The 112,525-nt window shown below is 69.8% G+C and carries 111 protein-coding genes (2 of these 111 cut by a window edge); 77 read left to right on the plus strand and 34 right to left on the minus strand.

Going from position 1 to position 112,525, the window contains the following annotated elements; genetic code table 11:
- The 8 genes from ACH34W_RS01225 to ACH34W_RS01260 form a co-directional block, all read left to right on the plus strand.
- Positions 1-476, plus strand: partial view of a TetR/AcrR family transcriptional regulator gene (locus ACH34W_RS01225; protein ID WP_395958758.1) — the 3' portion only. Its footprint begins 178 nt before the window's first position; 476 of the gene's 654 nt are visible here — the last part of the coding sequence; its start codon lies beyond the left edge, outside the window; the stop codon is at positions 474-476.
- 391 nt (positions 477-867) lie between these two features.
- The gene (locus tag ACH34W_RS01230; RefSeq protein WP_395958759.1) at positions 868-1,698 is read left to right on the plus strand and encodes an ABC transporter permease; all 831 of its coding nucleotides are present in this window, start codon (positions 868-870) and stop codon (positions 1,696-1,698) included.
- Complete coding sequence (locus ACH34W_RS01235) at positions 1,671-2,438, plus strand: ABC transporter ATP-binding protein (protein WP_395958760.1); 768 nt, start codon at positions 1,671-1,673, stop codon at positions 2,436-2,438. Before ACH34W_RS01230 ends, ACH34W_RS01235 begins: the two co-directional genes overlap by 28 nt.
- Positions 2,435-3,415: an ABC transporter substrate-binding protein gene (locus ACH34W_RS01240; protein WP_395958761.1), complete on the plus strand. Its 981-nt coding sequence runs from the start codon at positions 2,435-2,437 to the stop codon at positions 3,413-3,415. The genes ACH34W_RS01235 and ACH34W_RS01240 overlap by 4 nt, the downstream gene beginning before the upstream one ends.
- Positions 3,416-3,428: 13 nt before the next feature.
- Complete coding sequence (locus ACH34W_RS01245; protein ID WP_395958762.1) at positions 3,429-4,583, plus strand: LLM class flavin-dependent oxidoreductase; 1,155 nt, start codon at positions 3,429-3,431, stop codon at positions 4,581-4,583.
- Positions 4,584-4,785: 202 nt separating this feature from the next.
- Positions 4,786-5,238: a cysteine dioxygenase gene (locus ACH34W_RS01250; protein ID WP_395958763.1), complete on the plus strand. Its 453-nt coding sequence runs from the start codon at positions 4,786-4,788 to the stop codon at positions 5,236-5,238.
- Positions 5,235-5,648 (plus strand): rhodanese-like domain-containing protein, encoded by a 414-nt coding sequence (locus ACH34W_RS01255; protein ID WP_395958764.1) that lies wholly within the window; start codon positions 5,235-5,237, stop codon positions 5,646-5,648. The genes ACH34W_RS01250 and ACH34W_RS01255 overlap by 4 nt, the downstream gene beginning before the upstream one ends.
- Positions 5,649-5,753: 105 nt before the next feature.
- A complete protein-coding gene (locus tag ACH34W_RS01260) occupies positions 5,754-6,290 on the plus strand; it encodes an NAD(P)H-dependent oxidoreductase (RefSeq protein ID WP_395958765.1) in 537 nt (178 codons plus the stop codon).
- A gap of 138 nt (positions 6,291-6,428) precedes the next feature.
- On the opposite strand, the gene ACH34W_RS01265 is transcribed toward ACH34W_RS01260, so the two are convergent.
- Together ACH34W_RS01265 and ACH34W_RS01270 are read right to left on the minus strand one after the other, a co-directional pair.
- On the minus strand, positions 6,429-6,935 hold the full coding sequence (locus ACH34W_RS01265; RefSeq protein ID WP_395958766.1) for a flavin reductase family protein: 507 nt from the start codon (positions 6,933-6,935) through the stop codon (positions 6,429-6,431).
- Between the two features lie 88 nt (positions 6,936-7,023).
- A complete protein-coding gene (locus ACH34W_RS01270) occupies positions 7,024-8,250 on the minus strand; it encodes a vanadium-dependent haloperoxidase (RefSeq protein WP_395958767.1) in 1,227 nt (408 codons plus the stop codon).
- Positions 8,251-8,752: 502 nt separating this feature from the next.
- Here ACH34W_RS01270 and ACH34W_RS01275 point away from each other — a divergent pair.
- The 3 genes from ACH34W_RS01275 to ACH34W_RS01285 all read left to right on the plus strand — a co-directional run bounded on the left by ACH34W_RS01275 (position 8,753) and on the right by ACH34W_RS01285 (position 11,100).
- Positions 8,753-9,121 carry a site-specific integrase gene (locus tag ACH34W_RS01275; RefSeq protein WP_395958768.1) on the plus strand — a complete coding sequence of 123 codons (369 nt, stop codon included), beginning with the start codon at positions 8,753-8,755 and terminating at the stop codon, positions 9,119-9,121.
- A 1,083-nt stretch (positions 9,122-10,204) separates the two neighbouring features.
- On the plus strand, positions 10,205-10,627 hold the full coding sequence (locus ACH34W_RS01280) for a thioredoxin family protein (protein WP_395958769.1): 423 nt from the start codon (positions 10,205-10,207) through the stop codon (positions 10,625-10,627).
- The gene (locus tag ACH34W_RS01285) at positions 10,624-11,100 is read left to right on the plus strand and encodes a hypothetical protein (RefSeq protein ID WP_395958770.1); all 477 of its coding nucleotides are present in this window, start codon (positions 10,624-10,626) and stop codon (positions 11,098-11,100) included. Before ACH34W_RS01280 ends, ACH34W_RS01285 begins: the two co-directional genes overlap by 4 nt.
- A 592-nt stretch (positions 11,101-11,692) precedes the next feature.
- On the opposite strand, the gene ACH34W_RS01290 is transcribed toward ACH34W_RS01285, so the two are convergent.
- Positions 11,693-12,865 (minus strand): hypothetical protein, encoded by a 1,173-nt coding sequence (locus ACH34W_RS01290; RefSeq protein WP_395958771.1) that lies wholly within the window; start codon positions 12,863-12,865, stop codon positions 11,693-11,695.
- Positions 12,866-13,021: 156 nt separating this feature from the next.
- On the opposite strand from ACH34W_RS01290, the gene ACH34W_RS01295 reads away from it, so the two are divergent.
- Positions 13,022-13,147 (plus strand): hypothetical protein, encoded by a 126-nt coding sequence (locus ACH34W_RS01295; protein ID WP_395958772.1) that lies wholly within the window; start codon positions 13,022-13,024, stop codon positions 13,145-13,147.
- 49 nt (positions 13,148-13,196) lie between these two features.
- Here the strand turns inward: ACH34W_RS01295 and ACH34W_RS01300 are convergent, their stop codons facing one another.
- Positions 13,197-14,096, minus strand: a complete 900-nt coding sequence (locus tag ACH34W_RS01300; protein WP_395958773.1) for an NAD(P)-dependent oxidoreductase — start codon at positions 14,094-14,096, stop codon at positions 13,197-13,199.
- An 83-nt stretch (positions 14,097-14,179) separates the two neighbouring features.
- Here ACH34W_RS01300 and ACH34W_RS01305 point away from each other — a divergent pair, with 83 nt between their 5' ends.
- The gene (locus ACH34W_RS01305) at positions 14,180-14,569 is read left to right on the plus strand and encodes a MerR family transcriptional regulator (protein ID WP_395958774.1); all 390 of its coding nucleotides are present in this window, start codon (positions 14,180-14,182) and stop codon (positions 14,567-14,569) included.
- 202 nt (positions 14,570-14,771) lie between these two features.
- Positions 14,772-15,680 (plus strand): TIGR03086 family metal-binding protein, encoded by a 909-nt coding sequence (locus ACH34W_RS01310; RefSeq protein ID WP_395958775.1) that lies wholly within the window; start codon positions 14,772-14,774, stop codon positions 15,678-15,680.
- Between the two features lie 497 nt (positions 15,681-16,177).
- Here ACH34W_RS01310 and ACH34W_RS01315 read toward each other — a convergent pair whose 3' ends face one another.
- Positions 16,178-16,879 carry a hypothetical protein gene (locus tag ACH34W_RS01315; protein ID WP_395958776.1) on the minus strand — a complete coding sequence of 234 codons (702 nt, stop codon included), beginning with the start codon at positions 16,877-16,879 and terminating at the stop codon, positions 16,178-16,180.
- Between the two features lie 813 nt (positions 16,880-17,692).
- Between ACH34W_RS01315 and ACH34W_RS01320 the strand changes: the two genes are divergently transcribed.
- From ACH34W_RS01320 to ACH34W_RS01330, 3 genes are all read left to right on the plus strand, one after another.
- Positions 17,693-18,475: a L,D-transpeptidase gene (locus ACH34W_RS01320; RefSeq protein WP_395958777.1), complete on the plus strand. Its 783-nt coding sequence runs from the start codon at positions 17,693-17,695 to the stop codon at positions 18,473-18,475.
- An 82-nt stretch (positions 18,476-18,557) separates the two neighbouring features.
- Positions 18,558-19,283: a choice-of-anchor P family protein gene (locus ACH34W_RS01325; RefSeq protein WP_395958778.1), complete on the plus strand. Its 726-nt coding sequence runs from the start codon at positions 18,558-18,560 to the stop codon at positions 19,281-19,283.
- 463 nt (positions 19,284-19,746) lie between these two features.
- Positions 19,747-19,929 (plus strand): hypothetical protein, encoded by a 183-nt coding sequence (locus ACH34W_RS01330; RefSeq protein ID WP_395958779.1) that lies wholly within the window; start codon positions 19,747-19,749, stop codon positions 19,927-19,929.
- A gap of 362 nt (positions 19,930-20,291) precedes the next feature.
- Here the strand turns inward: ACH34W_RS01330 and ACH34W_RS01335 are convergent, their stop codons facing one another.
- Both ACH34W_RS01335 and ACH34W_RS01340 read right to left on the minus strand, forming a co-directional pair.
- A complete protein-coding gene (locus ACH34W_RS01335; protein ID WP_395958780.1) occupies positions 20,292-21,254 on the minus strand; it encodes a MerR family transcriptional regulator in 963 nt (320 codons plus the stop codon).
- Between the two features lie 92 nt (positions 21,255-21,346).
- Positions 21,347-21,778 carry a VOC family protein gene (locus ACH34W_RS01340; RefSeq protein WP_395958781.1) on the minus strand — a complete coding sequence of 144 codons (432 nt, stop codon included), beginning with the start codon at positions 21,776-21,778 and terminating at the stop codon, positions 21,347-21,349.
- Positions 21,779-21,881: 103 nt separating this feature from the next.
- Here ACH34W_RS01340 and ACH34W_RS01345 point away from each other — a divergent pair, with 103 nt between their 5' ends.
- Positions 21,882-22,748, plus strand: a complete 867-nt coding sequence (locus ACH34W_RS01345; RefSeq protein WP_395958782.1) for a helix-turn-helix transcriptional regulator — start codon at positions 21,882-21,884, stop codon at positions 22,746-22,748.
- A 110-nt stretch (positions 22,749-22,858) separates the two neighbouring features.
- Here ACH34W_RS01345 and ACH34W_RS01350 read toward each other — a convergent pair whose 3' ends face one another.
- Positions 22,859-23,503 carry a TetR/AcrR family transcriptional regulator gene (locus ACH34W_RS01350; protein ID WP_395958783.1) on the minus strand — a complete coding sequence of 215 codons (645 nt, stop codon included), beginning with the start codon at positions 23,501-23,503 and terminating at the stop codon, positions 22,859-22,861.
- A gap of 175 nt (positions 23,504-23,678) precedes the next feature.
- On the opposite strand from ACH34W_RS01350, the gene ACH34W_RS01355 reads away from it, so the two are divergent.
- Together ACH34W_RS01355 and ACH34W_RS01360 are read left to right on the plus strand one after the other, a co-directional pair.
- Entirely contained in the window at positions 23,679-24,158 is a 480-nt protein-coding gene (locus tag ACH34W_RS01355) for a carboxymuconolactone decarboxylase family protein (RefSeq protein ID WP_395958784.1), read from the plus strand.
- An 80-nt stretch (positions 24,159-24,238) separates the two neighbouring features.
- Positions 24,239-24,715, plus strand: a complete 477-nt coding sequence (locus ACH34W_RS01360) for a carboxymuconolactone decarboxylase family protein (RefSeq protein WP_395958785.1) — start codon at positions 24,239-24,241, stop codon at positions 24,713-24,715.
- 446 nt (positions 24,716-25,161) lie between these two features.
- On the opposite strand, the gene ACH34W_RS01365 is transcribed toward ACH34W_RS01360, so the two are convergent.
- The 4 genes from ACH34W_RS01365 to ACH34W_RS01380 form a co-directional block, all read right to left on the minus strand.
- Positions 25,162-25,464, minus strand: a complete 303-nt coding sequence (locus ACH34W_RS01365) for a GNAT family N-acetyltransferase (protein WP_395958786.1) — start codon at positions 25,462-25,464, stop codon at positions 25,162-25,164.
- A 110-nt stretch (positions 25,465-25,574) separates the two neighbouring features.
- Positions 25,575-26,516: a DUF5996 family protein gene (locus ACH34W_RS01370; protein WP_395958787.1), complete on the minus strand. Its 942-nt coding sequence runs from the start codon at positions 26,514-26,516 to the stop codon at positions 25,575-25,577.
- A gap of 169 nt (positions 26,517-26,685) precedes the next feature.
- Entirely contained in the window at positions 26,686-27,525 is an 840-nt protein-coding gene (locus ACH34W_RS01375; RefSeq protein ID WP_395958788.1) for a helix-turn-helix transcriptional regulator, read from the minus strand.
- 156 nt (positions 27,526-27,681) lie between these two features.
- Positions 27,682-28,431: an SDR family oxidoreductase gene (locus ACH34W_RS01380; protein ID WP_395958789.1), complete on the minus strand. Its 750-nt coding sequence runs from the start codon at positions 28,429-28,431 to the stop codon at positions 27,682-27,684.
- Between the two features lie 323 nt (positions 28,432-28,754).
- Between ACH34W_RS01380 and ACH34W_RS01385 the strand changes: the two genes are divergently transcribed.
- The 12 genes from ACH34W_RS01385 (at position 28,755) to ACH34W_RS01440 (ending at position 40,489) form a co-directional block, all read left to right on the plus strand.
- Positions 28,755-30,104: an NtaA/DmoA family FMN-dependent monooxygenase gene (locus tag ACH34W_RS01385; RefSeq protein WP_395958790.1), complete on the plus strand. Its 1,350-nt coding sequence runs from the start codon at positions 28,755-28,757 to the stop codon at positions 30,102-30,104.
- Entirely contained in the window at positions 30,101-31,297 is a 1,197-nt protein-coding gene (locus ACH34W_RS01390; RefSeq protein WP_395958791.1) for an LLM class flavin-dependent oxidoreductase, read from the plus strand. The genes ACH34W_RS01385 and ACH34W_RS01390 overlap by 4 nt, the downstream gene beginning before the upstream one ends.
- Positions 31,294-31,842 (plus strand): GNAT family N-acetyltransferase, encoded by a 549-nt coding sequence (locus ACH34W_RS01395; RefSeq protein ID WP_395958792.1) that lies wholly within the window; start codon positions 31,294-31,296, stop codon positions 31,840-31,842. The genes ACH34W_RS01390 and ACH34W_RS01395 overlap by 4 nt, the downstream gene beginning before the upstream one ends.
- On the plus strand, positions 31,839-32,969 hold the full coding sequence (locus tag ACH34W_RS01400) for an MsnO8 family LLM class oxidoreductase (RefSeq protein WP_395958793.1): 1,131 nt from the start codon (positions 31,839-31,841) through the stop codon (positions 32,967-32,969). The genes ACH34W_RS01395 and ACH34W_RS01400 overlap by 4 nt, the downstream gene beginning before the upstream one ends.
- 71 nt (positions 32,970-33,040) lie before the next feature.
- Positions 33,041-33,115 carry a putative leader peptide gene (locus ACH34W_RS01405; protein ID WP_395959281.1) on the plus strand — a complete coding sequence of 25 codons (75 nt, stop codon included), beginning with the start codon at positions 33,041-33,043 and terminating at the stop codon, positions 33,113-33,115.
- Positions 33,116-33,176: 61 nt separating this feature from the next.
- Positions 33,177-33,302, plus strand: coding sequence for a hypothetical protein (locus tag ACH34W_RS01410; RefSeq protein WP_395958794.1), 126 nt, complete (start codon positions 33,177-33,179; stop codon positions 33,300-33,302).
- A gap of 101 nt (positions 33,303-33,403) precedes the next feature.
- Positions 33,404-35,008: an ABC transporter substrate-binding protein gene (locus ACH34W_RS01415; RefSeq protein WP_395958795.1), complete on the plus strand. Its 1,605-nt coding sequence runs from the start codon at positions 33,404-33,406 to the stop codon at positions 35,006-35,008.
- A gap of 13 nt (positions 35,009-35,021) precedes the next feature.
- The gene (locus ACH34W_RS01420) at positions 35,022-35,990 is read left to right on the plus strand and encodes an ABC transporter permease (RefSeq protein WP_395958796.1); all 969 of its coding nucleotides are present in this window, start codon (positions 35,022-35,024) and stop codon (positions 35,988-35,990) included.
- Positions 35,987-36,931: an ABC transporter permease gene (locus tag ACH34W_RS01425; protein WP_395958797.1), complete on the plus strand. Its 945-nt coding sequence runs from the start codon at positions 35,987-35,989 to the stop codon at positions 36,929-36,931. The genes ACH34W_RS01420 and ACH34W_RS01425 overlap by 4 nt, the downstream gene beginning before the upstream one ends.
- A complete protein-coding gene (locus tag ACH34W_RS01430; RefSeq protein ID WP_395958798.1) occupies positions 36,928-38,628 on the plus strand; it encodes a dipeptide ABC transporter ATP-binding protein in 1,701 nt (566 codons plus the stop codon). Before ACH34W_RS01425 ends, ACH34W_RS01430 begins: the two co-directional genes overlap by 4 nt.
- Entirely contained in the window at positions 38,625-39,443 is an 819-nt protein-coding gene (locus tag ACH34W_RS01435; RefSeq protein WP_395958799.1) for a DUF1684 domain-containing protein, read from the plus strand. The genes ACH34W_RS01430 and ACH34W_RS01435 overlap by 4 nt, the downstream gene beginning before the upstream one ends.
- A gap of 2 nt (positions 39,444-39,445) precedes the next feature.
- On the plus strand, positions 39,446-40,489 hold the full coding sequence (locus ACH34W_RS01440) for an LLM class flavin-dependent oxidoreductase (protein WP_395958800.1): 1,044 nt from the start codon (positions 39,446-39,448) through the stop codon (positions 40,487-40,489).
- A 21-nt stretch (positions 40,490-40,510) separates the two neighbouring features.
- On the opposite strand, the gene ACH34W_RS01445 is transcribed toward ACH34W_RS01440, so the two are convergent.
- From ACH34W_RS01445 to ACH34W_RS01455, 3 genes are read right to left on the minus strand one after another with little or no spacing between them, the layout of a single operon-like run.
- A complete protein-coding gene (locus ACH34W_RS01445; protein ID WP_395958801.1) occupies positions 40,511-41,287 on the minus strand; it encodes an amino acid ABC transporter ATP-binding protein in 777 nt (258 codons plus the stop codon).
- A complete protein-coding gene (locus tag ACH34W_RS01450) occupies positions 41,284-42,066 on the minus strand; it encodes an amino acid ABC transporter permease (RefSeq protein WP_395958802.1) in 783 nt (260 codons plus the stop codon). Before ACH34W_RS01450 ends, ACH34W_RS01445 begins: the two co-directional genes overlap by 4 nt.
- A 48-nt stretch (positions 42,067-42,114) precedes the next feature.
- Positions 42,115-42,999, minus strand: a complete 885-nt coding sequence (locus ACH34W_RS01455) for an ABC transporter substrate-binding protein (protein ID WP_395958803.1) — start codon at positions 42,997-42,999, stop codon at positions 42,115-42,117.
- A 274-nt stretch (positions 43,000-43,273) separates the two neighbouring features.
- Here ACH34W_RS01455 and ACH34W_RS01460 point away from each other — a divergent pair, with 274 nt between their 5' ends.
- The 9 genes from ACH34W_RS01460 to ACH34W_RS01500 all read left to right on the plus strand — a co-directional run bounded on the left by ACH34W_RS01460 (position 43,274) and on the right by ACH34W_RS01500 (position 53,863).
- Complete coding sequence (locus ACH34W_RS01460; RefSeq protein ID WP_395958804.1) at positions 43,274-44,977, plus strand: ABC transporter substrate-binding protein; 1,704 nt, start codon at positions 43,274-43,276, stop codon at positions 44,975-44,977.
- A gap of 10 nt (positions 44,978-44,987) precedes the next feature.
- Positions 44,988-45,947, plus strand: coding sequence for an ABC transporter permease (locus ACH34W_RS01465; RefSeq protein ID WP_395958805.1), 960 nt, complete (start codon positions 44,988-44,990; stop codon positions 45,945-45,947).
- Complete coding sequence (locus tag ACH34W_RS01470; protein WP_395958806.1) at positions 45,944-46,933, plus strand: ABC transporter permease; 990 nt, start codon at positions 45,944-45,946, stop codon at positions 46,931-46,933. The genes ACH34W_RS01465 and ACH34W_RS01470 overlap by 4 nt, the downstream gene beginning before the upstream one ends.
- Positions 46,930-48,531 (plus strand): ABC transporter ATP-binding protein, encoded by a 1,602-nt coding sequence (locus tag ACH34W_RS01475; protein ID WP_395958807.1) that lies wholly within the window; start codon positions 46,930-46,932, stop codon positions 48,529-48,531. The genes ACH34W_RS01470 and ACH34W_RS01475 overlap by 4 nt, the downstream gene beginning before the upstream one ends.
- Before the next feature lie 88 nt (positions 48,532-48,619).
- Positions 48,620-49,891, plus strand: a complete 1,272-nt coding sequence (locus tag ACH34W_RS01480) for an amidohydrolase (RefSeq protein WP_395958808.1) — start codon at positions 48,620-48,622, stop codon at positions 49,889-49,891.
- Entirely contained in the window at positions 49,888-51,126 is a 1,239-nt protein-coding gene (locus ACH34W_RS01485) for a threonine synthase (RefSeq protein WP_395958809.1), read from the plus strand. The genes ACH34W_RS01480 and ACH34W_RS01485 overlap by 4 nt, the downstream gene beginning before the upstream one ends.
- 88 nt (positions 51,127-51,214) lie before the next feature.
- Positions 51,215-52,027, plus strand: a complete 813-nt coding sequence (locus tag ACH34W_RS01490) for an ABC transporter ATP-binding protein (protein WP_395958810.1) — start codon at positions 51,215-51,217, stop codon at positions 52,025-52,027.
- A gap of 34 nt (positions 52,028-52,061) precedes the next feature.
- A complete protein-coding gene (locus ACH34W_RS01495) occupies positions 52,062-52,874 on the plus strand; it encodes an ABC transporter permease (RefSeq protein ID WP_395958811.1) in 813 nt (270 codons plus the stop codon).
- Positions 52,871-53,863 carry an ABC transporter substrate-binding protein gene (locus tag ACH34W_RS01500; RefSeq protein ID WP_395958812.1) on the plus strand — a complete coding sequence of 331 codons (993 nt, stop codon included), beginning with the start codon at positions 52,871-52,873 and terminating at the stop codon, positions 53,861-53,863. The genes ACH34W_RS01495 and ACH34W_RS01500 overlap by 4 nt, the downstream gene beginning before the upstream one ends.
- A 35-nt stretch (positions 53,864-53,898) precedes the next feature.
- On the opposite strand, the gene ACH34W_RS01505 is transcribed toward ACH34W_RS01500, so the two are convergent.
- A complete protein-coding gene (locus ACH34W_RS01505; protein ID WP_395958813.1) occupies positions 53,899-54,411 on the minus strand; it encodes an ABC transporter ATP-binding protein in 513 nt (170 codons plus the stop codon).
- A 161-nt stretch (positions 54,412-54,572) separates the two neighbouring features.
- On the opposite strand from ACH34W_RS01505, the gene ACH34W_RS01510 reads away from it, so the two are divergent.
- Positions 54,573-55,100: a hypothetical protein gene (locus ACH34W_RS01510; RefSeq protein WP_395958814.1), complete on the plus strand. Its 528-nt coding sequence runs from the start codon at positions 54,573-54,575 to the stop codon at positions 55,098-55,100.
- Positions 55,101-55,250: 150 nt separating this feature from the next.
- Here the strand turns inward: ACH34W_RS01510 and ACH34W_RS01515 are convergent, their stop codons facing one another.
- Both ACH34W_RS01515 and ACH34W_RS01520 read right to left on the minus strand, forming a co-directional pair.
- Positions 55,251-56,438 carry an MFS transporter gene (locus tag ACH34W_RS01515; RefSeq protein ID WP_395958815.1) on the minus strand — a complete coding sequence of 396 codons (1,188 nt, stop codon included), beginning with the start codon at positions 56,436-56,438 and terminating at the stop codon, positions 55,251-55,253.
- Entirely contained in the window at positions 56,435-57,001 is a 567-nt protein-coding gene (locus ACH34W_RS01520; protein WP_395958816.1) for a Chromate resistance protein ChrB, read from the minus strand. Before ACH34W_RS01520 ends, ACH34W_RS01515 begins: the two co-directional genes overlap by 4 nt.
- A 447-nt stretch (positions 57,002-57,448) precedes the next feature.
- On the opposite strand from ACH34W_RS01520, the gene ACH34W_RS01525 reads away from it, so the two are divergent.
- The 7 genes from ACH34W_RS01525 to ACH34W_RS01555 all read left to right on the plus strand — a co-directional run bounded on the left by ACH34W_RS01525 (position 57,449) and on the right by ACH34W_RS01555 (position 62,676).
- Positions 57,449-57,970: a winged helix-turn-helix domain-containing protein gene (locus tag ACH34W_RS01525; RefSeq protein WP_395958817.1), complete on the plus strand. Its 522-nt coding sequence runs from the start codon at positions 57,449-57,451 to the stop codon at positions 57,968-57,970.
- A complete protein-coding gene (locus ACH34W_RS01530; protein ID WP_395958818.1) occupies positions 57,960-59,345 on the plus strand; it encodes a sensor histidine kinase in 1,386 nt (461 codons plus the stop codon). Before ACH34W_RS01525 ends, ACH34W_RS01530 begins: the two co-directional genes overlap by 11 nt.
- A gap of 80 nt (positions 59,346-59,425) precedes the next feature.
- The gene (locus ACH34W_RS01535; protein ID WP_395958819.1) at positions 59,426-59,755 is read left to right on the plus strand and encodes a hypothetical protein; all 330 of its coding nucleotides are present in this window, start codon (positions 59,426-59,428) and stop codon (positions 59,753-59,755) included.
- Between the two features lie 5 nt (positions 59,756-59,760).
- Positions 59,761-61,146 (plus strand): hypothetical protein, encoded by a 1,386-nt coding sequence (locus ACH34W_RS01540; RefSeq protein WP_395958820.1) that lies wholly within the window; start codon positions 59,761-59,763, stop codon positions 61,144-61,146.
- A 243-nt stretch (positions 61,147-61,389) separates the two neighbouring features.
- Complete coding sequence (locus tag ACH34W_RS01545; RefSeq protein WP_395958821.1) at positions 61,390-61,653, plus strand: hypothetical protein; 264 nt, start codon at positions 61,390-61,392, stop codon at positions 61,651-61,653.
- A gap of 61 nt (positions 61,654-61,714) precedes the next feature.
- Positions 61,715-62,242 carry a pentapeptide repeat-containing protein gene (locus tag ACH34W_RS01550; RefSeq protein WP_395959282.1) on the plus strand — a complete coding sequence of 176 codons (528 nt, stop codon included), beginning with the start codon at positions 61,715-61,717 and terminating at the stop codon, positions 62,240-62,242.
- 266 nt (positions 62,243-62,508) lie between these two features.
- Entirely contained in the window at positions 62,509-62,676 is a 168-nt protein-coding gene (locus tag ACH34W_RS01555) for a hypothetical protein (protein ID WP_395958822.1), read from the plus strand.
- Between the two features lie 5 nt (positions 62,677-62,681).
- On the opposite strand, the gene ACH34W_RS01560 is transcribed toward ACH34W_RS01555, so the two are convergent.
- Positions 62,682-63,092 (minus strand): hypothetical protein, encoded by a 411-nt coding sequence (locus ACH34W_RS01560; protein WP_395958823.1) that lies wholly within the window; start codon positions 63,090-63,092, stop codon positions 62,682-62,684.
- A 443-nt stretch (positions 63,093-63,535) separates the two neighbouring features.
- On the opposite strand from ACH34W_RS01560, the gene ACH34W_RS01565 reads away from it, so the two are divergent.
- Positions 63,536-64,006 carry a hypothetical protein gene (locus tag ACH34W_RS01565; RefSeq protein ID WP_395958824.1) on the plus strand — a complete coding sequence of 157 codons (471 nt, stop codon included), beginning with the start codon at positions 63,536-63,538 and terminating at the stop codon, positions 64,004-64,006.
- Between the two features lie 336 nt (positions 64,007-64,342).
- On the opposite strand, the gene ACH34W_RS01570 is transcribed toward ACH34W_RS01565, so the two are convergent.
- Positions 64,343-64,801, minus strand: a complete 459-nt coding sequence (locus ACH34W_RS01570; RefSeq protein WP_395958825.1) for a glycosyltransferase — start codon at positions 64,799-64,801, stop codon at positions 64,343-64,345.
- 198 nt (positions 64,802-64,999) lie between these two features.
- Complete coding sequence (locus tag ACH34W_RS01575; protein WP_395958826.1) at positions 65,000-66,631, minus strand: acyl-CoA dehydrogenase family protein; 1,632 nt, start codon at positions 66,629-66,631, stop codon at positions 65,000-65,002.
- A 132-nt stretch (positions 66,632-66,763) separates the two neighbouring features.
- Here ACH34W_RS01575 and ACH34W_RS01580 point away from each other — a divergent pair, with 132 nt between their 5' ends.
- Positions 66,764-67,462: a DUF1707 domain-containing protein gene (locus ACH34W_RS01580; RefSeq protein ID WP_395958827.1), complete on the plus strand. Its 699-nt coding sequence runs from the start codon at positions 66,764-66,766 to the stop codon at positions 67,460-67,462.
- 4 nt (positions 67,463-67,466) lie between these two features.
- Here the strand turns inward: ACH34W_RS01580 and ACH34W_RS01585 are convergent, their stop codons facing one another.
- Entirely contained in the window at positions 67,467-67,730 is a 264-nt protein-coding gene (locus ACH34W_RS01585; RefSeq protein ID WP_395958828.1) for a hypothetical protein, read from the minus strand.
- A gap of 4 nt (positions 67,731-67,734) precedes the next feature.
- Positions 67,735-69,261, minus strand: coding sequence for a flavin-containing monooxygenase (locus ACH34W_RS01590; RefSeq protein ID WP_395958829.1), 1,527 nt, complete (start codon positions 69,259-69,261; stop codon positions 67,735-67,737).
- Between the two features lie 135 nt (positions 69,262-69,396).
- On the opposite strand from ACH34W_RS01590, the gene ACH34W_RS01595 reads away from it, so the two are divergent.
- The 3 genes from ACH34W_RS01595 (at position 69,397) to ACH34W_RS01605 (ending at position 71,491) form a co-directional block, all read left to right on the plus strand.
- Entirely contained in the window at positions 69,397-70,113 is a 717-nt protein-coding gene (locus ACH34W_RS01595) for a TetR/AcrR family transcriptional regulator (RefSeq protein WP_395958830.1), read from the plus strand.
- A 119-nt stretch (positions 70,114-70,232) separates the two neighbouring features.
- Positions 70,233-70,748, plus strand: a complete 516-nt coding sequence (locus tag ACH34W_RS01600) for a SigE family RNA polymerase sigma factor (RefSeq protein ID WP_395958831.1) — start codon at positions 70,233-70,235, stop codon at positions 70,746-70,748.
- Entirely contained in the window at positions 70,745-71,491 is a 747-nt protein-coding gene (locus ACH34W_RS01605; RefSeq protein ID WP_395958832.1) for a hypothetical protein, read from the plus strand. Before ACH34W_RS01600 ends, ACH34W_RS01605 begins: the two co-directional genes overlap by 4 nt.
- Before the next feature lie 142 nt (positions 71,492-71,633).
- Here ACH34W_RS01605 and ACH34W_RS01610 read toward each other — a convergent pair whose 3' ends face one another.
- The 4 genes from ACH34W_RS01610 to ACH34W_RS01625 all read right to left on the minus strand — a co-directional run bounded on the left by ACH34W_RS01610 (position 71,634) and on the right by ACH34W_RS01625 (position 74,985).
- Positions 71,634-72,368, minus strand: a complete 735-nt coding sequence (locus ACH34W_RS01610; protein ID WP_395958833.1) for a sirohydrochlorin chelatase — start codon at positions 72,366-72,368, stop codon at positions 71,634-71,636.
- 62 nt (positions 72,369-72,430) lie between these two features.
- Positions 72,431-73,141 (minus strand): phosphoadenylyl-sulfate reductase, encoded by a 711-nt coding sequence (locus ACH34W_RS01615; RefSeq protein WP_395958834.1) that lies wholly within the window; start codon positions 73,139-73,141, stop codon positions 72,431-72,433.
- Positions 73,138-73,302, minus strand: coding sequence for an Insertion element protein (locus ACH34W_RS01620; RefSeq protein WP_395958835.1), 165 nt, complete (start codon positions 73,300-73,302; stop codon positions 73,138-73,140). The genes ACH34W_RS01615 and ACH34W_RS01620 overlap by 4 nt, the downstream gene beginning before the upstream one ends.
- A 12-nt stretch (positions 73,303-73,314) precedes the next feature.
- The gene (locus tag ACH34W_RS01625) at positions 73,315-74,985 is read right to left on the minus strand and encodes a nitrite/sulfite reductase (RefSeq protein WP_395958836.1); all 1,671 of its coding nucleotides are present in this window, start codon (positions 74,983-74,985) and stop codon (positions 73,315-73,317) included.
- A 793-nt stretch (positions 74,986-75,778) separates the two neighbouring features.
- On the opposite strand from ACH34W_RS01625, the gene ACH34W_RS01630 reads away from it, so the two are divergent.
- The 4 genes from ACH34W_RS01630 to ACH34W_RS01645 all read left to right on the plus strand — a co-directional run bounded on the left by ACH34W_RS01630 (position 75,779) and on the right by ACH34W_RS01645 (position 79,499).
- Positions 75,779-76,843 (plus strand): YihY/virulence factor BrkB family protein, encoded by a 1,065-nt coding sequence (locus tag ACH34W_RS01630; RefSeq protein ID WP_395958837.1) that lies wholly within the window; start codon positions 75,779-75,781, stop codon positions 76,841-76,843.
- Between the two features lie 68 nt (positions 76,844-76,911).
- Positions 76,912-77,871 (plus strand): phosphotriesterase, encoded by a 960-nt coding sequence (locus tag ACH34W_RS01635; protein WP_395958838.1) that lies wholly within the window; start codon positions 76,912-76,914, stop codon positions 77,869-77,871.
- Positions 77,872-78,114: 243 nt separating this feature from the next.
- Positions 78,115-78,834 (plus strand): phosphoribosyltransferase, encoded by a 720-nt coding sequence (locus tag ACH34W_RS01640; RefSeq protein WP_395958839.1) that lies wholly within the window; start codon positions 78,115-78,117, stop codon positions 78,832-78,834.
- Positions 78,834-79,499 (plus strand): dienelactone hydrolase family protein, encoded by a 666-nt coding sequence (locus ACH34W_RS01645; RefSeq protein ID WP_395958840.1) that lies wholly within the window; start codon positions 78,834-78,836, stop codon positions 79,497-79,499. Before ACH34W_RS01640 ends, ACH34W_RS01645 begins: the two co-directional genes overlap by 1 nt.
- A gap of 241 nt (positions 79,500-79,740) precedes the next feature.
- Here ACH34W_RS01645 and ACH34W_RS01650 read toward each other — a convergent pair whose 3' ends face one another.
- From ACH34W_RS01650 to ACH34W_RS01665, 4 genes are all read right to left on the minus strand, one after another.
- Positions 79,741-80,037: a WhiB family transcriptional regulator gene (locus ACH34W_RS01650; RefSeq protein WP_151564999.1), complete on the minus strand. Its 297-nt coding sequence runs from the start codon at positions 80,035-80,037 to the stop codon at positions 79,741-79,743.
- Positions 80,038-80,206: 169 nt separating this feature from the next.
- Positions 80,207-81,106, minus strand: a complete 900-nt coding sequence (locus ACH34W_RS01655) for a sucrase ferredoxin (protein WP_395958841.1) — start codon at positions 81,104-81,106, stop codon at positions 80,207-80,209.
- A 116-nt stretch (positions 81,107-81,222) separates the two neighbouring features.
- Complete coding sequence (locus ACH34W_RS01660; RefSeq protein WP_395958842.1) at positions 81,223-82,824, minus strand: glycerol-3-phosphate dehydrogenase/oxidase; 1,602 nt, start codon at positions 82,822-82,824, stop codon at positions 81,223-81,225.
- On the minus strand, positions 82,821-83,417 hold the full coding sequence (locus ACH34W_RS01665; protein WP_395958843.1) for a TetR/AcrR family transcriptional regulator: 597 nt from the start codon (positions 83,415-83,417) through the stop codon (positions 82,821-82,823). Before ACH34W_RS01665 ends, ACH34W_RS01660 begins: the two co-directional genes overlap by 4 nt.
- A 23-nt stretch (positions 83,418-83,440) precedes the next feature.
- Between ACH34W_RS01665 and ACH34W_RS01670 the strand changes: the two genes are divergently transcribed.
- The 8 genes from ACH34W_RS01670 (at position 83,441) to ACH34W_RS01705 (ending at position 93,291) form a co-directional block, all read left to right on the plus strand.
- Positions 83,441-85,111: an FAD-binding oxidoreductase gene (locus ACH34W_RS01670; protein ID WP_395959283.1), complete on the plus strand. Its 1,671-nt coding sequence runs from the start codon at positions 83,441-83,443 to the stop codon at positions 85,109-85,111.
- Positions 85,108-86,016, plus strand: a complete 909-nt coding sequence (locus ACH34W_RS01675; protein WP_395958844.1) for a diacylglycerol/lipid kinase family protein — start codon at positions 85,108-85,110, stop codon at positions 86,014-86,016. The genes ACH34W_RS01670 and ACH34W_RS01675 overlap by 4 nt, the downstream gene beginning before the upstream one ends.
- Positions 86,017-86,238: 222 nt before the next feature.
- Entirely contained in the window at positions 86,239-86,637 is a 399-nt protein-coding gene (locus ACH34W_RS01680) for a YccF domain-containing protein (RefSeq protein ID WP_395958845.1), read from the plus strand.
- 208 nt (positions 86,638-86,845) lie between these two features.
- Entirely contained in the window at positions 86,846-87,433 is a 588-nt protein-coding gene (locus ACH34W_RS01685) for a DUF485 domain-containing protein (protein ID WP_395958846.1), read from the plus strand.
- A complete protein-coding gene (locus ACH34W_RS01690; RefSeq protein ID WP_395958847.1) occupies positions 87,430-89,154 on the plus strand; it encodes a cation acetate symporter in 1,725 nt (574 codons plus the stop codon). Before ACH34W_RS01685 ends, ACH34W_RS01690 begins: the two co-directional genes overlap by 4 nt.
- Before the next feature lie 99 nt (positions 89,155-89,253).
- Positions 89,254-90,786, plus strand: a complete 1,533-nt coding sequence (locus ACH34W_RS01695) for a metallophosphoesterase family protein (protein ID WP_395958849.1) — start codon at positions 89,254-89,256, stop codon at positions 90,784-90,786.
- Positions 90,787-90,953: 167 nt separating this feature from the next.
- A complete protein-coding gene (locus ACH34W_RS01700; RefSeq protein ID WP_395958850.1) occupies positions 90,954-91,481 on the plus strand; it encodes a DUF4234 domain-containing protein in 528 nt (175 codons plus the stop codon).
- Between the two features lie 112 nt (positions 91,482-91,593).
- Positions 91,594-93,291: a bifunctional 3'-5' exonuclease/DNA polymerase gene (locus ACH34W_RS01705; protein WP_395958851.1), complete on the plus strand. Its 1,698-nt coding sequence runs from the start codon at positions 91,594-91,596 to the stop codon at positions 93,289-93,291.
- Positions 93,292-93,387: 96 nt separating this feature from the next.
- On the opposite strand, the gene ACH34W_RS01710 is transcribed toward ACH34W_RS01705, so the two are convergent.
- A complete protein-coding gene (locus tag ACH34W_RS01710; RefSeq protein WP_395958852.1) occupies positions 93,388-94,248 on the minus strand; it encodes an ABC transporter ATP-binding protein in 861 nt (286 codons plus the stop codon).
- Between the two features lie 902 nt (positions 94,249-95,150).
- Here ACH34W_RS01710 and ACH34W_RS01715 point away from each other — a divergent pair.
- The 9 genes from ACH34W_RS01715 to ACH34W_RS01755 all read left to right on the plus strand — a co-directional run bounded on the left by ACH34W_RS01715 (position 95,151) and on the right by ACH34W_RS01755 (position 104,980).
- Positions 95,151-98,621 (plus strand): nitrate- and nitrite sensing domain-containing protein, encoded by a 3,471-nt coding sequence (locus ACH34W_RS01715; RefSeq protein WP_395959284.1) that lies wholly within the window; start codon positions 95,151-95,153, stop codon positions 98,619-98,621.
- Entirely contained in the window at positions 98,618-99,064 is a 447-nt protein-coding gene (locus tag ACH34W_RS01720) for a roadblock/LC7 domain-containing protein (protein WP_395958853.1), read from the plus strand. The genes ACH34W_RS01715 and ACH34W_RS01720 overlap by 4 nt, the downstream gene beginning before the upstream one ends.
- A 31-nt stretch (positions 99,065-99,095) precedes the next feature.
- Complete coding sequence (locus ACH34W_RS01725; RefSeq protein WP_395958854.1) at positions 99,096-99,524, plus strand: DUF742 domain-containing protein; 429 nt, start codon at positions 99,096-99,098, stop codon at positions 99,522-99,524.
- Between the two features lie 163 nt (positions 99,525-99,687).
- The gene (locus ACH34W_RS01730; RefSeq protein ID WP_395959285.1) at positions 99,688-100,251 is read left to right on the plus strand and encodes a GTP-binding protein; all 564 of its coding nucleotides are present in this window, start codon (positions 99,688-99,690) and stop codon (positions 100,249-100,251) included.
- Positions 100,248-101,294 carry an LLM class flavin-dependent oxidoreductase gene (locus ACH34W_RS01735; protein WP_395958855.1) on the plus strand — a complete coding sequence of 349 codons (1,047 nt, stop codon included), beginning with the start codon at positions 100,248-100,250 and terminating at the stop codon, positions 101,292-101,294. Before ACH34W_RS01730 ends, ACH34W_RS01735 begins: the two co-directional genes overlap by 4 nt.
- A gap of 231 nt (positions 101,295-101,525) precedes the next feature.
- Positions 101,526-102,497 carry an ABC transporter substrate-binding protein gene (locus tag ACH34W_RS01740; RefSeq protein WP_395958856.1) on the plus strand — a complete coding sequence of 324 codons (972 nt, stop codon included), beginning with the start codon at positions 101,526-101,528 and terminating at the stop codon, positions 102,495-102,497.
- Positions 102,498-102,501: 4 nt separating this feature from the next.
- A complete protein-coding gene (locus tag ACH34W_RS01745; protein ID WP_395958857.1) occupies positions 102,502-103,275 on the plus strand; it encodes an ABC transporter permease in 774 nt (257 codons plus the stop codon).
- A 2-nt stretch (positions 103,276-103,277) separates the two neighbouring features.
- On the plus strand, positions 103,278-104,096 hold the full coding sequence (locus ACH34W_RS01750; protein ID WP_395958858.1) for an ABC transporter permease: 819 nt from the start codon (positions 103,278-103,280) through the stop codon (positions 104,094-104,096).
- Between the two features lie 92 nt (positions 104,097-104,188).
- Positions 104,189-104,980, plus strand: a complete 792-nt coding sequence (locus ACH34W_RS01755) for an SGNH/GDSL hydrolase family protein (protein ID WP_395959286.1) — start codon at positions 104,189-104,191, stop codon at positions 104,978-104,980.
- Positions 104,981-105,078: 98 nt separating this feature from the next.
- Here the strand turns inward: ACH34W_RS01755 and ACH34W_RS01760 are convergent, their stop codons facing one another.
- Complete coding sequence (locus ACH34W_RS01760) at positions 105,079-105,465, minus strand: STAS domain-containing protein (RefSeq protein WP_395958859.1); 387 nt, start codon at positions 105,463-105,465, stop codon at positions 105,079-105,081.
- A gap of 181 nt (positions 105,466-105,646) precedes the next feature.
- Here ACH34W_RS01760 and ACH34W_RS01765 point away from each other — a divergent pair, with 181 nt between their 5' ends.
- Complete coding sequence (locus ACH34W_RS01765) at positions 105,647-109,411, plus strand: AAA family ATPase (RefSeq protein WP_395958860.1); 3,765 nt, start codon at positions 105,647-105,649, stop codon at positions 109,409-109,411.
- Between the two features lie 31 nt (positions 109,412-109,442).
- On the opposite strand, the gene ACH34W_RS01770 is transcribed toward ACH34W_RS01765, so the two are convergent.
- Positions 109,443-111,407: an ABC transporter ATP-binding protein gene (locus ACH34W_RS01770; protein ID WP_395958861.1), complete on the minus strand. Its 1,965-nt coding sequence runs from the start codon at positions 111,405-111,407 to the stop codon at positions 109,443-109,445.
- Positions 111,408-111,634: 227 nt separating this feature from the next.
- Here ACH34W_RS01770 and ACH34W_RS01775 point away from each other — a divergent pair, with 227 nt between their 5' ends.
- Positions 111,635-112,525, plus strand: the 5' portion of a protein-coding gene (locus ACH34W_RS01775; protein WP_395958863.1) for an LCP family protein. It continues 261 nt past the right edge of the window; only the first 891 of its 1,152 coding nucleotides appear in the window; its start codon is at positions 111,635-111,637; the stop codon falls past the right edge of the window.

Below are 112,525 nucleotides of genomic sequence, written 5' to 3' on the forward strand. Positions count from 1 at the left end.
AGGAGGCGCTCTGGCGCGCCGCCGCCGACCACCTCTTCGGGCTTCTGCACGCCGAGCTGGACGGCGTCGGACTCGATCCCCAGACGATCGCGGCGCTAACAGCTGCCGAACTGGCCGAGCGGTTCGCCGACGCCATCCGGCGATTCGTCCGCTTCGCCGCCCGGCACCCCGAGCTCAACCGGATCATGATCCATGAGGGCTACACGCCGACGGACCGCCTCCAGTGGCTCACCGGCCAGCACATCCGGCCCCTCCACGAGGTGGTCACCGCCGCCTGGTCCCGCCTGCGCAGCGCGGGCATCGCCGCCCCTTTGCCGGCCGAGGTCATCCACCACGTGCTGGTCGGGGCGGCCTCCCTGCCCTACGCGGTAGGCGCCGAGGTCGAACTCCTCGGCCTCCGTGCAGTGGTCGAGCCCCAATGGGTCGAGGCGCACGCCGACGGCCTCGTCGCCACACTTCTACCTGGAACACCATGACCGGAGATGTCCAGCGCAGGACCGACGTCGTAGCCGTGGCTCATCTGGCCACCTTGCCGGACTCGATATCCCACTATTCCTGTTGACTTAGTAGGAATTGTCCTTCAGAGTGGTTGCTGTGCGTCCCTTCGTCACCCTTATCGCGCGCCTGCACGTCGATCTGCGGCTGCAGGCCAGCGCCCTCTGTCCGCGCTGACGTCTCCCACCATCGCGCGGGACCGACCTCGCTGGTTCCAGGTTCCTCCGCGTCACCGACTCGCGTCACCGACCGCGTCAACGACTCGCCGTGACCCATCCGCCGCCATGACCGTCCGATCGGTCACCTCCGCGGCGACATCCCGCCGACCAGGTCCTCACGTTCGACCGGCTTCTTACGAAGGGCTCGCCCTCCATGTCCACCTCTTCCGTCGATCTCGCGCGCCCGGCCTCCCGGGCGCGCCCGCGACTACCCTCTCTCCCGCGGCCCCGCGGGATCGGGCTGCGCACGATCAGCCCGCTGGTCCTTCTGATCCTGTGGCAGGCGGCCAGCAGCGCGGGCGTCCTGCCCGAGCGGCTTCTGCCCTCGCCGGCGACGGTCGCCGACGCCGCCGTGACCCTGACAGCCGATGGCACACTCGTCGAGGCGGTCACCGTCTCCCTGCGGCGGGCGGTCCTGGGGTTCCTCGCCGGAGCGGGGGCGGGCCTGACGCTGGCCCTGCTCGCCGGCCTGAGCCGCGCGGGCGAGGGCGTCGTCGATCCGCCGCTGCAGATGTTGCGCGCCCTGCCGCTGTTCGGGCTGATCCCCCTGCTCATCCTCTGGTTCGGTATCGGGGAGACACCCAAAGTGATCCTCGTGGCCTTCGGTGTGCTCTTTCCGATCTATCTCAACACCTACGCCGGCATCCGCGGTGTGGACGCCAAGCTCGCGGAGGTCGGGAAGGTGCTGCGGCTCGGCCGGGCGGCGCTGATCCGCCACATCGTCCTGCCCGGAGCCCTGCCGCAGACGCTGGTGGGACTGCGCCAGAGCCTGGGGGTCGCCTGGCTGGCGCTCATCGTCGCCGAGCAGATCAACGCCAGCAAGGGCCTCGGATTCATGATCAACGATGCCCGTGAGTTCCTGCGCATCGACATCGTCGTGCTCGGCCTGCTCATGTACGCGGCGCTCGGGCTGGCCACTGACGCGCTGGTGCGGCTTCTGGAGAGGAGGGCGTTGTCATGGCGACGCGGACTGCTGGGAACCTGACCGACGCCGAGACCGAAGCCGGGACTGCGGGCGCGGGGACGGTGGCCCGGACCCGGGGATTGACCAAGCGGTTCGGCCCGCGCACCGTGCTCGGCGGCGTGGATCTGGACATCGAACGCGGCGAATTCGTCGCCCTGCTGGGCCGCAGCGGCTCGGGCAAGTCCACGCTGCTGCGAGTACTCGCCGGGTTGGACCGGGACATCACGGGTGACCTGGACGTCGACGGCACGGTGGCGGTCGCCTTCCAGGAGCCCCGTCTGGTCCCTTGGAAGCGCGTTCTGGACAACGTGACGCTCGGCCTGCGGGTACCCGATCCCGTCCGCGCCGCCGAGGAGGCGCTGGCAGAGGTGGCCTTGACCGACCACAGCGACGTGTGGCCGCTGACCCTGTCGGGGGGCGAGGCCCAGCGCGTCTCGCTCGCCCGAGCCCTGGTACGCAACCCCGACCTGCTGCTGCTCGACGAGCCCTTCAGCGCACTCGACGCACTGACGCGGATCAACGTGCATCGCCTCGTCCTTGACCTGTGGGCCCGGCACCGTCCCGGCGTGCTGCTGGTCACGCACGACGTGGATGAGGCGCTGCTGCTCGCCGATCGTGTCGTGATCCTGGACGAGGGCCGGATCGCCCACGAGTCCACGATCGGCTTGCGGCGGCCCCGCGGGCGTGACCATCCCGACCTCGTCGAGCTCCGTTCCACCCTGCTCGGCCAGCTCGGCGTCAGCCTCGAAGGAACATCATGACCAGACGACACGGCGCCATGCTCCTGCTCCTCGGACTGCTCACGGCGGTCACCACGGCGTGCGCATCGGACGACGAGGCATCCCGGCCCGGTGAGGTGACGTTGCGGGTGGGTGACCAGAAGGGCGCCAGCGTCCAGTCGCTGCTGACCGCCGCCGGCCAGCTGGACGGCCTCACCTACAAGATCAAGTGGTCGCTGTTCACCTCCGGTCCGCCGATCCTGGAGGGCATCAACGCCGGTGCCGTCGACTTCGGCTCCGTTGGCAACACCCCACCGGTGTTCGCGGCGGCGTCCAAGGCCCAGATCGTCATCGTGGGCGCCGTCTCGCAGCGCCTGACCGGGCAGGCGGTCGTGGTGCCCAAGGGTTCGCCACTGCGCTCACCGGCCGAGCTCAAGGGCAAGAAGGTCGCCGTCGCCAAGGGCAGCTCGGCCAACTATCACCTGCTGTCGGTGCTCAAGAAGAACGGCCTGGGCTTCGACGACATCCAGCCGCAGTACCTCCAGCCCTCCGACGCGCTCGCAGCGCTCACCGGCGGACGCGTGGACGCCTGGGCCACCTGGGAGCCCTACACCGCGCAGGCCGAGATCCAGAACGGCGCCCGCATCCTGGCCGACGGCCGTGGCTACACCAACGGCTACGGTTTCCAGGTCACCTCCAAGGACACCTTGAAGGACAACGGCCGGGCGGCCGCGCTCAAGGACTTCCTGGCCCGCTACCAGCGCGCTGTTCAGTGGTCCAACAGCCACCCTGCCGACTGGGCCGCACTCTGGGCGAAGGAGACCCGGCTGCCCGAGCCCGTGGCCCGGCGTGCCGTGGACCGCCGCCTCGCCGAGATCGTCCCGATCGACGACTCCGTGGTCACCTCCGAGCAGCAGATCGCGGACTCCTTCTCCGGGGTCGGCCTGATCCCCGGAAAGGTCGAGATCACCGACTTCTTCGACCGGCGCTTCAACGACCTGGCCGTCGCGGCACAGTGAGGAGAGCACCACGATGACACTGCGATTCCACTGGTTCCTGCCCACCACCGGCGACGGCCGGACCCTGATCGGCGGGGGTCACAGCATCCCCAAGGGCGTGGGCCTGCCGGACGAACGCGCGGGCAGCGCCGACCGCTTCCGCGAACCCCACATCGACTACCTCGCACAGATCGCGCGCACCGCTGAGCAACTCGGCTTCGAGGCCGTGCTCACCCCGACGGGCACCTGGTGCGAGGACGCCTGGCTGGTGACCGCGGCGCTGATCCGTGAGACCCGGCGGCTGAAGTTCCTGGTCGCGTTCCGTCCCGGGCTGGTCTCGCCGACCCTGGCCGCCCAGATGGCCGGGACCTACCAGCGGATCTCCGGCGGCCGGCTCGCGCTCAACGTGGTCACCGGCGGTGAGACCACCGAGCAGCGTCGCTTCGGCGACCACCTCGACCACGATGAGCGGTACGCGCGCACCGACGAGTTCCTGTCCATCGTGCGCGGCGCCTGGGGCACCGAGCCCTTCGACTTCACCGGCAAGCACTTCCAGGTCGAGGGTGCCACCGTCCGGCAGCCGCCCGAGCCCGTCCCCCCGGTCTACTTCGGCGGCTCCTCCGATGCCGCCGGCCCCGTCGCGGCCCGCCACGCCGATGTCTACCTCACCTGGGGTGAGCCACCCGGTCAGGTCGCCGCCAAGATCGCCCACATCCGCCGGCTCGCCGACGAGCACGGCCGGGCCCTGCGTTTCGGCATCCGGTTGCACACCATCAGCCGGGACACCTCCGCGGAGGCGTGGCGCGAGGCGGACCGGCTGCTGAACAGCCTCGACCCGGCCGCCATCGCCAAAGCCCAGCAGGCCTTGGCCGCCAGCGACTCGGTGGGCCAGCAGCGCATGCGCGCGCTGCACGACGGCTATCGCCGCGGCGGCACGGGCACCCGCACACTGGAGATCCATCCCAACCTGTGGGCCGGGGTCGGCCTGGTCCGCGGCGGCGCCGGCACCGCCCTCGTCGGCAGCCACGCCGAGGTCGCCGACCGGATCGAGGAATACGCGGAGCTGGGCATCGAGGAGTTCATCTTCTCCGGCTATCCGCATCTCGAGGAGGCGTACTGGTTCGGCGAAGGTGTCCTCCCCGAACTGCGCGCGCGGGGCTCGGCGCCCCTCCTCGACCCCGCCACATGAACCCCGCGCACGTGCAGCTTTCGGATATCTCTACTATTCAGATTGACTCGATAGGGATTAGGGTCCATGCTGATCTCCATGAACCTGGGTCTATCTCTGTGGTCGCGCCTGCACGTCGACTTCGGGCGGCAGGCGAGCGGCCTGTGTCGCTGAGCCTTGCGTCCGGCCGAGGTGAAGCGACAAGGAGAGGAACCCGAATCAGATGACCGTGAGCACGACCACGCCTGTGGTGTCCCGGCTGGCCGAAACGGCCGGTGCGCTGGCCGCCGCCCCCGACCAATGGCTGCGGCGGGTACGGCTGAGCCCCGAGGGCCGCTGGTACGAACGCCTGCACCGCGACGATGACCACGAGATCTGGCTGATCAGCTGGCTGCCCGGCCAGACGACGGGGCTGCACGACCACGGCGGCTCGCGCGGCGCGTTCGCGGTCGCGCTCGGTGAGTTGGAGGAGTACGACCTGACCGCCACACGACGGCTCACCACCGGGCAGACCCGCGCGTTCGGCCCCGACTACGTCCACGAGGTGCGCAACACCTCGCACGCGCCCGCGGTGAGCGTCCACGTGTACTCACCGGCCTTGACCGTCATGAACCGGTACGACCTCACCGAGTCCGGGCTGGTCCGGCTCGCCGTGGAACGGGCCGAGCAGTGGTGACGGATCGTCCTGCCGGGGCGCAGTCCATCGAGGAGATCCTGGCCGAGGCGCGCAGCCGGCTGGACCGGCTGCAGCCCGAACGGGCCTACGCCGAAGCGCGGGAGGGCGCGGTGCTGGTCGACATCCGTCCAGCGGCGCAGCGAGCGGCCGAGGGGGAGACGCCCGGGGCGCTCATTGTGGAACGCAACGTACTGGAATGGCGCCTGGACCCCGCCTGCGAGGCCCGCCTGCCTCAGGCCACCGGCTATGACCTGCGGATCATCCTGCTCTGTTCGGAGGGTTACACCTCCAGTCTTGCCGCAGCCTCCCTGCACGATCTCGGGCTGACCCGGGCGACCGACGTCGCCGGCGGTTTCCAGGCATGGCGGGCAGCCGGGCTGCCGACCGCTGTGAATTCTTCCCAGCTGTGAGTTTTTCTGGAGACGGCCACGGCAGGAGCCCCATCGTCGGTGGGGCTCCTGCCGGTGGTTCGGGCGACTGTCCGACGCCCATCCAGACGACGTGGAGGAGGACGGTTGATCGGTACGAGCATCGTCGCGCTGGTGGGGAATCCACGAGCGCAGTCACGTACGCACCGGGTGGCGCTCCAGGCTGCACAGGCCATCGCCGCCCGGATCGGGCAGCCGGTGGCCGCCGAGACCGTCGATCTGTCCGCTGTGGCGCCCTATCTCCTGGTGGCTACTCCGTCCGCCGCGGTTGAGTTGACGTTGGAACTGGTCAGCGGCGCAGACGTGCTGGTCGTGGCCAGCCCGACCTACAAGGGGACCTATACGGGCCTGCTGAAGGCGTTTCTTGATCGCCTGCCTGCCGGAGCCCTGGCCTCAACGGTCGCATTGCCATTGATGGTGATGGGGGATGCCAAGCATGCACTTGCCGTGGAGGTGCATCTGCGCCCGCTTCTTGTGGAGCTGGGAGCGCACGTCCCCACTCCTGGTGCGGTCCTGCTCGAATCGCAGCTCCCTGAGGCGGAAGAGCTCCTCGACGCGTGGGCCGACCGGGTCGCGCCCCAGGTGGCCGGAGCGCTCACCAGCGCGATCGACATCGCCCGCTGAGGCCGAGTCCGCCGCAGCGCGCCAGCCGCCGGAGGGGTCGCGAGAGATTCCTTCGGGACATCGGCTCAAGTCAGACGACGCGAACGGGTCGGCTGTGATCGACGGACGGTCGGGGGCGCACCGGCCTTGGCCGAGGCCTCAGTCATGGGGCAGGAAACGGCCGAACCGGCCGCGTTGATAGAGCAGTGGGCGGCCGTCGGTCAGCAGGTCGGCGCCGGTCACCAGGCCGACGACGAGGATGTGGTCACCGATGTCGAGGGTGGTGTGCGGAGTGCAGGACAGGTGGGCGCAGACGCCGTCGAGGATTGGTGTGCCGTGGGCGTCGGGATGCCAAGCGGTGGGCGGGGCGAACCGGTCGATGCCCCGCCGGGCGAAGCGGGTGGCCAGGCCGGCCTGGCCGCCTGCCAGGATGTTGACGGCGAAGCGGTCGGCGGCGCGCAGTGCGGACCATGTGGTGGAGGAACGGTCCACGTAGAAGGACACCAGTGGCGGCTCCAGGCTGACGGAGGAGAAGGAGGTCGCGGTCAGCCCGACCGGTGTGCCGCCGGACGATGCGGTGATGACGACGACTCCGGCGGCGTGCAGGGCGAGGGCCTGGCGGAACCGTGCGGGGTCCAGCGCCTGGTTCGGCAGGATCTCGGTCACGACGGTCTCCCTCAGAATGTCGGCCGGTGGGGATGGGGACGAGTCCCGGCGGTGCGCTGGTCAGAGCCAAGATCCGGGTCCGTGGCCATTACCGGAACAGCCGACCGGCGTGGCGGAGGGTGTGCTGCGCGACGCGACGGCCGAGGTCGACGCCGGCGGTGTCGGCGGACCGGGTGTGGATTCCCGACCACACCCTCGCGTCGACGTTCTCCTGTGTCAGCGTCCGCCACGCGGTGTAGGTGCGGGTGACATCAGGTGCGGTGGGGCTGGTGAGGGCGAACGGCGCGGTCCGGGGGCCGACGAGGGCCGTGAGGACCTGCTCGGCCGCGCCCGAGTAGGTGTTGTGGCCGCTCGGGTAGTCCGGATGCGCCGGGGTGGTGTGCAGCGGCGTCCAGTTCGGTTCGGGGGACGTCGCGGGGTCGCCGTCGATTTCAGCCGACCGGATCGCGGTGATGGGGCGCCAGCGCAGGTAGGCGTACTTGGTGTCCGAGGTGGCGATCTGGGTGTCCACCAGTGCGACGTGGAACAGCGCCACGAGCGTCGCTTGCGCCGCCGGCCGCTGGTGTGACCGCGCCAGTGCGACACGGAGCGGCTGAGTGTAGAGGGTCATGGAGGAACCGAGCCAGAAGGTGGCCGTCTCGGTCTGCTCAGGTGTCCGTGAGGTGCTGTCGGCGGAGCCGTAGGTACGCACCTCGGCCAGGTCGGCCCGGTAGCGGTCCGAGCCGAGGGCGTACGGCGGGCCGAGCCGGAACTGGTCCGGCCGGGCCAGCAGGAAAGGCCGAGCCTTGCGGTTCCCCGCTTGGAGGGCAGGGCTGTAAGCGGGCGGTGTGGGCTGCCAGATGCCGGGCTTGGGCTCGGGAGTCGGGTACGGGGCGTTGACCGAAGCGGGGTCGAGCCCGTCGTTCTCGCGGGATGCCAGCACCCTGCGGGCCTGGGCTTGGCCTGCGGCGACACCCTTGTCTTCGGACGGGCCGTCAGGAATCTGTTCCAACGTGCGGCGCAGTGCGGCGTCCAGTTCTTTGGTGCGGGCGGGCACGAGGGCAGCCAAGGACGTATGGACCGCGCTCGCCAGCGCCGCGTCCTGATAGTCGCGCCGGTTCGCGGCGGGTGTGGAGCGCAGGGCGCGGGCGGCCGCCAGCCAGCTGATCGCCCAGGTACGGCTGTTGGTGGACTGTGTGGGCGCTCCCGCCGTGGCGATCGTGTCGGCCGTGGTGTCGTACCACTGCAGGACGACGTCGCCACGCTCCTCGGCGGCTGCCGAGGGTGCGAGCGTCACCAACATCGCGGCGCAGACCAGCACGCTACGCGTGGCCATGGCGTTTCCAGGGCGGAGGGGCTCGTGAGCGGCCGGGTATCGAGATCTGAACGAGGGCACACTTGCTCCTTCACAGGGGGGTGAGGCTGAAATGTCGGCGGTGTCACGAGACATATGGAGGCGAAGGGACGCGTGGTCGCCTGGCTGGGCGAGGTGGGGGAGCGGACGAGGCGTGTGCGGCCGCTACCAACAGCGGGCACTGCACACGCGCAGCAGATCTATGTGGCGGCGCGCCACGAGATCACATCCCAAGGACACGCGGTCATGCTCGCATGGCATGGGACTAAAGTCTAGTTTTCCTACTGAAATAGTAGAGTACGTCGCGGCGGCCATCGCGTGATCCTTCGAATCGACGAAGATCAGAAGGAGAAGAGAACGCGATGGCCGTACCTGTCACACACGGCCAATGAGGGCCGGTGACGCCCAGGTCGCTGACTCGCGCCGCGCGATCGACTCAGTAACGTCATGTGTCACATCCGCTCGGCCGGAAGGTCTCGTGCCCGTGACTCAGCTACCCGGTCGGCCCGGCATGGTCGGCGTCCCGGAGGCAGTCGACCGGTTCCTGGACTCCATCCAGACCTCCACGACCCGCGCCAGCTACGCCGAGACCCTCACCCGGCTCGTTGAGGTCGCCGGCCCGCTCAGCCCCGCCAACCTCGTCGTCGCCCTGGACTGCGACCACTACGCCACAACGATGAGCCGCTGGGATGGCGCGGCGGCCGCCACCTGGAACCGGCACCTGTCCGCGCTCACCTCCTTCACCGCGTGGGCCCAGCGACAAGGCCTCCTGGACACCAACCCCGCCCGCCGGCTGGAGCGCCGCAAGCCCGCCCGCCGCGCCGACCGTTCCATCCCCCCGTACCCGCCTTGACTCGCTGTTCGGAGACGACCGGCACGCGCTGCGTGAGCACGTCCTGTGGCGCATTGCGTACGAGAGCGCCGCCCGCATCCAGGAACTCCTGTGCCTGGACATCGAGTTCCGGCGCGCCCGAATCATCTCCAAGGGCGGCGCCATCGAACACGTCCACTGGGCTACCGGCACCGCCCGACTTCTGCCACGCCTCCTGCAGGGCCGCACCAGCGGACCACGGTTCCTCGCCGATCGCTGCGCGCCTGCACAAGGACGGCGCGCTCCGGCGGCCGCCGACATCTGTCCCGTCACCGGACGCGGCCGTCTGTCCTATCCACGGTCCGAATACCTGTTCAAGACCGCCACGGCCGCCCTCGACCCGCACGGCGTCGGCTGGACCCTCCACCAACTGCGGCACTCCGCCCTCCAGCACCTGACCGCCGCCGGCCGGACCGCACCCGAACTCCAAGCCAAATCCCGCCACCAGCACCTGGCCAGCCTCGGCGTCTACGTCCGCCTCGGCGAAGAAGCCTCCGCCCGCATCACCGCCGAAACCGACCCCGCCGCGCGACGCCGCCCCGCTGAGCTGGCCGATCAACCGTCACTTGCGGCTGGTGGCACGTCCGTTAACGGCACCCCGAATAGTGCAACCTTCGAACATCGACGTTCCGCCAGTTGAACGGGCAGTCGAACGCGGCTTTGTCCGCCTCCTCCAACGCCTTGAGGATGTCTTCCTCGCTGCACTTGGCGTGGACGTCGCTGACCATGCAGCCGTCGGCGCTGCAGTGCAGTTTGGCCACGGATGTGAGCAGCGGCGAGGGCGAGCAACTGATTCGCCGAACTCGGTCCGCTACTGGCCACAGGTCGTTTCAGTGGTCGGCGTAAAAAGGGGTCAGCGCGAGTGTCAGAAGGTGCTATTCTCTGGGCCGCTACAGGATCTTGGAGCCCTTCATGCACATTAAGTGGTCACTCGTTGTCGCTGGCGCGTTCTTTGCGACTACGGCCTGTGGTGGCGCGGTCGCGACGAAGACGCAGACGCCCGCAAAGCCGGCAGCGAATGCGCCCTCCTCGACTCCTGCGGCCCCTTCACCCACGAAGACAAAGGTGTCGGCGCATCCGAGGACCAAGCTTCCGGACGGGTACGATCCCAAGCGCAATGCGGCTGCCGACATCGCCGCGGCCACGGCGAAGGCCAAGGCTGACAGGCTGCCGGTGCTGCTGGATTTCGGGGCGGACTGGTGCCCCGATTGCAATGACCTCCAGCATCTGCTCCGGACCAGGACTGTTCGCCCCCTGATCGGCGCCTACCACGTCGTCACCATCGATGTCGGCAGGTTCAACCGCCGTCTCGACCTTGCCCAAAAGTATGGGTTGGCCCTTAAGGACACCGGCATTCCTGCGGTCGTGATTCTCTCGCCAGACGGGGAGATTCGCTTCGCGGGAAGTAACGGTCTGCATCGCAATGCTGACAGCACAGATGAAATGACTGCCGATAGCGTTGCCGCCTTCCTGCGGCGTTATCAATGACACGGGCGCTGTCCGCCGCTCTCCTTCTCCTCTTTCTCCTCACTGGATGCAGTCAAGGCAACACGCGGCAGACGACCGTCCAGTTCACCGAGGCCGGTGTCAAAGTCACCATTGACGTTTCGAAGGAGCTGGTAAAGGTGACTTTTCACCCGACCCGGCCAAGGTTCCACATCTACAGCCTCGACCTGCCCTTGGACGGAATCGACGGGTTGGGTGTACCGACCCGGTTGGCCACGCGCGCGGGTTTGACCGCGACCGGCAAACCAAGCTCGGACAGGCAAACGATCTTCCTGGCGACCCAGGGGGGCGCCCGCCTTCCGGTCTATCCCGACGGGCCAGTCACCATCTCCCTACCCGTCCGGCGCGTGGGGGAGTTGGGTGAAGTCATCGTTTCCTACGGCGCCTGCAGCAGGACGACCTGCCTCGCCCCCGTCACTGACCGCGTGACCAAGATCCCCCTTCACGCCGGCTGAAGACAGCCGTTCACCGTGTCAAGCCTGTCGCCACGCCGACCTCACACAACTGGCATCCCGTTCGGCCGATCGTGATCATCAGAACCATGCGGCCCTCGGCTTGGCGGCGTTGGGCGGCGGTGATGCGCTTGGCTTGGCGCTCGGCGCGCAACTCGTTCTCGTGCTCGGCGTCCGTGCCAGGACCGCGAACATGAACCGGCCTTCCTTGGTCTCTAGGCCGAAGTTCCCGGTCAAGTGACGGCCATGATGCCGCGGTCGCGCAGCTGGTTGACCGTGGTCAGCACGTGCCCGGCCGAGCGGCCCCACCGGTGGAACTTGAGCGTGTCGCTGGCCTGTGGGCGCCGCACCAGCGCCTCCCACCCGGCCGCGCCACCCCGCCCTTGCCCGGCTCCTTCTCCATCACCAGCTCGTCGTAGCCGCTGGCTTCGAGGGTGTCGAGCTGCAACTGGGGTTTCTGATCACGCGTCGAGGTCCGCGCGGACGCCCACACCGTCATCAATGGGGTCGTCGTTCGGACACGTATACCTTCTGGACACCGAAGCGACCTCCAGCGATACCGTCCAGAAAGTCGGCGTGATGGCGCCCGATGGGGCTACCAGTCTCGGACGGACTCCACACCGGAGGTGAGACTGGTGCGGGCGTCTTCGAGGCCGGGGCCGTGGAGCGCTTCGGCTTCGTCGATGATGTGGTCGAGGGCTGCGAAGAGTTCCTCGCGTTCGACGGTCTCGATGAAGCCCGTGCGGTGGTCAAGCTGGTTGAACGTCTCTCCATAGGCACGCCCGATCTCCTCCAGGAGCGTTGATCGGCCGTCAGCGGGTTCTTCGGCGATGGTCTGCAGGATCGCCTTGCGAGTTGTCTTGTACTGGGCGACAGCCTTCTTGTAGGTGGTGGTGCTGATCTGTTCGCGGCCGTCCCAGTCGCGCAGCGGGTTGCTACGGTTCTCCTCGACCCATTCGGGCTTGCGGGCTCGGAGGATGGACACATGGACGCCTGCAGGGATCTCGGGTCGCCAGGTGCTGCGCATCGCCGAGGCATAGTCGGCGGGGATGCCGTGGAGGTCGACAGACTCCAGCTCTGGCACGCTCTGCGGTCGAAGTCGGTCGTCTTTGGTCATTCCGAACAGGTCGACGACGCTGATCCCCCGGAGGGAGGCCAGCCGGTTCAGCTCGCCCGCGGCGCGGAGCAGGCCCAGGCGTCCGTGGAGCCGGAGCCAGGTCACCTCGGGGAACCGCTGGACGAGTTGAGCGCAGTCGAGGGAGTCGATGTCCCTGATCGTCAGCTGCGCGACCTCCGGCCGTGGGGCTGCCGGCCGGCTCAGGAACTCGTTGACCGTCTCGCCGGTGTACTCCGCCTTCCACGTTGCGGCCGGGTCCTCGCGGACGCCACGGTCCCACCGTTGTTGTCGAGCGAGTTGGTCGCCAAGTTTCCATGCCGAAGCCCAGCTGTCCGCCGGTCGGTCGTGGAGCAGTCGCATCGCTCCGACGACTTTGTGGCTGCGGGGCAGGACCCATGCGTGGTTGCAGAAGGACAGCGCCCCGTTCCATGAGTGGTGGGTGAGCTTGAGCGGCGTGACGTCACCGAGGTCGGCCACGGAGGACGGCTCAGGCCCGGACCAGTCCAACTCCAGCACGGCCGCCGTCTGTGAATCGGCGTTGATGCGGATGATCTGTGCGGCCGTCCACTCTCCAAGATCTCGCGAATGAGCGGCGACCACATCACCGACTGCCAGTGGCCTCGGAGGTACGAGCTGCTTCCGGATCGACATGTCGTGATCTTAAAAGCTGACCGCACCGCAGGAGCCACCGCTCATCACGAAGCGAAGAGGACACCGGATTTCGAGGTGCGTGGTGGGAGCGTCCACCACCACGTCTTCACCACCTACATCACGTTGTTCAGCTGATTCATCACCCGGGAGTGGGAGGTGGTCCACATCACCCACACCGTCCTCAGATTCGGCAACTGGACGCTCAACATCAATCCACCCGGCCAGGCCTCCATCACGCGGCTCGACCTCGAATCGCGCGTGCTGTTCGCGCCGAAAACCTGAGCGCCGTATCCAGCAGGATCAACCGGGGTCGAGGTTGTCGAGTCGGCCGTCATGGCTTCAGAGCCGGGGGTTCGCGGAACAGTTCGATCATTGCGGCGTAGCCGTCGCTGCCGTGTCCCTGGGCGACGGCGCGGTCGGCCAGAGTCTTGAAGAAGTTCGGCAGCTCGGCGTTGATTCCGAGGGTTTCGCTTTCGTGGAGGAGGAGGTTCATCGCGGCCAGGTGGGTGTCGATCGTCGCGTCGGGGGCCGGGTAGGAGCCTTCATCGATCTGCTGGGCGTACCCGGACAACAAACCGGTCATGGTCGCGATGTACTGCTGGGCGAAGGAGTCGAACGTCGAGGCGTCCACGCCCGCCGTACCGAGGAGGGCTGCACCGTACAGGAAGCCGTTCAGAATGCTCCATACCAGGCTCACCCCGGCGCCGGCGTACAGCGAGGACAGGCCGGGGTCGGCGCTGAGGTACATCGCTGCGTCACCGAGGCTGCGCAGGGCCGTTTGGTGCAGCTCGAAGGCCGAGCGCGGGCCGCTGTAGAGGATGAGCGACTCGGCCGTGCCGATCTGCTGGGGGACGACCATGATCGTGCCGGCGAGGCAGACGGCTCCGTGTCCCGTCGCCCACTGGGCGGTCTCACGCGCCTGCTGCGAGGTGCCCGAGGTCAGGTTCACCAGGACCCTGCCGTCAAGGACGTCGGCGATTGATTCGCCGAGCTTGTGAACGGCGTCGTGGTCGGTGAGGCAGATGATCACCAGCGGGCCGGCGGCCACGGCGTCCTGGACCGAGTCGGCGAGTTCGGCGCCCTGGGCGACGAGCTGGTCGGCCTTGGCCGCGGTGCGGTTCCACACGGTCGTCGGGTGTCCCGCGCGCAGGAACGCCTGGGCCAGTGCCTGCCCCATCAGGCCCAGGCCGATGACCGTCACCGGCGTGAGGTTGTCTTGGCGGTTCGGCATAGTTCGGCTCCCATTGAGTGCGTTGGAACAGATGTGAGGATCATGGACGTTCACATCGGTATGAAGGTCAAGAGGAGACTGACGTGTTGATCGGGGAGCTGAGCCGGCGCACCGGAGTCCGTACGCATCAGCTGCGCTACTACGAGGCGCAGGGCCTGCTCAAGCCGAACCGGAGTACGGGCGGCTACCGCGAGTACGCCGACGACGCCGTCCTGAGCGTGAACCAGATCAGAAGACTGCTCGGAGCCGGACTGTCAACCGACGACATCGCCTACATGCTTCCGTGCATGACCGGGCCGGACCCTGAACTGGAGCCGTGCCCCGAACTTCTCGACGGTCTGCGTGCACGCCTAAGTGGACTGGACGAGCAGATCGACACTCTCGCCCGTTCCCGCCAAGCCCTCGCCGAGTACATCGAAACCACCGAGCGGCGCGCGTCCAAGGAGTACCAATCCTGCGACTCCACCACCTAGTCGAACCATCGACCCGATGGACGCGAGGCACTGGGCCCACACATCGACCAGGTGGAGCCGTTACTCCGGCAGATCCTCGAGGACGATATGGCCGTCCTGAAAGCCGATCCACGCCCCGCCGCTAACTGCTGGACGAGCTCGACCCCGCCGAGGTGGTGGAGCAACGTGAGGCGGTGACGCTGGCGTTCGTGGCGGCCCTGCAATGGATGCCCTTGCCATCGCCGGGCGGTACTACGACGCATGGATCCACCGCGCCGGCGACATGACCGACGTCCCGCTGGCCGCCGGCGCCGGCTTCACCGACGCCGACGGCTACCGGGCGATGGCCCGCCAGGCGGGCGCCGCGGTCCGGCGCTTCGGTGTCCGGCACCAGTTCGCCACCGACGACCTCGTCTGCTCGATCATCGATTGGGAGATGGACCCGCTGCCCGGCACCCTCACCGCCGCCGAACTACTGCACATCCACGACGGCCGGATCGTCAAAGGCGAACTGATCTACGACGCCGAAGACCTGCGCCGGGCCATGGCCGGCGGCACCGACCTTCTCCGGCTGCTGCAACGCAGCCACGACGCCACAGCCGCGCTGATCGAGCAGATCACCAGCGGTTGGGCCGCCCCCAGCGCCTGCACCGGCTGGACCGTGCGACAGGCCGCCAACCATCTGACCGGAGGCCTGCTGCTGATCACCCAGGTCGCCGAAGGCCAGACTCTCGACCCCGCCGAGGCCGACGCCCAGCGCCAGGCCGACACCGACCACCTGGGCACCGACCCGGCCGCGGCGTTCCGCGCGGTGACCGAACGCTCCCTGGCGGCCTTCGGTAAGCCCGAAGTCATGCAACGGCAGTTTCCCTTCCTGACCGGACCGGCGACCGGGACGACGCTCGCTTCCATCAGCCCGCTCGAATCGCTGATCCACGGATGGGACATCGCCCACGGGCCCGGGATCGAATACCGGGCCGATCCCGAGATCGTCGAGACCGTCCGGGCCTACGCACAACACGGTGTCGGCGACGAGCAGCGCCGCGCCGGCCTGTTCGCCGAGCCGCTGCCCATCCCAGCGACCGCCGACCCGTTCGTCGCGCTGCTGACCCACCTGGGGCGTCCCGCCTGACCGGCCGACCAGCACGTGGACGGCGGCACCGTTCACCGGACTCACGGCCGGACCGCACCCCGGCCGTGAGCCCGACACCTTCGTGCGACGCGCCGCCTTGCTCAATGACCTCATGGAATCGGTGAGGATCAGCGAAGCATCGATCACCGACGTCCCGGCAACGCCACCATCAATGACGGACGGCCGCGAAGAGCGTCTGAGCGGCCCGGTGGTCGACGGCGCGGGCACAGTCGGTGGTGCCGAACGGCCACCCAACCGCACCATGAGGTGTCAAGTCTCGCCGGATCCTGCGGCGCATGACCTGCTGCGGCAAGTCAAGATCCAGGCGCTACGGACGTCAGCCCAGCTGCGCGGCAACCCGCCGTTCCGGCGGTATTTCCTGGGCCAACCAGATCTCCTAGCCGGGACCCGCGATGGCGACCGGAGCCGTCGCTCACGCGGTCCTGCAGTCCGCGGTGGGCTATTGGTGGAGAGGTGCTATTCCATGGGAACGGTGTTCAGCGTGACCAGACGCGGAGTGGACCGAGTGGCCGGGCTCCGGCCTGTTGAGCGGCAATGAGGTCGGTGCCGTGTTCGTAGCTGACGATGGGGAGGTGCGGGTCGAGCGTGGCTACGGCCTGGATAGCGTTGATCCAGAGGTGTGATGAGGGAAGGGCGGGGCCCCATAGGTTGGAGAGGCCGATGACGTTGGCGGCGGTGTAGGCGATGGCGCCGGCGATGAGTCGGCCGTCTTGGTGTGCCTGCAGGATGACGCAACGAGCGTCGTGGAGGAGTGTCGGCAGGAAGACGGGGTGGTCTTCGGGGTTGTGCTGGGCCCATGACCGCTCCCAGACGTGCAGTTCGTCGGCGTTGGTCACGCTGCTCCAGCGCAGGTCCGGGTCGGGAGGTCCTTTCTGTATTGGAACGTGGTTGATCCACTCGCCCTCCAGGAGCAGTCGCATGCCTGCGGGGGCCAGGTCGAACTGGGCGAAGCTGTCCTTGACGGCGGCGTGGCGCCGACCTGCGGCCACGGCCGTGACCTCGGACGGGTCCGCCTCGAGGATCAAGGTGATCACGTGAGGATAGAACGTCAGGTCGTGATCGAGACTGACCCATAGACGGCTATCGACGTTTCCTGGGAAGCCGTGCGACCGGCAGACCGCGTCGCACCAAAGAGCGTTGTTGAGCACGGCCGCGCCGAGCAGCTTGTCAGACTCCACATGATCATCCAATCGGTGATGTCCACCCGCGACTGGCGCCCACGCCAACTGGAGCATCGCTTCCGGGAACAGATAGGCCTGGCACCAATGGTGACGGCGCGTGGGTTCCGGAGGCGCCGGCGTGAGCGGTCATCGTCAACAGTTGGTCCCGTCGCCCAGGTCGCTCGCCCGGTACCGTCTGTGCCGCCGATGCCCATAGTCAAACCCTCCCTCAATAACATAACTTGGCGAAATCGCGCGATTATTGGGATATGGCTGTTTTGACCGGAATTCTGAACGCGGCCCTGTCGGGGGTTTCTCATGGCCTATGCGGCTCTTGTGTGAATGGGTGCGTTAGTGCAGTGTGCACGTTTTTGTGGCTGTTGATGCCAATCGATGGTCATGGTGGCTTTGGTTGAGTATCGGCTGCGTCATCGTACGGTGAGGATTTTGTCGCTGACCGCCAAGACACCGTTCTCCTTGTGGACCGCCCGTGAGCGGTCTTGGCGCCAGCCCCGGTAGGGCTCTGCGATACCGGCGGTCTGCGTCTTCAGCTCTTTCTCTGCTGGCCTCTTGGTGGTGTGGGCGATTGCCCGCCCCGACAGGCAGACCAAGGACCACTGTCATGGCACGAATTCCTGCTGGTTTCTTATTGCTCGCTGGCCAGGGCTAGCTTTTCTGGACCATTCATGGCCGCGGTTGCAAGTGTTCACGGCCGAGGGGCTGGAGATCCAGGCGTCTCTAAAAGAGTTCTTGGAAAGTGTGCAACCTCTGTCGCACCTCGTGCGTATGTGTTGGGCACAGAAAGGCTCGGCGGGAGAGAAAGGACTGTAGATGACGCCTGGACGCAGGATCACGGTGGCCGCCACGGCCGCCTTGGCCGCGGCCGTGCTCGCGGCCGGATGCGGCGGGGGTGAGAAGACGACCACCGCGTCCGGCGGCGGCCCCCAGGAGGGCGGGAAACTGCCGGAGGCCACCACGTACACGACCTTGAAGGGGCTGCCGCAGGACCAGGCCCCGTTCGGCAAGGCCGACGGCACCGTCGTCCGCCCCAAGGCGCCGCTCCCGGTGTCGGCGCAGCCGGGCGGCCCCGCGCTGGTGACGCTGCCGGACAAACAGCTGGGCGGGCCCACGTGGGTGCCGGTGGTGGAGAGCAGGCCCGGGTGGAACCGGGTGCTGCTGCCCAGCCGGCCCAACCGGGTCACCGGCTGGATTCCCGGTGCGGCCGACAAGGTGGAGACCGCGCGGAGCACGCACGCGGTCAAGGTGGACGTGAGCGACCGCCGTCTGACGCTCACCGAGTCGGGCCGCAAGGTCGGCTCGTGGACGGTCGCGGTCGGCGAGGCCAAGACGCCCACCCCGACGGGGCGGACGTTCCTGCTGGCGTTGCTGGCTCCCCCGAAGGCCACCTACAGCCCGCTGATCCTTCCGGTCGGCGCCCACTCGCAGACCCTGGACACCTTCGGCGGCGGCCCCGGGACCGTCGCCTTCCACGGCTGGCCCCACAAGGACGTGTTCGGCAAGGCAGTCACGCATGGGTGCGTCCGCGTGCCCGCGGATGCGCTGACCCGCCTGTCCAAGGCTCCGCTCGGCACCCCCGTCGAGATCGTCGACTGACGGGACCCCGCCCTCCCCGCAGCATTGCCTCGCATTTCCCACCCCCCGGGGGCCCTCCGCCCCCCTGTCAAAGGAGACAAGCATGAGTGTGAAGCATCTAGCCCGTGCCGCCGTGATCGTCGGCGCCGCCGCCCTGCCGCTAGCAGGGACGCTGCCGTCCGCCCAGGCCACCACGACACCCAGCCAGGCGTTCGCCGTGTCCGCGTCCGGTCCGGTGGCCGTCCCGGCGACGCCGTCGGTGACCTCCTCGGGCCCGTCCACCGTCAGCCGCAGCGTCGCCGAACTGCCGGCCAACCCGGTGCTGCAGGCCCGGGTGCTGAACGCCGCCGCCGGGAAGGCGCACGCCCGCGCCTCGGTCGTCGACCTGAAGGTGCCCAGGGCGCACCTGACGGCCAGCCTGGTCACCGCCAAGTGCGTGAAGGGCCAGGGCCGGTCCCAGCTGGTCAAGGTGCAGCTGAACGGCACGACGATCAAGGCGGCGGCGCGGCCCAACAGCGGTGTGTCGGTGAACCTGGACGCGCTGGGCACGGCCTCGCTGGTGCTGAACAAGCAGACCCGCACCCCCGACGGCCGCCTCAACGTGACCGCGATCGAGCTGACGCTGCCGCTCGGCCCGGGCAAGACCGAGACCATCAGCATCGCCTCGGCCACCTGCGGCAACGGCGCGGACGGCCCGTCGGACCCGGGCAAGCCGGAGCAGCCGGGGCCGTCGCCGTCCGTCCCGCCGTCGACCCCGCCGTCCACCCCGCCACCCGGCCAGGCCCCGGCACCGACGCCCGTTCCGGGTGACCTGCCGGTGACCGGCTGACGTCCGGTTCCGCCCGTCTGAGGGGCCCGCGCTGCCCGGCGTGGGCCCCTCGCCCACGACACCCGACCAGCAACCACGTCACCACAGCACAGCACCCGGCAAGCCAGCGAGCCCGACCCGGTGAACGCCGCGATAGGGAGCGGAATCCCCGCGCCCCCTTCTGCGACTCACAGCGCGGCCCTCGTGACCGCGCCAGTTCCTACCAAGAACCAACGGGTGACCATGTGGCCACGCCGCATCAAAGGCCCGCAGCACCCCCCAGGCCAGCCCATACAAAGCCACCTGGCCCGAGGCGTTCCGCTTCATCCCTCCGAAAATCAGAGGAGCAATCATTTCCGGCTTCAACGAACTAGCCGAAATCGCGGCACGCAGGCCGTACCGCCCGCTAGATGCGCTTTATGCCGCAATCCGGCGCTGCGTCCCCTTGCTCGCGGTGGCCCGCGTCACCGAGCCAGAGGAGTGCGTGACCGTCACCTACCGGGGACGCGGCCCCTGGCGGATCACCTGGGATCCCAAGGCAGAGCTGTTTGTCTGGGCTTCCGGATCGGAAAAGGGCAAGCCGGTCGGCACCCGCGAGGAGATCGTCCTCACGGCCGAGCACGCGGCCCGTGCGCTGGGAGTCTCCGTGGACCCGGAACCACACTGACCGCACAGCCAAGCGAGCTGTCCGTCAAGTAGCTCGGCCGCGGCCTGTGACGTGCGTGGCGGCCTGTGACGTGCGTGGCGGTCTGTGACGTGCGTGGCGGCCGGGGGCGGTCCGTTCAGCTGCGTTGCATCCGCACGAGCTGACGGTTCTTGACCAGGCCACCGCCGCGCATGGGTGGGGGAGCGGCGGCGGCCTGGAACCGGGTGAGCTCGAACGGTGAGAGCACGAATCGTCGCCCGTCTCGACTCGGCCGGAGGTCGGGGTGCTGATGACCACCGGACCGGGGATGGTTCTAGTGTGGGCAGGGCCCAGGGCCGATCCAGCAGGGACTTGCCGACGACCTTGCTCATCGCGGCCTTCGGTCAGTCGGACTCGTCGGCCGGGTCCTGGGCCGAGAGACGGACGCGCAGCGCTCGAACGGACCAGTCGAGTGCCGGGGAAAGATCCTCCGGGGCCGACCAGCCGTTGACCACGGAGAGCAGTTCCATGTACCGCTGCCTGCGGGGGTCGTTCGCCTGCTCTAGCCGGGCCAGCAACCGGCGGCGGAGACCGAGGTCGTCGACGTGGCTGACGAGGCGCGCATAGTGGGCTGCCATCCCCTCGACAATCGAGTCTGCCTCGGGCGAGTTTGGCGCCATGCCGGAGTTCTGGGTCCGATCGACCTGGGTGCAGACGGTCGCGATCAGGTCCCGGCTCGGCACCGCGGTGTCGCCCCCGGTGCGTTCGGCTGCGTGGTCCTGGACCAGCTGCCGTACGCTCGCGCGGAAGCCGGTGTCCTGCAAGAGTTCGGCGAGCTCCACCCACGCCTGGATCTGGAGGACGTCGGGACTGTCGGGCAACTCGGGCGTCATCGAACGGCGGATGCCGGCGACATACGACTCGGGATCGATCTCGCCGAAGACGGTGTCCAGGAAGTCGCCGACCAGACGTCGGCGTTCGTCCTCGGAAAACCTGGCCAGCTTGTGCATGAGATCTATCTCCTGTGGGGTTGCGTGGTGCCTGGCCACCGTCCTCAGGACCGCGCGTCTCAGCTGCAGGACGCTGATCTGCACCGCCAGGGCTTCGGCGTGTGCCGCCGCGACTTGGGCGAGGGGAAGTTCGCCGTCCACAATCTTGCGGATTGTGGCGAGGTCCAATCCCAGGTCGCGCAGCGTGCGCACGAACTCCAGGCGGGTCAGTGCCGCGGTGTCGTAGAGGCGGTGACCGGCGGGGCTGCGGGTGGTGGGCGCCACGATCCCGCGATCGGAGTAGAACCGGATGGTCTTGACCGTCAGGCCGGTCCGCCTGGCGAGTTCACCGATCGAGTAGAGCATGCCGCGATCCATGCCCCCACCTTTGCGGCTCCCCTTAGGGGAGGCACAAGCTCTCGCGTGGGTATCTTCGGCGTCTCGCCGGCCGCTCCCGCGCGGGTGATCGATCAGTTCTGTCGACCGGTGGGCCGGGTGCCGGGCTCGGTGAGTTCGATGATGTTCCCGAGGTTGTCGCTGATGAACGCGATGCGCTGACCGATGTCAGCCACTTTCATGGGCCCGCCGATGAGGTCCACGCCCTGCGCACCCAGCTGGGAGATGGCCGCGTCGAGATCCTCGACGGCGAGGCAGAAGTGGTGCAAGCGCGCCGGGTCCATGCTCGTCAGCACGTTGTCGGTCGGAGCCTGGCGGCTCGACGCGCCCGCCATCAACTCGATCTTGACGTCACCGCTGACGATGAAGACGAACGTCGTGGCGTGAGAGTCGAATCGCTGGTCGACGGTGAAGCCGAGCTTGCTCGTGTACCACTCGATCGTGGCGTCGAGATCCTCGGCGGTCACGCTGAGGCCGACATGGTCATGGGAGAAGGAAATACTCATGCGACCGACGTTCGCCGACGGTCGAGTCCGTAACCAGAGACGGGGCGACGGTAGGAACATCACTACCACCCTCAACCGCTGGTGACGAGCGAGAATCAACTCTATGGCCACCGATGAGACGACGCTGGGTGCAACGTTGCGCGCTTGGCGCGACCGCCTCTCTCCAGCGGCAGCGGGGCTGCCCAGCAGGCGGGCTCGGCGGGCCAAGGGACTGCGCCGGGAGGAGCTCGCCGAGTTGGCAGGGATCTCCGTCGATTACGTGGTGCGTCTGGAACAGGGCCGATCCACCACGCCCTCGGCGCAGGTGGTCGCCGCACTCGCTCGCGCTCTGCGGCTCACCGATCCCGAACGAGATCATCTCTATCGACTGGCCGGTCTTGTTCCTCCCTCCGGCACGGAGATCTCCGACCACATCCCTCCCGGTCTGCGCCGCGTCCTTAACCGATTGGGCGACGCCGCCGCTGCCGCCGTCTTCGCCGCGGACTGGCAGATGATCTGGTGGAACCGAGCCTGGGCGGCACTCCTGGGCGATCCGTCGTCGACCCCGCCGGCGCTTCGCAACTTCGCCCGCGACACCTTCGCGACCGATGGCGGAGGCCCGCACTTGTCGCACTGGCCCGTGACCTCGCTCGCGCAGGACACCGTTGAGTCCGCCATCGTGGCCGACCTACGCCGTGCCACGGGACGCTTCCCGGACAGCAGCCGCCTGACCGATCTGATCCGCGAACTCACGGCGGGCAACGAACGCTTCGCCGAGCTGTGGGTCTCCGGCGCGGTGGGCGCACATCAAGAAGACCGCAAGATCGTCGCCCACCCCGCGGTCGGACCGATCACCGTCGATTGCGATGTCATGACCGAAGGTGAGGCCGACCGGAAGATCGTCATCCTGACCGCCGCACCAGACACCGAGGACGAGACCAAGCTGCGCCTCGCCGTTCTCTCGGGAATCCCCGGCTCCGCTCATGGCTGAGCCGATGAACTGAATCCCGGCGTGGCGGAGGCACCGAGCGCGAGCATCTTGTGCGGGTAGTGGACCACCGACGCATGCAGGTGGCCGCGACCCATGTGCAAATCGGCGGATCAATCGTCGGTGTCTGGCTGGTGTTGGTTGATCGCTGCTTCTACCAGGGTGCGGGCGGCCCAGGTGATGGCTTCTTGTTCGGCTTGGGGGTCGAGGCCGCGGACGTCGCGTAGGGCGATCTGTGCCTCCCAGCCGACCACGATGGTCAGGGCCGAGATCAGGCGCTGGAATGACTCGGGGGTCAGGGTGCTGCGGAGGGGTTCGCAGGCCTGCTCTAGCCATTCCACCCGGCGGGGGGTGCGGCGGGGGGTGGCCGGCTGCCGGGTGTCGCCGGCCGGTGGGTCGACGGTCAGGCGGATCAGTCGGCGGCCCAGAGGGAGCGATTGCGGTGAGTGCGCCAGCAGGGTCCGGATGAGGGCGTCCACCCGGGCTGCGGGGTCGCCGGCGAGCGCGGGGTCGGCCAGTGCCTGCTCGACCGGGGGTTCGTTGAGTGCTCCGGCGGTCGCGTCGATCAGCAGGTGGTCCAGGGTCGGGAAGTACATGTAGATCGTGCGACGCGACACGTCGGCGGCGGCCGCGATCTCGTCGATGGACGGCGTCGCCCCGCCGGCGCTCAGCCGGACCGCCGCGTCGACGATCGCTTTGCGGGTGCGGCGGCGCTGTGCTTGGCGTCCGCCGCGGCGGACTGGGTCGTCAATGGTCATCGTGCCGCCTGTCACTCCTGGAGATCCGTCGGTTCGAGGTCTGCGGCGATCTTGACGGCCGCACACGACGCGAGTATACCTTGATGCAGTCATTGCACAGTCGTGCAGTAAATGCACTCCTGTGAGCCATGCTCGTCAACCCGGTGTCACCACCGACAACGGCAAGGAGCGCATCATGCAAACCCGTGTGAACCTGTTCGGCAACCCGGTCGCAGCCAAGGCCCTGAAGCACATCGCCTCGGCCAGCATGGTGCTCATCAAGGAATCGACCCTGTCGGCCACGACCCGAGACCTGGTGCTCCTGCGCGCCAGCCAGATCAACGGCTGCGGCTACTGCACCGACGTCCACAGCAAGGACCTCACGCACGCCGGACAGAGCGCCACCCGCCTCAACCTGGTCGCCGCGTGGCGGGAGGCCAACGTGTTCACCGATGCCGAGCGCGCCGCCCTGGAGCTGACCGAGCAAGGCACCCGCATCGCCGACGCGGCCGGCGGAGTCACCGACGACGCCTGGGGCAACGCCACCGACCACTACGACGAAGACCAGCTCGCCACCCTGATGCTGCTCATCGCCCTCATCAACGCCAACAACCGGCTGGGCGTCATCAACCAGATGCCCGGCGGCGACTACAAACCCGGCCAGTTCGGCTACTAGCCACCACCAGCCGGCCGGTCCCCCTGATCACCAGCCGGTCTGCCAGATCAATCGTCACCAACCATGGCAAGGAGCGCATCATGCAGACCCGTGTGAACCTGTTCGGCAACCCGGTCGTCGCCAAGGCCCTGGGGCACTACGGCGCGGCGGCCCCCGTGCTCATCAACGAGTCGACGCTGCCGGCGGCGACCCAGAACCTGGTGATGATCCGCGCCAGCCAGATCAACGGCGACAGCTACGCCACCGACGTCCACAGCAAGAACGCCGCGCAGGCCGGGGAGAGCGCCACCCGCCTCAATCTGGTCGCCGCGTGGCGGGAGGCCAACGTGTTCACCGATGCCGAGCGCGCCGCCCTGGAGCTGACCGAGCAGGGCACCCGCATCGCCGACGCGGCCGGCGGGGTCACCGACAACGCCTGGGCAAACACCGCCGACCACTACGACGAAGACCAACTGGCTGCGCTGGTGGCGTTCATCGCCCTCATCAACGCCACCAACCGCTTCGCCATCATCACCCGGCAGCGCGGCGGCGACTACCAACCCGCCCAGTCCGCATAGCCCGGGCTAGTTCGGACAACTCGGAATACCAGGCGGGCCGGCGACACCGGACCGGATGGGGGCCGGTTCCTCGCAAGGGAGGGATCGGCCCCATAGGACCCGGACCGCGCCCGAAGCGCCTCCAGCCACGCCTGCGCGATCCCGTTGCGCTCCCGCCACGCCGCCATCCGGCACCTGGGACTGCAATGGCCGGGGCCACGGGCGCCGAGTCCTACCTGCTGCTGATCGCCCGCGGGGAAGAGGTCCGCACCGCCACGGCCCGCCTGTCGGATCGCCGCCACTCTTCCCGACGGGCTGGAAAGCATCGTCGAAGAAGGCACCTGGGCCACCCTCACCGCCGCCCCCAGCGCACTGACTCGCCTGCTGTCCCGCACCTCAGCGGAACCCGAAGCCGATAGTCACCTTCATGAACTTGCTGGGCCGCGGGGCGCGGCCGGGGCCCGTGTTCAGTCGCTGACGCGGCTACGGTTCTGGTACGCGAGGTCCTTGTACTCCGGGTGGCGGCGTATCCAAGCCGCGATGAACGGGCAGGTGGCCAGTACCGGCAGCCCCCGGTCGCGGGCGTCGTCCAGGGCCGCGCGGGCCAGCGCCCCGCCGATGCCCTGCCCCTCGTACGCGGGCTCGACGACGGTGTGGGGGTAGACCACGAGCTTGTCCGACCGCAGGTACTCGGCGAACCCCGCGAGGGAGCCGTCGATGTGCGCCTCGAAACGGTGCCGGTCCGCCGCGTCGGTGATGGTGGCATTCATGGGTGTGGTGCCTTTCGACAGTGCCGGACGAGGCGGGGTTGTCCGGTGCATGCGGAGATAGTAGGAGTTCTCCCGCACTGGCCGTGACCTGCACGAAGCGTTGGTGGCCATCATGCCTTGCCGCGCAGTTTCGGGTCGGTGATCCCACCAGGGCAGGCGAGCCGCTCGATGTCCCAGCCGGCGCGCCGGGCGCCGGCCTGGTAGGCGCTCTCGTAGAAGGCCAGTACGGCGGCGCGTGGATCGGTCTGGGCCCGTGCGTCGTCGTAGCGCAGTATGGCCAGATGGCTGCCGCGCTGTGCGATCCACCGCGCGGTCGGCGGCACCAGGGTTTCGCTGTCCAGCCCTTCGGGCTCGGGCGCGGTGTAGGAGTAGAAGGCCGGCTCGGCGAAGGCGTCGTCACCGAACCAGAATCCGGAGCTGATCACCTCGCGGGAGTAGGCCTCCCGCGTCACCGGGTCGACCTCGGGGGGATGGTCGATCACGCGGTCAGAGAACCGCGTGCAGGCGATGTCGAAGGTGTGCCAGAAATGGTTCACCGGGCTGACCTTGCCCGAATAGCCCGCGGCGAACTCCTCCAGCACCAGGTTCACCTGACTGAGGATCCGCCAGTACCGCGTGGCCTGAACGGGGTCATATGCGGCATGTTCGGTGTCCTGGGCGAAGGGCCGGCCAGAGTCGGGCAGATCGAACGGCCGCGGGATGTCCATGTCCACCCGCACGTTCAGGGAAGCCAGCGCCCCCATGACGTCGCGGTGGAAGGACGCCACCGACTGGCCGTACAAGGGAAACGACGCGGCCCCACCGTCCACCGTGGTGACGATCAACCGATGGCCGACGAAGTCGAAGTCGATGGTGAAGATCGGGTTGCCGTCCACCTGGCCCATCGGCCGGGTGGTGGTGCCCCGGCCGGTGAGCTGGAACGGCACGCCCCACCAGTGGTTGCGCCGCACCCCGGCGGCCAGGCGGATCTTGCCGATGACCTGGGCGAACCGGTGAAGGGTGGCCTTGGTGTCCTGCCATTCGTCGAGTGGCATCGCGGGAAACAGCTCCATGACACGTCCATTCCCCCTGCCAGCCACATCCATGGCCGACGCCGGTTCCGCACGACACAAGATCGCCGATTGGGGCTGGAGGGCGTCGGTGCTGGTCTCATGTGTGAGCTCGGCTGATCGCCGAGGGCTGACGGCGTGGGGCCGAGCCTGGGCCCACCGGTCCAGGACGTCAGCGGGTGAGTTGCTGGTGCCCAATGACGGAGAGCAGTTCGAGCTTGCTGTGGCTCTCCGTGCCGGGGCGAGTGGTCAGCACCACCAGGGTCTGGGCGCGGTTCTCGGTGAACAGGACCTGGGCGTCGACGTCGATGCGGCCGAGTTCGGGATGGAGGACGGTCTTGCAGTCGTCGTAGCGTTGGGCGACTTCCTGGAGTTCCCACATGCGGACGAACTCGGGGCTGTGTTCCTGGAGTTCGGCGAGGATCCGGGCGGCTCGGGGGGTGTCGCTGCCGGATGTCAGCGCGGCTCGCAGGCGCGCTGCCTGGGCGCGGCCGTGGCGTTCGCGGGCCTCCTCGGGAAACACCAGACGCTCGGCCGGGTCCATGAACCAGCGGTAGAAGCCGCTGCTGGCCAGGCCGGTGTGGCGGGTCTGGTCGCCGAGCAGCGCGACGGCCAACGGGTTCATCGCGAGGGTGTCGACCAGGTCGGTCTTCACCAGGGCCGGGGAGTCGTCCAGGCGGTCCAGGACCCGCATCAGCGTCGGGCTGACATGTTCGGATCGCTGGAAGCGGGCCGGGGCGTTGTGGCCGATGAGGACGAAGAGATGGTCGCGTTCGTCCAGGGTCAGCCGCAGTGCCCGGGCGAGAGCCGTGGTGATCTGGACTGAAGGCTGCGGAGCACGCTGCTGTTCCAGCCGGGCGTAGTAGTCGGTGGACATGCCGGCGAGCTGCGCGACCTCCTCGCGGCGCAGCCCCTGCGTACGCCTGCGCGGCCCCTCGACCAGCCCGACGTCGCGGGGGCGCAACGTCTCACGCCGGCGGCGCAGGAATTCCGCCAGTTCCTTCTTGTCCATGCCCCCATCCTCGCCGCATCCCGCCCGACTATCCAGAGACCGCCAATCCATGGATGAGCAGCCCTCTCCCACCGATGTTCGTCCATGATGTGACCCCATAGGGCCCGCTCGCGTGCTGTTTCGACGGTGTCTTTCGCGTCGGTCATCGCGGGTCGGTCAGATGCCGCTGAGCATGGTGAGGACGTTGTCGTAGGAGCCGTTGGCCTCCGCGTCGCGGATGAACCTGGCGCGCTCGACGACAAGCTCCTTCGCGTCGGGCTTCTCGCGCAGCAGGTCGAGGGTCTCGGTGAGGAAGTCGTCCAACGGCATGGCCTGATCGTCGTCCTGCTGGCCCATCAGTGTCGTGCGCACGCCCGGCGGGACCACCTCGATCACCTGGACGCCGGCGTCAGCACCGGCGAGCTGGATGCGCAGGCTCTCGGAGAAGGAGTGCAGCGCGGCCTTGGTCGCGTTGTAGGTCGGGGTGATCGGGAACGGTACGAACGCCAGCGAGGAGGTGACGTTCATGACGACCGCGTCGTCCTTGCCCACCAGCAGCGGCAGGAAGGCGTACGTCATCCGGATCGTGCCGAGCAGGTTGATCATGACGTGATCCTCGGCGACCGGGAGTCCGGCCGGGTCGAGGAGGTTCTCCCGCAGCATGATGCCGGCGTTGTTGACCAGGACGTTCAGCCCCGGGTGGCTCGCCGCCACGATCTCGCGGGCCTGGGCGATCGAGCCGGGGTCCGCGACATCGAGAACGAGCGCGTCGATGCCCGGGTGCTCAGCCGTGATCTCGTCGAGGAGCTCCTTTCGCCGGCCGGCGACGACCACCTTGTTGCCGGCCTCGTGCAGGCGCAGGGCCAGGCCGAGCCCGATGCCCGAGGTGCCGCCGGTGATCAGGATCGTGTTGCCGGTCATCTTCATGGGGTCTCGCTCCTTGGTCGCGGCGGGCCGGTGAGCGCCCGCAGCCTCGACCGTAAGGGCGCCCGCGCAGGGGCGGGAGAGGAAGGTTTATCCAAGGATCGGCGGTCTCTGCCTGGTGGAGTGGGGCCCCTACGGTACGCCGGTGAGTTGCGGCCGCCACCGACGGCGAGACTGTCTACTTTTCCTACCGAGATAGTTGAGTAAGTACCTCGGTGGATGTACGGTCGTGTCATTCGTCGACCCCTGTGCCGGACGTGCCGGAATGAACCTAGCTCGCAGGCCGATCGGCCCGGCCTCCTCGTCCAGTTGAAGGAGTCCTCCTGATGCCCGTCAAACAGGTCCATCTCGCGGCGCATTTTCCCGGTGTCAACAACACCACGGTGTGGTCGGATCCCGCCTCGGGGAGCCAGATCGACTTCGAGTCGTTCGTCCACCTGGCCCGGACGGCCGAGCGAGGCAGGTTCGACTTCTTCTTCCTGGCTGAGGGGCTCCGGCTGCGTGAAATGAAGGGCCGCATCCACGATCTCGACGTGGCCGGACGCCCGGAGTCGCTGACGGTGTTGTCCGCGCTGGCTGCGGTCACCACGCATCTGGGCCTGGCTGCGACGGTCAATTCCACCTTCAACGAGCCGTACGAGGTGGCGCGGCGGCTGGCGACGCTGGACCACCTCAGCGGCGGGCGCGCGGCGTGGAATGTGGTGACCAGTTATGACGCGTTCACCGGCGAGAACTTCCGGCGCGGCGGCTTCCTGGACGAGGCCGACCGCTATACCCGCGCTGCCGAGTTCCTGCAGACGGCCCGGGAGCTGTGGGACTCCTGGACGGACGGCGATGTCTTCGCCGACCCGGCCGCGGGGGAGTTCGTCCGGTCCGGCGCGGGCGCGTTCGCCCATCACGGACACCATTTCGACATCACCGGCCGCTTCACCACGCCGCAAGGCCCGCAGGGGCACCCGCTGATCATCCAGGCCGGGGACTCGAACGAGGGCCGCGAGTTCGCCGCCGCGGACGCCGACGTCATCTTCAGCCGCCACGGCTCGCTCGAGGACGGCCGTGCGTTCTACAAGGACGTCAAGAGCAGGCTGGCCAGGTATGGGCGCCGCCCGGACGAGCTGAAGATCTTCCCAGCGGTGACCTACGTCCTCGGCGACACCGAGGAGGACGCGGCCGAACGGGCCGCCGAGATCCGTCGCGCGCAGGTCAGTCCGCAGACCGCGATCGCCTACCTGGAAGGTGTCTGGGGGCGGGACCTGTCGGCCTACGACCCGGACGGCCCGCTGCCGGGCATCGAACCCGACCTCGGCGAGGGCGTCTCCCAAGGACGCGCGCAGTTCCGCGGCGACCGCGGCGCCACGGTCCGCGCATGGCGGGCGCTGGCCGCCGAACGCGGTCTCAGCATCCGCGAACTGGTCATCGAGGCCACCGGCCGGCAGACGTTCATCGGTACCCCGCGCTCCGTCGCCGACCGGATCGACGAGTTCGTGCAGACCGACGCCGCCGATGGCTTCATCGTCGTTCCGCACCTGACCCCCGGTGGCCTGGACGACCTGGTTGACCGGGTGGTGCCCCTGCTGCAGGAGAAGGGCGTGTTCCGTACCGACTACGCGGGGTCGACGCTGCGTGACCACCTCGGCCTCGGCGTCCCCCGTACCGTTGAGGAGGTCATGTCGTGACCCTGCTGCACTTGGCCGTGGCGCTGGACGGAGCCGGCTGGCATCCGGCCGCCTGGCGTGACTCCGCCGCCCGTCCGTCGGAGCTCTTCAGCACCGGATACTGGGCCGGCCTGGTCGCCGAGGCAGAGCGGGGCTTGCTGGACTTTGTCACGATCGAGGACACCCTCGGCCTGCAATCGTCCCGGTTCGAGGACCTCGACGACCGGACCGATCAGGTACGCGGCCGGCTCGACGCGGTCCTGCTGGCCGCCTGGCTGGCTCCGCTCACCTCACGTGTCGGCCTGGTGCCCACCACGAGCGTCACCCACACCGAGCCGTTCCACGTCTCCATCGGTATCGCATCGCTCGACTACGCGAGCGGGGGACGGGCGGGCTGGCGGCCTCAGATCTCCGCCCGGGCCGCCGACGCCGCCCACTTCGGCCGCCGTCCGGTGCCGCGGCTCACCCTGCAGGAGCTCCGCACGCCGGAAGGGCAGGCGCTGGTCGCCGAGCTCTTCGAGGAGGCGGTCGACTTCGTCGAGGTGGTCAGGCGGCTGTGGGACAGCTGGGAGGACGACGCCGAGATCCGCGACGCCGCGACCGGCCGGTTCCTGGACCGCGACAAGCTGCACTACATCGACTTCGAAGGCCCGCACTTCAACGTCCGCGGGCCGTCCATCACGCCACGCCCGCCGCAGGGCCAGCCGCTTGTCACCGCCCTGGCCCACGACGTCCTGCCCTACGACTTCGCCGCCCGGAGCGTGGACGTCGTCTACATGACCCCGCACTCCCGAGCGGAGGCTGCGTCCATCATCGGGCAGGTGCGGGACGCCCAGGCCGCGGTCGGCCGTACCGGCGAGCCGCTCAAGATCTTCGCCGACCTGATCGCCTTCCTTGACGAGGACCCCGGCGCAGCCGCGGCGCGCAAGGCCCAGCTCGACGAGCTGGACGGTGCCGCGCTCGCCTCCGACGCCGCGATCTTCACCGGTACGCCCGCTGAGCTGGCCGAGCTGCTGCTGGACTGGCGCGGGGCCGGGCTGGATGGCTTCCGGCTGCGACCCGGCGTGCTCCCGCACGATCTGACCGGAATCGCCCGCGGTCTGGTGCCCGAACTCCAACGCCGTGCGGCCTTCCGCACCGGATACCAGGCAGCCACGCTGCGCGGTCACCTCGGCCTTGCCCGCCCGGCCAACCGCTACACGGTGAACTCGTGACCAGCCCGCCCCGCGACCGGACGCGCATCGAGATCCGCGCGACCGACTGGGATGACCCGGCCGGCGTCGCGCTGCGGGAGGCCATGCAAGCAGAGATGGACAACCGGTACGCCGACCGGCTTGCGGAACTTGTCGTTGGGCCGGCCGACACGCGGAGACTGCACGGCACGCTCGGCATCGAGGTGGAACAGGTGGCGTACGTCGGTATTGCGTGCGCCGACAGAGTCCCAGTGGGGCACGTCGCGTTGCGGCGGCTCGGTGACGACCTGGAGCTGAAGCGGATGTACGTCGTGCCTCCGCGCCGCGGCTCGGGGATTGCCACGGCGCTGCTACGGACGGCGGAGGACGCCGCGCGCTCACTTGGCGCCTCGCGCATCATCCTGCAGACAGGGGATCGGCAGCCAGACGCCGTCGGACTCTACGAGCGCGAGGGCTACAGCCGCATCCCCGTCTTCTCGCCGTACGAGTGGCTGTCCTTCTCGATCTGCATGGAGAAACTCCTATGCCATTCGTTCCCAGCAGCTCCGACCGGAGGGCGACCTTGACCGCGATACCCCTGTCCATCCTCGACCTGGCGCCGATCCCCGCGGGTGGCACGGCTTCCCTGGCCCTGCACAACACCCTGGATCTGGCCCAGCGTGTTGAGGAGTTCGGCTACCGCCGCTACTGGCTTGCCGAACACCATCTCGCCCCGGGAGTGGCGAGTGCGGCCCCGCAGGTCCTGATCGGCGCGGTGGCCGCCGCGACCGAGCGCATCCGGGTCGGCTCTGGCGCGGTGCAGACCGGGCACTGGACGCCCCTGGCCATCGTCGAGCAATTCGGTACCCTCGACGCCCTGTATCCCGGGCGGATCGACCTCGGTTTGGGCCGGTCGGGGCAACGGCGAGCCGAGACAGCCCGCCTCGCCGAGGGTTCGCGCGGCGCCCCATCGCCGCAGGCCACTGTCGTCGATGGGCTGCTCATCCCCAAGCCGTTCGACTTCTCTAGGCTCGCCGGGTCACCGGTGGTCGCCCTCCTGGAAGCGCTGCTTCAGCAGCCCGGCGCCGAGTCACCAGACTTCGCAGGCCAGGTCGACGACATCGCTGCGCTTCTCGACGGCTCCTACCATTCTCCGGAAGGACACCAGGCCCACGCGATGCCCGGCGAGAACGCCGACCTGCAACTGTGGATCCTGGGCAGCAGCGGAGGCCAGAGCGCGCAGGTCGCCGGCGAACGTGGCCTGCCGTTCGCTGCCAACTACCATGTCAGCCCTTCCAACGTCCTCGACGCGGCGGAGGCCTACCGGGAGGCGTTCAAGCCGTCCGCAATCTTGGACGAACCCTACGTCGTGGTCTCGGCCGACGTAGTGGTCGCGCCCAGCGACGAGCAGGCCCGCGAACTGGCCTCCCCGTATCCGTTGTGGGTTCACAGCATCAGGTCTCGGCTCGCCGCCATCCCGTTCCCCACACCCGCTGACGCCGCCGCCCACCGCTGGGAAGAGGAAGACTGGGACCTGGTCGCCGACCGGGTGGACACCCAGTTCGTCGGCTCGCCGCGCACCGTCGTGGCAGGCCTGGAGGTCCTGCGGCGCGTCACCGGCGCCGACGAGCTACTGATCACCACGATCACCCACGACCACGCCGACCGCGTCCGCTCCTACGAACTACTGGCCACCGAATGGGCCCGCACCTGACCCGCCAGGTATTTCCTATTTAAGTAGTAGGAATAGTTGACTAGGCTGCCACCTCATGGTTTGCTACTGATATGCGGCTTCTGCTCCTCACTCGCCGGCGGCACGTGGACCTGGTCCGTGTCGCTGGCGCCGCCTGTCAGCGCTGACGCGGCCAGTCCTTCTTCAGAGTCACCCGTCCGACAGTTCGCCCGCGGAGCCTGTGTCGACGTGCGCGACCTGCCCGAGCAGCTGATCAGCGAGGTCCGCGCCGCCCTGCTCGAGCACAAAGTGCTGGCGTATCGCATCGAGGGCGACGACGCCTCCCACAACACCCCGGCCGTGTCGGCTGTCTGACCGGTTCGGGGGCGAGGGGCCGGTGTGGCACGGCACCGGCCCCTCGCAGTCACGCGGCCCACCGGCGCAGTTATGCGGCCCACTGGCAAGGAGAGCCTTCATTGAGAACGTCGAGCTTTTGGGCATCTGCGGCCGCGCTGGTGGTCGCGACGGGCACGCTCGCGGCGTGCGGTTCCGGCGGTGATGCCTCCGGTGACAGGACCGGCGCTCCGAGGGCCGGTGGGACGCTCACCTTCGCGGTGGGCTCGGACGCGGGCTGTGTCGACCCCCAGCAGGTCGGCAGCAACGACACCATCTACTCTGTGCGGCAGCTCGTCGACTCGCTCACCGACCAGGACCCGCAGACCGGCAAGATCGTGCCCTGGCTGGCGAAGAGCTGGACGATCAGCGACGACGCCAAGACCTTCACTTTTATGCTGCGTCCAGGCGTGACGTTCAGCGATGGCACCCCGCTGACCGCGAAGGTCGTCAAGGCCAACTTCGACGCCATCCCAGGCTTGGGCCCGCTCGCATCGCTGGCCATCGGGTACCTGAGTGGGTACGAGGGGACGACGGTCGTGAACGACCTCACCGCCAAGGTTTCGTTCAAGCAGCCGAACGCGCAATTCCTGCAGGCGACCGCGACGCACTCGCTCGGCATCGTGGCCGAGGCGAGCGTGAAGAAGACGCCGCAGCAGCGATGCACCGAGGGCATCGCCGGCTCCGGCCCGTTCACACTGTCGAAGTACGTCCCGAATCAGGCGGTCGAGCTCGCCCAGCGCAAGGACTACAACTGGGGTTCGGTGCTCTTCAAGAAGCAGGGGCCCGCTTACCTCGACCGGCTCGTCTACAAAGTGCTGCCCGAGTCGGGTGTGCGGACGGGCGGACTGCAGTCCGGGCAGGTCGACGCCATCGGCGCCGTTGGACGGGCGGACGAGGGGGCGCTCAAGTCCTCCGGCGTCCGGTTGCTGGCACGCGCCAATCCGGGGGTCGTGTTCGGCGTCAGCCTGAACAACAAGCGCGCCCCGTTCACTGACGAGAAGGTGCGGCAGGCGATCTCGCTGGCCATCGACCGCGGGCAGGTCGCCGCCACGGTCTTCCCCTCCGGCACCAAACCGGCGACCAGCGTTCTGGCCCACACCACGCCCGGACACACCGATCTTGGCCCGGTCCTCGCCCATGATCAGGCGAAGGCCAAGGCGCTGCTCGATTCCGCGGGCTGGACGCCGGGCGGCGACGGCATCAGGCAGAAGGGCGGCCGGAAGCTGGCCTTCGCCATCACCTGGTTCGCGAACGCGGCCACCAACCAGCCGTCGCTGGAGCTCGTTCAGCAGCAGCTCAGGGCCGTCGGGATCCAGGTCGAGCTCAAACAGCTGCAGATCTCGCTGATCGCGACCGTGCAGCAGAGCAAGAACTTCGACGCGTTGTGGGGGAACGTCACCCGTGCCGATCCCGACATCCTGCGCAGCTCGTTCTCGACCAAGCTGGTGAACGTCTACAACGTCCCCTCATCGGACCTCGACGGGATTCTGGACGGCCAGTCCGCACAGGTCGACCGGGCCAAGCGGTTCGAACTGGTCGCACAGGCGCAGCGGCAGATCGTCCAGCGCGCCTACACGGTCCCGGTCGTGGAACTGCAGACCGTGCTGGGCACGGCGAAGACAGTGCACGACCTGAAGTTCGACGCGTCGAGCCGCATCCAGTTGCACGACACATGGATCGGCTGAGGACGGGCACCGGATGCGCCGATACGTGCTGAGGCGGCTCGCGCAGGCGGCGGGCGTGCTGTGGGCCGCCTACACGGTCTCGTTCCTGGTGCTGGACTATCTGCCTGGCGATCCGGTGTCGGCGATGGTCAGCGGGGGACTGGACCAGGCGGCCCTCGACCCCGCACAGGTCGAGCAGATGAAGGCTGAGTATGGCTTCGACAAGCCCGTCTTGCTGCAGTACCTCGACTACCTCGGCAGGGCGCTGCGCGGCGACTTCGGTGACTCTGTGGCCACCGGCCGTCCCGTCAGGTCGATGATCGGGGAGGCGCTGCCCCAGACGCTGCAACTCACCGGGGCGGCACTGGTTCTTGCGGTCGTCTGCGGCGGCGCCCTGGCGGTGGTGGCGACCTGCACCTCCTGGCGGTGGCTGCGGCAGTTCCTGCTGTCGCTGCCGCCGCTCGGCGTGTCCGTCCCGACGTTCTGGGTCGGGCTGATGCTGGTGCAGGTCTTCTCCTTCCAAGCTCAGGTCTTCCCCGCCTTCGGCAACGACGGGCTGCGGGGCCTCGTGCTGCCGGCCCTGACCCTGGCGATCTTCACCGGCGCGATGGTGGCGCAGGTGCTCGCCAAGAGCCTGCTCGTCACGCTGGATGAGCCGTACGTGCAGACGGCCCGCGCCAAGGGCGCGGGCCGTGTGCGGATCCATCTGCGGCACGCGCTCCGCAACGCTGCGCTGCCCGCGCTGACCGTCGCCGGTGTCATGGTCGGACAGCTGGTGGCCGGAGCGGTCGTGGTCGAGACGGTGTTCTCGCGCAACGGGCTCGGGCGGATCACCGCGTCCGCCGTGGCGAGCCAGGACATCCCGGTCGTGCAGGGCGTCGTGGTGTTCGGCGCGGCGGTGTACGTCCTGGTGAACCTGATCGTGGACCTGATCTATCCGGCGCTCGACCCGCGCATCACCGTCGTGGGCCCCGCTCGCACCCGCCGCTGGAGCCTCACATGAGCCAGACTCTCGACAACGAGCTGGTCGCCGAGGCCGCCGGCCTCGGCGTCCGGATCCCACCGGCCGAGCCGGTCGCGGAGCAGTGGGTGCCGCACCACTTCGAACCGGGACGCGCCGTGTGGTTCGCCGTGCGGTTCCTCGTGCGCCGCCCCGGTCTGGTGCTGTCGGTCCTGATGGTCGCCGTGGTGGTGATCGCCGCGTTCTGGCCGGGTGCGATCAGCTCGCGCGACCCGCTCACCGGGGTGCCGGCGCAGGCCTTCAGCCCGCCCGGCGCGGCGCACTGGTTCGGCACCGACGAGCTGGGCCGTGACCTGTTCACCCGGGTGGTGCACGGCTCCGCGTTGTCGCTCAAGGCGACGCTGATCGCGGTGGCGGTCGCGTTCCTCGCGGGCGGGCTGCTCGGCCTGGTCGCGGGGTTCGCCGGGCGCTGGGCCGAGGACGTGCTGATGCGGTTCGTGGACGTCCTGCTGTCGATCCCCGCGCTGTTCCTGTCCCTGGCCGTCGTCACCGCCCTCGGCTACGGCACCGTGAAGATCGCGGTCGCGGTCGGGGTCGCGAGCGTCGCGACGTTCGCCCGGGTCATGCGCGCCGAGGTGTTGCGGGTACGGCAGGCGGTCTTCGTCGAGGCCGCCCGCTCGTGCGGAGCGCGCTGGTACAGCGTGCTCGGGCGGCACGTCCTGCCGAACGCGATCGGACCGGTGCTGGTGCTGGCGACGCTGGAGTTCGGGACATCGATCCTCGCGGTGTCGTCGCTGAGCTTCCTTGGCTACGGGACGCCTCCACCGGCCCCCGAATGGGGCACGTTGATCTCTCAGGGCCGCAACTATCTGGCGAACGCCTGGTGGATGACCGCGCTGCCCGGCCTGACCATCGCGGCGACCGTTCTCGCCACGAACCGGATCGCCCGTGCCTTGGACGGCGAGTGGACGAGGCGGCCATGACCAGTGACGAGGCGGCCATGACCGGCGACGCTCCGCTGCTCCAGATCAAGGGGCTGACCGTCGGCTACCGGGTGCGGCGCGGCCACCTCACCGCGGTCCGGGACGTGAGCCTGGACGTGCGGCCCGGCGAGATTCTGGCGCTCGTCGGGGAGTCGGGCTCGGGCAAGAGCACCACTGCGCATGCGATCGTCCGGCTGCTCGCGCCCAACGCCATGATCGAAGGCGGGCAGATCCTGTTCGACGGGCAGGATCTGGCGCGAGTGTCCGAGCGGGGTTTGCGGGCCGTGCGCGGCGCGCGGATAGGTCTCGTCCCGCAGGACCCGACCGTGTCGCTGAACCCGGTGAAGCGGATCGGTGAGCAGGTGGCGGAGGTCCTGCGCCTGCACGGGCTGGGCACCCGCCGCACCGCGCCGTCGGCCGCGGTGGAGATCCTGGACCGGGCGGGGCTGCCTGACCCGCGGGTGCGCGCCCGCCAGTACCCGCACGAGCTGTCCGGCGGCATGCGGCAGCGCGCGCTCATCGCGATCGCCATCGCCGCCGGGCCGAAGCTGATCGTGGCGGACGAGCCGACGAGCGCGCTCGACGTCACCGTCCAGCGCCGCATCCTCGACCATCTGGAGCACCTCACCGGCGAACTCGGCAGCGCCGTCCTCCTGGTCACCCACGATCTGGGGGTGGCCTCCGACCGTGCGCAGCGCATTGTCGTGATGTCCGAGGGGCGCGTGGTGGAGGCCGGCCCGACCAGGCGGATCCTTGAGGATCCTCAAGACGGCTACACGCGGAGGCTGCTGAAAAGCGCGCCGAGCCTGACGATCGCCCCGCCGCAGGTCGTGCCGAGCCTCACGGTCACCCCGCCGCAGGTCGCGCCGCTCGCCGAGGCGGTGCCTGAGGACGTCCCGCTGGTGTCGGCCGAACACCTCGTCAAGGACTTCCCGCTCCCGCCCGCCGGAAAGGACTCCCCGCGTTCCGTGCGCGCGGTGGACGACGTGAGCCTCACCATCCACCCGGGGCGGACGCTCGCGCTGGTCGGCGAGTCGGGATCGGGTAAGTCGACCACCGCCCGGCTGGTGCTGCGGCTCGTCCCGCTGACGTCCGGGCGGATCGTCGTCGGCGGCGAGGACGTCACCACTGCGCGGGGTGCGGCGCTGCGGGCACTACGGCGCCGAGCCCAACTCGTGTACCAGAACCCCTACGCCTCGCTCGACCCCCGGTTCTCGATCGCCGAGGTCATCACCGAGCCGCTGCGCGCCTTCCGGGTCGGCGACCGTGCGTCCCGTACCGCCCGCGCGAAGGACCTGCTCGACCGTGTCGCGCTGCCGTCCGCGATGCTGAACCGCAGGCCCGCCGAACTGTCCGGGGGGCAGCGCCAGCGGGTCGCGATCGCCCGCGCCCTCGCACTCGAACCCGACCTGGTGGTGTGCGACGAACCGGTCTCCGCGCTCGACGTGTCGGTGCAGGCCCAGGTGCTGGAGCTGCTCGCCGAACTGCAGGCCGGCACGGGCATCGCATATCTGTTCATCTCGCACGACCTGGCCGTCGTCCGGCAGATCGCGCACACCGTCGCGGTCATGAAGGACGGGCGGATAATGGAGGAGGGACCGGCCGGCGACATCTTCGGCGCACCCTCCCACGACTACACCCACGAATTGCTCGCCGCCATTCCGGGACGGCGGGCACGGGCATTGGAGGAGACATGACCGTTCAGGAAACAACGTCCGCCGAGGCCGCCGCGTTCGCCGAGCGGTGGCGCGAGTGGCACGCCGCCAAAGAGGCGCGCCTTGCCGACCCGCACGGTTTCCTCGCCATCACGGGCCTGCACTGGCTGGACGAGGAACCTCAGCACTTCCCGGATGCCCCCGGCACCTGGACCACCGGCCCGGACGGCCCCGTCGTCATCCTGGACGAGGACGAGGAACTGGTTGTGGACGGCGAGACCGTACGCGGCGAGCACCGCTTCGGCGTCCTCCCGGAGCGTGGTGGAGTGACAGCCCTCTGGCGCGACGCGGCGATCGAGGTGGCCAAACGTGGCGGCCACGACATCGTCCGCCCGCGCCACCCGGACAATCCGCTGCGCACCTCCTTCCGCGGCACGCCCGCCTACGAGCCCGACGCGCGCTGGGCCGTGACCGGCCACTTCATCCCGTTCGACGAACCGCGCCCGACCACGGTCGGCGCCGCCGTGGACGGGTTGGAGCACGTCTACGAGGCCCCTGGCCGGGTCGAGTTCGAACTGGACGGGCGCGCGTTGAGTCTCACCGCGTTCCCCGGCCACGAATCCGGCAGCCTGGTCGTCCTGTTCACTGACGAGACGTCCGGTGTCACCACCTACGCCGCGAACCGGGCCCTGCACATCACGCCGGACGCCGACGGCGCGGTGGTGCTCGACTTCAACCGCGCCGGCAACCTGCCGTGTGCCTACACCGACCTCGCCACCTGCCCCCTGCCGCCGCCGGAGAACCGGCTCCCGGTCGCCGTGGAGGCGGGCGAGAAGATCCCCCACGAGCGCGGCTGACCATGCCCGCGATCTCCTCGCTGTCCTTCCTCACCCCGGGCAACTATCCGGATGACGACCCGTACTCCGGGTTGGAGGCGACGCTCCGGCTGTTCGAGTACGGCGAGGCCGAAGGCTACGACGGCGCCTGGATCCGGCAGCGGCACCTGGAACACGGCGTCTCGTCGGCCGCCGTGTTCCTCGCCGCCGCGACCCAGCGCACCCGCCGGATCGAACTCGGCACCGGGGTCATTCCGATCGGCTACGAGAACCCGTTCCGCCTCGCCGAGGACCTCACGACCGTCGACGTGCTGTCGCGGGGCCGGCTGCAGGCCGGGTTCAGCACCGGGATGCCGCACGCGGAGCTGCTCGCCGACCTCGTGCACGACGGCGACTGGCGCCGATACGAGCTGTCGTACGGGCGCATCGGCCGGGTACTGGGCAACCTGCGCGGCGAGTACCTCGGCGGGCCCGACACCGTCATCCACTCACCGGGCGCCGTGCAGCGCCCCCGGCTCCAGCCGCACAGCCCCGGCCTGCTGAGCCGTTCCTGGCTGGGCGGTACCAGCCCGCGCTCCGTCCGGTGGGCCGCCGAGAACGGGCTCAACCTGCTGACCGGCAACATCGTCCAAGGCGAGGGCCCCGACGGGCACGCCGACCAGCAGCGCGAGCAGATCGTCCTGTATCGGGACCTGCTGCCGCCCGGACGGCCGGGACGGATCGCGGCGGGCCGGGTGATCGTCCCGTTCGACGGCGCGGACGCGGCGACCCGCAGGCGCTACCGCGAATACGAGGCGAGCCGGCACGAACGTACGCTCACCGTCCATGGGGAACGGCGCGTCCGCTTCGCGCCCGACCTCGTCGGCCCGTCCGACGAGATCGTGGAACGGCTGCGCGCCGACGTCGCCGTGGCCGAGGTCACCGAGCTGCGCCTCGAACTGCCCTACGAGTTCAGCGAGCACGACTACCGGCAGATCCTGCACGACGCTCGCACGCTCATCGCCCCGGCCCTGGGCTGGCGGCCTGCGGCGGCAGGACGCGCCGGAGTCGCCGCGCCTTCCTGGTGACTCTTCGGATGCCCTTCCCGATCAGAGCACGTCGGAGAGGAACTGCTGTAGCCGTTCGCTGCTCGGCGAACCGAAGATTTTCTCGGGTGGACCCGACTCGATGGCGACACCGCGGTCCAGGAAGGTCACCGTGTCGGCCGCCTGGCGGGCGAAGCCCATCTCATGGGTGACGACCACCATGGTCATGCCCTGCTGCGACAGCTCGGACATCAGGCCGAGAACGCCCTTGACGAGCTCGGGGTCGAGCGCGGAGGTCGCCTCGTCGAAGAGCATGACCCGGGGCTCCATCGCCAGTGCGCGGGCGATGGCCGCGCGCTGCTGCTGACCGCCCGACAGGCTTCCTGGCCGCGAGCCGGCTTTGTCACCGAGCCCGACCAGATCGAGCTGGCGGCGGGCCGCCTCCTCGGCCTGGACGGCGGACAGCTTCTTGATTCTGCGCAGCGGCAGCATGATGTTGCGCAGGACGCTCATGTGCGGGAACAGGTTGAATTGCTGGAACACCATGCCGATCTGTCGCCGGAGCCGATCGGGGTCGTCCTTCAGCACGCTCACCCCGTCCAGGAGCACGTCGCCCCGGTCGGGTTCGAGCAGCCGGTTGACCGTCCGCAGAAACGTCGACTTGCCGGATCCGGAAGGGCCGATCAGGCAAGCGGTCCGGCCTGCCGGGACGTCGAGATCCACGCCGCGGAGCACCGGCGTCGCACCGAAGGCGAGGTGGATGTCGCGCGCGGTCAGGCTGGCCGGAGAGAAGGCCGCAGGGCCCGCGGTTTCCTGCCTCGTGCGTTCTTCGTCGCTCATCTTGGCCTCTCATCCGGCACAGGCACCGGTGTCTCAGCGGTGAGCAGGAGCGCATCGCCGTCATCCGCGCCGTCCTGGCGTCCCCGGCGTAGCCGCCCATCGACGAAATTCACCAGGTGGGTCAACGGCACCGTGAGCAACAGGTAGAACAATCCCGCCAGCAGGAGCGCGGACTGGTTGCCGGTGTTGGCGGCCGCGTCCTGTCCGATTCTGAACAGTTCGCGCTGGGCGGCGGCCAGACCGAGGAAATAGACCAGGCTGGACTCCTTGATGAGTGCGATGAGCTGGTTGACCCAAGCCGGGAGCACCCGCCGTACCCCCTGTGGGATGATCACCAGCAGCATGGCCGAGGCGTAGGAGAAGCCCAGTGCCCGAGCCGCCTCCAGTTGTCCGCCCTCGACGCTCTGGATCCCCGACCGGAATATCTCGCCTATGTAGGCGGTGGCGATGAGCGACAGCGCGAGGATGCCCAGCGGGTACGGGTTGGGTCCCCAGATGTTCATCGCCGGCTGGGCCAGACCCACCCCGATGAGCAGGATGGTCACCACGGCCGGCAGACCGCGGAAGACGTCGGTGAAGGCGCGCGCGGGCCATCTCAGCCACCGGGTCCTCGCGATGCCTGCCACGGCGAGGAGCATCCCGAGGACGGTTCCGATGAGCGCGGAGATGACCGAGAGGATCAGCGTGTTGGGCAGTCCCGTGGTGAGCATGTCTGGCAATGCCTGCCGCATGGAATCCCAATTGAAAAAGGTGTCCCACAGCGTCGTCAGTTGGTCCATGTCAGCGTTCCGGGAAGGTTCGCGGCACCGGTGCCCGAAGAGACCCGCTCACTTGGCGGGGGACGCGGATCCGGTCGGCGATGCCGAGGTGCTGACCGGCGGGAAGGGGACATTCCCGCTACCGGGCTTGAACGCCGCCGGCACTTGGCGGCCCGGGTAGTACTGCTGCTGCAGCTTGGTCCACGTACCGTCCTTGATGACCTCGTCCAGTCCCTTGTTCAGCGCCGCCAGCAGCCCCGGGTTGTTGTGGGTGACGGCGAACGCGGTCGGAGCGGGGCTGAGTTCCGTGGCTGCCAGGACGACCTTGCCGCCGCTGTCCTTGGCAGTCTTCTCGCCGATCTCCGCGGGGGAGATCCAGGCGTCCGCCGTCCGGGTCTTCAGGCGGTTGAGGGCGCCGTTGTAGTCGGGCACGCGCACCGGATTCAGCCCTTGCTTGGTGGCGTAGTCGTCCTGAACGGTCCCCTGGACGACCACGACCCGCTTCCCTTTGAGCTCCTGAAAGCTCTTGATCGGTGAACCGGCCGGGACATCGAGCCCGAAGTGGCCGAAGTCATATCCGTTGGTGAAGGCGACCGTCTTCTTCCGCGCCTCGGTGATCGTGATCGATGAGCTGCCGACGTCGAACTTGCGCGTGGCCACCTGGGCCAGCAGTGCTGAGAAGTCGGTGCCGACGAACTCCACCTTGAGGCCGATCTTGGCGGCCACCGCGGTCAGCAGGTCGTTGTCGAACCCGGTGAACCTGCCGTCCTTCAGATACACGTTCGGCGGTGCGTCGGTCAGGGTGCCCGCCCTCAGCTTCCCCGCCTGGAGCAGCTTGTAGGGATTGCCGCCAGACGAGCTGTCCGCCGACCCGTTCCCGCATGCCGTCAAGATCGCGGTAGCGGAGAGGACGGCGATACCGGCAACGACGCGCATGGGGCGCAAAGGGCGCATGAAGTCTCCTTCGGATGGACGTGTGCACAAAGACCCGCGCCCGGATGGCCCGGGCCGGGATATGGGATCAGGGGGTCGTGCGACCGAGCGGCCGCTGACCGGCCGATAGCGAAGCATACCAATCGGAATAGTAGGTAATACCGCTGCGTGACGGCCGCGAGCGCGTCACGATGGGCAGTCTCGCAGGATGTCTACTAAAACGATAGGAAAAGTTGCGTTTGGAGATCATGCGCGTTACGTTCATGCGCAACCCAGGTGAAAGAGGCATCCCCCCATGAGGTTGAGACCCACCCTCCTGCTTGGCGCCGCACTGCTCACACTCGTCACCACCGTGGCGGCGTGCGGCGGCTCGGATTCCGGCGGCTCGTCGTCGGCCGCGTTCGATCCCAAGAACTGCCAGGGCGGCACCTTGACCGTGCTCAACGAGAGCGGGCTGGCCAAGTTCGACCCGGCGACCCTCTACACCTCCGGCGGCGGGGCGCTGCCGTCGCTCGTCTACCGCACGCTCACCACCCGCAAGCGGGTAGCGGGCGAGGCCGGCACCACGCCGGTCCCGGACCTGGCCACCGACCTCGGCACGCCCAGTGACGACGCCAAGACCTGGAAGTACACGCTCAAGGACGGGCTGAAGTTCGACGACGGCACGCCCATCGGCTCCAAGGACGTCAAGTACGGCATCCAGCGCTCGTTCTCGCCCGACCTGCCCGGCGGTGCCCCGTACCTGCACGACTGGCTGATCGGCGGCGCCGACTACAAGGGCCCCTACAACGGCGGCGACCTGGAATCCATCGAGACGCCGGACAACAGGACGATCATTTTCAAGCTGCGGCAGCCGCACGGTGACTTCCCCTACCTGGCCACCGCGACGCAGTTCGCTCCGGTGCCCAAGGCCAAGGACACCGGCACCAAGTACCAGAACGCCCCAGTCTCCAGCGGGCCGTACAAGGTCGAGAAGTACGAGCAGGGCAAGAAGCTGATCCTCACCCGCAACACGCACTGGTCGCGTGCCGTCGACGACCAGCGGCTGGCCTGCCCGGACCGCATCGAGGTCACCAGCGGCCTGGAGCCGACGGTCATCAACCAGCGGCTGGTCAGCGGGTCGGGTGCGGACGCCAAGGCCATCACCACCGACGCCAACGTCGGGCCGGAGCAACTCGCCCGGCTGGGGAGCGACCCGAGCCTCTCCAAGCGGGTCTCGCGCGGTGTCTTCGGCGAGACCAAGTACCTCGCGTTCGACACGACCAAGAAGCCCTTCGACGACGTCCGGGTGCGGCAGGCCGTGGCCTACGCGATCAACCGGCAGTCGGTCATCAACGCCGTGGGCGGCTCGTCGCTCGCCTCGCCGGCCACCACGTTCCTGCCCGAGGGCAAGGCGTTCGGGCAACAGCGGTACGACTACTTCCCGGCAGGCGAGACCGGCGATCCGGCCAAGGCCAGGGAACTGCTCAAGCAGGCCGGCTACGCCGGCGGTCTGGCCGTCGAGCTGGCCTTTCCCAACTACGACGGCGATGGTTACGGCCCGAAGGTCGCGGCGGCCGTGCAGGACGCCCTCAAGCAGGCGGGCATCACCGTCAAGCCCAAGTCGCTCAGCGAGGAGGACTACCGCACGGTCACCGGCAAGCCCGCCACCCAGCCCCCGCTCAGCCTGCAGTCCTGGGGTGCCGACTGGCCCGCGGGAGGACCGTTCCTCATCCCGATCTTCGACGGCCGGCAGATCCTCAAGGAGGGCGGCAACTACAACCTCGCCCAGCTGAACGACCCGGCGGTGAACAAGGAGATCGACGAGATCAACAAGATCACTGACGCGGCGCAGGCCGCGCCGCGGTGGGGCGCGCTGGACGCCGAGATCGGCAAGCAGGCGCTGCTGGTGCCGCTCTACCACCCCAAGACGGTGGCGCTGTTCGGCAAGGGCGTGAAGAACGCCTACGTCGACGAGTGGCGCGGCTGGTACGACGTCGCGTCGGTCTCGGTGAAGTGAAGTTCGGTTCGTGAGTCTCCTGGAGACCGAGACCGCCGCTCCCGGGCCGGACTCCGCAACCGTCGCGGAGCCTGCCCGGGGGCGGCAGGTGTGGCGGCGGCTGCGCGCCGACCGTGCGTCGATGGCCGCGCTCGGCGTGGTGATCTTCATGATCGTCGTGGCGCTCGCCGCGCCGTTGCTGGCCGCGCTCGAGGGTCAGGACGCCACCACGTTCCACAGCGAGCTGCTCGACTCGGCGCGCGGCGGCGTGCCTGAAGGCGCCCTGGGCGGGATCAGTGCCGATCACTGGCTCGGCGTCGAACCCGGGACCGGCCGCGACGTGTTCGCCCGCGTCGTCCACGGCGCCCGCGTCTCGCTCGGCGTCGCCCTCGGCGCGACCGTGCTGGAGCTGCTCATCGGCCTCGCCGTGGGGCTCGGCGCCGGACTCGGCGGCCGCCGGGTGGACGCGGTGCTGAGCCGGCTCGTGGAGCTGTCGCTGGCGTTCCCGTCGCTGCTGCTGGCGCTGGCGCTGATGGCGATCGTGCCCGAGTCGATGCCGCGCCCGCTGCTGCTCGCCCTCGTCATCACGGCGGTGAATTGGGGCAACATCGCCCGCGTCACGCGCGCCCAGGCGCTCTCGCTGAGGACGCGCGAGTACGTGGACGCGGCGCGGCTGAGCGGCGCCCGTCCGGCGCGCATCGCACTCCGCGAGATCCTGCCCGGGCTGACCGCGCCGCTGATGGTCCTGGCTGCGCTGAAGGTGCCGCTCAACATGGTGAACGAGGCGGCCCTGTCCTTCCTCGGCGCCGGGGTCAGGCCGCCGACGCCGTCGTGGGGGCAGATGCTCTCCACCTCGACGACCTGGTTCCAGGCCGACCCGATGTACGTGATCGTTCCGGGCGGATTGCTGTTCGTCACCCTGCTGGCCTTCTCGGTCCTCGGTGACGGCGTCCGCAAGGCCCTCGACCCGCGTAGGAGCGACCGAGCATGATCTGGTACCTGCTGCGCCGGCTGGGGGCCACCGTCGTCGTGCTGCTCGTGCTCGCGGCGGTCGTGTACGCGATGTTCTACCTCACGCCCGGCAACCCCGCCGTGCTCGCGTGCGGCAAGGCGTGCAACGCCGAGCGGCTCGCGCTCACCGAGCACAAGCTCGGCCTCGACGAGCCGGTGTACGTGCAGTACTGGCACTTCGTCGAGGGCGTGGTCGTCGGCCGTGACTACTCGGCGGGCACCGATGTGAGCCACTGCCCGGCACCCTGTCTCGGCTACTCGTTCCAGACCGACGAGCCGGTGACGTCGATGTTGATGGACCGGCTACCGGTGTCGGCCTCGCTGGCGTTCGGCGCCGCCGGGCTCGCGCTGGTCCTGGGCGTCTCCGCGGGCCTGTTGTCCGCGCTGCGCCGTGGACGGTTGACCGAGCGGATCCTCACCGGCGTCACGCTGCTCGGCTACTCCACGCCCGTCTTCCTCATCGGGCTGGTGCTGCTGTTGATCTTCTGCGCCTATCTGCGCGTGCTGCCGTTCCCCGCGTACGTGCCGCTCACCGACAACCCGGCGTTGTGGGCGCAGAACCTGCTCCTGCCGTGGGTGGCACTGGCGCTCATCCAGGCCGCCGTCTTCGCGCGGATCACCCGCGTCGGCGCACTGGAGACGCTGATGGAGGACCACATCCGCACGTTCCGCGCCTACGGGCTGCGGGAACGGCAGGTGATCCGGCGGCACACCCTGCGCGGCGCGCTCACCCCCGTCGTCGCGCTGACGGCGGTCGAGGTCGCACAGATCATGACGGCCGCGATGCTCACCGAGACGATGTTCGGCCTGCCCGGCATCGGCAAGCTCATCGCCGAGTCGGTCAACAACGTCGACCTGCCCGTTGTCGTCGGTGTCACCGTGCTCGCCGGGGGCCTCGTCGTGCTCGCCAACACCGCCGCCGACTTGCTGCACGCCGCGATCGACCCGAGGGTGAAGCTGACATGAGCCCGGTGCTCTCGGTACGGGACCTGCGCGTTCGGTTCGGCGACCGCGAGGCGCTCAAGGGCGTCTCGTTCGACCTGGAAGAGGGGCGCGCGCTGGGCGTCGTCGGCGAGTCGGGCAGCGGCAAGAGCACACTGGCTCTGTCACTGCTGCGCCTGCACACCACCGCTGAGGTGACCGGCGAGATCAGGGCCGGCGGCACCGACGTGCTCACCGCCTCGCCGGAGGAACTGCGGCGGCTGCGTGGCGGCCGGATCGCCATGGTGTTCCAGGACCCGCTGTCGTCGCTCGACCCGTACCTGCGGGTGGGCGACCAGATCGCCGAGGTCTACCGGGTGCACACCGGTGCATCCCGGAGGGTGGCCGCGGCCAAGGCCGTCGAGGTGCTCGACCGGGTCGGGATCCCGGACGCGGCCCGCCGTGCGCGCGCCCACCCGCACGAGTACTCCGGCGGCATGCGGCAGCGCGCCCTCATCGCGATGGCCCTCGCGCTCGAACCGCCGATCCTCGTAGCCGACGAGCCGACCACCGCGCTCGACGTCACCGTCCAGGCGCAGTTGCTCGACCTGCTGAACGATCTGCGGGCCGACACCGGCATGGCGCTGCTCCTGGTCAGCCACGACCTCGGCGTCGTCTCCGGCACCACCGACGAGATCCTGGTCATGCGCGATGGGAGACCGGTCGAACACGGCCCAGTCCAAGCTGTGCTGGGTGAGCCCACCGAGAATTACACGCGCGCGCTGCTCGCAGCCGTACCGCGCATCGACGCCCCGCGGCAAGCGCAGAACACTCCGGAGTCCTGGGACGAAAGAGTGCCGTTGATGCGGGTCACCGCCCTGCGGCGCGAATTCCCGTTCGGGCCGCCGCTGCGCCGCGAGACCATCAAGGCCGTCGACGGTGTCACGTTCGACCTCCGGCAGGGCGAGACCCTCGGGATCGTGGGCGAAAGCGGCAGCGGCAAGACCACGCTGGCCCGGTTGCTGGTCCGGCTGGACGAGCCCACGTCCGGCCGGATCGAGTTCGCCGGCACCTATCTGACCGCGCTCTCCGAACGGCGGCTCCGCACGTTCCGGCGTGACCTGCAGATGGTCTTCCAGGACCCGGTCGCCTCGCTCAACCCGCGCCGGACGGTCGGCGACAGCATCGCCGATCCGCTGCGGGTGCAGGGCGAGCCGGCCCCCGAGAGGTCCGCGCGCGAACTGATGGAACGGGTCGGGCTCGACCCGGCACGTTACGGCCATCACCCGCACGAGTTCTCCGGCGGTCAGCGGCAGCGCGTCGGCATTGCCCGCGCGCTGGCGTTGCGGCCCCGGCTGCTGGTCTGCGACGAGCCCGTCACCTCACTGGACGTCTCCACCCAGGCGCAGATCCTCGCACTGCTGCGCGACCTGCAGGAGGAATTCGACCTGACGCTGGTCTTCGTCTCCCACGACCTGGCCGTCGTCCGGCAGATCAGCGACCGTGTCGCAGTGATGCGAGCCGGCAAGATCGTGGAACTGGCGGGCACGGACACGGTCTTCGACTCACCGGGGCACCCTTACACCAGAACGCTCCTCGGCGCCGTCCCCCTTCTTGACCAGGGCGCCGCTCAGATTCCCTGAACCTGAGTTCAAGGCGCCGCCGGGTGCCGGCTGGCTTTGACGCCACACGAAGATCCTATACTTTTCAAGTATGAATGGTGGGATAAGCGTGGCGGGGCGGGACGTAGTCGGCCTGCGGCGGTTGTTCCATGCGCATGCGGAGACCGCGTTCACCGAGTTCTGGACGTCGGTCACGATCGCGGCGGAGCTTCGCCGGCTGGGGTACCGGGTGTTCACCGGCCCGGACGCCATCGACCTGTCCGTGGTTCCGGTGTTGCCCGGCCCGCAGGAGCTGGCGCGTGCGGCGGATCGTGCGCGGGCGTGGGGAGCGGACGACGGCGATCTGCGGGTCGTGCGCGATGGGCGCACCGCGGTGGTCGCCGAGCTCGACGGTGATGCCCCCGGGCCGGTGACGGCCGTACGGGTCGACATCGACGCGTTGCCCTTGGCCGAGTCGACCCGGGCTGAGCACGCGCCGGCACGCGAGGGGTTCACTTCGCGCGATCCTGAGGCCATGCACGCGTGCGGCCATGACGGGCACATCGCGATCGGCCTTGAACTGGCGCGGCGGTTGTCGGCGGGGGATTTCCCCGGGCGGATCCGGTTGCTCTTCCAGCCCGCCGAGGAGGGCGGACGTGGTGCCCGCGCGATGCTGGACGCCGGCGCCGTCGTGGGAGTCGACCGCCTGTACGCGTTGCACCTGGGACTCGGGCTGCCGGTCGGCGAGGTCGCCGCCGGTACCTCCGGGTTCTTCGCCAACTCCAAACTGCTGGTTTCCTACGCGGGACGTCAGGCCCACGCCGCGCACGCTCCCGAGGAAGGGCGCAACGCCCTGCTCGCCGCCGCCCAGGCGGCTCTGGGCCTGCACGCCCTGCCCCGGTTCGCCGCCGCCGACACGCGGGTCAACGTCGGGACGCTGCGCGCGGGAACGGCTCCCAACATCGTCGCTGCCGATGCCGAACTGCGGCTGGAACTGCGGGCCACCAGCGGGCAGGTCTGCGACGAGCTGGAACGCCGCGCCCGGGCCGTGCTGACAGCAGCGGGCGCCGCTCACGAGGTCGAGGTACGGATCGAGCGGATCGGCGCCGCCACGACGGCGGCCTGCGACCCGGCCGCGGTGCACGCGATCGCCGCGGCGGCCCGTTCGGTGCCCGCGGTGACGGGCGTTCACACCGATCACAGGTTCGGAGCCAGCGACGACGCGACATTCCTGATGCGGGCGGTCCAGGAACAGGGCGGCAAGGCGACGTTCCTCGTCGTCGGAGCGTCCAGTCCCGCGCCACATCACAGTCCTGCGTTCGACATCGACGAGACATGCCTCGACATCGCCGCCGACACGCTGGAACGTGCCATCCGCGCGCCGGAGAAGGAGTGCCCATGAGCTTCAGTCACCTGTCCCATCTGGAATGCGGACGGTGCGGGGCGGCCCATACCGCCGACCGGCCGCACAATCTGTGCGAGACGTGCGGGTCACCCCTGCTCGCCCGTTACGATCTGGCGGCGATCCGGGCCACGCTGCGACCCGCCGACCTGGCACACCGCCCACCCGACCTGTGGCGCTACCACGAGCTGCTGCCCGTCGGCCACCGCGATGCGGTGGTCACCCTCGGGGAGGGGATGACGCCGTTGCTGCCGATGGCCCGGTACGGCGAGCGCATTGGCCTGCCGCGGCTGATGATGAAGGACGAAGGGCTGATCCCCACCGGCTCGTTCAAGGCCAGGGGCGCCGCCGTCGGTGTCTCACGCGCGGCCGAACTCGGGATCAAGCAGCTGGCGATGCCCACCAACGGCAACGCCGGCGCCGCCTGGTCGGTGTACGGGGCCCGCGCCGGACTGGCCACCACCATCGTCATGCCGGCCGACGCACCGGAGATCACTCGACGCGAATGCGTGGCCGCCGGCGCCGACCTGCGCCTGGTCGACGGTCTGATCAGCGATGCCGGGCGGATGGTCGGTGAGCTGGTGGCACGCGAGGACGGGCGGGGGCAGGCCGGAGGGGCCTCGGACCGGGTGATTTTCGATGCCTCGACGCTCAAGGAGCCGTACCGCGTCGAGGGCAAGAAGACCATGGGACTGGAGATCGTCGAGCAGCTCGGCTGGCGAACGCCCGATGTGATCATCTATCCGACCGGCGGCGGTGTCGGCCTGATCGGCATCCACAAGGCGATGAACGAACTCGCGGAGCTGGGCTGGATCACCGGCGTGCCGCCCCGGCTGGTCGCGGTCCAGGCGGCGGGCTGCGCGCCGATCGTGCGCGCGTTCGAACGCGGCGAACGGGAGAGCGAGTTCTGGGCCGGATCGCACACGGTCGCCTTCGGCATCAACGTGCCCAGGCCGCTGGGAGACTTCCTCATCCTGGAGGCGCTGGCCGAGACCTCGGGCACCGCGATCAGTGTCGGCGACGACGAACTGCTGGACGATCTGCGCACGGTCGCGGCCTTGGAGGGCGCCTTCGTGTGCCCGGAGGGCGCGGCAGCCTTCACAGCCGCCCGCAAGCTGCGCGAGTCCGGCTGGATCGCCGAGGACGACCGGGTCGTCGTGCTGAACACCGGCACCGGCCTGAAATACCCACAGACCGTCCCCGTGGACACCCCGGTTCTTCCGGCGCCCGCGTGACAGGTCTCACCAGCGATCCGAACGGAGCAGGCGACTGTATTTCCTATTTTTCTAGTATGTTTTCCATGATTTATGGGAGGGGGTAGCGGTGGACGAGGACATGACGGCCGCAGGTGCCCGCGAGGACGCGGCCCTACTGCTCGTCGACCGGGTTGCGCTCGGTTATCGGCGGCAGGGCCGGTACGTGCCCGCAGTGCGGGAGGCGAGCTTCGAGGTCCGGCGTGGAGAGAAGGTCATGCTGCTTGGCCCTTCGGGCTGTGGGAAGTCGACGATCCTCAAGGCCGTCGCCGGCTACCTGCGACCGTCGGCGGGCCGCATCGTCGTCGGCGGCCGGGACGCGCCGGAGCCCGGCCCTGACCGCGCCGTGGTGTTCCAGGAGTTCGACCAGTTGTTCCCCTGGCGCACCGTTCTCGGCAACGTCGCCTATCCCTTGCGGGTGACCGGCGTCGAGCGCGACCGCGCCCGGCGCAAGGCCATCGAGCACCTGGAGCTCATGGGGCTGGACGCGGTGCTCGACAGCTACCCGCATCAGCTCTCCGGCGGGATGAAACAGCGGGTCGCCATCGCCCGTGCGCTGGCCATCGATCCGCTGATCCTGCTCATGGACGAGCCGTTCGGCGCCCTGGACGCCCAAACCCGGGGACGGTTGCAGCGCGAACTGGCCGACATCGCGGCGCGCACCCGGGTGACCCTCATGTTCGTCACCCACAGCATCGATGAGGCGATCCTGCTCGGCGACCGCGTCGTCGTGCTGGCGGGCCGCCCGTCACACGTCGAGCGGATCGTCGACGTCGGTCACCTCGACCGGCTGGACTCTCCCGGCTTCACCGACGCCCGGCGCACCCTGCGCGCACTCCTCGCACAGGAGGGAGAAGACCTCGATGCTGCCTTCGTCGACTGACACATCGACCTCGACGTCAATCGAAGCGCGTCCCTTGAAAGCGGACACCGGCGGCAGGCCCTGGTCGCGCCTGCCGACCTGGTCACGGCGCGCCATCATCTTCGCCGTGCTGATCGCGATCTGGCAGGCGTACACATCCCTGTCGGGGGTCAGCCGGTTCGTGTTCGCCGGTCCTGCGGACGTGGCCGAGGCGTTCGTCCGAGGCTGGGCGAACGGCGACATCGCCGTGGCCACCGTCACCACCATGCGGCTGCTGCTGACCGGTATGGGCATCGGCATCGCGCTCAGCATGGTCCTCACCGTGCTCGCGACCACCACCAGGATCGGCGACGACATCCTGACCCTGCTGTCATCCATGATCAACCCACTGCCGTCGGTCGCGATCCTTCCGCTGGCGATCCTGTGGTTCGGGCTGACGAACTCAGCGCTGGTCTTCGTGACCGCGAACGCCGTCCTGTGGCCTATGACCGTCAACGTCAGCATGGGGTTCCGCACGGTCCCCGCCACCATCACGATGGTCGGCCGCAACCTGGGCCTGAGCGGCTGGCGGCTCACCCGCGACGTCCTGATACCCGCCGCCCTGCCGCACATCATCGCCGGGCTGAAGACCGGCTGGGCGTTCGGCTGGCGCACGATCATCGCCGCCGAGCTGGTGTTCGGCGTCGCGGGCGCGCACGGCGGCCTCGGCTTCTTCATCAACAACTCCCGGTACTTCGCACGAATCCCGGACGTGTTCGCCGGACTGGTGACGATCGCCCTCATCGGCATCGTCTTCGACCTGGTCTTCGGCTGGGTCGAACGGCGCACGGTGACCCGCTGGGGAATGAAGGAAGGCGCAACGATATGACTCCCAACATCTACAGCCGCCGCGAGGCCCTGCGGCTCGGCGCCATCGGAGCGGGCGCCGCGGCGCTGTCGGCCGCGTGCGCACCCGGGGCGGGCGGATCAGGCAAGGAGGTCGGCATCGCGATCGGCAATGGGATCAGCTACGCCGCGTTCAACGTCATCCGGGCCAAGGGCTGGCTCGAACAGGAGCTCCAGGGGCGCACGATCACCTGGAAGATCATCTCCGGTGGCGGGCCCACCCGGGACGCGCTGCTGTCGGGCAAGCTCCAGATCGGCTCCACCGGCCTCGGCCCGCTCCTCATCGGCTGGGACGCCGGTGTCCCATGGAAGATCGTGTCCTCTCTGAACGACATGCCGCTCTGGCTGGTGGCCAAGGACCCCAAGTTCAAGACCCTGCGCGACTTCAGGCAGGGCGACCAGATCGCCGCCGTCCAACCCGGCTCCATCCAGTCGGTCATGTTGCAGAAGGCCGCCCAGCAGCAGCTCGGCGACCCGCACGCGCTGGACAAGAACATCGCGACCATGGCCCATCCCGAGGCCCTCGAGGCGCTGCTGGGCGGTCAGATCGCCGCCGCCTACACCTCACCCCCATTCCAGTTCCAGGCCCTGGAACAGGGAGCCCGCAAGCTGGTGGACAGCTACGACCTCTTCGGCACGCACGGCTTCAACGTGATGGCCGCCACCGAGGAGTACGCCGAGAAGAACCAGGACGTCCTGGCCGCAGTTCACAAGACCATTGCCCGCGCCAACGACTTCATCACCAAGCAACCCGCCGAGGCCGCAAAGATCCTCGCGAACGCCGAAAAGGGCAAGATCTCAGCCGCCCAGTACGAGAAGTACCTGACCTACAAGGGCATCGAGTTCACCACCACCCCGCACGGCCTGCTGAAGATCGCCGCGTTCATGAAGCAGATCGGAGTCATCAAGAAAGTCCCGGCCGATTGGCGTGATCTCGCCTTCGACACCGTCAAGAACGAGAACGGCTCCTGAGGGACCGCGCATCACCCGTGCCGCCCGAGCAACGTTCAGGCGGGATCTGCCTGCCCACCTACATACCGCGCCGCCACGACCACGATCACGCAAAGCACCCGTTGGGTTCCCGGCCGGCACCTGCTCGCCCCCGCAGGCGGGGTCATCCACTCGGCGACCCTCTCGGGCGAGGGACGGTTCAGCGCGTCGGCGATCCGCCCGTCGGACAGGAAGATCACCCGGTCGGCGTACGCGGCGGCCATCGGGTCATGGGTCACCATCACCACCGTCCGCCCCGCGTCCCGGACGACCTCGCGCAGCAGCGTCAGCACTTCGCGCGCGTTGCCGGTGTCCAGCGCGCCGGATGGCTCATCATCGAAGATCGCCGCCTGACGGATGATCAGTGCCCCTGCGATCGCCACCCGCTGCTGCCCGCCCGACAGCTCCGCGGGACGGTCGCCGCGCTGATCGCCCAGCCCCACCCGTTCCAGCGCCTCGTCCACCATGCCCCGGCCCGGCTTGCGGCCTGCCAGCCGCAGCGGCAGCGTCACGTTGTCCACCACACTCAACTCGGGCAGCAGGTCGAACGCCTAGAACACAAATCCGATCCGTTCGCGCCGCACCCTGGTCAGGGCCCGCTCCACGTGTCGGCCCACACTGGTAACGGCTGGCACTCGTGTGGAGACTGGAGACCATGGATCATGGATCATGGTCATGCACCCTTCGGGCGGTGCTCATTCCCGCGGCGACCCTGCTGCTCGCGGCCTGCGGTGGTGAGAATGAGCCGGGCACGACAGCCCCGCGTGCCTCCACGTCCGCGCCGAGCACGCCGCCGTCCACCACAACCACATCCACCACACCGCCGTCCACCACACTGAATCCGAGCCCGGCAGCGCTGAAGGCGGCGAACGGGACGGATCTGAAGGCCTGCTCAGACGCCAGATGCGAAGTTGAGGTCAAGGCCGGCGACGTCATCCGTTTCAACGCGACCGGCAAGACCAAGGCCGGTTTCGGTGACGTGAAGGTGAAGAGCGTGAGCCGGAAAGAGGTGGTGTACGACCTGGCCTCGGGCGCCTCGACCTTCACCCAGCCGACGAGGAAGACGCCGGACTCCAGCAACATCAACGGCATGTCGCTGACCGTGGTCCGCGTTCAGGACGAACGCGCCGTCCTTCGCTTCGGCAAACCGGTTCCCGGCGCGTTCTCGGTGCAGGTCAGCCCTGGCGGAGGCATGAGGGTGACCACCCCAGGCGGCTAGGGCGAGACACGCCCTAGTTGTACTGCCCAGGCAGGTTGGTTGAGGTTGTGTGACGACACGGTCTGACCGTGAAGTGTCATCCATACGCGGTCCCTGATCGGGCCTGTGTCGGCAATAGTGACTTGACTGCCACCCGGCAGGGACTCGGGATTACTTCGACGCTTGCGCGGTGCGGGGGCGGAGGGCCAGGGCGAGCAACGGGCCTGCGGCCAGTAGGACGGCCAGGGTGGCGTAGCCGGAGGTGAGGGTCGAGACGGTGGCGACACCGGCGACGAGCAGGGGTCCACCGGCGTCGCCGAGTTCGCGGCCGAGTTCGGCCGAGCCCATGGTCTGCCCCATGCGTTCTTCCGGGGTGGAGGCGGCCAGGGCGGCGAAGCCGAGTGGTGTGATCAGTCCGGTGCCGATACCGATGAGGGCGGCGGCCGACAGGACCCCGGCCACGCCGGGCAGCATCGCGGCCGCGAGTCCGGCGGCGGTGAGGAGCAGTCCGGCGAACAGGCCGGTGCGGATGGTCAGGCGCCCGGCGTCCAGGGCGCGGCCGGCCTTGGGCTGGACGATGGCGGCGGTGGCGGCCAGGACCGAGACAGCGGCGCCGGTGGCCACGGTACCCAGCCCGGCCGCAGCGCCGGAGACGGGCAGGAAGCCCACGCCGACCGAAAGCGCGGCGGTGGCAGCGGCGAGGGAGGCGGTGGGGGCGAGGAAGGCCCGGTCGGCCAGGCGGCGCGCGAGGTCGGCCACGGTCTGCCGCTTGCGGGGCAGCGGCGGTACCGCGGGCACGGCGAACGCGGCCCACACCGCGACGGCCGCCGCGCACACCGCCATCACCGTGAACAGCAGCCGCAATCCACCCGCCCACACCAGCACACCACCGAGCAGCGGGCCGAGGGTGTAGCCGATGGACTTGTAGAACCCGTAGCTACCGAACGCACGGCCGCGCTTGGCCGCCGGATTCAGGCGGGCGACCATGGCCGAGGCCGCGGGGGAGAACGCCGAGGCCGCGGCGCCCTGGCCCAGGCGAGCCGCCCACAGCCAGCCGGGGGAGCCGGCGACCGCATACAGCGCGGAGGCGCCGGCGAACGCGATCAGGCCTGCGAGCAGAACCGGCTTGCCGCCGACCCGGTCGGCCAGCGAGCCGAAGACCGGCTTCAAGAGCACCTCGGCGCCGTCGTACAGGGCAAGCAGACCACCCAGCACCAGCAGCGAGGTGACGGCGTCCTCAGAAAAGCCGCCGAGGTTGGCGGCGATGCCGTGCGCGCCGAACGCAGTGGTGAACCCCGCCGCATACAGCGGCCACATGGCCCGCTTCGGGGAGGCTGGGGCCATGGTCGGGGCGGTCATGAGGGGTCCTGGCCGGTGGCGTGCAGTGCGGCGAAGACGCGTTCGGCATAGTCCTCGCAGGCGGCGGTGCACTGCTTGAGGCGCGTTCCGGCCTCGGCGGCCTCGGGAGCGCCGAAGACGTCCCGCGCGGTCAGGTCGCGGTGCCAGCGCCGCAGCCGCTCCAGACTCTGCTCCTCTTCCTCCAACTCGGCCAGGGTGAACTTGGCGATCCGGATCTCCTTGGCGATCTCAGCCTCAAACTTGCCGCAGTCGGCCAGGAACTCCGCCCAATCTGCCGAGCGCGCGGCGGTGAACATCTCCTGGAAGCGGGCCGCATCGTCAGGCGAGCGGCCAGACGCCAGGAGCGTCACGCCCTGGCCGCCGGCGCTGTCGGTGAGTTCCAGGGCACGCCGCACACCGTCGGCGAAGACCGGGACCTCCGGCACCGCCCAGACGCCCTGCCCTAGCGACAGAGCTCCGATCTTGCGCAGCTCCCGCCACACCGCCACGCGATGCCGAGACGGTTCCACGGGCAGCCTGATCACTAGGACCAGCCACCGCACGGCATCCTCCGAACTCGTCACGCCGGAGAATGTAGCACGCGTTACATATCCTTCAGCGGGCCTGTTCCTCTTTCCTATGGCTTGCCGCCGACGCCGACGCCGACGCCGACGCCGACGCCGACGCCGACGCCGCCGCCGACGCCGACGCCGACGCCGACGCAACGCCGACGCCGACGCCGACGCCGAGCCCCGTTGCCGCTCCGCGCATTTGGTCGAGGCTTTCTACGCTCTGCCGTTCAGGCTGGAGTCAGGTCGGTGCGTTCAGGATTGTCATTCACCTCGTGCCCGGCGACAGTGGACACGGAGGCACGGTATGCGAGTGCTGGTGGTCGAGGACGAACGGCGGCTGGCGTCCGGGTTGCGCACGGGGTTGGAGGCGGACGGTTTTGCCGTCGATCTGGCCCTGGACGGACGGACGGCCTCTGGCTCGCCCGCGAGAACCCCTATGACGCGATCGTTCTCGACATCATGCTTCCCGGCGTCGACGGTCACCGGATCTGTGCCACGTTGCGGGCGGAGTCGGTGTGGTCACCGATCCTGATGCTCACCGCGCGGGACGCAGAGCGGGACGAGGTCCGGGCCCTCGATGCCGGAGCCGACGATTACCTGACCAAGCCGTTCTCCCATGCGGTGCTCGTCGCCCGGCTGCGCGCGCTCATGCGCAGGGGCGCGCCGGAACGTCCGGCGACGCTGACCGCAGGTGACCTGCGGCTGGACCCGGCGTCCCACCGGGTGTGGCGTGGCACCGACCCGATCGGGCTGACGGCGCGCGAGTTCGCGTTGCTGGAGTTCCTGTTGCGGCGGCCTGGCGGGACCGTGTCCAAGCGGGAGATCCTGGCGCACGTTTGGGACTTCGACTTCGAGGGCGACCCGAACATCGTCGAGGTCTACGTCCGGCGGCTGCGCAACAAGGTCGACCGGCCGTTCGGGCGGTCGGCGATCGAGACCCTGCGGGGCGCGGGTTACCGGCTGGCCGCCGATGGCGGCTGACCGGTCCGTGCCTGGCCCGCGCCGCGTCGCGGCGGCGTTCGGCACGGTGCGGGTGCGGCTCACGCTGGCCGCCGTCCTGATCGTCGGCACGGTCCTCGCCGCCGCCGGCCTGATCCTGGTGAACGTGCTGAGCACCACCCTCACCGGCGAGGTGCGGACGGCCACCCGGGTCCGGGCCACCGAGATCGCCGCGCAACTGACGGCCGGACAGCGGTCACCCGCCCTCACCGTCACCGACGGCGAGGAGGAGCTGATCCAGATCCTTGACGAGGACGGCGTCGTGATCTCCGCCAGCGCCAATGTGGCTGGGCGGCCTGCCGTGGCCAAGTTCCGCGGCGGAGAGTCCGGCGGCATCGGCAAGCCTTTGGACGAGGACCCCTTCATCGCCGTCGCCGTCGCCGCCGACACACCGGACGGGCGTGTCACCGTGATCGTTGGCCGCGCGCTGGCGGATGTGCTCGAACCGACCGCGATCGTCAGCCGATCGCTGGCGGTGGGCCTTCCGGTGCTGCTGGGCCTGATCGCACTGTTGATCTGGACGATGGTGGGCCGCGCGCTGGCTCCCGTCGAGGCCGTTCGCCGGGAGGTGGACGAGATCTCGGCGGCGGAGCTGCACCGGCGCGTGCCGCAGCCGCCCGGATCCGACGAGATCTCCCGGCTGGCCGCCACGATGAACCGCATGCTCGGCCGGCTCGACCGGGCGGCGGTCGCGCAGCGGCGATTCGTGTCGGACGCCTCCCACGAGCTGCGCTCCCCGGTCGCCTCCATCCGGCAACACGCAGAGGTGGCGCTCGCCCATCCCGGCCACGCCACTCTCGACGACCTGGCCACCACGGTACTGATCGAGAACGCGCGCGTGCAGCGTCTCATCGACGACCTGCTCGTGCTGGCCCGCGCCGATGAACAGACGCTCCTGCTGCGACGCGCCCCCGTCGACCTCGACGACCTGGTCTTCGACGAAGCGCGGCGGCTCCGCTCCGGCACGGCAGGTCTCCGGATCGACACCACCCGGGTCTCGGCGGGACGCACCTCGGGCGATGCGGACGCGCTGCGGCGCGTTCTGCACAACCTCGGCGACAACGCCGCCCGCCACGCGTCGCGGTGCGTGGCGTTTTCTCTGGCCGAACGGAACGGCGCGGCCCTGCTCACTGTGGACGACGACGGGCCCGGCATCCCAGTGGACGAACGCGAGCGAGTCTTCGAACGCTTCGTACGCCTGGACAAGGCACGCGCCGGGCTGCCGGAGGGGGGCGGGAGCGGGCTCGGGCTCGCCATCGTTGCGGAGCTCGTCCGCGCGCATGGGGGAACGGTCGCCGCTTCCAGCTCGGGGCTCGGCGGGGCGCGGATCACCGTGACTCTGCCGGTGTCCGACTGACGCGGCGTCGCGTTCAGGCTCTGGTCAGCGGGCCCACCGCACTCTGGGACGCAACAACCACGCGCCCAGGGAGGCACCCAATGAGCCGCAGAACCAGATGGGTCACCGCGACCGGGCTCGCTGCCGTCCTCGTCGGCACCAGCATCGCGACCACCGCGGCGACGTCCGGCGACACTGAACAGCCCATCACCGGTCCCGCCTACGCCAAGGCCACCCAGGCCGCCCTCGCGCACACTGGTGGCGGCCGGGTCACGGGCACCGAGGTGGGCGACGAGGAGAGCTACTACGAGGTCGAGGTCACGCTCGCCGACGGATCTCAGGTCGACGTGCAACTCGACCGCAACTTCGGCTTCACCGGCAGCAAGACCGACCGCGAGAACCCCGGTGACCGCGACGGCACCGGCCGGTGACCACCATGACCGAGCTGCGGCGGACGAGAGCGGCGGTGCTGACGGGCATCGGCCTGGCGGGGGCGTTGATGGCCGGTGCCTGCACCGGCGGCACGAGCTCTACGAGGGCCGCCGCGCCGGCGACGAGCCCGAAGGCACCCACCTGCATCAAGGAGCAGGACGGCGGCAAATGCCTGCCGCTGGCACCCGACGACAAGCGGGTCGACCTGGTCAAGCCCACCTTCTCGAAACCCACGTCGATCACCAACCGGCTGCATCCCACAAGCGGCCTCGACCAGGTCCTGTACGGCGGCCAGGTGGACGGCAAGCCGTTCCGGACCGAATTCACCCGGCTTCCCGGTACCAAGACCTACACCTGGAACGGCCAGAAGATCGAGACGATCGTCGTGCAGTACCTCGCGTTCTCCGACGGCCGCGTGACCGAGGTGGCCACCGACGCGTTCGCGCAGGCCGACGACGGGGCCGTCTGGTACTTCGGGGAGGACGTCACCGACTTCAAGGACGGCCTCCCCGTCTCACACGAGGGCACCTGGCACACCGGAACGCACGGGTCGGCCGCGATGATCATGCCGGCAGCGCCCAGGGTCGGCGTGGTCTACCGGTCTGAGAACATCCCCGGCTTCGTCTTCGAAGAGGTCACGGTGAAGGAGGTCGGCGGGCGGGTCGCGGGGCCGAGCGGGCCGATCACCGGCACGATGACCGGCACCGAGCTGCACATGGACGGAAAACGGGAGGACAAGATCTTCGCTCCCGGCTACGGCGAGTACTCCACGGGCACCCCGAAGGGTGATCTGGAACAGGCCACGCTCGCCCTGCCCACCGACGCCAAACCGGGACCGGTTCCGGCACGGTTGACCGCCCTGTCCACGTCGGTGCGCAGGGCGCATGAAGCCGTCGGCAAGGGCGACTGGTCGAGGGCATCGGCTGCAGTCGGATCGCTGCGCAAGGCCTGGAACGCCTACCGCGCGGACGGCCTGCCCGCCCTGCTCGAGAAGCAGATGAACAGGGATGTCACCTCGCTCGAAGCGGCGGTGGGCTCGCGTTCGTCCGCCGACGCGCGCGGCGCCGCGCTCCGCGTCGCACAGAACGACCTGGATCTCCACACGCGGCACGAGCCGGTCGCCAAGGTCGACCTCGCCCGGCTCGGCCTCTGGACCCGCCAACTGGTCATCGACGTCGCCGACCGTGACACCGGGTCCGCTGCGGGAGACGTCACCACGCTCGAACTGACCCGTGACCGCGTGCAGCACACCATCGGCCAGGCCGCTGCCGCGGAGCTCGACACCGCGTTGCGGAACCTTCGCGGCGCGATCGACCGCAAGGACCTGGCAGCGGTCACCGGCTTGGCCCCCTCGCTCGTGACCATGGTTGCCGGTCTCCGCCAGAGCTGACGGCTGCCTCACACGAGGACCACTCTGATCGGAAGAGCCATGGCAGCGGAAGACCCGCCCCGATGGCTGGGGCGGGCCTCCCGCTCGTGTGGGCTCTGCTGCTTTGGTTTTTTGGGGACATAGGTTTGCATGTCGCGTGGTGAGCGTTCGTAGCCTCTCGGCGGTGGCCGTTTGGGAAGTTGAAGGGCTGTCGCTCAGGTCGCAACAATGAACGGGCCCACTCGCTCGTGATAGGTAGCGGAGATGGCGCCGCCTTACCCGTTCAACATCGAGATCTTCGTCAGCGCGGACATACGTGCTCCGGACCTGGCGGAGCTGGCCGCCCGCCTGCGGAGCGAGTGGCCGGGGCACGACCGGGCAACCGCTCCCGCCGACCGGCCCGCCGCCGAAGCCGCGATCATGGGCCTGTACCGGCTGATCGGCGCGGCGAGATCGGCGCGCGGCACGGGTGGAGGCGTTCCTGCGCGGCGTCCGGTTTCCCCCTCACACCGATCTCACCCGCGCTGACCTCAGCGGAACCGATCTGCGCCACGCGGATCTGTCCAGGGCGAACCTGGCGGGCGACGGCGTGTACCCGAATTTCACCGACGCCAAGCTCGTCGGAGCCGATCTGCGCGGCGCCGACCTCGGCATCGTCCCCGACTTCAGCAGGGCGGACCTGACCGACGCCAACCTCGCCGGATTGAACCTCGGCGGTGCGCCCGAGGTTGGCTGTTCGCAGTTCACCGAGGCGAAACTGCTACGCACCATCTTCACCGGCAGCTGTCTCCTGGGTGCGGACTTCACCGGCGCGGATGTGTCCGGCGCGAATTTCGCGGGGGCCAGATTCTGGATCGGCATGGAGCGTGCCTCAACCACCGATCAGGTGTTCCGGGCTGCGTCCCTCTTCGGCGGAGCCACCTGGGACAGCGCCACGACATGGCCCGACGACCGCCTGGCCGAAGTGTTCAGGCAGGCGTCCTATCCGGCCGCCGAAGGCACGTTCCGCGTACGTGACAAGCCGGAGCCCGGTATCGCCCCACAACCACCAGCAGGCGCCTCGGCGCAACCGAACAACGGCGGTCAAGGCGACGTCTTCTTCGACTTCGGTCGCTAGTGCCGCATCACGCAACGTTGGCCCGGTCTCCGGACGCTCGGCGGCCGGTCCCACACCCCGATATCGGCGTACGTGACGTCCTTGCGGTCACGGTCGCCCACCCTCGCGCACGCCGTCATCACCTCGGAGTCGAACCCCAGGTGCGCCCAGGCCCGATCGGTCAACTCACCACGTCGCACCACAACGATCATCCAAGCGGATCCAAGCCCACCACATGATCATTTATCAGACGCTACCTTGGTGCGATTCTCGGGCTGGTGTGGGGCATGGGCGTGTTCGTGGTCTGGGCGGCCATCTCCGCCGTCCTGTTCACAGCGTGGTCGCCCACCCGCGACGAGGCCCTACGCCTGTGGACCGAGGCGCAGGGCCTGATCGCCGTCCTGCTCTGGTGGCCGGCCGCCCGAGACCGTTGCCGGCTCGGTTCCAACTCTTGAGAACCTCAGACGCGGGTCTGCGGGCTGTAGCCGTGGTTCTTGGTGGCGCTTCCCTTGTACGCCCACACGTGGGCCCTGATCAGAGTGCCTCCGACAATGTCGCGCCGGCAGGTCGAGAAGTCCCCGTCGGCCGCCGTGCACTGGAAGACCATGACCCATTCGCCGCGGTACAACTTCTCGATGCTGCCTCTGATCCGCCAGCCACCGCGTGCGGTGAAGTCGTCGACCTTCAGGTAGTCACCGCCGCTGTTGCCGTAGTGAGCCTCGCCGTACGGACCGCTGCCGCGCGTGGCCGCGACGACGTCAGCCAGAATCCTCGCCTCTTCCTGCGCGGCGGCCGCCTGAGCGGAAGGAGCGGCCAAGCCGAGTGCAAGGGCGGGGGCCGCGATCGCGGGAATCAGCTTCGTGTACTTCACGGTCTCTCCTCTAAGGGCATACGTGAGCGCGCGGTGGCCTCCCCGGCCACCACAACGTTGATCCTTGAGACTGTCGACCCGGCATGTCCAGGCCCCAGGGGCCCAAGCACCACTGGTGCCCCAGCACTAGAGAACGGCTCCGCTGCGTCCGCGAACTGTCAGTGGATGCTCTAGCCGACGTCCTCGTCGGCGGCGGGCAGGGAGCGCGGACAGTGAGCCGCGACGCCAAGAGCGACACCAAGTCAGCCGGTCAGGCCCGCGGTGGCGGAACGGCCCCGCTCGCTGGCCGAGCTGACCCGCCGCGCTGACCGGCCTGCCGCCGGTAGGACATCTGCCGCTGCGCCCAAGCAGAGCAGCCCATGGCCCAGCCAATCACCTTGGGGGACGCGGGGCCGAGCGCTTCTTGTGATGAGGCCGGGTGCCGGGCGTGGCAGGCTTGCCGCATGACCCTGCATCGCGAGGTCGATGCCCTGCTGGAGCTGGCGCGGGTTGTGCTGGATGATCTGGCGCGGCCGTTGCCCGATCTGGCGACGCGGCTGACCGCGTGGGAACAGACGGCGCATCAAGCCCGCGAGCTGGCCAACCGGGTGGTGCTGGGCGCCGCGGCCGCGGCTAAGGGCGACCCGGCTGCGGCCGAACGGCACCGGCTGGTGGCCGAGCTTGCGGTCTGGTTGGCGGTCAACGCCGAATGGGCAGTGGTGATGTGCGAACCCCACCGCAGCGCACCAGCCGACCCGTCACCCGGTGCCGCATCCGGCGCGGGCCAGACCACCGGCCAGCAGGAGACACGGATGGCGTGGCTGGCGGCGCGCGATGCGCTGACGCACACCGCGCTGGGCGTGGTGCGCATGCTGACGGCCTCGCGCAGCCCCCGCCATACGGCTTCGTTAGTGAGCCCGGACGACGACGCCTGACCGGCCGCCTCACAGCCCACTCCGGGCTTCCGCTGAGGCGTCCGATGGTCGGCTAGCCGCCCCGCCATGGGCCACTATGCGGTTCGTCGACGTGCTGTACGTGGTGGGCATCGCCACGTTGATGTCGTCGACCCTGGCGACCGGGCAGCCCGCCCAGTAGAGGAACGCCATTCTGGGAAAATTCGGAGGCGATCAAGCCTGGCGGCTCTTCCCCGTCGCCAACGCGACGCTTACAGCGCTTGGGGCCTGGATCACTCTCCTGAGGAGAGGTCGGCGGCCGCTGGCGCCTACCTCCCTACGCCGGGCGCGGAGCAGACCTCTTGGTCGGGCACCTTCTCAGCCGACCTTGTCGAGCAGCAGCTTCGCGGCCACCGTCGCGCCGTCGGTGCGGATCATGCCGGCCACAGCGGCTGCCCGGGCTCGGGTCTCGGGAGCCAGTGCGACGCCGAGCGCGGCCGACAGGGACTCGAAGGTCGGGTTCGGGCCGTCGTGTGCCGCGCCGATGCCGAGGTCGGCCACGCGGCCGGCCCAGTACGGCTGGTCCGCCAGCTGCGGTACGACCACCTGGGGCGCACCGGCCCGGGCGGCCGTGGTCGTGGTGCCCGCGCCGCCGTGGTGGACGACGGCGGCGACACGCGGGAACAGGGCATGGTGGTTGACCTCGCCGACGGCGAAACAGTCGTCCTGGTCGTCGGCCACGGCCAGGTCAGCCCAGCCGCGTGAGAGGAGCACACGGCGGCCCTGCGCCCGGACCGCCTCGACGACCGCCCTGGCCACGTCGTCTGCGTCGCGCATGGGAATGCTGCCGAACCCCACGTACGGGTACGAGGGATTTCCCGCTAGATCTTCCGCAGGCTCCATCGCACGCCACACGGGTCCGCGTTCACTACGGCTACTAGCCGGTACGTTAGCCGATGATCTATGGGGGAGTGGCTGCAAAGGGTGTCAACGAGCCTCTGGAACGGCCAAAAGTCGTCTCTTTGCGTTCATGGTTCAGGCGGTTTTGGGGGTGGCGCGTTCGATGATGGGGGAGAGGTCCAGGCCGGGTGGGAGGGTGCCGTAGGCGTGGCCCCAGTCGCCGGCCAGGCGGGTGGCGCAGAAGGCGTCCGCGACTGCGGGGTGGCCGTGCTTGACCAGGAGGGATGCTTGGAGGGTGAGGGCCATGTGCTCGACTACGCGGCGGGCGCGGACCTCGATCGTTTCCAGGTCGGTGAGGGAGTCCTTGGCTTGCTGGATGGCGGTGTCCAGGCGGAGGTCGGCGCCGGCGGCTGAGGTGAGTTCGTCGAAGAAGACCTCGATGACGTGGGGTTCTTTGAGCATGGCGCGCAGGACGTCCAGCGCGGCGACGTTCCCTGAGCCTTCCCAGATTCCGTTCAGGGGGGATTCGCGGAAGAGGCGGGGCATGCCGGACTCTTCCACGTAGCCGTTGCCGCCGAGGCATTCGAGGGCTTCGGCGGCGTGGGCGGGCGCGCGCTTGCAGACCAAGTACTTCGATACCGCGAGGGCCAGGCGCTTGAAAGCGGTCTCGGACTCGTCGCCGCGTACCGAACGGTCGGTGGCGCCCGCCAGGCGCATCATGACGGTGGTGGCGGCCTCGGACTCGATGGCGAGGTCGGCGAGGACATTGCGCATCAGCGGCTGGTCGACGAGGTACTTGCCGAACGCCTGGCGGTGGGTGGCGTGGTGCGTCGCGGTGACGAGGCCGTGGCGCATGCCGGAGGCGGCGCCGATCACGCAGTCCAGGCGGGTCATGTTGACCATCTCGATGATGGTGCGGACGCCGCGGCCCTCGTCGCCCACGCGGTAGGCGACGGCGTTCTCGTACTCGATCTCGGACGAGGCGTTGGAGTGGTTGCCGAGCTTGTCCTTCAGGCGCATCAGCCGGAGGGGGTTGAGCGAGCCGTCGGGGAGGACGCGGGGGACCAGGAAACAGGTCACGCCGCTGTCGGTCTGGGCGAGAGTCAGGAAGACGTCGCACATCGGGGCGCTCGTGAACCACTTGTGCCCGACGAGACGGTAGGTGCCGTCGGACGTGGGCGTCGCCCGGGTGGTGTTGGCGCGGACGTCGCTGCCGCCCTGCTTCTCGGTCATCGACATGCCCGCGAGGAGGGCGGTCTTGGTGAGGGGCGGGCGAAGGCCGTAGTCGTACGTGCTTTCAGTGAGGAGGGGCTCGTACTGGGCGGCCAGGTCGGGGTTCTGGCGGAGTGCCGGGACAGCGGCGTACGTCATGGAGATGGGGCAGCCGTGACCCGCGTCGACCCGCCAGACGTAGAACTTGGCGGTGCGGGCGACATGGGCGCCGGGGCGGGGGGAGGCCCAGGGGGCGCCGTGCAGGCCGTGCGTGACGGCCACGTTCATGAGCTCGTGCCAGGCCGGGTGGAACTCGACCTCGTCGATGCGGTGCCCGTAACGGTCGTGTGTCCGCAGGAGGGGTTTGTGCTCGTTGGCCAGGCGGCCCCATTCCTGCGCCTCGTGGGTGCCGGAGAGTCGGCCGAGCTCGTGGATCTCGGTGGCCGCCCAGCCCGCGCCTTCGCGCTGGAGGGCGTCCAGGAGGGCCGGCTCGTCCGCGGTGTCGTAGTCGACGAGCGGGGGGACCTGGTTGAACACCTCATGCGTCATGGCCATACCTTACAGAATCTCATCATCTGAAGGAAAAGTGTAGTGCGACCTGTATACGGAGCATCCTCCTGAAGACCCGGGGTGATCTCGTCCGCGGGTCGGATTGCCCGGCCACACCGGGGGCATACCTTCGGAGTCATGAGTCAGCCCAGTCCGCAGCCGGGGAAGCCGTCGTCCCGGCTCACGTCACAGGAGCCGGATCCGGCGATGGAGCGTCCGCGCGCCGCGCCCGAGTCCGTCCGTGCCTCCGACGCCGAACGGGAGGCGGTGGTCGAGCGGTTGCGGGTGGCCTCGGTGGAGGGCCGGCTGACGTTCGAGGAGCTGACCACGCGGACGGGGGCGGCCTATGCGGCCGTGACGAGGGGCGACCTGGAGACGATCACCGCGGACCTGCCGGGCATGGGGGCGCCGGGCGCGGCGCCCGCGCCGCTGCAGGTCCAGCGCCGGTTCAGCGCGATCATGGGCGACTGCAAGGAACGGATCTCCGGGCGCATCGACGCCGAGCTCACCGCGCTCGCCGTGATGGGCGACGTGGTGCTCGACCTGCGTGGCGCTCAGGTCCCGACGGGTGAGGTCACCGTCGTCGCCACCGCGGTGATGGGCGACGTGAAGGTCATCGTGCCGGACGGGGTGACGGTCGATCTGAGCGGCTACGCGTTCATGGGCGACCGCAAGGTGCAGGTGCGCGAGGCGGCGCCGGGGCCGCGGGTGCCGGTGGTCCGTGTCCGGGCACAGGCGATCATGGGCGATGTGAGGATCGTGGACGACGAGCACCACGCGCCCGTGCGGCGGGCCCTCACGAACTGGTGGGAAGATCGCAAAGGCCCGCCCAAATAGCAGCTCAGAGCGAGGACTTCCGGTTGTACGCGGTGCCCGCGCCGAGCCAGGCGGTGTAGACGGCGGTGCCCACGAGCCCGGCCTTGCGGGTCTTCTGTGTGGTCAGGGCGAGACCGAGGGCGAGTTCGGTGGCGCCGTTGCGTTTGATCCACGCGTCGGTGTCGTTCGGGAACGCCAGCTTGGAGACGGGCTCGAACGCCTTCGGGGCGGCGAAGTGAGCGGCACCGGTGGCGGCCAGGGCGATCCCGGCGGCACGAACAAGGGCCATGAGGTCATTCCTTTCGGTTGTCGGCCAAGGAGAATTCGTAGTCGTTCAGGTCGAAGCTCCGGCTCCGGCGCCAAACGTACAATCCAGACTGCGGCCGGACGTATGGGGAGTCCCCATGCCGGTCGAAGTAGTAGGAGTTGGAGCGCGCGCAGCTCGGCTGGGCCAGGATCGTGCCCTTCATCCGGCGGCGCATGTCGGCGGTGAACGCGTCGTGCGGGCGGCGCCTGACGACCATCCGCACCGCGCGCCGCCGCCGTGCCTCAGCGATGCAGCGGACGATGTGCGTGCCGCCGGCCTCGATGATGGAGAACCACGACGCCCCGGTGACCGTGTACGGCCCGTTCATCAGCCAGAAGTTGGGCGCCTGCGGCGCGGCGACGCCCTCGTAGGTCTGGTACCGGTTCTCGTCCCAGTACGCGCCCAGCTCGACACCGCGCAGGCCGACCACCGGGAACGCGGGCATCGCCCCCAGTTCCAAGATCTTGAACCCTGTCGCCAGCACAAGAGTGTCGATCTCTCGTTCGGTGCCGTCCGCGACGATCCCCTTCTCGGTGATCCGCTCGATCCCGCCGGTGACCAGCTCGACGTTGCCGCGCAGGAACGACGGGAAGTAGCGGTTGGAGAACGACGGCCGCTTGCACCCGAACCCGTAGTCCGGCGTCAGCCGGCGCCGCAGCCGCCGGTCCGGCACCTGGCGGCGCAGGTGGGCGCGGCAGACGGCCTCGGTCGCCCGGACGAGGAACGGCACCTTGCTGTAGTGCACGATGCCCAGCACCATGACGATCTCTGAGGCGATCGTGGTGAGGAGCCGGACGAACCGCTGCACCGGCGGCGCCGTGCGGAACAACGCCCGCACGGCGCGCGGGATGGCGAAATCGACCTTGGGCAACACCCAGATCGGCGTGCGCTGGTAGACGTCGAGCCGCTCGGCCACCGCCGCGATCTCCGGGATCACCTGGAGCCCGGACGCGCCGGTGCCGATGACGGCGACGCGCTCACCGCGCAGGTCGTGGTCGTGGTCCCAGCGGGCGGTGTGGATGATCTTCCCGGTGAACGCGGCGATGCCGGGGATGTCCGGGTTCTTGGGCTGGTCCAGCGGCCCCACGGCGGCGACCAGGAACCTGGTGGTGAACACGCCCTGGTCGGTGTGCACGTGCCACAGGTCGGCGTTCTCGTCGAAGACGGCCCGTTCGACCTTGGTACCGAGACGGAGGTGCTGCCGCAGCTTGTACTTGTCGGCGCAGTGCTCGGCGTACGCGCGTACCTCCGCGCCGGGTGCGAACGAACGCGACCAGGACGGGTTCGGTTCGAACGAGTAGCAGTACGTGGCGGACGGGATGTCCACGGCCACGCCGGGATAAGTGTTGTGCCGCCACACACCGCCGACGCTCGGCGCCGCGTCCACGATCACGAAGTCGCGGACGCCCTTCTGCCGCAGCCGGATGCCGACGCACAGGCCGGAGAACCCGGCACCGACGACGGTCACCTCGTGATCCGGCTTCACCGGCGGCGCCACGGCGGGGTGTCTCATGCGTGCCCTCCTCCGGGCCGATCGAGATACCGAAGGTATTTGGGCTTTGGACGGGGTGTCAATACGCGTCGGCTCTCCTGGTGGACACATCAGATACTCTTGGTATCCGGATTCTGACGTCTTCTGGAGCGGCCGATGGCGCGACTGACCAGGGTGGAGAGCCAGGCGCGCACGCGCGAGCTTCTGATCGCCACAGCACGGCAGCTCTTCCTGCGTGATGGTTATCACGCCACCTCGCTCGAGAAGGTCGCGGAGGCGGCGGGCTTCTCCAAAGGCGCCGTCTACTCCAATTTCGGCACCAAGGATGAGCTCTGCCAGACGGTCATCGATGCCGTCCGCGCCGAGCAGGTCCAGGCCATCATGGACGCCTTCCTCGGCGACGGCTCCGACGAGGACCGCCTCGCCGTCTTCGAGTCCTGGGCCGAACGCACGATCGGCGATCCCGGCTGGACCCTGCTGGAGGCCGAGTTCGCCATCCACGCCACGCGCCGCGATCCGGGACTCCGCGACAAGGTGGCCGCAGGCGGCCGAAGCTGGGTCGGCGCCCTGCAGTTCCTGCTGGAGAAGGAGGCCCGCCGCCGCGATCTCTCCCTGCCCCTGCCGGCCGGGGAGCTCGCCGACGCTCTGCTCAGCCTGGGCGTCGGCCTGGGACTCCGCCGCGCCGTCGATCCCGCGCTCTCCTCGCACGCGCTGACCGACCTGATCCGGCTGCTCCTCGATCATGCCCCGCGCGGTGACCACCGTGACCACCGTGATCGCCGTCCGCCCGTGGGACCGCCCACCGGACCGCCCGTCGATCCGGCCATCGATCAGCCCGCCGGACCGCCCCTCAGGCCGCGCCGCGACCGCTAGTCTCCTGGCATCCCTCTGCGCCGCCGAAGCCCGGTCACGCGATCGGACATGGAAAGCGGGCAACCGTTCTGGATCTCCAGCCGGTAGAAGGGACAGGGGAGTCTGGGAAGGCGAGGTCCATGCGAGATCGGGAGGACTTCACCGCGTACGTCGCGGAGCGGTCACCGAGGTTGCTGAGAACTGCGTACCTGCTCTGCCGTGACTGGGCGCTCGCGGAGGACCTGTTGCAGACGGCGTTGTCGAAGGTGTGGAGTGCCTGGGGGCGGATCGGAGGCGATCCCGATCCGTACGTCTACCGTGTCCTGGTCAACACGCACGCGTCCTGGTGGAAGCGCCGCTGGCGGGGCGAGATCCCCTCAGCGGAGCCGCCGGACGCGGCCGACCCCACGGATCCGATGGGCGCCGCCGACGAACGCGCCGCCATCTGGGCGGCGCTGGGGCGGTTGCCGCCGCGGCAGCGTTCCGTCGTGGTCCTGCGCTTCTTCGAGGACCTCTCGGAGGCGGCGGTCGCCGACATCATGAACTGCTCGATCGGCACCGTGAAGAGCCAGACCAGCAAGGCGCTGGCCAAGTTGCGCGTCGATCCCGAGATCGTCGCGCCCGTCTCGCGGATCCCCGTGGAGGGACTGTCATGACACGTTCCATCAACGACCTCCGCCAGGTGCTCGATGTCGAGAGCGACGGGCCGCCGCGCAACACCGACCGGATCGCCCAGGTGGAGAAGAGGATCCGCCGGCGGCGCAAGCGCCGGGTGACGACGGGGGCCGCGCTCAGCGTGACGGCGGCCGCCCTGACGGTCACCGGTGTCTACGTCCTGCCGGGTTCCGAGCAGGAGCCGGCGCAGGCGCTGGACACGCCCGGAACACACCTGCCGCAGTCGAAGAAGGCCCAGGCGCCGCCGTCCGTCTACCAGGGCATGGAGCGCATCGCGATGAAGCGCTTCACGGCCACGGGCAAGATGATGCGCGTGGAGTTCACCCCGGTCGGACCCGACACCGCGTACATCATCCAGTGCCGGCCCGGCTACGAGGTGATCGAGCAGACGGACGGGAACGGCGGCTACGGCTCGTTCGGCGACTGCGCCAGCGACATGGAGCCGCCCCAGGCCGTGAGCTCGTCCGAGCTGGAAACCGGCTCCCTCACGACGGGCGAGCGGCACGTTCTCGACGTGGTCGTGCTGCCCAAGGGGACGGTCAAGGAGAACGTGATCGAGTACATGACCGAGGACGACGAGTCGGGAGGCGTCACAGGCAGCCGGATCGACACGGAGTCCAACGACGGGCAGGTCACCCTGTCGGAGTATCTCGCCACCCACAAGCCGGGCGCGAGTCCGTGGACCGTCGCCGTCTACAGCGGCAACTGCGAGGGCGACTGCTGACGCGGCTCTTCCACACGCCGCTCTCTCACGCGCGGCTCTTCCACACGCCGCTCTCTCACGCGCGGCTCTTCCGCACGCGGCTCTCTCACGCGCGGCTCTTCCGCACGCGGCTCTCTCACGCGCGGCGTTCCCATGCGCGGCGTCAGACCGCGGCGGCCGTCCGCACCTCGGCGCGGACCTCGTCGTAGCGGTGCAGGACGAGCTCGGCCAGCTCGGGCGCCGCGCCAAGAACCGGGGAGACGGCCGCGGCCCCGGCGGCCAGTGACTCGCGCCGTACCTTGTCGGCGAAGTAGCCGGGCGCGAGGAAGTAGGACGCCACCACGACGCGCGGCGCGCCCGCGTCGAGCAGCGCGGACACCGCGTCGGCGGGGGTGGGCCGCGCCGCTGAGGCGAACGCGGGGACCACGCCGCGCCAGCCCCGGTTCCGCCACTCGCGCGCCATTCCCCAGATCGTCGCGTTGGCCGCCGGGTCGCTCGATCCCGCCGACACCAGCACGACGGCCGTGTCGGGATCGCCGATCTCCACCCCCGCCTCTGTGAGCCGCCGTTCCAGCGCCGCCATCAGCAGCGGGTGCGGCCCGAGCGTGCCGGCGGTGCGCAACGACAGCCGGGGACGCAGCGTGCGGACCTCGTTCAGTACCCCGGGAATGTCGGACTTGCTGTGGTACGCGGCGGTCAGCAGCAGCGGCAGGACGATCGCCTGGTCCGCGCCGCGCTGCGCGAGGCCGTCCAGGACGCGCACCGGGTTCGGCGGTGCGTGGTCCAGGAAGGACGTCAGCACCGGGACCCCGGGACGGCGGGCCCGGACGGCGGCAAGGAGCTCCGCCACGGTCGCGGCGGCACGCGGGTCCTTGCTTCCGTGCGCGACCGCGACCATCGGCGGGGCCGTGGGTGAGTACTGAATCACGGGTGAAGACAGCGCCACAGCTGAATAGAGGGTCACAGGTGAATACCGCATTCGCTCTTGCCCATTCCGGCCCAGCGGCCGCTGCGGGGGTCCTCCCCGGGCGCGACGGGCTGGGTGCAGGGCTCGCAGCCGATCGACGGGTAGCCGTCGTAGTGCAAGGGGTTGACCAGCACCCCGTTGTCCTCGATGTAGTCGTCCATCTGCTGCTGGGTCCAGCCGAGGATCGGGTTGACCTTGACCATCCCGCGCTTGCGGTCCCACTCGACCACGCGGCGGTCGCGGCGGCTGGCGGTCTCCTCGCGGCGGATCCCGCTGAACCAGGCCATGTAGCCCTCCAGCGCCTTGCCCAGCGGCTCCACCTTGCGCAGGTGGCAGCACAGGTCCGGGTTGCGGCCGTTGAGCCGGGGGCCGAGCGCGGCCTCCTGCTCGGCGACCGTGCGGGAGGGCGTCACGTTGATGACGTTGACGGGATAGACGGCCTCGACCGCGTCGCGGGTGCCGATGGTCTCGGCGAAGTGGTAGCCGGTGTCGACGAACAGCACGTCGATCCCGGGCTTCACCTTCGACACCAGGTGGATCAGCGCGGCGTCGGACATGGAGGAGGTCAGACAGATGCGGTCTCCGAAGGTCGCCGCGGCCCACCGGATCACCTCGAGGGTGGGGGCACCCTCCAACGCGGTGGCGGCGGACTCGACGATGTCTTCCAGGTCGAGTGTCGGTCTGTCGGTCTCCAGCAGAGTCACTGGGGGGTCTCCTTCTGCGTCTGAGGGGCTCCAACACCGAGGAACTTCAACTTGAAGGCGCGGACGCAGTCCCGGCAGAACCAGGTACCGTCCTCCGCATAGGGCTCCAAGTGCTCATCTCCGCAGTACGGGCAGTAGAACGGCGCGGCACGTTCACTCATTCCGGCCGTCCGTTATTTGAGATCGGCGTCGTCGGCGCGCTGGACCCAGGCGGCGAAGGTCTCGCCCTCGGTGCGCTGCGCGTCGAAGTTGCGGACGACCCGCTCGACGTAGTCGGTCAGCCCGGCCGAGGTGGTCTTCAGCCCGCGGACCTTCTTGCCGAACGAGGCGCCCACCTGACCGCCGAGGTGGATCTGGAAGCCCTCCACCTGGTCGCCGTTCTCGTCGACGACCAGCTGGCCCTTGAGCCCGATGTCGGCGACCTGGATGCGGGCGCACGCGTTCGGGCAGCCGTTGACGTTGATGGTCAGCGGCTGCTCGAAGCCCGGCAGCCGCTTCTCCAGCTCGTCGATCAGATCCATCGCGCGCTGCTTGGTCTCGACGATCGCGAGCTTGCAGTACTCGATGCCGGTGCAGGCCATGGTCTGGCGCCGGAACGTGGACGGGTGCACCTGCAGGTCGTGCTTGGCGAGCTCGGCGGCGAGTTCCTCGGTGTTCGCCTCGGGCACGTCCAGGATGACCATCTTCTGCTCGGCCGTCGTGCGCACCCGGCCGGAGCCGTAGCGCTGGGCGAGGTCGCCGATGACGCGCAGCAGCTCGCCGTTGACGCGGCCCACGCGCGGCGCGAAGCCCACGTAGAAGTCGCCGTCCTTCTGCGGGTGGATCCCGACATGGTCACGGCGGGGGAGCGGAGCGGCCGGCTCGGGGCCGTCCGGCAGCGCGTAGCCGAGGTACTCCTTCTCCAGCACCTCGCGGAACTTCTCCGGACCCCAGTCGTTCATCAGGAACTTGATCCGGGCACGGTGCCGCAGCCGCCGGTACCCGTAGTCCCGGAAGATCGAGATGATGCCCTTCCACACCTCGTGCGCCTGCTCGGGCTTGACGAAGACGCCCAGGCTCTTGGCGAACATCGGGTTGGTGGACAGCCCGCCGCCGACGAACGCCTGGTAGCCGACCTCGCCCTCCTCGTTCACCACGCCCACGAACGCCACGTCGTTGATCTCGTGGACGGTGCAGTGCGCCGTGCAGCCCGACATCGCCGACTTGAACTTGCGCGGCAGGTTGGAGAACTCCGCAGACCCGATGTAGCGCTCGTGCACCTCATGGATCTGCGGCGTCGCGTCGAGGACCTCGTCGGCCGCGATCCCGGCCAGCGGGCAGCCGATGATCACGCGCGGGGTGTCGCCGCAGGCCTCCATGGTGGACAGCCCGACCGACTCCAGCGCGTCCCAGATCGCCGGGACGTCCTCGATCGCGATCCAGTGGTACTGCACGTTCTGCCGGTCGGTGATGTCGGCGGTGCCGCGCGCGTACTTCGTGGAGATGTCAGCGATCACCCGCAGCTGCTCGGCGCTCAGCTGGCCGCCGTCGATGCGCACCCGCAACATGAAGTAGCGGTCGTCGAGCTCCTCGTCGGGCAGGCTGCCGGTCTTGCCGCCGTCGATGCCGGGCTTGCGCTGGGTGTAGAGCCCGAACCAGCGGAACCGGCCGCGGAGGTCGGCCGGGTCGATCGAGTCGAACCCCGCCTTGGAGTAGACGTCGACGATCCGGCGGCGGACGTTGAGCCCGTCGTCGTTCTTCTTGTTCTCTTCGTTCTTGTTGAGAGGTTCGCGGTAGCCGAGGGCCCATTGGCCCTCGCCTCTCTTGCGCTTGGTCGCTGGTGGCACGGCGAGCGTCCATTCCATGTCGTACGGAGGGACGCGCAGCGCAACGGGACAGCCTCGGGCGGCCGGCTCGACGGTGAGCGGGAACGGTTAAAGGTGACGCCGATGCGCCACGCTTCCGTAATGATCAACGGGGCGTGGTCGGGGCGTCACAGACAGATCGCGCTGCGGACGCGCAGAAAGTCCACGTGCCGGCGCATTACCAGCAGGGGGTCCGCAGCAGTCATACGTGCATTCTGACCCGCCGTCTCGCGGGCTGTCCAGTTGCGTCCGGCATGCGGACGAGTGAGATCCGTCATCATCCCTGACGCTTCCAGTTCACCCGGGGTTCCACAGGCCGGCCCTCGCCCGGCGTGGCGCGGCCGTCCCGGCCCTCTGTCGTGTCCGGTGCCCCGGGGTCCGATGGCGCAGGAGCGGGCTGATGCTGACAATCGCACCACGAACCTCCACGACAGTCATCGTGGTGGCGTTCCCGGCACGGCTGGCAGATCACCTCCCGCTACACCCCCCACCCAGCCACCCTGTCGACGGACAAGCTTCGCTTGACTCCTCCTATTCTCACCGATCGACGCGAATGCATGCGCCAGGGTCGAAAACGGGCATTGACGCGCATCGACCGGCATCGAAGCCGCGTGTTCCATGTCACCTCACCGTCTGACCTGGGCGGGTGCGCGGAGTGATCTTGGGCCTGTGGCGGCTCACGGGCGTCAGAGTGGGTATGAGGCGGGAAACCGGCCGTGCGACGCGCGGAACGGATCACTGAAATGGGCGATCGGGAATGTTCCGGGCGGGCAACGCTTTACGGTGGGTCGGTGTGACCACCGTTTCGGACGCCGCCGGCGCCTCGGGGAGCCCGGCCGACGACTCCGACGCCGGGCCGGGCCCGGCACTGCACCGGCGCGTGGGCGCCGTGGCATGGGGCCTCGTCCGCGACACGGCGATCGCGGCGTTCCGCTACCGGGTGACGGGGCTGGCCGCCGAGGCGGCCTTCTTCGCCCTGCTGTCCCTGCCGCCTCTGGTCATCGGGCTCATCGGCACGATGGGCCACTTCCGCGGCATGATGGGCTCGGGCACCGTGGCGGAGGTCCGCGCCTGGCTGATCACGCAGGCGCAGACCGTGCTGACGGGGCCGGCCGTCGACTCGGTCGTGGTGCCGCTGATCGACGATGTGATCCGGGGAGGCAGCCCGGACATCGTGTCGGTCAGCTTCCTGATCTCGCTCTGGGCGGGGTCGCGGGCCACCAACGTCTACGTCGACACGATCACCATCGCGTACGGGCTGTCGGGCATCCGCGGGGTGATCCGCACCCGGGTGCGCGCGTTCGTGCTCTATCTGGTCGGGCTGCTGGTCATGCTGATCCTCATCCCGCTGCTGGTGGCGGGGCCCACCCTGGTCCGGGACGCGCTGCCGGAGAGCGCCTGGTTCGTCCAGATCCTCTACTGGCCGGTCGTGGTGACGTTGTCGATCCTCTTCCTGGCGATGCTCTACCACATGAGCGTCCCGGTGCGGACGGCCTGGTGGCGCGAGGTGCCCGGCGCGGTGGTGGCGCTGATCATCTGGATCATCGGCAGCGTCACGCTCCGGCTCTACCTGGCGGGCTCGCTGGCCGGGGTGTCGGTGTACGGCTCGCTGGCCGCGTCGATCGCCATCCTGGCCTGGTTGTACGTGGCGGCGCTGGCCGTGCTCATCGGAGCCGCGCTGAACGCCGAGATCGACCGGCGGTGGCCCAGCGCGGACACCGCGCGGGCGCGGGCCATGCGCGCCGCGGCGGCGGAGTCAGCGGAGTCAGCGGTGGCGTCGGCGGAGTCGGCGGCGTCAGTGGCGGAGGCCGCCGAGGCCAAGGCCGCCAGGTCGAACGAGGAACGTGCCGCCGAATAACGGCCTCGGGTAAAAACTGTGTAGCAACCGGCCCTGAAAAGGTCAAACATGTCGTAACCTCGCCTGACATGATCCCCCCTGACGACACAGCCGCACCGGAACGGCGGCTCCGCACCGTGACCGGCACGATCCCCGCGTCTGCGATCACCGGAGCGGTGTTGCCGCACGAGCACCTCCAGCTCGACCTGCGGTGGCCCGCGCGCCCGGCTCAGGTGGACTCCGACCCCCGCCGCTTTCTGGACGAGGAGAAGGCGGTCACCGGCGAGCTGTCGGCGCTGCGCGGCGAGCAGGAACTGGGTCTGGTCGTCGACCTCACCTGCGGCGGGATGGGCCGCAACGCGGCCGCCCTGTCCCGGATCAGCGCGGGCTCACGGGTGGCCGTGGTGGCGGGCACCGGCTTCTTCACCGAGCCGTTCCACCCCGCCTTCGTCGCCGAGGCCGACGTCGAGAAGCTCTCCGAGCGCATCCTGGCCGAGGTCGGCTTCGGGATGGACGGCACCAACTCGCTGCCCGGCGTGATCGGGGAGATCGGCGCCTGGGGAGAGGTGCCCACCGAGACCGAGGAGCGCTGCCTGCGGGCCGCCGCCCGTGCCGCCCGCTACTCGGGCTTGCCGGTGGCGACCTACGGCCGCGCCGGGGTCGCCCAGCTGGAGATCCTCACCGGCGCCGGGCTTGACCCGGCCCGGGTCGCGGTGGGCCAGCAGGACCTTGTCGACGACCCCGCCGCACACCGGAAGATCGCCGAGCTGGGCGCGTACGTCTCGTTCGGTTCCCTCGGGCTCGCGGGTGAGGACGCCGCGGCGCTGGGCGGCCGGGTGCGGGGGATCATGGATCTGCTGGAGGCGGGCCATGGTGAGCGTGTGCTGCTCAGCACCGGCGTCGCCCGGATGACGCAGGTCCAGCGGTACGGCGGCGACGGTTACGGCTACCTCTTCGAGACCTTCCTGCCCGTGCTGCGGGCCGCCGGAGCCGACGACGCGACGCTGCACACGATCACGCACGAGAACCCGCTCCGCTGGCTCGCCTAACACTGTGAGGGGGCGACCCCCCACACCCCCCGCGCCGGGCCGGCGGCCTTGCTTCGCTGCGGCCACCACCCCGGGCAGGGGCTCCGCCCCTACGACCCCGGCAAGGGGCTCCGCCCCCTGCACCCCCGGAACTGCCCGTGCTGTCCTTTCCAGTGCGAACCAGAGCGGGCGGCAGCGAAGTGCCCCAAAGTGGGTAAGGCAGGATTAGGCGCTCTTTCGCGACCCCAGAAGGGGGTGGCGCCGATGCCTTGGAACAGGCCTGCACGCGACACGGCACCCGAATCGGAGACCATCAGGCTGCCGTTCGCCGACCGTGCCGAGGCCGGCCGGGTGCTCGCGGCCTGGCTGGTGCCGTTCGGCCTTGACGAGCCCGTGGTGCTCGCGCTCCCGCGGGGCGGCGTGCCCGTCGGGTACGAGGTGGCCCGGCGGTTGTCCGCGCCGGACCGGCCGGCGCCCTTCGACGTCCTGGTGACGCGCAAGATCGGCTATCCGCGCCAGCCCGAGCTGGGTGTGGGTGCGATCGCCGAGGGGGGCGAGCCCGTCTTCGACCACGACCTGATGGAACGGCTCGGGCTCGTCGAGTCGGATCTCGCCGCCACCGTGGCGGCCGAACGCGCCGAGCTGGCGCGGCGGGTCCACGCCTACCGGGGCGACCGCCCGCTCCCGCCCGTGGCGGGCCGTCCCGTCGTCATCGTCGACGACGGCCTGGCCACCGGCGGCACCGCGCGCGCCGCGCTCCGGGCCGTCCGGGCCAAGGGCCCGTCCAGGCTGGTCCTGGCGGTGCCGGTGGGAGCCGCCGAGACGGTCCGGGTGCTGGAGCCCGAGGCGGACGATGTGGTGGTGCTGGCCACCCCCTGGGCGTTCCGTGCGGTCGGGCAGTGGTACCGGCGTTTCGACCAGCTCACCGACGCCGACGTCCTCTCCTGGCTGGACCGGGCTGCAAGCGGGGAGAACCCCAAGTGATGAGCACGCTGCAGGTGCCCGCCGGCGACGTCCGGCTGGAGGCGGATATCTCCGAGCCCGCGGCGCCCGGCAGCGCGGTCCGCGGCGTGGTCGTCTTCGCGCACGGCAGCGGCAGCGGGCGGCGCAGCCCGCGTAACCGTGAGGTGGCCGCCGCGCTCACCAAGCAGGGCCTCGCCACGCTCCTCTTCGATTTGCTCACGCCCGAAGAGGAGATCGAAGATCTGCGCACGGCGCAGCTGCGGTTCAACGTGCCGCTGCTGGCCGGGCGGCTCAGCCGGGTGGTGGCATGGGTGCGGTCGGAGGAGGCCGGAGCGCTCACCGGTCGTCCCGTGGGGCTCTTCGGGGCCAGCACGGGGGCCGCGGCGGCGCTGGTGGCGGCGGCGCACAACCCCGGCGACGTGGGCGCCGTGGTCTCCCGCGGCGGCCGTCCCGACCTGGCGGCTCACGCGCTGGGCGAGGTGCGGGCGCCGACCCTGCTGATCGTCGGCGGGCGCGACACCGACGTGCTGGCGCTGAACGAACAGGCACTGGAACGGATGGATCGCGGGACCGGGCACCGCCTTGTCGTGGTGCCGGGAGCGGGACACCTGTTCGAAGAACCGGGGGCGCTCCGCGAGGTGGCGCGGCTCAGCGCGGAATGGTTCTGCTCGAATTTGCCGGAATAGCCGCCGGAACGGCACCAGATCAGGTAATAGCGTGTCGCCGCGACGCGAATGCCAGGGACCGTCGCACAGTCAATGTCAGGTCCTCCCGTGACACAGCTGTGACGCACATGTAACCGGTTACTTCGTGACGCGAACGAGACCGGACACGAAAACGGCCCCGCATGTGCGGGGCCGTGACGTTTTTCCGGTGGCGTGCCGGGGTGCGCGATGGGAAACCGCGAGGGGACCTTTGCGGCGTGCCTTAGGCGGCGTTGGCGCGACGCATCCGGCGGCGGCGCTCGGAGGCCCGCTCATCCTCGTTCAGTCCGCCCCACGTGCCGTACTTCTCTGGCCTGGACACCGCGTAGTCCAGGCATTCCGCACGCACGGGGCAGCCCATACAGATCTGCTTGGCCTTGCGCTCGCGAATCTCACGCTCGGGCTGACGCTCGCCGTCGGGACCGAAGAAGAGCACAAGGTCTTCCCCCCGGCACGCCGCGGCGTCCTGCCAGCCCCAGCTGGGACGAGGGAGGTTTGCCTGCCGACGTACCTGAGCCATGGAACACCCACCTTGGTTGTTTACTGAGCAATTTCGGACATGGACGCTCGATCGCTGCAGAAGCGCCGAAAGGTCCAACGTCTGGAGTTGCCGCTCTGTTCCCCCGCCCGGTTCTCCGGGAACTGGGGGCCATGCGGCAGGGAGACCCAACAATGGGGCCTCCGAGAGATTACACGAGGGCCGCCTCGTTGAGAAGGGTGAGTTCCCTAACAATGTAGGTCTCGATGTTCTCTTGGCAGTCCGACCCACAGGGATGGGCCGCCACCGTGCTCTCCACGGTCACCCGGTAACGGTTCCCCTGGACTTGAACAACCGCTTCGTAGGGATTTGTTCCCCCGAGCGACACGACGTTGACAGCGGACACTCCCAGCGCTCCGACCTGGGCACGGACGAAGTGCTCCGCGGCCTGTGCGGCCTCCGGAAGCCCCGCCCGGCCGCGCAGCCGGTCCAAGACGACCTCGCCCTCCAGATAGGCGTCCACGGCTCGTACGGCCTCGGTCGCACCGAGGTCGCCGTAGTAGATCCCATGTGGAAGACATACGAGGTTCGCCGCGTAGCGGTCACCGCCCACATGGGTCGTTTCCCATACAAGAGACCCGAAACGCCCCATTAGCTCCCGTGCGAGCGGGGCGCCCGTCCGGGCGCAGCAGGCATTGCGCCGCCCGTGAGTGCAGACCAGCAGCACGGGCTCGGCCGTGATCTCGCCGAACCCGGGCCGCCGGCCCTCGGCGACGGCCGCGAGATCGAGCTCGTCGAGCTCCGCGGGATCGGCCAGTTCGCGGCCTTCGAGCCACACGTCGGCACCTGCGGAGAACCCCACGTACACCTGGAAGGGCGGCGTGGCCCGCCGCCGTCCCGCCCGCCGGATCAGCTGGGGCCGCACGCCGGCCGCCTGCGCGGCCCGCACGACGTCGCCCAGGGGGCCGTCGAGCTGCTCGACGCGCTCGGGCCAGGGGCCGGGATGCTCGATCAGCAGCCAGCTGCGCGCCTTGGTGGTGGCACTCCCCAGGCACGGCCGTTCCCCGGTGTGACTCCCCGGGCAATGGTCGCAACTGATCAGGCGCGGCAAAGTGTCCCCCGTTGACGCAGCAGAATTAGGCCAGGCTAACCTAATCCCACTCTCCCCATCGAGGGCAAGTGACACACCCCATAACCAGAATCCGCATACCCGGGATCCGCCAATGATCACCCGACTCCGGCCGGGGCTGTGACGAAGGACTCGGCGACGGGCAGGGCGGCCTCGCGATCGGCGGGGACCAGGCCGATCCGGGTACGCCGGTCGAGGAGGTCGCTCGCGTCGAGCGCGCCTTCGTGGCGTACGGCCCAGGCGAGTTCGGCGTTGAGGACGGGCAGTCCGGGGATCACGGGTTCCAGGAGAGTGGCGTCATCGCGGGCCGGTGCCGCCAGCAGCGGCGCCTCCATGCCATAACGCTGGACGAGGCGGCGCGGTGCGTCCAGGGCGGCCAGCTCGCCGGGTGGCGCCGCGCCGACGAGGGGCAGCCGGGCGGTCCGGGAGGGGCCGGCATCGATCCCGGGCTTGGCCGCGAGCACGGCGTCGACCGCGTCCTGGGCCATGCGGCGGTACGTGGTGAGCTTGCCGCCGACGATCGTGACGACCCCGTCGGGGGAAGTCAGCACGGCGTGCCGCCGGGAGATGTCGGCCGTGCCGCCATGCCTGTCGTTCAATAGCGGCCTGCCGTTCGTCGGCGGGTGGTCGTCCAGCAGCGGGCGCAGCCCGGCGAACGAGCCGATCACCTCGTCGCGGCGGACGGACACGTCGAGCGCGGAGTCGAGGGTGTCCAGCAGGAAGCCGATCTCGGCCTCGGTGGGTGTGGGCACATCCGGGATCGGCCCGTCGGCGGGCTCGTCGGTGAGGCCGATGTAGACCCGGCCGTCACCCTGGGGGATCACCAGGATGAACTGGTTGCTCGCGCCGGGGACAGGGATGTGCATCCCGGCGGTGAGGCCGCGGAGGCTCTCGGCCCGGACGACCAGATGCGTCCCCCGGGACGGGCGCAGGCGCACCCCGTCCACGAGGCCGCCCGCCCAGACACCGGCGGCGTTGACGACGCTGCGGGCGCGGATGCCGAACGTACGGCGGGTGAGCTCGTCGCAGACCTGCGCTCCGTCGCCGGTCAGGGTCAGTGCGCGGCAGCGGGTGAGGATCTTCGCGCCGTGCGCGGCGGCGGTCCGGGCGAGGGCCGTGACCAGGCGGGCATCGTCGGCCAGCTGGCCGTCCCAGGAGAGCAGCCCGCCGCGCAGGCCGTGCGGGTTGAGCGCGGGCGCGAGGCGGAGCGTCTCGACCGTGGAGAGGCGCCGGGGGCCGGGGAGGGTCCGCCGGGAGGTGCGGGCCGCCAGCCGCAGGAGATCGCCCGCCTGGAGCCCGGCGCGGGCGACCGCCGCCTGGGAACGGGACACCATCGGGGTCAGGGGCAGCACGAACGGGAGGGCGCGGACCAGATGCGGGGCGGTGTGCGCCATCAGGGCGCCTCGTTCGACCGCGCTCTCGTGGGCGACGTCGATCTGCCCGGACGCCAGATAGCGCAGGCCGCCGTGGATGAGCTTCGAACTCCACCGGGACGTGCCGAACGCCAGGTCGTGGGCGTCGATCGCCACGACGGACAGGCCCCGGGACGCGGCGTCCAGCGCCACGCCCGCGCCGGTGGCGCCGAGACCCACGACCAGGACGTCCACCACCTCGTCACGGGCGGCGGCCAGCTCCCGGGCGCGGCGTGCCGCGTTCAAGGAGGAACCGGCACTGGGGGACGAATCGGCGGAGATCGTCATGGCGCGAGGGTCCTCTCCAGGATGTGGCGGAGCTCGGAGTCGAACGCCTCGGCCGCGAGTTCGGGATCGCCGGCCTCGGTCATGGTGCGGCCCGACAGGGCGAACGACTGGACGATGAGCAGGAGCGACCGCGCCTGCCGGGCCGTGTGACCGGCGCGGATCGTGCCGTCCTTGTGCCCGGCCGCCAGCGCGGTCTCGAAGTGCTCCAGGAAGGCCCGCTGGCTGGCGCCGCGGCGGTCGAGCACGTACGGCAGCAGCAGCTCGGGGTCGACCTCGACGATCTTGCGCAGCAGCGGGTGGGCGCGGAACGTCCGCACGCCCTCGACCAGGCTGCCCACCAGGCGGTCGCGCACCGGGCTGCCGTCGTCCGGCGGGCGGACCGCGGCGGCGATCCCGACCCACTCCCGGGTCATGAGGTCGGCCACGATCGTGCGCACATCGGGCCACCGCCGGTAGAGGGTCATCCGCGAGACCCCGGCGCGGCGGGCGATGTCGGTCAGCGTCGTGCGGCGTACCCCGACGGCGAGCACGCAGTCGCGCGCGGCGTCCAGCACCGCGTCGTCCGCCATCTTGTTGTGACGATTCGACGTCATGTGTCACAGTGTAAGGCATGGACATGGTGTGGAGCGGATGGGGAGACCCGGCCAGGGCCGCGCCGCTGCCGGAATCGGTGGTGGGACTGCTGCGCGACCTGCTCGGAGTGAAGACCGCCGGCGACGCGAGCACAGACGCGCCGGTGGCGCTCGGCGAGCTCAAGGTCCGGGACTCCCGGCTCGACGGCCCCGCGCTGGCAGCCCTGAGCGAGGCGGTCGGCGCCGCGAACGTCCAGACCGACGACGAGTCGCGCGTGCGGCACACGCGCGGCAAGTCCACGCCCGACCTGTTGCGGATCCGGAGTGGCGATACGGCGGACGCGCCCGACGCGGTCGTGCTGCCGGGCACCCACGACGAGGTGCTGGACGTGCTGAAGACCTGCACGGAGCGCCGGATCGCAGTGGTCCCGTTCGGCGGTGGCACCTCGGTGGTCGGCGGGCTCGCGCCGGAAGGCGTCCGCGCGTTCGTGGCCCTCGACATGCGCCGCATGGACGCGCTCGTATCGGTGGACGAGGTGTCGCGTACGGCCGTCCTGCAACCGGGACTGCGCGCGCCACAGGCGGAGGCGCTGCTCCGTGAGCGCGGCTACACGCTCGGGCATTTCCCGCAGTCGTACGAATGGGCCTCGATCGGGGGATTCGCCGCAGCCCGTTCCAGCGGGCAGGCCTCGGCGGGCTACGGACGTTTCGACGAGATGGTCGTGGGACTGACCGTCGCCACGCCCCAGGGCATGCTCGACCTGGGCCGGGCTCCCAAGTCGGCGGCCGGACCCGACCTGCGCCAGCTCGTGCTCGGCTCCGAGGGGGCCTTCGGCGTGATCACCTCGGTCACGGTGCGGATCCACCCGGTTCCCGCGTCCGCCGCGTACGAGGGCTGGCGGTTCGCCTCGTTCGAGACGGGCACCGCCGCGCTCCGGCGGCTCGCTCAGGACGGGCCGATGCCGGTCGTGCTACGGCTCTCCGACGAGACCGAGACCATGATCGGGCTCGCCGATCCGGACGCCGTCGGCCGGGGCCTGCCGGACGCCGCCGGTTGCCTCGCCGTCGTGGGCTTCGAGGGGACCCCGGATGAGATCGCCGAACGCCGGGCCAAGGTGAGCGCCGTCCTGACAGGGGCGGGCGGCGAGCTCCTTGGGCCCGGGCCGGGGGAGAAGTGGGAGCAAGGCCGCTTCAATGCCCCCTACCTGCGGGATTCGCTGTTGGACGCAGGAGCGTTCGTCGAGACTCTGGAGACCGCGACGTTCTGGTCCGGCATTCCCGCTCTGTACGAGGCGGTCAAAGGCGCCCTCACCACCACGCTCTGTTCCGCCCCCGTGGCTACGCCCCACCACCCCCCATCGGGGGCGGGCACGCCGCCGCTCGTGATGTGCCACATCTCGCACGTCTACCCGACCGGCGCCTCGCTCTACTTCACCGTCGTGTCGGCTCAAGGTGAGGATGACGCGCTGGGGCACTGGGCGAAGGCCAAGCACGCCGCCAACAACGCGATCATCTCCGCCGGAGGCACGATCAGCCACCACCACGGGGTCGGTACCGACCACCGCGACTGGTACGCCCGGGAGATCGGCCCGCTCGCCACGGACGTGCTCCGCGTGATCAAGGACCGGCTCGATCCGGCCGGCATCCTCAACCCGGGCGTTCTCGTCCCGCCGGCCGGTCAGGAGTCCCGCCGGCCAGGAGCAGAGCGCCCATGAAACCCCGTACCTTCACCGCCGTGGTCAACCCAACGGCGGGCGGGTCCGCTTCGGCGGCGACGCTGAGGCCACTGGCACGGCTGCTGCGGGAGGCCGGTGCCGAGGTGGCGGTGGAGTACAGCCGCGGCTTGGAACACGCCACCGCGCTGGCCCGCGGCGCGGCCGGGGCCGGGCACGTCGTGCTGGGCGTGGGCGGCGACGGCATGGTCGGCTGCGTCGGCGGCGCGCTCGCCGGCACGGACGCGGTCTTCGGCATCGTCCCGGCCGGACGCGGCAACGACTTCGCCCGGCAACTGGGGGTCCCCGGAGATCCGGTAGAGCTGGCCGCCCTGCTCCTGGAGGGCGAGCCGCGCGCCGTGGACACCATCGAGGCCAATGGCGTTCCCGTGCTGGGCAGCGTCTACGCGGGCGTCGACGCCGTGGCCAATGAGAACGCGAACAAGACCCGGCTGTTGCGCGGCTCGGCGGCGTACTACGCCGGGGCGCTCCGCGCGATCCTGACCTGGCGGCCCGCCGACTACCGGATCACGGTGGACGGCCAGGTGTACGAGCGGCGCGGGTATTCGGTCGTCGCCGCCAACTCCGGCTACTACGGATTCGGCAGGCACATCGCCCCGGACGCCCGGGTGGACGACGGCCTGCTGGACGTCGTGATGATCAAGCATGCCCCGAAGTCGTTGTTCTTCAAGGTGATGCGCGAGCTGGAGGACGGATCGCACGTCCGCCGTGCCCAGGTCGAGGTCGTGCGCGGTCGCGAAGTGCGGATTGAGCTGACCACGCCGGGCCGGATCCTGCCGTACGGGGCGGACGGCGAGCTGCCCGGTGAGCTGCCGGTCACCGCCCGGGTCATGCCGGGTGCCCTCCGGGTCCTGGCGCCTGCCCCTGACCCGGGCCCGGCCGCGTAGCAGATTTGGCCCGCACGTTTTGGTCGGTTTACACAGGCATTACGGACGGCTGGATAGCGTTCTTCTTGTCCCGGTTTACGGGACCCTCAGCCGTCTGCGGAGGCATCATGGGAGGCGCATGTCGCCGTTCTGGGGGGACCCATGATGCCCGCAGACGGCGTAGTCATGATGTGTGCGCTTGAGATCTCGTGACCGGATGCTCATGCTCCTAGGGTGTGACCCGTGCGCACTCTCCTTAACGTCATCTGGCTTGTGTTGTCGGGGTTCTGGCTGGCCGTCGGATACGCGGTCGCAGGCATCATCTGCTTCATCCTGATCATCACCATCCCGTTCGGCATCGCGTCGTTCCGGATCGCGCTGTTCTCCCTCTGGCCGTTCGGCAACACCGTCGTGCGGCGTTCCGACGCCGGGGCGGGCTCCTGCCTGGGCAATGTCATCTGGGTGATCGTGGCCGGGTGGTGGCTGGCGCTCAGCCACCTGGTGACCGGCGTGCTCCTGTGCATCACGATCATCGGCATCCCGTTCGGCATCGCCAACTTCAAGCTGGTGCCGGTCGCGCTGCTGCCGCTCGGCCGCGAGATCGTCCCCACCGGCGACACGCGCACGTTCGTGGTGGAGTGACGCGCGTCCCGTTCGTGTCAGAACGCGGTCACGCACGGTTTATGTGACACAGGTCTCAGTCCTGCATCGAGCGTGCATCGACCGGGTATCCGGCCTTCAGGGGCCAACCAAGTTCTTGGTCAAATGGCCTGCACCGGCCACGCCGGGGCCGCATCGCGATCATGCTCCCTGGTGAGATTGGCGAGGAGAACTTTCCCCGGAGGTGTGCGTGACAGCGGATACGTCAGGCCCTGGCTCGACGGGCGCCGGCAACGGCCCGATCGAGAACGGGGTCTACCTTCAGTTGAGTGAGAGCCCGGAGTTCAAGCGACTCCGGCAAGCCTTCCGCCGCTTCGTGTTCCCGATGACGGCGGCGTTCCTGATCTGGTACCTGCTCTATGTGGTGATGTCGGCCTACACGCGCGACTTCATGAACACCAAGGTCGTCGGCCAGATCAACGTCGCTCTGGTCTTCGGCCTGCTCCAGTTCGTCTCGACCTTCCTCATCGCCTGGGCCTACGAGCGGTACGCCAGCCGCAAGCTGGAGCCGATGGCCGAGGCGGTGCGGGACGCGGCGCCGGGCGCTGCGCTCCTGGAGACCGGCGCGCCCGAGGCTCCGGAAGCCCCCGAGACCCCGGCAGCCCCGGCCGAGAAGGCGCCGGCCGCCGAGGAGACCGCGGTCGCCGAGGAGACTGCGGCTGAGGAGACAGCGGCCGAGCCTTCGAAGGACGAGCCCTCCACGGACAAGCCGTCGAAGGCTGAGCCGTCGAAGGGCGAGCCGAAGGGTGAACTGCCGGACGAGGAGGAGGGCAAGTGAGGGAGTTTCTCGCCGCGCCAGTGCTGGCGCAGGGAGCCGACAACGAGCACCGCACGTTCTCGCTGATCCTCTTCGCGTTGTTCGTGGCCATCACGCTCTACATCACGGTCTGGGCGAGCCGGCAGAACAAGACCGCCGCCGACTACTACGCGGGCGGCCGGTCCTTCTCCGCGTTCCAGAACGGCTTGGCCATCGGCGGCGACTACATGTCGGCCGCCTCGTTCCTCGGCATCGCGGGCCTGTTCGCACTATCGGGCTACGACGGCTTCCTCTACTCGATCGGCTTCCTGGTCGCGTGGCTGGTGGCGCTGCTGCTCGTCGCGGAGATGCTGCGCAACTCCGGCCGGTTCACCATGGCCGACGTGCTGGCCTTCCGGATGCGGCAGCGGCCGGTCCGAGCCGCCGCCGGGATCTCCACCATCGTGGTGAGCATCTTCTACCTGCTCGCGCAGATGGTCGGCGCGGGCGCCCTGGTCTCGCTGCTGCTCGGCACCGAGGGCGAGGCCGCCAAGGTCTGGACGATCGTGGTCGTCGGCGCTCTGATGATCTTCTATGTCACGGTCGGCGGCATGAAGGGCACCACATGGGTGCAGATCGTCAAGGCCGTCATGCTGATGAGCGGCGCGCTGGTGATGACGATCTGGGTGCTCTCCAAGTACAGCTTCAACCTCTCCACGCTGCTCGACGCGGCGGCGGACAAGAGCGGCAAGGGCGATGCGTTCCTCCAGCCCGGCCTCAAGTACGGCGCGACCGACGTGTGGTCCAAGCTCGACCTGCTGTCGCTCGGCCTGGCCCTGGTGCTGGGCACCGCCGGCCTGCCGCACATCCTGATCCGGTTCTACACGGTGCCGACCGCCCAGGCCGCCCGTAAGTCGGTCAACTGGGCCATCGGCATCATCGGCGCGTTCTACCTGATGACGCTGGTCATCGGCTTCGGCGCCGCGGCGCTGGTGGGCAGTGACGCGATCAAGAAGGCCAATCCCGGCGGCAACACCGCGGCACCGCAGCTGGCCGAGGAACTCGGCGGCGGGGCCGGCTCGACCGGTGGCGCGATCTTCCTGGCGATCATCGCGGCGGTGGCGTTCGCGACGATCCTCGCCGTGGTCGCCGGGCTGACGCTGGCGTCGTCGTCCTCGTTCGCGCACGACCTGTTCGCGAACGTGTTCAAGCGCGGCAAGGCGACCGAGCGGGACGAGGTGCGGATGGCCCGGATCGCGGCGCTGGTCATCGGCGCCATCGCGATCGTGCTCTCCATCTTCGCCCGTGGCCTGAACGTGGCGTTCCTGGTGGCGCTCGCCTTCGCGGTCGCCGCCTCGGCCAACCTGCCGACGTTGCTCTTCTCCCTCTTCTGGAAGAGGTTCAACACCCGCGGTGCGGTCTGGGGCATCTACGGCGGCCTGATCTCGGCCGTCGTCCTGGTGCTGCTGTCGCCGGTCGCGTGGGGCGGCGCCTCGGAGACCAAGCCGGGCGTCAAGCTCGCCGCCGACAAGGCCGCCGACTGCGGCGTCGCGGCCGACTCCAAGGCGGTCGGCAACCCCGACGCGCTGTTCTCGTGCACGACCAAGGCACCGGTCCCGCTCGAGAACCCGGGACTGATCTCCATCCCGGTCGGCTTCCTCGCCGCAGCGCTGGGCACGATCACCGCTGGCCGCCGGCCCGAGGACGAGGGGCGCTACGCCGAGCTCGAAGTCCGCGCGCTCACCGGAACCGGCGCCCACTAGGGCGCGCCTTAAGGGCTGCCGGGCTTTCTGAGAGCGCTTGACGCACAGATCACCTCCGGGACAGGGTGTGGTTAATCCCTCACCCACCGGAGGTTTTCTGTGCACGCCGAGGACTCGGTGCCGCCGCCCGGGCCCCGGCCCGACAACTCGCGTACATCGGAGGCGGGCGCCGGCTGGGCCTGCCACCGGCCAGGCACGTTCAGCGAGCTGATGCCGGACGGCCGGGCGCCCGGCTTCTCCTGGCGGCGGCCGGCCGTGTTGTGGCGCTCGCGCAACGACGTGATCGCGAAGTGGTTCGGCGACCCGTCCGACGGCATCCGCCGCCGTTGCGTCACCGCGCTGGCCGAACGGGGGACGCCCGCCGCGTTCACCGTGCACAGGTCGAGCCCGGAGTTCTCGTTCCTCCTTCTGGGCGACACAGGCGAGGGCGATCGTTCCCAGTACGCGGTGGTGCCGCCCGCGCTCAAGGCGGGCAAGGACACGGACTTCATGGTGATCGCCAGCGACGTCGTCTATCCGTCCGGGGAGGCCGAGCATTACGAGACCAAGTACTTCCGTCCGTACAAGGACTATCCCGGGCCGATCTACGCCGTGCCGGGCAACCACGACTGGTACGACGGGTTGCGGGGCTTCCTGCGTGTCTTCTGCGACCTCGACATCGCGTGCCATCCGGAGCCCTGGAGGGGCGCGCTTCGGCTGCTGCCCCGGTTGCTGTGGCGCAAGTCGGGCCCGGTCGACGAGGAGACCCTCGCGGCGGCCCGGGCGAAGTACCGCGGCGCGCCGGGCCAGCGCACGGTGCAGCCCGGCCCGTACTGGGCGATCGACACCCCGGCACTGCGCATCATCGGCATCGACACCGGGATCACCGGCGGCATCGACCGTGACCAGGGGGAATGGCTGCGGGAGATGTCGGCCGGACCCAAGCCCAAGCTGCTCATCACCGGCAAGCCGCTGTACGTGGACGACCGGCACAAGCCCGGCCGGGTCGAGGGCGGCGGCACGGTCGACGAGATCGTGCAGGATCCCGCGCACCACTACGTCGCGGCGATCGGCGGCGACATCCACAACTACCAGCGCTACCCGATCGAGACGCCGGACGGCCGCACGATCCAGTACGTGGTGGCCGGTGGCGGCGGCGCGTTCATGCACGCCACCCACGTCATCCCCAAGACGCAGGTCGTCGACGAGTCGAAGTTCCGCTGTTACCCGCTGCGCGGCGACTCGCTGTCGCGCTACAGCCAGATGTACGGCAAGTGGCTGCGGTTGCCCCGGCTGTTCTCACTCACCCCCGAGGAGGCCACGGCGGCGGTCAAGCACCGGCTCGGCATCGAACCGGGCCGCGGGTACGACGGCGTCCCGGCGTCGCGGCGCGCGCGCTTCGTCGCCGCGCTGCTGGGTGTGCCGCATGGCGCGTGGCGCCGTACCAAGCTGACCCGTTTGCCGGTACGCAAACTGCCGCAGCGATTCAGGTCGGAGCTGGCCGACTGGGACCGGCCGCCGTTCTTCAAGAGCTTCCTGCGCATCGATGTCACCGGGGACGAGATCCGGCTCCGCTGCTTCGCGGCGAGCGGCTGCCTGGAGCACGAGATCGACCCGCCGTGCGAGGACGAGGTGACGATTCCGCTGCCCTGACCGGATCCGGTCGGGCCAAATGCGAAAATGCCGCAGGATATCCAGACAATCTTCTCGATATTCCCCTCTTGATCGTCTGTGCTGTCGTACAGTCTGATCTCACCCCCGGATGACCGAATACAGCGGACGGTCACCGATCCGTGACTCGTCCGCCAGGAGTACACGTTATGAGCTACCCCCCTCAGGGTCAGCAGCAGCCATATCAGCAGCAGCCGCAGCAGCAGCAAGGCGGATACGCGCCTGCCCCAGTCCACAAGGCACAGGGCGGCGCGCCCGGCGCCCCCGTCGCGCACGCCGCCGGTCTCAACATGAAGCGGCGCAACCCGGCCGCAGCCTGGCTCGGATTGCCGATCATCACCTTCGGCATCTACGGGCTCGTCTGGTTCTTCAAGGTGCACAAGGAGCTCTTCGAGTACGACCGCCGCGTCGGCGACTCCTCTGTCAACGCCTTGCTCGCGGTGCTGTTCGGCGCCGTCACCCTCTACATCTGGCCACTGGTCGTGTGGTGCAAGCTCGGCGGCCGCATCGCGCAGGCACAGAAGGCCGCAGGCCTGCCCGCCACCTGCAGCGGCGGCATGGGGTTCCTCCTCGGGATCCTCGGCTTCGGCGTGCTCTACTACCAGCTCCAGCTGAACAAGGTCATCGACCGCTACGGTGACACCCCTCCCGGCCAGCAGGTCTCCCTGGTCGCCTGAGTTCCGCGCCGGACCCCTCCGTGCCCGCCCGCGGGCACGGAGGGGTTTTCGCGTTCCGCCCGCCTGTCGTGTCCCTGCCTGTTTTGTCACTGGCCGGCGGCAGAATGAGCAGGTGAGGATCGCGGTGGCCGCCGGGCCGGACGGCGGGGGAGAGTTGCGGCCCCTCGCCGAGGACGGCGCGCCCGCCGGTCCCGGCGAGCTGGTCGCCGACCTGGTCGCGGCCATCGCACAACGGGAGTCCGCCGCCGCGCCGCGCTGGGTGTGGCCCTCCACCGCGCGGCTCTACCCGCGGCTGGTGCGCGCCGGTGTACGCGTCGCGCGCTGCCATGACCTGGAGCTCGTCGAGAGCCTGCTGCTCGGGCATGCCGGCCGTTACGGTGAGCCGCGCTCCGTCCGGGCGGCGTGGGCCCGGCTGCGTGGCGAGCCCGTCCCGGCGGATCCGGTGCCGCCGGAAGAGCTGTCACCGCAGGCCTCGCTCTTCGACGACGCCACCCCCGCCGAGGGCGACGATTTGGAGCAGGTCGTCGCGGTGCACGCCGACCAGCAGCGGCGGATCGCCGGGCTGGACGGCTTCGCGTTGCTTTCCGCTGCCGAGTCCGCGGGTTCGCTCATCGCGGTGGAGATGAGCCACGACGGGCTGCCCTGGTCGCCGGACGAGCACGACGCGCTGCTCACCGGCCTGCTCGGGCCCCGTCCGTCCGGCGGCCTGCGCCCGCGCAAGCTCCAGGCCCTCGCCGACCAGATCAATGCCGCGTTCGGCGGCCGCGCGCACGTCAACCCCGACTCGCCCGGCCAGATCGTCAAGGCCTTCGCGAGCGCGGGGCTGACCATCACCTCGACGCGGGCCCACGTCCTCAAGCAGCTCGACCATCCCGCGGTGCCGTTCCTGCTCGAATACAAGGAGCTGTCCCGGCTGCACACCGCGCACGGCTGGGCGTGGCTCGACACCTGGGTCTCCGGCGGCCGGTTCCGCCCGGAGTACGTGGTCGGCGGCGTGGTGTCCGGCCGCTGGGCCACCAACGGCGGCGGTGCCCTGCAGATCCCGCGCGTCCTGCGCAAGGCGGTCGTCGCCGACCCCGGCTGGTCACTGGTGGTCGCGGACGCCGCTCAACTCGAGCCGCGCGTGCTCGCGGCGCTCGCCGGTGACCGCGCCTTCGCCGCGGCCGCCGCGCAGGGTGATCTCTACGCCGCGCTGTCCGATGCGTTCGGCGGCCGGCCCCGCTCGGTTGTGGGGGGCGTGGGGAGTCGTCCCCCCTCGGATGAGCTGAACGCCCGCGACAAGGCGAAGATCGCGTTGCTGTCGGCGATGTACGGCGGCGGCACGGGCGAGGCGGTGCAGTTGCTCGCGATCCTCAGGAACCGGTTCCCCGCCGCGTTCGACTACGTCGAGTCCGCCGCCCGCGCGGGCGAGCAGGGACGCCTCGTGCGATCGTTGCTGGGCCGCACCTGCCCGCCGCCGTCCGCGGGCTGGCGGGAGCTGACGACGACCGGCGACGACGCCAGCGCGGGCCAGGCGCTGCGCAGCCGCGGCCGCTTCACCCGCAACTTCGTCGTCCAGGCGACCGCAGCCGACTGGGCCCTGGCGCTGATCGGCTCGCTCCGCCGCCGCCTCACCGCGCTCGGCCCGCCGCGACTGGTGTTCTTCCAGCACGACGAGGTCATCGTCCATACGCCCAAGGAGCTCGCCGGCGAGGTGTCCGAGGCGGTCCACGCGGCGGCCGACGAGGCACGCCGTCTCCTCTTCGGCCGGACACCCGTCGTCTTCCCCATGGAGACAGCGGTCGTCGACCGCTACGCCGACGCCAAATGAGTGCACGATCCAGGGCTCGGCAACGGGGCTGTGCCGCGTGCCGCGTACTGCGCGAGTGGCGGGACGGACGAGGACGCCTCTGACGTCCTTGATGTCTCAGTCGGACTTGGTCGCGGCCCTGACGATGCCGTCCGGAGCCGTCGTCCCGGCCGTCGCCTTCGCTTCAGGCGTGGATTCGGCCGCGGTCCGCGCGGCGGCGCCTGGCTGCTGCGAGGCACCGCGCACGAGCCGGCCGACCTCGGCGCGCAGCTGGACGAACTCCGGAGCGGCACGGGTGGTGATCTGCTCGCGGGGAGTCGGCAGGCCGACCGGGATCTCGGCGCGGACATGTCCGGGATTGCGGCCGAGCACCACGACACGGTCGCCGACGTACACGCTCTCGTCGATGTCATGGGTGACCAGCAGGATCGTCATGCCCTCGTCGCGGTGCACCTGCAGGACCAGGTCCTCCAGGTCCTCGCGGGTCTGGGCGTCGACCGAGCCGAACGGCTCGTCCATGAGCAGCAGGGTGGGGCGGTAGGCGAGCGCCCGCGCGATGGAGACGCGCTGCTGCATGCCGCCCGACAGCTGCCACGGGTACTTGCGCCCGGCGTCGGCCAGCCCCACCGAGGCCAGGGCCTCCATCGCCGCCGCCCGCCGGTCGGCGCGCTTCTTGCCGCGGCGGCGCAGCGGCAAGGCCACGTTGTCGCGCACGCTCAGCCAGGGGAACAGCGACCGGCTGTAGTCCTGGAACACCACGGCGAGGTTGTCGGGCACGCCGTCGATGACCTGGCCGCTCAGGGTGATCCGGCCGCTGGTGGGCCGCATCAGCCCGGCGGCGCAGCGCAGCAGGGTGGATTTGCCGCAGCCGGAGGGGCCGACGATGCTCACCAGCTCGCCCTCGGCGACGGTGAGGGTCAGGTCGCGCAGCACGTCGTGCTCACCGTAGCTGTGCGTCAGATTGGCGATCTCAAGCATGGTCTTCACCTTGCCGGGACGGGCGAGGCGGCGACTGCACCGGGGTCACAGTTCCGCCGCTTCTTTTATGTGGGCTTCATTTCGCGTATATGCCGTGCACGGCACCACAGACGATGGCCGGTGCATGGCGCTCCTTAACCCGCACGAAACATAAATGCGGGTCGCGGAGACCGGGCTGGCCGTGCCACCGAGCGAGGCGGCGGCTGGGAGTCAGAGGCCATAGCAGGCCGGACATTACCGCAGGACGGGAACGTTCTGCTCGGAGGGCCCGTAACCGGACCTTCCATGCGAACGATCATGATACGGGAGAGCGGGCGGTGCCCGGAACGATCACCACTGCTGACGTGCCTGAAGATGCGCACCGTAGTGTTGTGGTCTCGGTATGTGGCCGTCCAGGTGTGCACTGTGTTGTCTCTCGGGCATCTGTGTCGACCATCGAAACGGCGCCGAACCACACTCGGATTCACGCCGGACCATGCGCGGATTCGTACCGAACCGCGCTCGGATTGTCGTCCAATGCTCGTTCGGTGCCGTCTCGGCAACATTTTCGCAACGAGGAATGCACCCGGTCGCGGTCGCATTACCGGGCGTGGCATCACCTGGACTTTGGGACGAAGTTGCGACCGGACAAAAGGTGCAAATCGGACATAAGGGTACGAAAGTATTGCCGTTCTGTACGGATCTGCGAAGATCGCTGACACCTTTGCGGCGTGTCTTCTAATGTGCTCCAATGTCGGGCGCAGTGAAGGAACAGCGGGCATGTCGTGCACACCAATCGCGCAGCCCTCGACCGCCGGAAAACGGCACTGTGAGTGAGAGGGTGTCAACGCCAAGTGCGTATGCAATCGGGCGATGAGAGTCGGGAAGCTCCCCCCGCGTCCGGGCGCGAGCTTCCCTTGGCCGTGCCCGCCGCCGCCGATTCCCATCGCGGGCTGGGCAAGCTCCGCCTCCACAACTGGCGGGTGCCGGTCCGGCTGTTCGCGCTCATCGCGATCCCGACCTTCGTGGCGGCCCTGCTGGCGGGATACCGGGTGTCGGTCGACCTAGGCGACGTCTCGGACTATCAGCGGCTGGAACGCCTCGCCGAGCTCGGCGAGCAGATGGCCGCCTTCTCCCACGAACTCCAGGGTGAACGGGACCTCCGGGTGGACCGGACCGCGAGCCGCACGTACAGCGGGGTCACCCTTGACACCCTCCGCGCGAAGGAGGCGTCGGTCGACGAGGCCGCTGGAAGGGTGCGCGCCACGGCCCGAGGGGTGAGCACCGAGGGCTCGCCCGGCCTCGAACTGACCGTGCGCACCGTCCTCACCCGCATCGAGGTGCTGCCCGCCCTCCGCAAGCTCGCCGACGAGCTGCCCGCGGGCGCGGTCGTGGACAAGTACTCCGGGGTCATCGCCGACGTCAACGACTTCCACCTCCAGCTCGCCCAGGGCGCGCCCAAGCCCGACCTCGCGCAGAACTCGCTGGCCCTGTCGGCGATCGCGCGCGCCAAGGACGCCGCGTCCCAGGAACGCGCGCTGGTCGCCATCGGCCTGTGGGTCGGCCAGTTCGAGCAGGCCGAACTGAGGGCGCTGGAGTCCACGAGCGCGGAATGGGAGAGCAGGGTCGCCACGTACCGTTCGACGGCGACCGGTGAGCAGCGCCGGTTGTACGAGGACACCGTGACCGGCGCGGAGATCGACCAGACCGAGAGCACGCGCCTGCAGACCGTCAATCTGGCTCGCGGCTCCAGCCGGCTTCGGGTCCGGCCGACGCTCAGCGTCACCTCCGCGCGGCAATGGGGCCGCGACATGACGGCGAAGACCGAGAAGATGCGCGACGTCGAGAAGGTGCTGGGCGAGTCGCTGACCGAGCGCACCAGCAGCCTGCGCGGGGATGCCCTCACCGCCGCGATCCGTGACGGCGTCATCCTGTTCCTGGTCATCGCGATCGTCCTCATCGCGACCATCATCGTCGCCCGGTCGCTGGTGCGGCCGTTGCGCCGGCTGCGCAACGGCGCGCTGGAGGTGGCGGGCACCCGGCTGCCGGGCCTGGTGGACCGGCTGCGGGATCCGGAGGCGGCCGCAGGCGGCATCGAGGTCGACCCGATCGACATCATCTCCACCGACGAGATCGGCCAGGTCGCCCGAGCGTTCGACGAGGTCCACCGCGAGGCGGTCCGGCTCGCGGCCGACGAGGCGGTGCTGCGAGGCAACATCAACGCGATGTTCGTCAACCTGTCGCGGCGCAGCCAGTCGCTCATCGAACGCCAGCTGCGGCTGATCGAGGAGCTGGAGCAGAGCGAGCGCGACGAGGAGCAGCTGGCCAACCTCTTCCGGCTGGACCACCTGGCCACCCGCATGCGCCGCAACTGCGAGAACCTCCTGGTCCTCGGCGGCCAGGACCAGGCCCGCAAGTGGAACCGGCCGGTCCCCCTCATCGACGTGGTGCGCGCCTCGCTGTCGGAGGTCGAGCAGTACGAGCGGGTCGCGCTGCGCGTCCAGGGCGAGATGACGGTCGCCGGTCCCATGGTCAACGACCTGGTGCACCTGCTGGCCGAGCTGGTCGAGAACGCCACGGTGTTCTCCGCCGAGAGCACCAAGGTCACTGTGTCGGGCCAGCTGCTGAGCGGCGGCGGCGCGATGCTGCAGATCACCGACAACGGCGTGGGCATGTCGGTCGAGGAGCTCGAGCAGGCCAACTGGCGGCTGGCCAACCCGCCGGTCATCGACTTCTCGGCTGCCCGCCGCATGGGCCTGTTCGTGGTCGGCCGCCTCGCGGTCCGGCACGGCATCCGGGTCGAGCTGCGGGCCGCGCAGGGCGGCGGCCTCACCGCGTTCGTGGTGCTGCCGGACGCGGGCGTGAGCCCCAGCGAGTCCGGGGGCGTGGGATCGCGCAACTTCAGCGGCAACCGCGAGTTCGACGTCCCGGCGCCGGTGTTGTCGGCCGGCGCGGGCTCCCCGATGGCGCTCTCCGCGCCTGCGCCCGGCGCGTCCGGTGCCTTCCAGCAGCCCGGTGCGGACGAACGCGGCGGCCAGCCGCCCACGTTCCGTGACACCGGGGCGCAGCCCTTGTTCCAGGACACCGGCGCCAGACCGTCGCTCCAGGACACCGGACCGCGCCCGTCGCTCCAGGATCCCGGCTCGCGCCAGTCCTACCAGGACCCGGGCTCGCGCCCGTCCTACCAGGACTCGGGACAGCGCCAGTCCTACCAGGACTCGGGGCCGAGGCACTCCTACCAGGACACAGGATCGCAGCCCTCCTACCAAGACAGCGGATCGCAGCCGTCCTACCAGGACACGGGATCGCAGCCGTCCTACCAAGACACGGGATCGCAGCCGTCCTACCAAGACACGGGATCGCAGCCGTCCTACCAGGACCCGGGACCGCAGCCGCGGCGCCGCAACACCGGAGGGCAGCCGCGGGTGTCCAACACCGGCCCGCTGCCGAGGATCCAGGGGACGGGCCCGCAGCAGATCGTGTCGCCCATGGAGTCGTCGCGCCCGTCGCACACGTCGACCGGGCCGCTGCCCGTCCGGCAGCCGGGCGCGCAGCTGCCCGGCCGCGCCGACCCGCCGGGCCAGACAGGCCCGCTGCCCGCCGTGACGGACGGCAGGCATCAGACGGGGCCGCTGCCGGCCGTGCCCGAGGCGCAGCCGCGCATTCCCGAGCAGCAGAACGCGCCTGAGCCCAACCAGCGCCGGCAGATCTCGTGGGAGACCGGCCCGCAACCCGCGGTGGAGGCCTTTGGCAGCGCCGGCGCCGGCGACTATGGTCGCGGCGCAGAGCGGGGCCGCCAGCCCGGATCCGAATCGGGTGCCGGTCGCGGCGCGTCGTGGGGCGAGCCGCAGGGCGGCGGTCAGGGCGGGCCTCGGCAGCCCGCGCCGTTCACGCTCGAGGAGCCGGTCCTCGAGCCGCCCGCTCCCGAGCCCGTCGTGCGGTCCGAGCCGCCGCCGAGCAGCCCGGAGCGGTCACCGATCTTCGACGCGATGCAGTCGGAGTGGTTCCAGCGCAGTACCGAGGTTGGGGGAGGCAAGGATCCGGTGAAGGGCTGGGAGTCGCCCGCCGACGCGGGCTTCCAGGCCGCCGAGGCGGTCCGGGAGCCGGTGGCCGGCAAGCTGACCTCCGTCGGGCTGCCCAAGCGGGTGCCCGGCAAGAACCGGGTCCCCGGCGCGGTAGCGTCACCCGGGACCCGAACGACTGGCACCGGGCCGGTGGAACAGCCACCGGCGCCACGGCAGAGCCAGTCGGCTGACGTCGTCCGAAACCGCTTCGCCAGTCTGCAACGCGGCGTCCACCGTGGGCGCACGCACATGCAGGACGGCGGGCAGGGCGATAGCACAGGTGAAAATCCGTCGCAGCAGGGCGGCGGAGAGACAGGAGGCACCCGGTGAGCGGGCAGGATCTCAACTGGTTGGTGACGAACTTCGCGGACCGGGTCCCGAAGGTCGCGCACGCCGTCGTGGTCTCCTCGGACGGTCTGCCGATGGCCTACTCGGCAGGCTTCCCGCCGGAGCGGGCGGACCAGCTCTCGGCCATCGCCTCCGGGCTGATGAGCCTGACGCAGGGCGCGGCCAAGATCTTCGACGCCGGCGGCGTGAGCCAGACCGTCGTCGAGATGGACCGTGGACTGCTGTTCGTCATGTCCATTACCAACGGCTCGGTGTTCGCCGTGCTGGCCGCGCCGGACTGCGACCTCGGCCTGGTGGCGTACGAGATGACGCTGCTGGTGGAGCGCGTCGGCCGGGTACTGACCCCGGCGCTGCGCAGCGGCGAGCAACCGCCCCACTCGGCTCCTCCGGTGTCCGAGTTGGGCGCCGGCCCGGCCCGTTACTGACCTTGATTAACTTTGGCGGAGGGTCGGCGTGATGGATCGAGGCGGACACTACGGTGCCGGTCCCGGCGGTGTCCCGAGATGGGACGACACGTCGCACCGGCAGCAGCAGCCGCCGGACCAGGACTCAAGTTCCCTGGTGCGGCCGTACGCGGTGACCGGCGGGCGTGTCAAGCCGCGGTACGACCTGGCGATCGAGGCGCTGGTCACCGCGGCTCCCTACCCGCCGCGTGACGTCTCCATGCTGACCCCCGAATACCGGGCGATCATGGATCTTTGCCGGTCGGCGCGCTCGGTGGCCGAGGTGTCCGCGCTGCTGAGGCTGCCCCTCGGCGTGGCCCGCGTGCTCGTCGCCGACATGGCCCTTGAAGGACTTCTGCGGCTGCACCAGTCGCGCCCCACCGGGACGCAGCCGGACCTCCGCCTGCTGGAAAGGGTGCTCAGTGGACTTCGCAAGCTCTGATCGGGGATCTGTCGCGGGGCCGCCCGCAGGACCGGGTGGGCCAGGCGGCCCGGCCGGTCGCGGTGGCCCAGGCGGGCCCGGCGGGCCTGGTGGCCCCGGCGGTCCCGGCGCGGGCGGCCCCGGCATGGGTGGTCCGGGTGGCATGGGTGGCCCGGAGGGCGACCTGGTCTCGGTCAAGATCGTCGTCGGTGGCGGTTTCGGCGTCGGCAAGACGACGTTCGTCGGCTCGGTCTCGGAGATCATGCCGCTGACCACCGAGGCGGTGATGACGGCCGCCAGCGCGGACGTGGACGACCTGTCCGCGGTGCCGGACAAGACCACCACCACGGTCGCCATGGACTTCGGCCGTGTGTCGCTGGACAGCGAGCTGATCCTCTACCTGTTCGGCACGCCCGGGCAGCACCGGTTCTGGTTCATGTGGGACGACCTGGTCAAGGGCGCCATCGGCGCCGTCGTGCTGGTCGACACCCGGCGCCTGGCCGACTGCTTCGCCGCGGTCGACTACTTCGAGGAACTGGGACTTCCGTTCGTGGTCGGCGTCAACGGCTTCCACGGCGAGTTCCAGTACGGCGTCGAGGACATCCGCGATGCCCTCTCGATCAGCGCGCACGTGCCGATCGTCCAGTGCGACGCGCGCAGCCGGGACTCGACCAAGCAGGTGCTCATCACCCTCGTCCAGCACGCCATGTCGGTGCACATGGCAGCCGCAGGGCCAGGCGGACCATGACCTGCGCGGCCGGTCTTCCCCCCGACCGCGAGATCTGGACGCTGACCTTCCCGGCCGCCGGCCGCGGGCCCGAGGCCGCCGTGGCAGCCGAGATCCAGGGCTGGGACGGGATCCTCATCGCCGACAGCCAGAACCTCACCGGCGACGTGTACGCGACGCTGACCGCCGCCGCGGCGGCCACCGAGCGCATCCTGCTGGGGCCTGGCGTGACCAACAGCGTGACCCGCGACCCGGCGGTGACCGCGTCCGGCATCGCGACCGTGCAGCAGTACTCCGGTGGCCGGGCGGTGCTGGGCATCGGCCGCGGCGATTCGGCGGTCGCCTATCTCGGCAGGAGGCCGACGCCGGTCGCCGAGTTCGAGGACTACCTGAGCGACGTGCAGACCTACCTGCGCGGCGAGGCGGTCGACCGGTCGGGGTTCCCCAGCCGGCTGGAGTGGCTGCCGGGTATGGACCTGCCCAAGGTCCCGGTCGAGGTGGCCGCGACCGGTCCCAAGGTGCTCGCGGCCGCCGCCCGCACGGCCGACCGGATCGCGGTCACCGTCGGCGCGGACCCCGGCCGGGTGCGCTGGGCGATCGACACCGCGCGCCGGGCCCGGGAGGAGGCCGGCCTCGACCCCGCCGGCCTGTCCTTCGGCGCGTACGTCAACGCGGTGGCGCATCCCGACCGGAGCGTCGCCCGCGAGGTGGTACGGGGCAGCTTCAGCACGCTCGTGCGGTTCGGCGGCATGTCGGACGCGGGTTCCCAGGTCACCGCGGCGGCCGACCGGTCGGCACTGGCCACGCTGGCACGGGACTACTCGATCCGGAGCCACGCGATGCGCGAGACCGGGCACGCCGCGGCGATCGACGACGGGTTCGTCGACCGCTTCGCCGTGGTCGGCCCGAGCGAGCACTGTGCGGAACGGCTGCGGGAGCTCTTCGACGTCGGGCTGGACCGGCTCATCATCGCCGGCCATTCCCGCGACGCCGACCCGGCGTTGCTCACCGAGACGGCGGAGCGCTTCGCGTCCGAGGTCCTTCCGATGGTCAGGAAGAACTGACCGGAAGAACGGGCCAGAAAACACTCAAAGGCGAGAGAAGGTGTGCAGCGATGCATTATCAGTCATCGGGCTGACATTCGTACGAATGATGATCATTGTGCGCTAGTCTCTTCGCGCTGGCCGACGGCCATCGCTGGTAACCCCCGTGTAGCGATTCGGCCGCCCGCTCACCATCCGTCATCCCCGCGAGTTGGCTGGAGCGGCCGGTGGCTCGTTTCGTAAGGAGCAACAATGAAGTTCGGTCGACTCCGGCGTGCCCTGGGCGCCGGCCTGGTCGGCGTCCTCGCCGCCGGCCTCTTTGCCGGATGCAGCGATTCCGATGACCCCGCCGGTGACGGCGAGCTCGAAAAGAGCACGCTCAACATCGGCACCCTCCCCATTGCCTATGCGGCCCCGGTGTACCTCGCGCAGCAGAAGGGCTGGTTCAAGGAGGAAGGGCTGACCGTCAAGACCGAGGTCTTCGCCGGTGGCGCGGCGGCACTGCCCAAGCTGATGGGCGGTCAGATCGACATGATGGTCAGCAACCACGTGAGCGCGATCGCCACCACCGCCAAGGGCCAAAAACTGCGTATCCTTGGCGAGATCGACCTCGGTGTGGAGAAGGAGCTGCCGGTCCTGGTCGCCAAGGACTCGCCGATCCACACGCCCGCCGATCTCAAGGGCAAGAAGATCGCGCTCAACACCGTGCGGAACCTGGGCGAGCTGACCGTCACCTCGGCGCTGGCCACCGCCGGCGTGGACGTCAAGAAGGACAAGGTCCAGTTCGTCGAGGCGCCGTTCCCGACGATGGTGGGGCTTCTCGAGAAGAAGTCGGTCGACGCGATCTGGGTCGCAGAGCCCTTCCTCACCGACGCGCAGAAGAAGCTCGGTGCCCGCACGGTGCTGGACTCGCTGACCGGTGCCACCAAGGACCTGCCGCTGGACGGCTACGTGGCCACCGACGCCTTCGTCAAGAAGAACCCCAAGACCGTGGCCGCGTTCAAGCGCGCCATCGCCAGGGCGCAGGCGCTGGCGGCGCAGGACCGCAACGCGGTGATCAACATCCTGCCCAGCTTCGCCAAGATCGACAAGAACACGGCGTCGTCGATCGTGATCGGGCCGTTCGTCACCTCGACGAGCGAGACGCGGTTGCAGCGGGTGGCCGACTTGATGCTCAAGTACGGCTTCATCGACCAGCAGTTCGACGTCAAGACGATGCTCTGACTCGATGAGACAACGTTTGATCCGTGGCGGTCTCGGCGTGCTCGTCTTCCTCGTGCTCGCCGAGGCCGCCGCGCGGCTCGGATTCATCAAGTCCAGCGTGCTGCCGCCGATGTCGGCGGTCGTGAAAGCGGCCGTACTGCTGGCGGGGGACACCGGCTTCCTGCAGGACGTGGGCGCCACGCTCTACGTGTGGGCCTGCGGCATGCTCCTCACCGTCGCCGTCGGGGTGCCGCTCGGCGTGCTGCTGGGCTCCCTGCGGCTGGCCGATCAGGCGTCCCGCGGCATCCTGGAGTTCCTCCGGCCCATCCCGTCGGTGGCCCTGGTCCCGCTCGTCATCGTCATCGCCCAGTCCGACTTCCGCATGAAGGCCATCGTGATCTTCTATGCCGCGCTCTGGCCGGTACTGATCAACACGATGTACGGGATGCGCGAGGTCGACTCGCTCGCCAAGGAGACCCTTCGCAGCTACGGGTTCGGGCGGATCTCGGTGCTCTGGCGGGTCGCGCTGCCCCACTCCATGCCGTTCATCGCCACGGGCGTACGGATGGCGGCCTCGGTCGGGCTCATCCTGGCGGTGAGCGCCGAGCTTCTGGCCGGCGGAACGCACGGGATCGGCGTGTTCATCCTGCAGGCGTCCAGCGGAACCGACATGCTCGACGAGGTGCTGGCCGCGGCGCTCTGGGCGGGCGCCATCGGGCTCGTGGTCAATCAGGTGCTGGTCCAGCTGGAACGGTCGATGTTCCGCTGGCACGTGGTCCGGACGGAGGCGGCCCTGTGAACATGCGCTCTGTGAGTGTGCGGAGACTGGGATCCCGGGTCGCCGGGGTCCTCGCCGTGGTGTGGCTGCCCGTCGTCGCCGTCATCGTGTGGCAGAAGGTGACCGCTGCGAAGCAGGAGCCGTTCTTCCCCGAACCCCTGGTGATCTGGGAACGGATGAAGACGTCGTGGTTCACCGGCCCGGCCGACCACCTGTTCCTGAACGAGGTGGCGACTGAGCACTGGTCCGCCAGCCTCGGCCGGATGTTCACCGCCTGGGCGGTCGCCGGCGTGCTCGGCGTGGTACTCGGCATGGCGCTCGGCCGCTCGCGCCTGGTCTTCGACTTCCTCGACCCGCTGCTGCAGTTCGGCCGTGCCATGCCGCCGCCCGCGCTGGTTCCGTTCTTCATCGCGGTCTTCAAGATCGGTACGCAGATGCAGCTCGCCACGATCATCTTCGGGGTGATCTGGCCGGTGCTGCTGAACTCCATCGACGGGGCGCGCAGCGTCGACCGTGTCAAGCTCGACACCGCCCGGGTGTTCGGCATGTCGCGCTGGATGCGGCTGCGGTACGTCATCCTGCCCGCGGCCGCGCCCAAGATCTTCGCGGGACTCCGGCTCAGCCTCTCGCTCTCGCTGATCCTCATGGTGCTCTCCGAGCTCGTCGGCAGTACCGACGGCATCGGTTACCAGCTCCTGACAGCCCAGCGCGAGTTCGACGTCCCCCAGATGTGGGCGAGCATCGTGCTGCTCGGCGCGCTGGGCGTGCTGCTGAACACGGCCTTCGTCCTGATCGAGCGCCGAATGCTGGCCTGGCACCGAGGATCCCAGGGCCACGCCTGATTTGTTCCTGATTTATTACGGTGGCGTAGGAATCTATGTACGCTGCATGATTAATCCCCGTGACCGAACCTGATTCCGTTCTTGGGGTTGCGATGGGAGATCAGCAGCAGATCGGGACCTTCGTCGCGCTGGGGGACAGCTTCACCGAGGGGTTGAACGACCCGGACCCCGCCGCCGGGCCCGACCGGTTCCGGGGCTGGGCCGACCGCCTCGCGGAGCAGCTCGCCGAGTACGATCCCGGCTTGCGCTATGCCAACCTGGCGATCCGCGGCAAGCTGCTGCACCAGATCGTCGAAGACCAGGTGCCGCAGGCCATCGACCTGCGACCCGACCTCGTGACGTTCTGTGCCGGCGGCAACGACATGATCCGTCCGGGAGCCGATCCGGACGCGCTGGCGGTCGAGTTCGACAGCGCGGTCCGGCGGCTCCGGGCGACCGGCGCGCGCGTCCTGGTCTTCACCGGTTTCGACCCGCGGGGGCTCCGCTCGGGCGGGCGAATCCGGGGCAAGGCCGCGATCTACAACATGCACCTGCGTGCGATCGCCGACCGGCGCGGCTGCGCGGTCGTCGACCTCTGGCCGATGATGAGCGTCTTCAACGACCCCCGGGCCTGGTACGAGGACCGCCTTCACCTGTCGCCCGAAGGGCACCGCCGGATGGCCCTCCGGGTCGCCGAGGCGCTTGACCTGCCCGTTTCGGGTGACTGGCGCGAGCCTTGGCCGGCGGAGGAAACGGCGGCGGACTGGCTGACGATGCGCCGCGAAGATATCCACTGGGCCAGGGCCTACCTGCTGCCCTGGATAGGACGCCGGGCTACCGGCCGTTCCACCGGGGACGGACGTGGCCCTAAGCGGCCGACGCCCTCGCCTCTGCAGAAGGCGTGACGCGAGGCGTGACTCCACGAGTGGTCTGACAGAACCAGGCACCCCCGGGCCTTGGGGCTCCGGGGGTGCCAGGTCGGATCGGTGGCGCCTGTGGTCGGTCAGGCGGGTTCGGTGGCCGGTTCGTCGCCCATCGCGCGTTCGGCGCGGCGGACGGAGATGGCCTCTTCGGCACTGTCGAAGATGGCCAGCCGGCCGGTGAGACCGGTGACCTCGAGCGTCCGGCGCACGATCGGCCGGGGTGCGGCGAGGCTCACACTGCCGCCGGCCGTGGTCGCCGCCTTGTAGCAGCTGATGATGACGGAGAGACCGTGCGAGTCCATGAACTCCAGGCCCTCCAGATCGAGGATCACGAGATCGCCGTGTTCGCGGCGCGCGGAGTGCAACGCCTGGCGCAGGTCTTCGGCGTTGGCGATATCCAGCTCGCCTTGCAGCCGCACGACGGTCAGCCCGTCATGCGGCTCGGCGGTCACTTGCAGTTGCTGCACGGGGGATTCCTCCTCCCGGTCGGCGGGCGTTCGCCGGTGTCCCGGCAAACGCTCTTCATCGGTCAACTATCGCGGACCGGCGCCCAAGTGCCAAGCCGACGACCTTGGCGTTGTCCTCAGACCGCACGTGCGGAGCCCGGAGGGGATGTTTGTGATCGCCCCGCGCCGTAGGGTGCTCGTTGTGAACGCGCCTCGTTTGCCGGAACACCTCGAGCTGCTCCTCACCGACGAGCCCGTCCTGGACGTGTACGCCCACGGACCGTGGCGGGTGCCGGACGGCCTCTACGAGGAGCTCCGGCAGCGCGCCGTGGAGTACAACCGGGACCCGCGCGCGGTGGTGCTCTCCCGGCAGCTCAGCGACTTCTACGGACCGGGCACGTCCGCGGCGGGCGCCGAGCAGTGGTCGTTGCTGACGTTCCTGCTGGGAGCCTCCGCACTCCGCGGCGGATCGCGCGGCGACGTCGACTACGAGCTGCTGTCGAGTTTCCTGGCCACGCCGGAGCCGGCCGTCCGAGAGCCGCTGGCCTGGTTCTCGCAGGGCGGGCGGTGGCGCCCGCCCGGGCTGTGGCTCCCCGAGCCCGCCGGGGACGACCGCGAGCGCCGTACGGTGATGTTCCAGCTCGCCCGCGCCGGGCTGGACGTCTTCGAGGGACTCGAACCCGTCGAGGAACGGCGGAGGGCCCTCGTCGAGCTCTATGACGGGCGGGCGAACGACCCCGAGCTGCGGGAACAGGACCTGACCACTCCGCTCGAACGCCTTGAGGAGCTGTGGACGTCGAGCCTGTCCGCCGAGGCGCTGGCGGTGCTTCCCGAGTGCACCGGGCCGGTCGGCTATCTCACCTGGGCGTGCGCGGGCCTCGCCGCCGCGCACGAGCGCCTCGCGGGCGCCGTGAGCGAGAGCGACTCGTTCGACACCGCCCTGGCCAGGCTGTTGCTGGCGGCGGACGTCACCGTCGCCCCGGCCGAGCTGGCCCCCGCAGTCGGCACGGCTCGTTACGCGTCGGTCGATGACCGGTTGCGCGCGCTCCGCGCCGACTTCGCCGTCGAGGCGTGGCAGCTCGAACTGCGCACCTGGCTGGCGCGCGGGCTCGTCGCCGGCGAGGCGGACGCCTGCCGTGCCTGGCTGGACATGGCGATGCGCATCACGGGCGCGGTGCAGGGCCTGCCCGAGGCGGCCACGACGCCGCGCTGCCGCCTGCCGTTCCGCGCGTTCAACCTCGACCTGAGGCGGCTCTTCAAGGTCCGCCGTGTCGCCAACCCGCTCACCCGGCGCCTGGCGGCCGCCACGGCCACCGCCACCCCGGACGCCGAGGCGAGCGAGGCGAGCGCGGCAGGGACCGGAGCAGGGCCAGGGGAGACGGAGCCGGCGGGCGAACGGGCCGCCACGAGCCCCATCGTGGGCCAGCCCGAGCTGGTCGCTACGCTGCACGAGGCCATCGCCGCACGGCTGGCGGGGGAGCGGCCGGTGCGGCTGCTTGTCAGCGGGCCGGAGGGCACGGGCAAGGGCACCGCCGCCGAGGTGGCCGAGCGTGTGCTGACCGAACGCGGCGCGATCCGCGACTCGTTGTGGATCTCCGACCAGGTGTTCTCCGCGCTGAGCGGAAGCGACGCGGTGCTCTGGTTGCAGGCCCGCGTCCGCGACTGCCTGGAGGGCCGCCTCCTGCTCGTGGTGGACGACCTGGAGAAGCTGGCCGGTTACGACCGCTGCGGTCCGGCCGCGGTCGAGGAGCTCCGGCGCCTGATGGCCCGGTCACCCGGCCTGGACGTCATCGCGCTGTGCCGCCCGGGCGGCGACCGGCGGCTGTTCGACGTCAACCCGGCGCTGGTCGGGGCCTTCGAGGTCACCCGGACCCGGGAGTTCACCGAGGACGACTTCACCGAGCTGTTCCGCCGCGCCGTCGAGCGCCGTGGCGGCACGGCCGCACCGCCGGTGGCCGCGTCCGCCGGGACGCTGCTCACCCGCACCGCGCCGCTGCTCAACCTGCGCGGCGCCAGGCTCGTCGAGCACCTCGCCGACCAGGCCTGTGCCGCCGCGCTGGCCCGCGCCGACGCCGCGTTCGCGGAAACCGAAACCGCCCCCGCCGCTGCTGCACAGGCACCCGCCGCTGCGCAAGCCTCCGCTGCTGCACAGGCACCTGCTGCTGCAAAGACTCCCGCTTCTGGACAGGCCCCTTCCGCCGGTCAGGCCGCGGCGGACGGCGGCGGCCCGGTGGTGGAGGTCACCGAGGCCGATCTTCCGCAGCGCCTCATCGCCGGTGGCGCCGTCACGGCCGACCCGTTCGCCGAGCTCGCCGCTTGCGCGGGCATCGAGCCGGTCAAGAGCGAGGTCGAGGCGCTGGTCGCCGAGGCCAAGGCGGCACACCTGCGCCGCGAGGCGGGCATGCCGACGGCCGCCCGGCCACGCCACCTGGTCTTCATGGGCAATCCGGGGACGGGCAAGGCCACGGTCGCGCGCTGCCTCGCCCGGATCTACACCGACCTCGGCGTGCTCACGACCGGGCACCTCGTCGAGGTCGACCGGGCGGACCTCGTGGGCGACTACCCGGGGGAGAGCACGCTCAAGGTGCGCCGGGTCGTGGAACGTGCCCTGGGCGGCGTGCTCTTCGTCCGTGACGCCCACACGTTCAACCCCGTCGACTCCACGCGCGGCAGGGAGGCGGTCGAGGTCCTCCTCACCGCGGTGGAGGCGCATCCCGAGGACCTCATCGTCGTGCTCTCCGGGCCCGAAGCCGAGCTGAACGGGCTGCTCAAGGCCCATCAGGACCTGGCCGCGCACTTCCCGAAGGCCATCAGGTTCCCGGATCTGACCGACGACGAGCTCGTCCAGGTCTTCGCGCGGCTGGCGGCCGAAGAAGGTCTCGCGCTGGCCGACGGCGTGCTGGAGAAGGTCCGCGGGCTGGTGCGGGCGGCGCCGCGCGAACGCGGCTTCGCCAACGCCGGGCTCGTGGTCAACCTGCTCGAATGGGCGGTGGCGATGCAGGGCCGCCGGGTGCTCGCCGACGGTGTCGTCGACGAGACCGAGTCGCTCGACGAGATCCTGCTGGTCGACGTGCCCGACAGCCTCGCCCCCGACCGCGGGCGGCTGGTCGGCGACCCGCTCGCCGAGATCGACCGGCTGATCGGGCTGGCCCCGGTCAAGGCGGAGGTCGCCAAGCTGGTCGCCGAGGCCCGCACCGACGGGCTGCGCCGCGAGGCGGGGCAGCCGCCGCTGGCGCCCACGCGGCACATGGTCTTCACCGGCAACCCGGGCACCGCCAAGACGACGATGGCCCGGCTCATCGCCGCCGTCTACGCCCAGCTCGGCCTGCTGTCGTCCGGGCACCTGGTCGAGGTCACCCGGGCCGGCCTCGTCGGTGAGTACGTCGGGCAGACCGCGCCGCGCGTCCGGGCGGCGGTGGACAGCGCGCTCGGCGGGGTGCTCTTCGTGGACGAGGCGTACTCGCTGGCCCCTGCGGGCGCCGACCAGCGCGACTTCGGGCACGAGGCAGTCGCCGAGCTGATCAAGCTCATGGAGGAGCACCGGTCCGACCTGGTGGTGATCGTCGCGGGGTACGAGGGCGAGATGGAGCTGTTCCTGAAGTCCAACCCCGGTCTGGCCTCGCGGTTCCCCAAGGTGCTGCGCTTCCCGGACTACGGCGAGGACGAGCTGATCACCATCTTCGAGTACATGTCCGCCGAGCAGGGCTTCACGCTCGCGGACGGGGTGCTGGCCGGTGTCCGGCGGTTGCTCTCGGCCGCTCCGCGCGACTCCTCGTTCGGCAACGCGCGCCTGATCCGCAACATCCTGGAAGACGCGATCTCGCGCCAGGGGCAGCGCATCGCGGCAGCGGCCGACGAGAGCCCGGGCACGGTCACGCCGGCCGAAGTACGGCTGCTGCGGCCGGAGGACCTTCCCGCCAGCCCGGAGCCGCCCGAACGAGGCGGGGGCCACGGGCCGTACCTGTAACGGGTCACACGCTGTTGTCGGACGGGGCGTTTCAGGCGGCGTGATAGGCGCGCGCCTGCAACGAGTAGAGCTCGGCGTAGAGGCCGTCGAGCGCCATCAGATGCTCGTGGTCCCCTTCCTCGATCACCTTCCCCTGGTCGAACACGAAGATCCGGTCGGCGTGCCGCACGCTGGCCAGCCGGTGGGTGATGAGCAGGACGGTACGGCCGTCGGCATGCGTGCGGATCCGTTCGAAGAGATGATGCTCGGCGCGCGCGTCCAGCGCGGCGGTCGGCTCGTCGCAGATCAGCAGCGGGGCGTCCCGGTAGAAGCCGCGCGCGACCGCCAGGCGCTGCCACTGCCCGCCCGACAGCTCCGCGCCGTCCCGGAACCTGCGGTCGAGCAGCGTGTCATAGCCGTGGGCCAGCCCGTCGACGACCTCGTCGGCGCCGGAGGCCCGCGCCGCCGCCAGCACCGCGGTCTCCGTGCCGGCCGGGTCGGCTCCCACGCGTCCCATCGTGATGTTCTGCCGTGCGGTCATCGGCCAGTGCGTGTACTCCTGGGCGATGACCGCGATGCGCTCCCACAACGTCCGCGGATCCACCTCGCGCAGCGACACGTCGTCCCAGCGCACGTCGCCGCCGTCCGGGTCGTACAGGCCCGCCACGATCTTCGCGAGGGTCGTCTTGCCCGAGCCGTTCTCGCCCACCAGTGCGATCACCTCGCCGCGGTGCAGTTCCAGCGAGATCCCTCTCAGCGAGGGGGACTCGGCGCCCGGATAGGTGAACGTCACGTCCTCGACGACGATCTTGCCGAAATCGTCCGGCAGGGCGGCGGCCGGTGTCCGCGTCCCAGCCTCAATCTTCGCCGTCTCAGTCTCAGTCCTGGAAGAGGGCTGGGCAGAGGGCAGGGCGCGTGCGGCGACACGTTCCTCCGCCTGCACGCAGAAGCTGAGGTAGTCGCCGAAGTAGAGACCCTCCTCGTAGCACTGGTTGACGGCGTAGACCAGGCTGGCGAGCGAGGTCTGCCCGGTGCGGATGGCCAGCACGGCGGTGCCCGCGACCGCCAGCGGCACCGCGCCGCTCCACAACATGAGGCCGAGCGCGACATAGACGCCCGCGGTCGCGACCCCCTGCATCATGTCGCCGAAGACCCGGGCGATGGTCTGGCGCCGCGCCAGGTCCAGCTCCACCCCGCGCTGGTACGCGGCCACCCGGTCGTACTCGTCCAGCAGGAAACCGCGCATGGTGAACGAGCGGATCTCGGCCGCGTGGCGCCGGTCGGCCATGAGGTCGGACAGGATCCACTTGCGGCGCGCGACGCCCACCAGCGCCAGCTCCGTCATGTACCGCATCCGGGCCGCGCGGATCGACGCCCAGCCCTCCGGCAGCGCGGTCAGCAGGAGCAGTGGCAGCAGCAGCGGATGCAGGACGCCCAGCGTCCCGGCCGCCGCGATCACGCCGACCGCCCCGGTGAGGACGTCGACCGCGGTCGTCACCACCCGCGGCGCCGACATCATGCCCCGGCTCCGCGCCCGCTGGAGATCGTCGAGGAACTCCGAGTCGTCCAGCGCGGCCAGCTCGACCGCCGTGGTGAGCTCGTACAGCCGTAGCTCGACCAGTCGTTCGACCTGCGGCTCCAGCCGGGACTGTGCCCAGCCCGCCGCCGCCTGCAGCCCGGCCCGCAGCGCGGCGGCGACCGCGACCAGCACCAGCGAGGGCAGCGCCGCGCGGACTCGGTCGGGCGTGGGGCCCGCGCTGAACAGGGCGGTGAGCACGCCGGTCGTCGCCAGCAGCCCGAAGGCGGTGAAGACCCCGGCGAGGAGGTTGAGCCCGATCGTCACCGAGGTGTCGGCCTTGCTCGCGCGCCAGGCCAGCCGGGCGGACTGGGCGATCACCGACGGCAGCCGGCGCGCCATCGTCCGCATGCTGGTCTCGACGAGTTTCTCGGTATGACGCGTCCAGCGGTGCTCGGTCAGCTCCGGGAGGACCGGCTTCGGCCGATCGTCCTCCGGCACGTCATGGTGATCTGACTCCTCCTTCTTGAGAAGGGGGACCCGAAGGAAAAATCTTCGCCTGGCAGCCATCCACGACCCCTCGCATGTACGTATCACCCATTGGCAGTGTGCATCGGGGCGCTGACAAGGTTTCACTCTTGTGTCACATAGCGTGGTGATTTGTAGCTGTGGACAATCATGCGCCAGATGGACGCGGGCGGTATGCCGGGATGACTAGGGTCTACGGCATGACCGACGCCTGGCCGGACGGCTGGACACGACAGGAGGGAAACCGCGTGGCGCGCAGCAGGCAGCCCGCACCCGCCGGGGCGGATTACCCGTACGACGACCCGTACGGCAGGGACACGCACCCGGCCGACCCCTACGCGGGCGACCAGCTGCGCGGGATGGACGACTACGGAGGGGGCGTCCCGCCGGGGCGGCGCGTCCGGAAGCGCCGCTGGCCGAAGATCCTCGCGGCCCTGGTCGTGATCATGCTGGTCGTGGTCGTCGGCGGTTACTTCTGGCTCGACTCCCGGCTCAACCGCGAGAGCGTCCTGACCGACTACGCGGGCCGTCCCGCCGACACTCCGGGCACCAACTGGCTGATCGTCGGCTCCGACAGCCGTGAGGGCCTGTCGAAGCAGCAGAAGAAGGACTTCGCGACCGGCAGCGCCGCGGGCCGCCGCACCGACTCGATGATGTTGCTGCACTACGGCGACGGCGGTACGACGCTCGTCAGCCTCCCGCGCGACTCGTACCTGCCGATTCCCGGCAAGGGATCCAACAAGCTCAACGCGGCCTTCGCGTTCGGCGGCCCCAAGCTCCTCGTCCGGACCGTCGAGCAGGCGACCGACATCCGCATCGACCACTACGCCGAGATCGGCTTCGGCGGGTTCGTCGGCGTCGTGGACGCCATCGGCGGCGTCGACATCTGCGTCAAGAGCCGCATGAAGGACCCGAAGGCCGGCATCGACCTCCAGCCCGGCTGCCAGTCGCTCAGCGGCGGCGAGGCCCTCGGGTTCGTGCGCACCCGGGCCAGCGCGCGCGCCGACCTGGACCGCGTCGAACGCCAGCGGCAGTTCTTCGGCGCGCTGATGAAGAAGGCGACCGGCCCCAGCGTGTTCCTCAACCCGTTC

The organism is Actinomadura sp. 6N118 (assembly GCF_044326415.1).
Classification (GTDB): Bacteria; Actinomycetota; Actinomycetes; order Streptosporangiales; family Streptosporangiaceae; genus Spirillospora.

Coding starts and splice junctions, on each gene's coding strand:
- ACH34W_RS01665 (WP_395958843.1), bottom strand. CDS start 83,417: ATGACGTCGAATCGTCACAACAAGATGGCGGACGACGCGGTGCTGGAC.
- ACH34W_RS01230 (WP_395958759.1), top strand. CDS start 868: ATGTCCACCTCTTCCGTCGATCTCGCGCGCCCGGCCTCCCGGGCGCGC.
- ACH34W_RS01310 (WP_395958775.1), top strand. CDS start 14,772: ATGGATGCCCTTGCCATCGCCGGGCGGTACTACGACGCATGGATCCAC.
- ACH34W_RS01545 (WP_395958821.1), top strand. CDS start 61,390: ATGGCGCCGCCTTACCCGTTCAACATCGAGATCTTCGTCAGCGCGGAC.
- ACH34W_RS01610 (WP_395958833.1), bottom strand. CDS start 72,368: ATGGTCGCGGTCGCGCACGGAAGCAAGGACCCGCGTGCCGCCGCGACC.
- ACH34W_RS01575 (WP_395958826.1), bottom strand. CDS start 66,631: ATGGCCATGACGCATGAGGTGTTCAACCAGGTCCCCCCGCTCGTCGAC.
- ACH34W_RS01660 (WP_395958842.1), bottom strand. CDS start 82,824: ATGACGATCTCCGCCGATTCGTCCCCCAGTGCCGGTTCCTCCTTGAAC.
- ACH34W_RS01425 (WP_395958797.1), top strand. CDS start 35,987: ATGAGCCAGACTCTCGACAACGAGCTGGTCGCCGAGGCCGCCGGCCTC.
- ACH34W_RS01325 (WP_395958778.1), top strand. CDS start 18,558: ATGAGTGTGAAGCATCTAGCCCGTGCCGCCGTGATCGTCGGCGCCGCC.
- ACH34W_RS01370 (WP_395958787.1), bottom strand. CDS start 26,516: ATGGAGCTGTTTCCCGCGATGCCACTCGACGAATGGCAGGACACCAAG.
- ACH34W_RS01740 (WP_395958856.1), top strand. CDS start 101,526: ATGAAGTTCGGTCGACTCCGGCGTGCCCTGGGCGCCGGCCTGGTCGGC.
- ACH34W_RS01340 (WP_395958781.1), bottom strand. CDS start 21,778: ATGAGTATTTCCTTCTCCCATGACCATGTCGGCCTCAGCGTGACCGCC.
- ACH34W_RS01725 (WP_395958854.1), top strand. CDS start 99,096: ATGGATCGAGGCGGACACTACGGTGCCGGTCCCGGCGGTGTCCCGAGA.
- ACH34W_RS01290 (WP_395958771.1), bottom strand. CDS start 12,865: ATGTCGATCCGGAAGCAGCTCGTACCTCCGAGGCCACTGGCAGTCGGT.
- ACH34W_RS01625 (WP_395958836.1), bottom strand. CDS start 74,985: ATGGAATGGACGCTCGCCGTGCCACCAGCGACCAAGCGCAAGAGAGGC.
- ACH34W_RS01350 (WP_395958783.1), bottom strand. CDS start 23,503: ATGACCATTGACGACCCAGTCCGCCGCGGCGGACGCCAAGCACAGCGC.
- ACH34W_RS01470 (WP_395958806.1), top strand. CDS start 45,944: ATGATCTGGTACCTGCTGCGCCGGCTGGGGGCCACCGTCGTCGTGCTG.
- ACH34W_RS01605 (WP_395958832.1), top strand. CDS start 70,745: ATGACACGTTCCATCAACGACCTCCGCCAGGTGCTCGATGTCGAGAGC.
- ACH34W_RS01435 (WP_395958799.1), top strand. CDS start 38,625: ATGACCGTTCAGGAAACAACGTCCGCCGAGGCCGCCGCGTTCGCCGAG.
- ACH34W_RS01345 (WP_395958782.1), top strand. CDS start 21,882: ATGGCCACCGATGAGACGACGCTGGGTGCAACGTTGCGCGCTTGGCGC.
- ACH34W_RS01385 (WP_395958790.1), top strand. CDS start 28,755: ATGCCCGTCAAACAGGTCCATCTCGCGGCGCATTTTCCCGGTGTCAAC.
- ACH34W_RS01335 (WP_395958780.1), bottom strand. CDS start 21,254: ATGGATCGCGGCATGCTCTACTCGATCGGTGAACTCGCCAGGCGGACC.
- ACH34W_RS01250 (WP_395958763.1), top strand. CDS start 4,786: ATGACCGTGAGCACGACCACGCCTGTGGTGTCCCGGCTGGCCGAAACG.
- ACH34W_RS01450 (WP_395958802.1), bottom strand. CDS start 42,066: ATGGACCAACTGACGACGCTGTGGGACACCTTTTTCAATTGGGATTCC.
- ACH34W_RS01365 (WP_395958786.1), bottom strand. CDS start 25,464: ATGAATGCCACCATCACCGACGCGGCGGACCGGCACCGTTTCGAGGCG.
- ACH34W_RS01555 (WP_395958822.1), top strand. CDS start 62,509: ATGGGCGTGTTCGTGGTCTGGGCGGCCATCTCCGCCGTCCTGTTCACA.
- ACH34W_RS01285 (WP_395958770.1), top strand. CDS start 10,624: ATGACACGGGCGCTGTCCGCCGCTCTCCTTCTCCTCTTTCTCCTCACT.
- ACH34W_RS01640 (WP_395958839.1), top strand. CDS start 78,115: ATGCCTTGGAACAGGCCTGCACGCGACACGGCACCCGAATCGGAGACC.
- ACH34W_RS01320 (WP_395958777.1), top strand. CDS start 17,693: ATGACGCCTGGACGCAGGATCACGGTGGCCGCCACGGCCGCCTTGGCC.
- ACH34W_RS01750 (WP_395958858.1), top strand. CDS start 103,278: ATGCGCTCTGTGAGTGTGCGGAGACTGGGATCCCGGGTCGCCGGGGTC.
- ACH34W_RS01475 (WP_395958807.1), top strand. CDS start 46,930: ATGAGCCCGGTGCTCTCGGTACGGGACCTGCGCGTTCGGTTCGGCGAC.
- ACH34W_RS01245 (WP_395958762.1), top strand. CDS start 3,429: ATGACACTGCGATTCCACTGGTTCCTGCCCACCACCGGCGACGGCCGG.
- ACH34W_RS01635 (WP_395958838.1), top strand. CDS start 76,912: ATGATCCCCCCTGACGACACAGCCGCACCGGAACGGCGGCTCCGCACC.
- ACH34W_RS01745 (WP_395958857.1), top strand. CDS start 102,502: ATGAGACAACGTTTGATCCGTGGCGGTCTCGGCGTGCTCGTCTTCCTC.
- ACH34W_RS01700 (WP_395958850.1), top strand. CDS start 90,954: ATGAGCTACCCCCCTCAGGGTCAGCAGCAGCCATATCAGCAGCAGCCG.
- ACH34W_RS01420 (WP_395958796.1), top strand. CDS start 35,022: ATGCGCCGATACGTGCTGAGGCGGCTCGCGCAGGCGGCGGGCGTGCTG.
- ACH34W_RS01735 (WP_395958855.1), top strand. CDS start 100,248: ATGACCTGCGCGGCCGGTCTTCCCCCCGACCGCGAGATCTGGACGCTG.
- ACH34W_RS01300 (WP_395958773.1), bottom strand. CDS start 14,096: ATGCCGAACCGCCAAGACAACCTCACGCCGGTGACGGTCATCGGCCTG.
- ACH34W_RS01530 (WP_395958818.1), top strand. CDS start 57,960: ATGGCGGCTGACCGGTCCGTGCCTGGCCCGCGCCGCGTCGCGGCGGCG.
- ACH34W_RS01650 (WP_151564999.1), bottom strand. CDS start 80,037: ATGGCTCAGGTACGTCGGCAGGCAAACCTCCCTCGTCCCAGCTGGGGC.
- ACH34W_RS01500 (WP_395958812.1), top strand. CDS start 52,871: ATGACTCCCAACATCTACAGCCGCCGCGAGGCCCTGCGGCTCGGCGCC.
- ACH34W_RS01355 (WP_395958784.1), top strand. CDS start 23,679: ATGCAAACCCGTGTGAACCTGTTCGGCAACCCGGTCGCAGCCAAGGCC.
- ACH34W_RS01460 (WP_395958804.1), top strand. CDS start 43,274: ATGAGGTTGAGACCCACCCTCCTGCTTGGCGCCGCACTGCTCACACTC.
- ACH34W_RS01535 (WP_395958819.1), top strand. CDS start 59,426: ATGAGCCGCAGAACCAGATGGGTCACCGCGACCGGGCTCGCTGCCGTC.
- ACH34W_RS01645 (WP_395958840.1), top strand. CDS start 78,834: ATGAGCACGCTGCAGGTGCCCGCCGGCGACGTCCGGCTGGAGGCGGAT.
- ACH34W_RS01590 (WP_395958829.1), bottom strand. CDS start 69,261: ATGAGACACCCCGCCGTGGCGCCGCCGGTGAAGCCGGATCACGAGGTG.
- ACH34W_RS01445 (WP_395958801.1), bottom strand. CDS start 41,287: ATGAGCGACGAAGAACGCACGAGGCAGGAAACCGCGGGCCCTGCGGCC.
- ACH34W_RS01525 (WP_395958817.1), top strand. CDS start 57,449: ATGCTTCCCGGCGTCGACGGTCACCGGATCTGTGCCACGTTGCGGGCG.
- ACH34W_RS01240 (WP_395958761.1), top strand. CDS start 2,435: ATGACCAGACGACACGGCGCCATGCTCCTGCTCCTCGGACTGCTCACG.
- ACH34W_RS01455 (WP_395958803.1), bottom strand. CDS start 42,999: ATGCGCCCTTTGCGCCCCATGCGCGTCGTTGCCGGTATCGCCGTCCTC.
- ACH34W_RS01710 (WP_395958852.1), bottom strand. CDS start 94,248: ATGCTTGAGATCGCCAATCTGACGCACAGCTACGGTGAGCACGACGTG.
- ACH34W_RS01675 (WP_395958844.1), top strand. CDS start 85,108: ATGAAACCCCGTACCTTCACCGCCGTGGTCAACCCAACGGCGGGCGGG.
- ACH34W_RS01430 (WP_395958798.1), top strand. CDS start 36,928: ATGACCAGTGACGAGGCGGCCATGACCGGCGACGCTCCGCTGCTCCAG.
- ACH34W_RS01755 (WP_395959286.1), top strand. CDS start 104,189: ATGGGAGATCAGCAGCAGATCGGGACCTTCGTCGCGCTGGGGGACAGC.
- ACH34W_RS01485 (WP_395958809.1), top strand. CDS start 49,888: ATGAGCTTCAGTCACCTGTCCCATCTGGAATGCGGACGGTGCGGGGCG.
- ACH34W_RS01380 (WP_395958789.1), bottom strand. CDS start 28,431: ATGAAGATGACCGGCAACACGATCCTGATCACCGGCGGCACCTCGGGC.
- ACH34W_RS01585 (WP_395958828.1), bottom strand. CDS start 67,730: ATGGCCCTTGTTCGTGCCGCCGGGATCGCCCTGGCCGCCACCGGTGCC.
- ACH34W_RS01270 (WP_395958767.1), bottom strand. CDS start 8,250: ATGGCCACGCGTAGCGTGCTGGTCTGCGCCGCGATGTTGGTGACGCTC.
- ACH34W_RS01600 (WP_395958831.1), top strand. CDS start 70,233: ATGCGAGATCGGGAGGACTTCACCGCGTACGTCGCGGAGCGGTCACCG.
- ACH34W_RS01440 (WP_395958800.1), top strand. CDS start 39,446: ATGCCCGCGATCTCCTCGCTGTCCTTCCTCACCCCGGGCAACTATCCG.
- ACH34W_RS01515 (WP_395958815.1), bottom strand. CDS start 56,438: ATGACCGCCCCGACCATGGCCCCAGCCTCCCCGAAGCGGGCCATGTGG.
- ACH34W_RS01565 (WP_395958824.1), top strand. CDS start 63,536: ATGACCCTGCATCGCGAGGTCGATGCCCTGCTGGAGCTGGCGCGGGTT.
- ACH34W_RS01670 (WP_395959283.1), top strand. CDS start 83,441: ATGGTGTGGAGCGGATGGGGAGACCCGGCCAGGGCCGCGCCGCTGCCG.
- ACH34W_RS01540 (WP_395958820.1), top strand. CDS start 59,761: ATGACCGAGCTGCGGCGGACGAGAGCGGCGGTGCTGACGGGCATCGGC.
- ACH34W_RS01235 (WP_395958760.1), top strand. CDS start 1,671: ATGGCGACGCGGACTGCTGGGAACCTGACCGACGCCGAGACCGAAGCC.
- ACH34W_RS01570 (WP_395958825.1), bottom strand. CDS start 64,801: ATGCGCGACGCAGACGACGTGGCCAGGGCGGTCGTCGAGGCGGTCCGG.
- ACH34W_RS01580 (WP_395958827.1), top strand. CDS start 66,764: ATGAGTCAGCCCAGTCCGCAGCCGGGGAAGCCGTCGTCCCGGCTCACG.
- ACH34W_RS01360 (WP_395958785.1), top strand. CDS start 24,239: ATGCAGACCCGTGTGAACCTGTTCGGCAACCCGGTCGTCGCCAAGGCC.
- ACH34W_RS01595 (WP_395958830.1), top strand. CDS start 69,397: ATGGCGCGACTGACCAGGGTGGAGAGCCAGGCGCGCACGCGCGAGCTT.
- ACH34W_RS01620 (WP_395958835.1), bottom strand. CDS start 73,302: ATGAGTGAACGTGCCGCGCCGTTCTACTGCCCGTACTGCGGAGATGAG.
- ACH34W_RS01375 (WP_395958788.1), bottom strand. CDS start 27,525: ATGGACAAGAAGGAACTGGCGGAATTCCTGCGCCGCCGGCGTGAGACG.